This is a genomic window from Xanthomonas arboricola pv. juglandis, from assembly GCF_001013475.1.
Lineage (GTDB): Bacteria > Pseudomonadota > Gammaproteobacteria > Xanthomonadales > Xanthomonadaceae > Xanthomonas > Xanthomonas arboricola.
The window spans coordinates 229,718-340,376 of record NZ_JZEF01000003.1; the positions used below are offsets into that span (position 1 = coordinate 229,718).

A 110,659-nucleotide genomic window follows, 5' to 3' on the forward strand; every position below is an offset into this window, starting at 1 on the left:
GATGTGGTGGACGTGCCGGCCATGCCGGCCACCCCGCAGCGCCCCAACCCGACCCCGCTGCGCGGCATCGCCGCCAAGGGCCAGGGCCCGCGCATCACCCCGGCGCTGGACCAGACCCCGGCGATCATTGCCGCGCTGGAGGACTATTACGCCTTCGGTTATCCGTTCGACAAACTCGATCTGGTCGCCGCCCCGGACTTCAGCGCCGGTGCGATGGAAAACCCCGGGTTTGTCACCTTCCGCGACTGGCTGCTGTTGCTGGACAAGGACTCGCCGGCCGAGAACGTGCAGCGCTCCTTCAACACCAATGCGCATGAGCTGGCCCACCAGTGGACCGGCGATGCCGTCACCATGGAGTGGTGGGACGACCTGTGGTTGAACGAGGCGTTCGCCACCTGGATGCAGCAGAAGATCACCATGCAGCTGCACCCGGAATACCGCGCCAATCTGGACCGCATCGGCGGCGCGCAGCATGCGATGGACAACGACAGCCTGGTCAGCGCGCGCAAGATCCGCCAGCCGATCACCGGCAACGGCGATATCGAGACCGCCTTCGACGGCATCACCTACCAGAAGGGTGCGGCGGTGCTGGCGATGTTCGAGGCTTTCGTCGGCGAAGACGTGTTCCGCCAGGGCATGCGCGCCTACATCGCCAAGCACAAGTTCGGCAGCGCCACCGCCGACGATCTGGTCGATGCGATCGCTGATGCCGCCGGCAAGGGTGAGGAGTTCAAGGCCGCCTTCCGCAGCTTCCTCAATCAGCCGGGCGTGCCGTATCTGCAGACCCAGCTTGCCCGCGAAGGCGGCAAGACCGTGGTCAAGCTGCAGCAGCAACGCTATCTGCCGCTGGGTTCCACCGGCTCCACCGCGCAGCAATGGGGCGTGCCGGTGTGCGTCAAGTACGGCAAGGGCAAGAACCAGGTCGGCACTGCCTGCCAGATGCTCGCAGACGGCAGCGGCAGCGTCGTGCTGGACGGTGCCGGCAAGAACACCTGGGTGTTCCCTAACGCGCGTGGCGCCGGCTACTACCGTTTCAGCCTGCCCAAGAAGCAGCTGGCTGAACTGGGCAAGCAGGTCGGCCAGCTCGACGACAACGAACAGCTGGCCTATGCCGATGCGATCGATGCGGCCTACCGCCACGGCGATACCGACGGCGAGGCCGTGCTGGCAGCGCTCAAGCAGTTGGCGCCGTCCGAATCGGCCGATGTGTCCACGGCGCTGCTGAACCGCTTCGTGTGGATCTGGCGCTACCAGGCCACCAGCCAGGCCCAGCGCGACGTACTGCGTAAGGCCGCCGAACAGGCGTATCTGCCGCGTCTACGTCAGCTGGGTTACACGCGGCGTAGCGGCGAGTCGATCGACGACACCAGCCTGCGCTCGGCGCTGGCCGGGCTGTTCGCGCTGCGCCTGCAGAATGCGGAGGTGCGCAAGGCACTGCTGGCGCAGGGCGATGCGGTCCTGGCCGGCGGCAATGGTGCGCTGGACTTCTCCAAAGCCAATCCGGATCTGCTCGGCACCGCACTGGCGGTGACCGCGCAGGAGCGCGGCGCACCGGCGGTGCAGAGCCTGATCGATGCATTGCGCACGCATGCCGACCCGGCGCAGCGCAACGCCATGATCGCCGCCCTGGGCACGCTGCAGGACCCGGCGCTGCTCAAGCAGGTACGTGATTTCGCGCTGACCGATGCGATCAAGGTGGGCGAGATGAAGAGCCTGCTGATGCGCGGTCATAGTTACGAGGCCTCGCATGCGTCGATGTGGCCGTGGTTCACCGCCAACTTCGACCGTATCGTGCAGCGCAGTGGTTCGTTCGACGGCGGTGGATTGCCGGCGCTGGGTGCGTCCGGCGGTTGCAGCGTGGAAGAAGCCGACCGCCTGGATGCGTTCTTCAAGCCGCGCCTGGCCACGCTCAGCGGCGCCGACCGCGGCATGGCGCAGACCGGCGAGACCATCCGTCTGTGCGCCGCGCTCAAGCAGGCGCAAACCGCCAAGCGCTGAGCCGCGGCCTGCGGCCCGGGTGTGCGGTATCGGCAGTGGCGATACCGCGCATATCGGAGCAGCTGACAAGACGACAGCGTGCACCGCCAGGCGCGCGCCCACTGTCCCGAATCGGCATGTGCCACGCGCGCACTGCGGTTCTGGGCGCGCCGTCCGCAACCATTTGGCGCCTGCTCGCCAGGTGTCATCAGCCATTAGAGGGCCGAAGCGATGGACGAATCACTGACACTCAACGGAGACGGTTTCGTGCTGCGTCGCTGGCGCCAGGACGACCTGGACGCCTTGCTGCGGCATGCCAACGACCCGCTGGTGCCGCGTGGATTGAGCGAGCGCTTCCCGCATCCGTATACGCGCGCCGATGGCGAGGCCTTCCTGGCCGGACGCGTGGTCGACCTGCAGCATCCGGTGCTGGCCATCGAGATCGACGGCCAGGCCTGCGGCACGATCGCGGTGCGTCCGGGGCAGGGCGAGCGACGCTTTTCGGGCGAGCTGGGCTACTGGATCGGCAGTGCGTACTGGGGCCGTGGCTGGATGACGCGCATCGTGGGCGCGTACGTGCCCTGGGCAATGCAGACCTTGCCGCTCTATCGCGTCCAGGCCACCGTGCTCGACACTAACCCGGCATCGGCCAGAGTGCTGCTGCGCAATGGCTTCGTCGAAGAGGGCTGCAGCCGCTGCGCGATCATGCGGCCGGATGGGCTGCACGATTTGCGCGTGTTCGCGCGGGTGGAGTTGCCGGCCGATCTGGACTGATCCCGGCCACGTGCGCTGGCGAACGCGTTGGCCAAGCGCATTTGCACGCGGCGGGTTGGCGCAGATCCGTCACCGGCATCGGCACCGGTCCCGCGTGTCCTGCATAGCGTCAACGTCAACCCGATTCACCCGAGCTGCAGGGCCTCGAAGGCCGCGCGTCGGCTACCTCGTATACGGCTCGTTGCGCCAGTGGCTTACCATCGTCGCCAATGCGTTTGCACCGCCGGCTGTGCCGGCCTGCAGGATGACGAACACCGCTGGTGGCGGAAGGGGCGATTCGGTCCCCGCAGCGCCGGCAAGTAACACGAACCCTGGATACGACGATGACACAGCATGATGGACGGGGCGGACGACCGCCGCGCGATGGCGGCAGCTCCGGCGCCTCGCACAATCCTTGGGGCCGCGCCGCGCCGCGCACACCGGCAGCGCGCTCGCCGGCACAGCAGACGCCAACGGCTTACACGCCTGCTGCTGCGCAGTCCGCGGCTTCGTCGTCCGGCGGCAACGCGCGCGAGCTGCGGCTGTACGGCATCAACGCAGTGCAGGCCGTGTTCAAGGCGCGCCCGGAGGCGGTACGCAAGCTGTATCTGAGCGAGACGCGCATTCCGCAGTTCAAGGCCTTGCTGGCTTGGTGCGTGGCCCAGCGCATCGGTTACCGCGTGGTCGAGGAAGCCGATCTCAGCAAGCTCGCCGCCAGCACCCATCACGAGGGCGTGGTGGCCGATGTGCTGCGCGTCGCCCCGCAGCCGTTGCAGGACTGGCTGGCCGCGTTGCCGCAGGGACCGGTGCTGGCGCTGTGGCTGGATGGCGTGGGCAACCCGCACAACTTCGGCGCGATCCTGCGCTCGTCCGCGCACTTCGGGGTGGCCGGCCTGCTGCTGCCTGCCGGCTCCACGCTGGGTCTGTCCGGTGCAGCCGCGCGCGTGGCCGAAGGTGGCGCCGAAGCGGTGCCGCTGGTGCAACTGCCCGACACCGCGACGGCGATGGCGCAGCTGCGTCAGGCCGGTTTCGCAGTGGCGGCCACGCTGGTGGAGGGCGGGCAGGACGTGTTCGCCGCCGCGCTGCCGCAGCGGCTGGTGTATGTGATGGGCGCGGAGAGCGAGGGCATGGACCGCCAGTTCGCGCGCGATTGCGACCTGCAGTTGTCGATCCGCGGCAGCGGCAAGGTGGAAAGCCTCAACGTGGCCTCGGCCACCGCCGTGTTCCAGGCCGCCTGGCGTGCCCGCGCGTTGGGTGGAGAGTCGTGATGCGCCTGTGTGCCGGTCTGCTTGCCGCCGCTTGTGCGTTGAGCGTCAGCGCGCATGCTGCAGCGGCCTCCACGCCTGCCGCACCGCCTCAGGTGCGCACTGATCACGGCCTGGTGCGCGGGCAGTGGCAGGACGACGGCAGTGCGGTGTTTCGCGCGATTCCGTTTGCCGCGCCACCGCTGGGTGCGTTGCGTTGGCAGCCGCCGCAACCGGCCGCTGCCTGGTCGGACGTGCGCGATGCCACCCGGGCCGCCACCCCGTGCGTGCAACCGGCGCTGGGCTGGAACGACGCCATGGCCCGCCGCGGTACGGAAGATTGTCTTTACGTCGAAGTGCAGACGCCAGCGCTGCAGCCGGCCAAGCCGCTGCCGGTGTTCGTCTGGATCCACGGCGGCGCCAATGTGGCCGGCGGCGCCGATGGCCATCTGCCGACTAACCTGGTCGCACAGGACATGCTGGTGGTGACGCTGCAGTACCGGCTCGGTGCGCTCGGCTTCCTGTCGCTGCCGGAATTGCGCGATGGCGACCATCAAGCCGCCGGCAACTATGCCTTGCTCGATCAGATCGCCGCGTTGCAGTGGGTGCGCGACAATATCGCGCAGTTCGGTGGCGACCCTGCGCGGGTCACCATCGCCGGACAGTCGGCCGGTGGCCAGGATGTCGGCTTGCTGATGCTCAGCCCGCTGGCACGCGGCCTGTTTTCGGCGGCGATCGAGCAGAGCGGCACTGCCGGGTTCGGATTGCCGGCGCGTTCGCTGGAAGACAATCGCGCGCTGGGTGTGGAGATCGCCAAGCGTGCAGGTATCGACGACCCCGCCACGCGTCTGGCGCAGCTGCGCGCGCTGCCGGTGGAGCAGCTGATCAAGGCCGGGCAGGATGTCGACGTGCCGGCACTGGATGACGATGGCTACATCTGGCTGCAGGCGGTCGTTGATGGGCGCGTGCTGCCGCGTGCGCCGGCCGCGTTGCTGGCCGACGGCGCGCAGGCCAAGGTGCCGCTGTTGATCGGCTATGTGGTGCAGGAGCTGGAATACGGCGGCAAACAGGGTGCGCAGGCGCGGCTGCGTCGCGACTATCCGGCGCAGGCCGATGCCGTGCTGCAGGCGCAACGCACGCATGCGGCGCAGCGTGCCGCACGGCAGGGCGATGCAGCGATGCAGCTGTCCACCGATCTGACCTTCCGTTGCCCGGCAGTGACTGTGGCCCAGCATCAGGCCGCGCTCGGCGTGCCGGTGTGGCATTACGTGTTCGATACCGCCGCACCGGGCGGGCAGGTCACGCATAGCGCCGAGCTGCCGTTCCTGTTCAAGGGTCTGCCGATCGGCCAGCCGCCGGTGAGTCTGCAGCGCTATTGGGCCGCGTTCGTGCAGCGTGGCAATCCCAACACCAAGGGCTTGCCGGCCTGGCCTGCATTTGCGCCCAAGCATGCGGCACTGCAGTTCGACGCCAGTGGCGTGCGCCCGCTCAAGGATGCACGCCCGGCGGTGTGCGCAGGCGTGGACCTGCCGTAATCGATCGCGCGTACCGCCACGGTACGCGCGATTGACTCAATGCAACTCAATTAACTCAGCGTGCGCAGCCCGGCCCGCCAAAGTAGAAGCCGCCGTTCTGCATTTCCGGCGACAGCGTGGTGCGGGTGACCCCTGCGCCCAACGCATACGGATAGGTGTAACCGGCCATCGCCAGCGTGTAGCAGGACGGCTGCTCCACATTCAGGCTCGACAGGCGCTGCGCGGGATGGGTGGCCATCGCCGCATCGCGATAGAAGTGGTTGGCCTGGAAGGCGGCCTGGCGATAGCCTGCGTTGGCAAATCGGCCACTGCCCATCGGTGCGCTGGGGCGACCATCCCAGGTCGAAATTTCGCCGCCCGCAGAGATGAAGATGTTCGCGCTGCCCTCGGCAATATCGCCCGCGTAAAGCTCGGATTTGTAGTAGCCGATCCATTCGCCATTCAAACCGAACCACCAGTAGCCGTCGGCATTGCGCTGGAACTCCACATGCAGCATTGCCTGCTTGCCGCCTGCGGTGCTGAAGCCACCGGCCGGTGCTGCACCAAGCACGTTGGCAGTGCTGGTCTGCACGAAGTCGGTGCAATCCAGGTTGTGGCAACCGGTGGTGATGTAGCCATCCTGGGTGGAGTAGATAAACAGGATCGGCCGCGTGCCCCAACCGGCCCCGGGCTGTGTCTGCCAACCGGCTTCCAGCGTCTGGATCACGCCCTGGCGGGTGTAACCACCCAGCCAGATCTGGCTGATCGATTGCCCATCGTTGGCGGTGACGGTCGGCACCCAGGTGTTGAGATCGGCGCCGGCACCGGTCACCGGCGAGCCGGCGGTGTCCAGGTAGATGGTGGAGTAGTAATGCACCACCGATGCCGCCTCCTGCGCCGCCGGCGCGGCATCCGCCTGCCTGGGCGCAATCACGCTAGGGGTGGTGCCACGCAGAAAGCTGCGCAGATCCGCATGCTTGCTGATCTCGGCCAGGCCGATGCGTTCTAGCGGCACGCTGCCTGTGTCGCACCGTTGCACCGTATCGATCGGCATGACGGTGCCGATGTTGCCCGAGGTGGCGGGCGGCGCCGCCGGCGCGCTGCCATCGCGCAGTGCCGGCTGCTGCTCACGCGGAATGCAGTCGAACACCTTGCCGTCCTGGTGCACGCTGCGCAGCACCGTCAGGCCGTTGTAACGGTTGAACACATAGCGCTGCATTTCGGCGAACGCGCTGGGGCTGCTGACCTTGGCCGTGGCACCACGCGTGGCGTAACCGAGCTGCGCCTGCGCATCCAGAAACTTCTTGAAGTCACGCGTGACCTGCGGAAATGCACGCGATGCCTGCAGCGACGTACGCAGCGTATCGCGCCGCACGGCTGCGATGCTTGCGGTGGCAGGTGTTCGCAGCAGCGGTGGCATCAGTGTGTCGATGCTGCGGTCGCTGCTGGCCGAGATCGATGGCGGTAGCAGCGTGGCGGCGCCAACGGCGGGAGCCAGTGCACAAACGCAGAGCGCAGCAATGGCGCGGCCGATCGACATCGGCCGATGAGAACGGAAGATCATGTGTTTTCCCCTGGCGCCGGAACGGAACTGCCTGCACGCGGCGCATCATGCAGGACAGCGCCTTCAGTCTGCAGTGGCATCCGGGCTTGGCTAGCCGGCGCATGCCTGCTTTGAAGGCGTGCGCATCCTAACTGCCTAAAAAACAAATGGATCGGCAGACACGCATTGCGTGATATCAGGCACACCGCAAGCGCAATGCGCTAAGCGGATGCCGTGCCGATGGTCATGCACACCCTTGCGTACGGCGCGTTGCCGGTGCGCAAAGGTGTGCACGGTCACCCCACCATAAGCATGGCTGTTCTTACTTTTTTTGCAGTCGCACGGCCGCGCCACCGTTTGCAGCCAATGGCAGCTGTAAGCTGTCCTTGGAGGTAAGTTTGCGCGTGTCGATACGTACCTCCGTCGGGGCCTCGCCATCGGCGTAGATGGTGGCGGTCCAGCTGCCCTTGCCCAGGAATGCCAGCGGCAAGGTCAGCGTGCGTGCCTGCTCGTTGGTCATTGCGCCCACGTACCAGTCCTTGCCGCTACGCCGCGCCAGCGCGATGTGCTCGCCGATCGCGCCATCGAGTGCGCGTGTCTCATCCCAGCTCGCCGGCACATCGCGCAGGAACTGCGCTGCCGGCACGTGTTCGTATTGTTCCGGACTGTCGGCGACCACCGCGAACGGGCTTTCGTAGACCACATACATCGCCAGTTGCTGCGCACGTGTGGTCATCACCTGCGGTGCGATGTGCTGCATCTTGAACTCGGCCGGGCGCACATTGCGGAAGCCGCCCGGTGTGTAATCCATCGGCCCGAGCAACATGCGCGTAAACGGCAGCGTGAGGTTGTGGGTGGCGGTGATGCGCGTGGTCCACTTGTTGTACTCGGCGCCGAGTACGCCTTCCTGCGTGAGGTAATTGGGATAGGTGCGGGTCAGGCCGGTCGGGTGATAGGCGCCATGCAGATCCACCAGCAGTTTGTGCTCGGCGGCCTTGGCTAACAGGCGGTGGTAGAAATCCACCATCTGCTGGTCGTCGCGGTCCATGAAGTCGACCTTGATGCCCTTGATGCCGAGCTGCTGATACCAGGCGAGTGCTTCGTCCATGTGCGCATCCAGCGCGCGCCAATGCGCCCATAGCCACAGCCCGACATCGCGCTGCCGTGCGTAGGCCACCAGACCCGGCAGGTCGAGCTGCTCCACCGGGCGGCGGATATCGGCATCGACGTTGTACTGGCCATCGCCGGTGCTGCCGAAATACCAGCCATCGTCGATCAGCATGTATTGCAGTTTCAATTGCTGCGCGTGATCGATGTAGCGCTGAATCGTGGCGGTATTCATGCCCGGCTGGGCCACGCCACTGGCCAGTGAGCCGGACCACCAATCCCATGCCGATTTGCCCGCGTGCACCCAGCTCGCATCGAAGGCCGGCGGCGGGTTGAGTGCGGAAATCAGATTGGATTCGATCAGGCTGGCCGGGCTGTCACCCAGCATGATCACCCGCCACGGCGTGGCGAAATTGCGGCCCTTGGCATCAAAGCTGACGGCCAGCTTGGGGTCGTCCAGGCGTGGCGATAATTTCGCCGACACGCCCAGGCTGCCATCCTCGCGGCCGGTGAGATACAAGCCGGCATAATCGCGCAGGTTCGCCTCGGCAATTGCCAGCGTGGTGCCGCTGGCATCGGTCTGGCACACCAGCGGCAACTCGAGCAGATTGTGCGGGCGCAATCTGGACGCGGCGATCGCATCGTATTCGCCCTCGTGGCTGGTGCCGAAGCGGCCCAGGTTCAAGGTCCAGCATGGGTAATCGCTGGGGAATGCAAAGCCGGTGAGCTCATTGCGAATCCGCACCTCGCCGGCATTTGGCAGCACATAACGCAGCGCAACGCCGTCGTCGTAGGCGCGCAATTCCACCGTCAGGCGTCGCTGTTTGGGGTCCGACAACTGCACGCGCAATTGACGATAGTGATCGCGTGCCTGACGCGTCTTGCCCACGGGCAGGGCGAAGCGGCTGTCATGTGTTTCGGTGGTGCTGCCCTGCAGCGTCATCGCCTTGCCGAGCGTGTCGGCGCGGCCCAGATCCAGTCCGAGCGGGGCGTCGTCGAGCACGACTTTGTTGCGATACAGCACGCGATAGGTCGGCACGCCGCCCGCTCGCAGCGTGAATTCCACCTGCGTACGTGCGTCGGGCGACTGCACCTGCAAACGCTGTGCAGCTGCAGGCAGCGCGATCGAAAACAGCAAGGCGCATGCGGCCGGTAATGCGGACTGGATCAGGTTTCGCATGGGTCCCTCCTCCTGGGAGCGCCTACCCTAACGCAGAAGTGTTGTCGTCGATATCCACCTGGGGTAACGTTACCTCGCACCATGGCCGCTGAAACAGGGGCGGCAGCCACGGGCGGCATCACGGCAGATGCACTGACAAGGCGGCTACGCGTCGCTTTGACGGTTGCGCCGACGCGATGTGCACCGTTGCTTGGCAGTAGAGCTTGGGAGAGGCCTCTAATGCTGATGGTTCGCAAGGCGTTCCGCCGTGGAGCGCTGTGGGTGTTGTGTGGTTGCATCGCGTGGACTGCAGTGGAGGCTGCACCCGCCGATGCCGATCCGCCCGGTCCCTACGACGTGCGCGTGCTCGCGGGCGGTGTCGGGCTGAGCAAGAAGCTCGCCGCCGGAACACCGCTGCTGGCCGCCGATGCGGATTGGAGCGTGTCCGGCTGGGTGCGGCCGTCCAGCGGGACGACCGGCCCGGCGTTGATTGCCGGTCTTGGCGATCCGCAGGCGGCTGGCCGATTCTTCGTCATCGACAACGGCATGCTGGGCTTTGCCCAAGGCGCAGATCATCTGCTGCGCAGCAAGCAGCAGATGCGTGCCGGTGTCTGGACGCAGGTCGCCGCGATTGCACAGGGCACGCGCCTGCGCTTGTACGCCAATGGCCGTCAGGTGGCCAGCGGCAGCGTGCAGCAAACCGCTGTCGCGGCCACGCTGGTGTTCGGTCCGCGCCAGCAACCGGTGGCGTATACGCAGCACTTCGGCGGCGAGATCGCAGGCTTTACCGCACAGGCCGGTGCGCTGGATGCGGCGGCCATCGCACGGCTTGCCGGACAGACGCCGGATCCGGCGTTGCAGCGCTTCGAAGACGCATCGCCCGGCTGGCGCGTGCAGGTCAAACAGATGGCGGGGCAACTCGCACCGCAAGCGGCGGCGACCCTGCCGCGCAGTGCGGCGCCCTTCCCGGCGCCGGTCGCCAGGCCGGTGTCGGATGCGCCTGCGTTGCAGGCGCTGGATGCCGCCTCATGGCGGGTCGGCGCGTGGCAACTCGCTGCTGCGCCAGAGCTCGGTCAAGCCAGCGGTGCGACGCTGTCGCGCAGCGATTACGCCGCCGGCAACACCCGCTGGCGCGCCGCGACCGTACCGGGCACGGTGCTCACCACGCTGGTCGATCGTGGCGTGTATCCGGACCCGGACATCGGCCTCAACAACATGGCGATTCCCGAATCGCTGAGCCGGCAGGACTGGTGGTACCGCAGCAGTTTCGATCTGCCGGCGTCACTGCAAGGCAAGCGACTGGAACTGCTGTTCAACGGCATCAACTACGCCGGCGAGATCTGGGTCAACGGCGCCCAGGTCGGGCGCACCCGGGGTGCCTTCGCACGCGGTCGCTTCGATGTCGGCAAGCAGCTCAAGCCGGGCAGGAATGTCATCGCGGTGCGCGTGTCGCCACCGCCGCATCCCGGCATCGCGCACGAACAATCGATGACGGCGGGCGTCGGCGAAAATGGCGGCATGCAGGCGCTGGACGGACCGACCTTCATCGCCAGCGAAGGCTGGGACTGGATTCCGGCGGTACGCGATCGCAATGCCGGTCTCTGGCAGGACGTGCAACTGCATGCCACAGGTCCCGTGGCGCTGGGCGATACGCAGGTCGTCACCGCACGGTTGGCACCGGATCACCGCCGTGCGGAACTCGAGATCAACGTGCCGCTGCGCAACGACACCGCCGCAGCAGTGCAGGGCACGCTGCAGGTGGCCTTCGGCGATGTGCGCATCCGGCGCGAGGTCAACGTACCGGCCGGTGGCAGCACGCTCAAGCTCACCGCCGCCGATACGCCGCAGCTGGTCGTCGCCAATCCACGCCTGTGGTGGCCAAACGGCTATGGCGAGCCTGCGCTGTATACCTTGCAGGCAAGTGTCGAGGTGGCCGGTGCGCCATCGGATGCGCGGCAGCTGCGCTTCGGCATTCGTCAGGTGACCTACGAGCTGTCGTTGTTCGACGACGATGGCGCGTTGCGTCGCGTCCTGGTCGATCTCAATCAAGCCCGGCAACGCGGCGAGCGCATCGTCGACGTGCGGCATGCAGCGATCCGGCCGGTACCGGGTGGCAATGCGCAATCCCTGTATCCCGGCGCCCTGTCTTCGCCGGCCGTGCAAGTGCTCGACGACACCCGCCTGGCCCCGCATCTGGCGCTGCGCATCAACGGCGTGCGCATTGCGGTGAAGGGCGGCAACTGGGGCATGGACGATTGGCGCAAGCGGGTCTCGCGCGAGCGGCTGGAGCCGTATTTCCGCCTGCAGCGCGATGCGCACTTCAATGTGGTGCGCAACTGGGTGGGGCAGAACACCGAAGCCAGTTTCTTCGAGCTGGCCGACGAATACGGCATGCTGGTGTTCAACGACTTCTGGCAGTCCACCCAGGACTACAACATGGAGCCGGCCGACGCGGCGCTGTTCCTGGACAATGCCGCCGAGGTGATCAAGCGCTTCCGCAATCATCCTTCGATCGTGCTGTGGTTCGGGCGCAACGAAGGCGTGCCGGCACCGATCCTCAATGAAGGCCTGGACAAGTTGGTTGCCGAACTCGATGGCACGCGCTGGTACACCGGCAGTTCCAACGAGATCAATCTGCAGGTCAGTGGCCCGTACAACTACCGCGAGCCGCTGGCGTACTTCAACAAACTGGCGCAGGGCTTTTCGGTGGAAGTGGGCACGCCGTTGTTCTCCACCCTGGAGTCGTTCAAGGCCTCCGTCCCGGCGGCGCAGGACCAGTGGCCGATCAGCGATGCCTGGGCCTATCACGACTGGCACCAGTCCGGTAACGGCGACACCGCCAGCTTCATGCGTTCGCTCACCGACAAGCTTGGTGCGCCCACCAGCCTGGAAGATTTTGAGCGCAAGGCGCAGTTGCTCAACTACGACACCCATCGCGCCATCTTCGAAGGCTTCAACGCGCAGCTGTGGAGCAAGAACAGCGGGCGCCTGCTGTGGATGAGCCATCCGGCCTGGCCCAGCAACATGTGGCAGATCTACAGCCACGACTACGACACCCATGCGGCCTACTACGGTGTGCGCAATGCGGCAGAGATGCTGCATGTGCAGATGAACCTGCCCGGCCACGACGTGGTGGTGGTCAACAATGCGGCCGAGCCTGTGAGCGGCCTGCGCGTACGCGCGGAAGTCTATGCCGCCGACGGAAAGTTGCTGCAGCAGCGCGAGCAAGCGCTGGAAGCCGCAGCGGTTTCGGTGTCGGCACCGGTGCTGCAACTTGCGCCATTACTCAAGGACACCAATGGCCTGGGCTTTGTACGGCTGCAATTGCTCGATCGCGATGCGGTCGTGCGTTCACGCAATTTCTACTGGGTGGCGCGCGATGCGGCGGCCATGCGCGGCCTGGATGCGCTGGTGGCAGTGCCGGTGCAGCTCAGCACGCAGCTGCAGGAGGGTGCCGAGCCGGTGCTGCGCGCCAGCGTGCGCAATGCCTCGCAGCAGGTTGCGCTCAACACCAAGCTGACCCTGGTGGATGCGCAAGGCCAACGCATCCTGCCGGCGTACTACAGCGACAACTACCTCAGCCTGGTGCCGGGCGAGCAGCGCGAGATCGAGATCCGCGGCCCGTCCGCGGCGAGCTTGCGCAATGCCACGCTGCAGGTGCGCGGCTGGAATGTCCAACCATCAACAGGCGTTGCCAACGGGCCTCCGTAGCGGCGCCAGCGCGTTGCCGCGCCGTGCCCCCGCACGGCGGTCGCACTGACGCGCCGATTGCGCGTCAGCCAATACCGCATTGCCGTTGCTGCAATGCCATTCGAAACGGTCGTGGATTGTCGTCATCCCTGGGAGGGGACCATGAACAAGCTGCATGCGAACACCTGCCACACCCCACTGGCCGCCGCACTCGCGGCCGCACTCACGCTGCTTGCAGGCAGCGCAGGCGCACAGGACGCCGGCAACGCCGCCGGGGTCACCGACCTGGACAAGGTCATGGTCAAGGGCGTGCGCGGCGCGCAGGCCGAGGCCATCGAAAACAAGCGCACCGCTGCGCAGATCATCGACTCGATCTCTGCAGAGGACATCGGCAAGTTGCCCGATGTCACCATCACCGATTCGCTGCAACGCGTGCCCGGCGTGCAGATCCGGCGTTCGGCCGGCGAGGGCTCGCAGCTCAATATCCGCGGCATGCCGCAGGTGCAGACCACCATGAACGGCGAGTTGTACCTGAGCGCCGGTGGCGGCGACCAGTACGGCCAGCCGAACATCGGCCGCGCGCAGCCGGATTTCGTCGACATCCCGCCGACGCTGTTCAGTGGCGTTGACGTGATCAAATCGCCGACCGCCGCCGATCTGGATGGCGGGATCAGCGGTACCGTCTCGCTGAAGACGCGGCGCCCGTTCGACCTGCCGGAAGGCTGGACCTTCAGCGGCCAGGCCGAAGGCTCCTACGGCGACCGCGTGCAGGAACTCAACGAGCTGTACTCGGGGTTGGCCAGCTTCCGCACCGAGCGCTGGGGTGCGTTGCTGGCCGTGTCTTATTCGGATGCCACGCTGGAGAACAAGCACCCCAGCGTGTATTCCAATGGCGCGCAGAAATCCACCGAGCAGAATGTGGGCTTCGATTTCAACGGCGACGGGCGCATTGGCAGCAACACCGACCCCAGCAATCTGCCGCGCGATTATTTCTACAACTGGGTCGCCACCGAACTGGACAACCGCAGCACCTATCGCCAGCGCACCGGCATCAACGGCTCGTTCCAGTTCAACATCAACGATTCGTGGACGGTGTTGGCCGACGCGGCCTACACCAAGCTCGAAGACCAGGACACCTCGGTGGCCGCGCAACTGCACACCGGCTGGGCCACCAACCAGTTGCAGCCCGGCTCGGTGGTCGATTCCAACGGCGTGCTGGAATACGGCCAGTTCCGCTACAACCGCTTCCAGGCCCACTCGATGGCCGGCGTTGCCGACTCGGATGCGCTCAACACCAATCTGGAGCTGCGCTTCGATGATGGTGGCCCTCTGCGTGCGTCGTTCCGCTGGGTGCATGGCGATGCGCAGCGCACCTACGACGAAGCGCGTGCCGATGCGGTGGTGACGCGTGGCGACCAGATCACGCGCGCCGGCGGCGTCACGCAGTGGGCGAACGCCAACGGCTTGCCGACAGTGGATGCCTCGGTGGATTTCCGTGGCACCTATCCGGCGGTCAACCTCGGCACCGACGTGTCCAACCCGGACAACTGGCAGCTGATGTCGACCTGGGCGCAGGGCAACAAGATCGAAGCGACGATGGACGCGTTCCGCGCCGATGGCACCTTCGAGTTCGACGAGGGCGTGGTGCGCGGCTTCCAGTTCGGTATCCGTTACGGCGAGCGCGAGGTCAAGCTGGATACCTATCGCTATCTGTCCCCAGTATCGACCAGCTGCGCCGACCCGAACCGTTCGCTGTATTACTTCAAGGATCCGCTGATCGTGGACACCTGCAGCGGCGTCTCCGAAGCGCGCCTGCTGCCGTTCAATTCGATTCCCGGTTACTGGGCGTATTTCAACGACTTCGATCCGCTCAAGGTCACCGGCCTGGGCAGCCAGGGCCTGCCGGCGATCAACCCGCAGGTCATGAAGGACCCGGTGGGCTATCTCAACAGCCTGTACCCGGGCAACGTGGCCTACCAGCAGGCCGCCGACTCCTACAAGGTCACCGAAAAGAGTACCGCAGCGTATTTTCTGGCCAATCTGGAAGGCGGTACCGGCAGCGCAGTCCCGTGGACGGCCAACATCGGCGCGCGCATCGTGCAGACCAAGCTGGCGATCGACCAGTACCTGAGCAGCGGCAATGTGTTCATCGGCAATGTCGAATGGAACGGCGTCAGCCCGGCGATCGGTACCAATCGATTGAACCGCCAATACACCGACGTGCTGCCCACCGCCAACCTGTCGCTGGACATCACCGATGCGCAGAAGCTGCGCTTTGCCTACAACAAGGCGGTGGCGCGCCAGGACCTGCCCGATCTCGGGCGCGGGCTGGTGAGCTTCTATGCGGTCAACGGCACGCCACCGCGCAACCCTGCGTTGCCCTCGGATGCGGTGCTGTTCCTCAATGGCCGCTCCGGCAATCCGGATCTCGATCCGTATCGCGCCACCAACTACAACGCCTCATGGGAATGGTATTTCTCCGATGCGTCGTTGGTCAGCGTGGGTGCGTTCCTGATCGATGTGAAGTCGTTCCCCACCACGGTGACCAATATCGAACTGTTGCCCGACGCCGATGGCGTGGCGCGGCTGGGTGGCCCGGTGGAGCGCATCGTCAATGGCGGTGGTGGCAAGATCAAGGGCTTTGAAGTGGGGTACCAGCAAGCCTTCGACTTCCTGCCCGGCTGGTTGAGCGGCTTTGGTACCAATATCAACTACACCTTCTCCGACGCCGACACCGACAACACCGATATCGACGGCAACACCTTGCCGATCGGCGATAACTCCAAGCACCAGGCCAACGCGGTGCTGTGGTACCAGAAGGACAAGCTGCAGGCGCGTGTGGCCTACAACTGGCGCAGCAAGCGCTTCAGTCAGGTCAACAGCGGTGCCTGGGGCGACGAGCTGGCGATCTGGAACGACGACGTGGGCTATCTCGATGCGTCCTTCAGCTACGACGTCAACGATCATCTGACCCTGTACGCCCAGGCGACCAATCTGACCGGCGAAAGCGAGCGGCGCTACGCGCAGTGGACCAACCACTACTACGACCAGAACATCTTCGAGCGTCGTTACTACGCGGGCTTGCGTCTGCGCTTCTGATCCGGCTGCACCGTTGTGCGACACAGCGCACCCCTGCGCTGTGTCGCGCATGTTTCGCTGTTGTCGCTCTCCAAGCGGTCATTGCGCTTTCTTCCCGTCGCCGCTGATTGCGGCGCTGCAGTACGCCTGACGGCAACGTCAGGCACCCTCCCATTCGGCCGCATCGTCGGGAAGCGATGTGGCCGTTTTTTTGAACGTGATGCCGCAGGCGTTACCCGATGCCGATCGATGCAGCGCTTAGCGCGCCGGCGGCCCCGCCGTCGAGCCGCGCTTGACCACGGTGTACTTCATCACCTGATGCACGCCCTGCGCGGGATCGCCCTTGCGTCGCTGGCGGATCGCATCGGCCAGCAGCGACACCGCCGCGCGGCCCATCGCGGTGACCGGTTGATGCACGGTGGTGAGCTCGGGCCAGATGGTGGTGGCAACCGGGGTGTCGTCGAAGCCGGCGACCGATACATCTTCGGGTACCCGCAAGCCCAGTCCGTGTGCGACCGCAACGGCGGCTGCCGCCATATCGTCGTTGCTGCAGAACAGGGCGGTGGGCGGTTGCGCCTGCGAGAGCAGGCTGCGCGCGGCGAGCAGGCCGGAGTGATAGGTGAACAGACCGTCTGCCATCAATTCTTCGGCCACAGGCAGGCCGGCAGCCTGCAGGCTGTCGAGATAGCCGTTGGCACGTAATGCACTGGGCGTGTGCTTGGGGTCGCCCTTGATCAAGGCGATGCGGCGATGGCCCAGTTCGATCAGGTGATCGACGATGGCGCGCGCAGCCTGGTAATCGTCGATGCGCACCGAGCTGATTTGCGCCATCGGTGCGCCGCTCGCCACCGCCACGACCGGGATGCCGCGTGCATCGAGTTCGGCGATGGTCTGGCGCGAGTCGCATAGCGGTGGCGGCAGGATCACGCCATCCACGCCGGCCGCCAGCAAGCGCTCGGTGGCGGCACGCTGGCTGCGGATGGCGCCGCATTTTTCCACCAGCACCTGGCTGCCATTGAGGCTGCTCTGTTCGAGAAGGCCGAGCATGAATTGATTGAGGTAGGCCGCGCTGGGATTGCTGTACAGCACGCCGATGCGCAACAGGCCGCTGGTGCGCAACGAACGGCCGGCCAGGTTGGGGCGATACCCCAATGCCTGGACCGAGGCCTCCACGCGCACGCGCATCTCCTCGCCGACATGTGGGTGGCGGTTGATGACGCGCGAAGCCGTCATCGGCGAGACCCCGGCGTGCTTGGCGACATCCAGCAGGGTTGCCGCGTTGTTCGCACTGCGTTGGCGCTTGGCCGCCATTGTGTGTGCTCGTCCTGGAGTGGAAGCGAAAGGCAGGTGGCGTGCATGAAGCCTGCAGCGACCAGGACGTGCCTGGGCGCTGGCAATCGGCACTGCGATATCGGTATCGGCACAGAGCACGCGCAGCGTGCGCGTGCTCTGTGCCGCGCGCACTCAACCGAGGAGTGCACGCGACGTCTGCAAATGCAGTTATTCGCTCGGCGGCTGCACGCTTTTTGCGCGGCTGCCGAAATCGCCATCGGCTTCGGCCGCCAGATACGCAAACACCGTGTAGGCCGCGACATTTTGCGCAAGCGCCTTGGGGTCGATCTTGTCCAGCGTGTCGTCGGCGGTGTGGTGCAGATCGAAGTAGTCGGTGCCGTCCTGCGCCAGCCATGCCCAGGCGCCACCCTTGGCGGAAATCGGCCCGACGTCGGGGCCGGGGCCGCCCTTGCTCGGCTCATACGCGATGCCCAACGGCGCAAGCGCTTCGGCAATCTGTTTGGTCGCTGCGCGCGACTCGTCCGGTGCCGCCGAGCCGGTGTTGAACGCATAGATGCGCCCGGCACCAAAATCGCTCTCCGCGCCGATCTGATGCAGCGCCATGTCCTTGGCATCCTTGCCGTGCGCGGCTGCATATGCCTTGCCGCCGTACAGGCCTTGCTCCTCGTTGGCGAAGGCCACCACGCGGATGCTGCGCTTGGGCGCCTGCTTGAGTTGGCCGATCAGGTGGCCCGCGGCCATGGTGATCGCCACGCCGGCGCCATCGTCGATCGCGCCGGTGCCCAGATCCCACGAATCCAGATGCCCGCCGATCACCACCACTTCCTTCGGCTTGCTGCGTCCGGTGATTTCGCCGATCACGTTGTAGGAGGTCGCGGTGCCGTCCCAGCCGCAATCCAGCACCAAGCGCACACGCGTGCTGCCCAGCGCGGTCAGGCGCGCGAGCTGGTTGGCATCAGGCACCGACAACGCCGCTGCCGGTACCGGCGCCACGCCTTCATCGAAACGGGTGATGCCGGTATGCGGCACGCGGTGCGAGTCGGTGCCGGCCGAGCGCATCACGAAGCCGATCGCGCCCTTGCGGATCGCTTCCGACGGGCCCTTGCTGCGCACCGCGCCGCCATTGCCGTAATCCTTGCCGTCGCGCGCCTTGGTCATCTGGTAATCGACGAACGCGATCTTGCCGGCCAGCGAGCCGGCCGGTGCGGCCTGCAGTGCGGCCAGGTTTTCGAAGCGCACCACCTCGCCTTCGACGGTGCCGCCCGGGCTGCCGCCCAGTGCAGTGATGTGCAGGGGCTGCGCATGCGCACCGATCACCGCCGCCTGTTCGCTGCGCCGCTGCCACTTCGGAAAGCTCACCGGCTCGGTCCACACCTTGTCGAAGCCCAGCGACTGAAACTTGGCCTTGGCCCAGGCCACCGCGCGCGGGTCGGCCTCGCCACCGGCAATGCGTGGACCCACTTCGGTGGTCAACGATTCCACCACCGCAAAGCCGGTGGTGTCAGCCAGGGCCTGCTCGCGCAGCTGCGCGGCGGTGCGTAGCGCGCCATCGGCGATGCTGGTCTGTGCGGCAAGCGCGGGTGTGCAGGCGAGTAGGGCAGAGATGGCAACAGCGAGGCGACGCATGCAGGGCGGCTCCAACGACAAGGGGACCCCGAGCTTATCAGCGCGAGGTCCCCCGTCTGCGTGCGAAAGGTCATCCTCCTGCGCGAAGTTGCGCAGCGGATGTGTCCGCTTACGGCACGCCCGGTGTCTTCAGTGTGTCGTTCTTCAACGAATCGCGGATCTCGCGCAGCAACAGCACTTCTTCGCTCGGGCCCTTGGGGGCATCCGGCTTGCGGTGGGTCAAGCGGTTGATCAGCTTGACCACCATGAAGATCGCAAAGGCGATGATCACGAACTGCACGACGGTGTTGATGAAATCGCCGTAGCCGATCGCCACTGCCGGAATTTCCTTGCCGGTGGCATCGACGCCGGCTGGCTTGAGCACCCAGGCCAGGCGCGAGAAATCCACATTGCCGATGGCCCAGCCGATCGGCGGCATGATGATCTTTTCCACCAGTGCAGTGACGATCTTGCCGAACGCTGCACCGATGACGACACCGACCGCCAGGTCGATGACATTGCCACGCATCGCGAATTGCTTGAATTCGCTGACCATTCCCATAGCGCACTCCAGATGCGGTCGCGGACCAACTGCCGCAGGGTGATCGTAGCGGGCCGCGTGTCAGCCCGCGATGATGCCGTGGCGCTCGGCAACGTTTTCCAGGCGTGCGCTGAACTGATCGCCGGGCAGTAGCGGGCCGACACCGGCCGGAGTGCCCATGAAGATCAGGTCGCCCGCGCGCAATGCGTAGAGCTTGGAGAGCTCATGCAAAATCTCCGGCACGTTCCAGATCATCTGATCCAGCAACGACTGCTGACGCACCTGGCCGTTGACTTCCAGCGACAGATTCAAGGCCTCCAGCGCACCCACTTCGCCGGCATGCACCAGTTCGCTGATCGGCGCGGAGTGGTCGAAGCCCTTGGCGATGTCCCACGGCAGGCCCTTGGCCTTGGCAGCTGCCTGCAGGTCGCGTCGGGTCAGGTCCAGGCCCACGCCGTAGCCGTAGATCAGCGCCTCTGCCTGCTCCACCGGCAACTCGCCGGCCGGCGCATCGCTGCCCAGTGCCACCACCAGTTCCACTTCGTGGTGCAGTTCCCGGGTGCCGGGCGGATACGGAATATGGTCGCCGTGGCCGACCACGATCGCATCGGCAGGCTTCATGAAAAAGGTCGGCTGGCCACGTTCGGCCTTGGAAGCAGGCGCAGTGGCGCCCATCTCGCGTGCGTGATCGGCAAAGTTGCGGCCGACGCAGTAGATGCGGTGCACCGGAAAGTTGCCGCCACCAACCACTGGAATGCGCGGAACATCGGCGGCGGGAATCACATCGTGGGTCATGCACGCATCCTTGGGGCGACGGAGCACGTGAGTCTAGCCGTTTGACTGTGCATGACGGAACCGCCGTGCTGCGCGTTGAGTGCATCGCTCCGCCTGGCTGGCAGTTCGTGCGACCACGGTCTGCGTCGGCGCAGGCGAAAGCGCGCATGCCGGTCAGGTCATGCGCGCAGTGACATCAGGATTCAATGCCCACCGCGCCAGATGGCGGTGGAATGGCGCTTCAGTGCGACAACGGCAGCGCGGGCTTGCGCACCACGCGGTATTCGGCCTCGACCACGCGCGTGTGCTGCGGCGTGCGGCGGTCCGACTTGCTCAACAGCTTCCAGGCAATGCCGCCCAGGATCATCGCCGCGCCCACGAACACGCTGAAGAAGATCAGCACCGCAAGGATGACCAGGCCAGCCAGCCCGGCGGCCACACGCACCAGCGGGTGACGCGGCTTGCGCGGGGCAAACAGGTGGTGGAGGTTGCCGAATTGGAAGAGGCGTGCAGGCATGGCGGTGGGCTGCCGGGAAGGAAACAGGCCCGCAGTATCGTTGCGGTTTCATGTCATTGAGTGAAAACTTCGTTAAACAGTGGTTCGTTTTGCCAAATCCATCACATCCGATGAGGTGCGACATCGTCGTCGTACCGGTCAGAAGTATTGCCCGCAGTGGTGACAAGCGCGCGCGAGTGGCCGCTATCGCATGGCGTCTGAGCGATGCAGGCGCATGCCACAATCGCAGTCCGTTCTAGAACAGCAGACCGCATGTCTTCGTCATCGTCCACCACGCTCGCCGAACTGGCGCAGATTCCCGATGCCGGATTTCTGGAAGTCGAAGCGGTGTGGGACGGCGGCCCGGAGTCGCTGGTGCTGTATCGCGATGGTGCGCAGGTGCGCGCCTGGTTGAACGTCTGCCCGCACGCTGGCCGTCGGCTGGACTGGGCGCCCGGCCAGTTCCTCAAGACCAAGGAAGGCCATCTGGTGTGCGCAGCGCATGGCGCAGCGTTCGAGCTGGGTGGCGGCGAATGCATCAGCGGCCCGTGCCGCGGTCAATCGCTGCTGGCGGTGCCGGTGCGTGTCGAAGGTGATCAGGTGGTCCTTGGCTAGGTTGCTGGTCCGGGGCGTGGTCGCCATCGTCCGCGCACATTCGCAGCGATCGCTATCGCCGACCAACACGCCGGCTCACCGCGCTGCCCACCAGAACATCAGGTTGATCATCGACACCATCACCACGATATAGATCAGCGACAGCGGTGCGCCCACGCGCCACAGCTCGCGCGGCTGATAGTTGGCCGGGCCGGCCACCATCGAAATCACGGGGTTGGAGGCAGTCATCAGATTGTTGGACGCCGACAACGCCACGATCAGCGCGAACGCGGTGGGGTTGCCGTTGGCTGCCAGCGCCAGGTTGACCGCGATCGGCACCATCACGATGGTGGCGCCGACATGGCTGATCACCAGCGAAAACGCGGTGGTCAGCAGCGCCAGGCTGATTTCCAGCGCCCAGACCGGGATGCCTTCGGGCAGGCGGTCGATGGTGTGGCCGGCTACCCAGGCCGCGGTGCCGCTGCTGTCCATCGCCCAGCCCAGCGGAATCAGGCCGGCCATCATGAAGATGGTCTTCCAGTTGATCGAGGCATAGGCCTCGTCCATGCGCAGCACGCCGCTGACCAGCATGCAGGCCACGCCGGTCATCAAGGTCAGCGCCACCGGCAGGCGCGAGGTCAGTGCGATCAGGATGGTGAAGGCGAAGATCGCCATGGCGATCTTGAACTTGTGCGGGCGCTGCTCGCCCTTGGGAAAGTCGGTCACCGGCACGAAATCGCGGCTTTCCGCCGCCTGCGCCAGGTCCTGCCAGATGCTGTGGAACACCAGCATGTCGCCGCCGCGCAGCGGCACGTTACGCACGTCCTCGCGGATCACCTGCTTGTCGCGGTTGATCGCCAGCAGGCTGATGCCGCTCTGCTTGCGCAGGCGCAATTCGGCGGCGGTCTTGCCGATCAGCCGCGAGTTGGGCGGAATCAATGCTTCGGAAATGCCGGCCAGGCTGGGATTGAACAGGTCGCCCAGGTTGCGCAGGCGCGAGGACATGCGCAGGAACTGGTTCTGCGCAAAGTCGGTCACTTCCTGGCGCGGCCCCATCGCGCCGAGCACGCTGCCGACCCAGATGCGCATGTCGGCCGGCGGCGCCAGGCGGGTGTCGTTGCCGGTCTTCAGGGCCAGCAACAACGGCGCGTCGTGCAGCGCTTCGGCCTCGCCCAGGGTCATGCCCACCAACGGGCTTTCGGCGCTGACGGTGAGCTCGAACACGTCGCCGTCGATGCCGTAGGTCTTGGCGAAGTAGCTTTCGGTGCGCGAGGGCGTGACGCCTTCGTTGATCAGGCGTTCTTCTTCGATCAGCTTGCGGTCGCCGTAGAAACGGAAGTACAGCAGTGCGGCGATCAGCAAGGCCACGCCGATCGGCAGCGGTGCGAACATCGTCAACGGCTCGATGCTGGCCATGCCCGAGGGCAGGTTGTTGTTGGCCGATACCAATAGGTCGTTGAGCAGGATCAGCGGCGAATTGCCCACCATGGTCAGCGCGCCGCCCATCACGATGGCTGCGGCGATCGGCAGCAGCATGCGTTGCAGGGTCAGCCCGGTGCGCGCGGCCAGCCGCGAGGCGACCGGCAGGTACAAGGCCATCACCGACGGGTTCTGCATGAAGGACGAGTTCAGGCCGGAGATGGCCAGCGTCATCATCATCAGGCGTTGTTCGCTGCCGTGCGAGCGCCGCAGCAACCAGGTCGCCAGGCGATTCAACGCACCGGTGCGCTCCAGCCCCGCACCGAGAATGGTAGTGGCGATGATGCTCATCACCGCGTTACCGGAAAAACCACCGAACAGTTCTTCCGGCGCCACCAGCCCGGTGACGCCCAGCACCACCAGCACGATCAAGGCCACCACGTCGGCGCGGATGCGCTCGAACAAAAACATCGCCATCGTGAAACCGACCAGCCCGAGGACGAGCTTCATATCGTTGGTCAGTGTCAGCGCGGTGTCCATCGGGTGCCGGGGCCGGGAATGGGGAGTCGGGAATGGAGAATGGTGAAAGCGGGATAGGCCGATGCAAGGCGACGCTATCCGGATGCCGCAGGCAGTTGCCCTTGCGATTCCCGATTCCCGATTCCCGATTCCCGGTCGTACAGCAGATCCCACACGCCGTGGCCGAGCTTCTGGCCGCGGGTTTCGAAGTGGGTCTGCGGGCGCCAGGCGGGGCGTTCGACGTGGCCGCGCGGGCCTGCGCGATTGACCAGGCCCGGGGTGGCGTCGAGCACGTCCCACATCTGTTCGGCGTAATCGGCCCAGTCGGTGGCCGCATGCAGGCGGCCACCATCGCGCAGCTTGCGCACCACCAGCTGCGCGAACGCCGGCTGGATCAGGCGGCGCTTGTTGTGGCGCTTCTTATGCCACGGATCGGGGAAGTAGATGCGCACCTCGTCAAGCGCGCCATCGGCGATCTCGTGTTCGAGCACTTCCACCGCATCGTGGTGATACAGGCGCACATGCGTGCTGCCATCATCGTCCAGCGCATTGAGCAGGCGACCGACGCCGGGCGCATGCACCTCGATGCCGATGTAGTCGCGGCTGGGGTCCTGCTGCGCGGCAAAGCGCAATGCCGCGCCATTGCCAAACCCGATCTCCAGCACCTTGGGTGCGGGGCGGCCGAAGGCCGCATCGAGATCGCGCGGCGCACCGCTGTAGTCCAGGCCGAAGCGCGGCCACAGCTCGTCGAACGCGCGCTGCTGCGCCGGGGTAAAGCGGCCCTGGCGCAGCACGAAGCTGCGCACCTGCCGGCGGCCCTCTTCGATGGTGAAGGGCTTGGGCGGCATCTTGGCGCCGTCGCTGGTGAAAGGATCAGTCATGAGGAAGTCACATCAAAAAACAAAAGCCCCTCTGCCTTGGGGAGAGGGGTTGGGGTGAGGGTACGGCGTGAGGGAGCACGTGCAGCAACGCGCGATCCAGCAACGGCTACATCCGGCGCGTCACACGGCCAAGTAGTGCGCATCGAGTGCAATGTCAACGCAGCCCACCCACTCATCCAATCACGCCATCCACCGGACTCGACGCCGAGGCATACCGCTTGCGCGGAATCCGCCCGGCCAGGAAGGCTTCGCGTCCGGCCTCGATCGCCTTGCGCATCGCGCTCGCCATCAGGATCGGATCGCGTGCACCGGCGATCGCGGTATTCATCAGCACGCCGTCGCAGCCCAGCTCCATCGCGATCGCCGCGTCCGATGCCGTGCCCACGCCGGCATCGACAATGATCGGCACCTTGGCGTTTTCGATGATTTCCAGCAGGTTGTACTTGTTCTGGATGCCCAGCCCGGAGCCGATCGGCGCGGCCAGCGGCATCACCGCCACGCAGCCGATCTCTTCCAGGCGCTTGGCCAGGATCGGATCGTCGGAGGTGTAGACCATGACGTCGAAGCCATCGGCGACCAACTGCTCGGCAGCCTTGAGCGTCTGCACCACGTCCGGATACAGCGTGCGCTCGTCGCCGAGCACCTCCAGCTTGGTCAGGTTGTGGCCGTCCAGCAGCTCGCGCGCCAGCCGGCAGGTGCGCACCGCGTCTTCGGCGGTGTAGCAGCCGGCGGTGTTGGGCAGCAGCGTGTAGCGATCCGGCGGCAGCACATCGAGCAGGCTGGGCGCGTTGGGGTCCTGGCCGATGTTCACCCGGCGGATCGCCACGGTGACGATCTGCGCGGCGGCCGCTTCGGTGGCCAGGCGGGTTTCATCCAGGTCCTTGAACTTGCCGGTGCCGGTCAGCAGGCGCGAACGGTAGGGCTTGCCGGCGATGATCAGCGCATCAGAGGGGGCGGTATTGGTCATCGGGCAATTATCACCGATCGCGCGCAGCTGCGCCGGCCTGCGCGCCGCATCAACCGCCGCCCAGCGCGTGCACGATCTCCACCACATCGCCGGCACGCAACCGGTGCGTGGCATGCCGCCCGCGCGACACGATTTCGCCATTGATCTCCACCGCCACGCGCCGCTGTGCAAGACCTTCCTGCTCCAGCAGGGTGGCCAGCAGCAGATCGTCGGGAATGTCGCGCGGGGTGCCGTTGAGTTGAATGTTCATGTCATCATTGTGGCATCGCGTGCCGTCAGGGCGCGCGTTTTTGCGTTATGCGGCAATGCAGCGTGAGCGCGGGCGGCGAGGGTGAAACCATGTGCCATTCGCCGGCGTACGTCAGCAGGTCCGGTCCAGTTCCACACTACCTTGAACAGGCACTCCCATGGCTTCAACTCTTCGCCCGATCCGTTCCCTGATGGCCGTGGCCATCGCCATTGCGGCCACCCCGGCCATGGCCGCGTCTGCCTTCGACCAGACCGTGTTCTTCGGTGACAGCCTCACCGACAGCGGCTACTACAACCCGTTGCTGCCGGCCGCCTCGCGCGCCGTCACCGGCAAGTTCACCACCAACCCGGGTTGGGTCTGGGCCGAATACGTCGCCGACCATTACGGCACCAATGCCGCGCCCAACGGCAACGGCCAGACCGGCGACAACTACGCTGCCGGCGGCGCACGCATCCAGGCCAGTTCGACCAGCGTGCTCGGCGCCGCGCCCTCGGTGACCAGCCAGATCAACACCTACCTGAGCGCCAACGGCGGCCAGGCCAATCCGAACGCGCTCTACACCGTGTGGGGCGGCGCCAACGACCTGCTCGCCGCTGCAGCCGCGCCGGTCCAGGCGCAGGCCATCATCGGCAACGCGGTCACCGCGCAGGTCGGTGCGGTCGGCGCCTTGCAGGCCGCCGGCGCGCGCTATGTGATGGTGCCGACCATTCCGGACGTGGGCATCACCCCGCGCTTCCGCGCCGGCGGTGCCGCCGCGATGGCGCAGGGCACTGCTGCGGCAACCGCCTACAACACCGCACTGTTCAATGGCCTGCGTTCGGCCGGCCTGCGCGTGATCCCGGTCGACACCTTCCACATCCTGCAGGAAGTGGTTGCCGATCCGGGCACCTACGGTTTCAGCAACGTCACCAGCACCGCCTGCAACCCGGCCGTGCCGCTGCCGGCCTGCAACCCGACCAGCCTGGTCGCTGCCAACGCGCCCAACACCTATGTGTTCGCCGACGGCATCCACCCGAGCACCGCCACCCACCAGATCCTGGGCCAGTACGCCATCTCGCTGCTGGAAGCGCCGCGTCTGCAGCAGGTGCTGACGCATTCGGCGCAGGCCATCGGCCGCGCGCGCGCCGACCAGGTGGCCTGGCATCTGGACGGCAAGCCGGACGCCGACGGCCTGCGTTGGTGGGGCAGTGTGCGTGGCGACATGCAGCGCTACGATCACGCCGATCTGTACGACGGCATGGCCCCGGCCGGCCTGTTCGGTGTGGACTGGACTGCGGGCGACCTGGTGTTCGGCGGCTTTGCCGGCTTCGGCAGCATGGACGCCGACTTCGGCAACCGTAACGGCAGCTTCAAGCAGGACGACACCACGCTGGGCGGCTTCTTCGGCTGGTACACCGGCCCGGTCTGGGTCAACGCGCAGGTCAGCTACAGCTGGCTGAGCTACGACGTCGACCGCGAAGTGCAGCTGGGGCCGGCCACCCGCGTGCACAGCGGCTCGCCGGATGGCAGCAACCTCACCGCCGCGGTCAACGCCGGCTATTCGCTGGGCGAAGGCAACGTCAAGTACGGCCCGGTGGTCGGCCTGACCTGGCAGAAGCTCAAGCTCGACGGCTACACCGAGAGCAACGAAAGCTCCACCGCATTGGGCTATGCCGATCAGGACATCGACTCGATGGTCGGCCGCATCGGCTTCCAGGTGCGCCTGGACGGTGCAATGGTCAAGCCGTACCTGCAGGCAACCTACGACCACGAGTTCAAGGACGGCACCGAAGCCAGCGCCTGGCTGCAGTCGATGCCGGAAGTGGGTATGTACACCGTCCCGGGCCAGAACTTCGATCGCAACTACGCCACCGTCGTTCTGGGCGCCCGCACCGGCCTGTGGGGTCTGCAGAGCAACATCGGCCTGAGCACCACCACCGCCCAGCGCAGCGCCCGCGACGCGACACTGTTCGTGAATTTCAGCGGCAACTTCTGATCCAAGCACCACACGCGTTGCAAACGAGGGCCGGGCAACCGGCCCTCGTCACATCTGTGCATTGCGCCCGGCCCCCGCACCCGCCTAAACTCTCGCAACGCCGCGCGGGCGTAGCTCAATGGTAGAGCTGTAGCTTCCCAAGCTACTGACGTGGGTTCGATTCCCATCGCCCGCTCCAGAGCTTCTACTCAGTCCGTAACTACTTGATTTAGTTGGATATTCAGACCGATTGATGATTCCGAGCGATGCCCCTTGAGGTATCAATCGAGGTATCAATCTTGCCCAAGCCTCTGATGATGTCGCGCTCAGCCGGCCTACATGCGCGCTTCTTTGTTCCCACTGATCTTCGAGCCCTGGTTGGCTCGCGTTACCTTGTCCGATCGCTGGAAAACCGTCGTGGGGACCACGCCAGGCTGGCGGCGGCCACGATGGGGATGGCACTATCGATGGCATTCGATGCCATGCGGAAAGGGATGACCGTGGATCTGGAAGAACTGCTGGAAAAGGTTCGCAGTGGGGACATCAAAGAGCTGACCCTGAAAGATGTGACGCTGCCCGACGGCACGCGCATCGCTCAGGCGCAGCTGGACAACCCCGCCGATGCCGGGATCTTCGGAGACCTCATGGTGCGGTCGCGGCAGACGGAGCCCACTGAGGTCATGGCAGCGAGGGTGGCCAAGCGTCGGCAACAGTTGCGCGAGGGCAGTCAACGCATATCCGGCGGCGGCGATGCACCCAAGGCGCTGATGCTGTCCAAGGCGATGGCCGATCATTTGAGGGACCTGGCCGGGGCCCGTCTGCATCAGAAGACCGTGTTGGAAAGCCGTCACACCCTGCGCCTGTTTGCCGGGATCCTTGGCAAGGACGTGCCCGTGGCCTCGCTGACCCAGGATCACGTGCGGGCCTTCTTTGAGGGCGTGCGCTACTGGCCGTCGAATGCGACCAAGCGGCCGGCCTACCGAGACCTGTCGGTGCCCGAGGTCATCAAGCTGGCGAAGAAGAACGAGGAACCAGAGCCGGCGGCGTGGACCATGGCGAAGCACCGGCAACGGTTGAGCGTCTTCCTGGTGTCGCTGGTTGAGGGAAAGCATCTCGCAGTGAACCCGCTGGCAGGCATCCGGGCGATCTCTACGCCGGATTCGGAAGACACGGGCTCGCCGTTTACCGATGCCGAGTTGAAGGCCATCTTTGACCCGGTGGAGTTTCCGAAGTGGGCGTCGAAATACCCGCATCGGTGGTTCGGACCGATCTTGGGACTTTACTCGGGAGCTCGCGTCAACGAGATCGCGCAGCTCCGGCTGGAGGACATCGACACCATCGACGGCGTGCCCGGCTTCTTCGTCCGGAAGATCGGGAAGAAGCAGAGCATCAAGAACAAGCACAGCCGGCGGTTCATCCCGCTGGCTCAGCCGGTCATTGAGGCCGGGTTCCTTACCTACGTGGAAGAGGCGAGGCAAGCTGGGGTCGAGCGGTTGTTCCCGGACCTGCCCAACTCGACAGGGCTGGGCTACGGACGGCAGCTGAGCCGTCAGTTCTCCGTTTACATCAAGCGGCAAGGGGTGGCGGAGAAGGGGCAGGGGTTCCACGGGTTCCGCCACACGATTGCTTCAAAGCTGGATGAGGCGGGTGTGTCGGCGTCTGCTATCGGAGCGCTTACCGGGCATGGCACAGGGCAGACCGTGCTGGAGAAGTTCTACATTGATCGGCGGAGCCTGCCGGACCGGGTGGCAACGCTGGCGAAGTTGAGCGAGCTTGCGGTGTTGCCTGTCTACGAGCCAAGTCAGTTCGGAAAGAATCTGAACCAGAAAATGGGATGACGAAAGCGGGAATCTGATCTACCTAACCTAACCCTTTGCTTCTATGACGGATCGCGAATCGGCTGTGTCCTTTGTTTAATGTTTTTTCGTTCTAGCGTCGGACGCGCGTTTGAGGTTAATCTAAAGTTGCCGAGTGCATGCTAGTCAGATTTCCGACGGTGGCGAACTAGGCAGAGACAGGGAGGGGTATTCGCATTACTTTTGATAAAGACTAGGCTGGAGGCCAAAATGACGGAGACTCAACGGGAAAAAGCTGTCCTCCTCGCAATGAAAGCTTCGGGATTGGAAGGCACGGTAGTTGTTAGTGTTTCAGAAGGGGAGCGGCTTCAACTGCATGAAGGAGCCGAGGCGGACCCTGAGGCTTTACGCTCTAAATACGACCTCATCACCGATGATGCACGAGTGAAGTATCTGGTTAAAAAAAAAGACAAATGATCTACTAAAGGTGGCAAAGACTGCTTTTTTTTCGCCGAACACTAGCGTTCAGGTCGTGGAGATTGCAACCTTTGAGGGGGATTTTGTGATTCCTATCGCCGTAACATTCTCAGTGGAGTATCAAGGAGGCGGTTTGGTCTTCTTGACCACTCCAAGCAGGACCATTGCGGTAGCGAACGCAGTTGCAGAAGAAAGACAGGAACTCATCGAGAAACAGGAGGTCTCTCGATCCGCTTCAAAGAAGCAGAAGTTGAAAAGGTGACGACATTCCCAGTCCTTGGGAAGCTAAACCTTCCAAGGACCTCCGGGACCATGCCGATTTCCTGGTCTTGCCACCGCATCGATCTATCAGGCGACTTCTCTGCGGATTTTTCTTGCCACTGCCCAATGCATAGCTGGGTTGCCTTGTCTGCCTCTTCTTTCGCTTGTTCGGGCGGAAGGCGACTCAGTAGAGATATAAATGCTTGGTTCCAGAATGACTCTATATTCATGGCTAGTGGTCTTGGCTTATCATTACTTCTTATAGCTTGATATTCAGGAGTGTCAAGTCCTTGAATTCAAGCGTCTCAAGATAAATGATCATAAAAAAGAGGCTGCGATCACGTCAGCCTCTTCTCATATCTTCTTGTTAGTTCTATCGGATCAGTTGCGCGCATACCATGAGTAAGAGCATTGGAATCCCACTCAGCATGGCGAAGGCTGCGGATGCGCCCATCAGAGTCTGCAGCGTCATGACCCAACACTGCCATCAAGCGAACTCCCTTGTGTCCCGAGCCTAGCGACACGAGCATCGGCCGGGTAAAGGCGTTCCACCTTCCGTGTTCTCCGTCGGGCCATCGGCGGCCCGACGATGAAGCCTAACGGCCTGGGAGGAGCAGGATGCTTAGAAAAACTCACCGGGTCAGCTGCACCCAAAGCACCACCAGCACCATGGGGAGTCCGCTAAGCGCTGACGCGACCCAGAAAGCTCCCATCACTGTCAGTGGCGTCATGACCCACAACTGGGCAGCGGTAAACCCGCGGTCGCGCCGCATAGGCCTCCTGCGGGTGGAGCCGCTCGGCTTTGCGAAGACCCCATCTAGCCATCAGCGGCCCGACGATGAAGCCATAAGGACCCCCAGAAGAGATGCTCAGCGAGAACGCAAGAGAAGAACCGTTTCGAAGGTCGTGGGCACTTTATGTTGCCGCTCAGAATAGCTATGAGCTAAAAGTGCTTCCGAAAGAGTGAGATTGATGGCTGTCAGCGATAGCTCCGTGGCGATTGTTTAAGCTTCATCTACTCAGCCGGCTGGGGAGGCAATTGAAAAAGGCTACCCTGACGTGGCATGGCCTCATCCTGGGTTCCAAGCGCGATTCGCGGACCGGCTTTCATGCTTCCGAGTCAGCTCGGCAAGGTGCGCTTGAATCCGACTATTCGTGTTCGTGAAAGAGTTGCACCGGACGAACTCTATGTCTTCCCAAAAGCCTACTACTGCCGAAATCATTTGGTCTAGAACGCTTCTTGGCAGCGTGATGTTCTCGAACAGATGGTGGGGCAAGGCGTCTTTGCGGACGCAAAGTTGACCTCCAGCGACCTTCAAGACAGTTCCTGGAGGCAGCCAGTGAGGCCAGAGCGAAGGGCATAGCTCGTGAAGCTCCTCGGCCGATGGGCCGTCCCCATGTCTCAAGACGTTGCCAAACAGCCGCAGCACACGCAGATCCGTTTGATCGCCGAACGATTGAATTGGGTTGTCAAACAGGCCTTGAAACAACGCGGGCACTCCCCTGCTGCCCTTAGACCAGTCGGCTACTTTGATTTTGTTCTGGTCATCAGCAGTCCACTTCTTGCGTCTTGCCATAGCGATCATAAGGCCGCGAAGGCTTCGCTCATGCATGGACTGCGTAGTAAGCAAGAAACCCTCTACCGTGTTGTGAAGTAGATCTGCGTAGACATCCGCTCCGAATGTGCTTTCCGCAATGTCGCCGCTTTCCTCCATCTGCTCGATCCGTCTCTCTAAGGTATTGAGTGAAGGAACCACCACCTCGTCCCGAAACATGGCGAAGGCGTGAAGATCCAAGCCTGCGTAGACAGCGACACTATGGTCAGGCCAATGGATTTGGGCCAACGATGGGGTGGCAGAATTCATCGGTTTGCGTCCGTTCGAAGTGTCCCCATTTTCGCTCTACCGCTGAGGTATTCAAAGGTGCGGCGGGCTCCTTACTCTACCTTGCCCAGGCGACCCTGAGGCCACGTGGCACCTGTTGCTGATGTGTAAGGGCGGCATCTTCGGTTGCAGCAAAGGTCGTTCAAGTCGAGGGTTGAACCGCCTACCTCCTATCCAACAACTCTGCGATTAGCTGATCTCGAACCTTGGGTTGAAGATTCGTCAGTGTCGCTAGGACCTTCGCCAGTTGGTCCTGCTGTCGATCGCTTTGCTCTCCCAACGCCAAGATCGCGTCGGCCATGCCAGGGGTGCTAGCCAGCAAGAAAGCAGGTGGCACTTCCAGCGCTTTTGCCATCTCGAACAAAGCCTCGAGGCTGATAGACATGGCTCCGGATTCATATCTGGATATCCGCGCTGACGCTGTGTCTTTGTCCAGGCCCATTCGCATCCCTACCTCGCGCTGACTCAGGCCCCGTCGTTCGCGGGCTTGACGCAGGCGCGCGGCCACGATCTCCCGAGGGGCGGGAGTGGCGGGCTTCACAGGCTGAATCGATGCAGTGCAGGCATGGAAAGAGCATGACGGAAGCCTTACGCCACGGGTAGACTCTACGTGACACGTAAGTTCGTCGCAACCCGACGCAAGGAGCAGGGCATGAAAAAGCAGTGGGCAGCGGCCATAGGCGCGTTCGCGATGGCCGCAAGCATGGCGGTGCAAGCGCAGGACAGGGGAAATCTTCTTCAGCAGATTGGGCGGGCCATCACCGGGGCTCCGCAGGTATCAAGGGACAGGGCCAAGAGCCCGTATCTCGATCCGCAAGGAACCTACTGGGACCTCGACCAGGACGAACTGGCAGGCGCGCAACACATCCGCGCTGGGTTGGCGTCCACGGCCTCGGCGGGCTACCACACCTGCGATGCGAGGCTGATTGCGTCGACGCGGTCTAGCTACCGATTGAGCAAGACAGAGCGCGAGCAGTGTTTGTATGGCGAGTGGCTGATCGATACGAAGCGGAACGGGCCTAATGGCATCACCGCTCAGGAGCCGGAAGCCATTGAGCGCAAGTATGGCGCGACCTTCGATGCAAGGGCGCAGCGCTTCCGTAGCATCCAGCGTTTTGCCGTTCGCCCCAACATCGTGGACCAACCGTCCTATGACCGGCGACGCGGCATCTTGGACATCTACGTGCCGATTCCTTGGATCACCGGATTCCAGGTAGAGGGCATCGCGGGCGAGGGGTTTGCCCCGACCAGTGCTCGCAGTGAGCGATCTGTTTGGACACCCCAGCATGCCGGGCATTTTCATCTTCCAATCCGTATGAGCGAAAGCGAGGCAGCCGGATTGTTCAAGCAGGGCAGGGACGCCAGGGACGATCTGGTGGTCTTCACCGTCAAGCGGGTCTGGTTGGAGAACGGAGGCCCGCGCGCCGAGGTGGACGTTGAACGCGTCCAGGTGGGTTACCGAAACGAAGTCATCGGCGTGGACCTGACCAAACAGAAGAACGGAGAGTCGTGATGCGGACCATTCAACGTGTTTTGATTCCGGCGTGCTTCTTGGTGTTGGGCTTGTCGGCCTGTGGTGCAAAGCATGCGCCGAGCACGGAGGACGCTGTCAAAGCAGTAGAGCGATTCTTTACTGAGAAGGGGAGGCAGGCAACGCTTCAGCGGACTTGGCGGTTCGAAGTCAAGGAAGCGAGCGGGCTGGAGATCGCCTGCACAAAACTGCCCAACGGTGATCAGGAGTGTCGGATCTCCGGGAGCGTCGATGGACTGGGCTTCATTGGCGATCAGCCTACGACGCCGAAGGCCAAGGAAATGCGCTTAAAGATGACGATGAAGTTCCGGCCGGCCGGCGAAGGTTGGGAACTGGTCGACGTGACCGATGACGGAACATCTGCGGGCTAACCCTCGACCAACCATTTGCCATGCGGTTGCCGTGACGCCGTTTGGTCTTGCTCCTAACAGAGGAAAAGAAATGAACCACCAAGCGAACTACCAGCGGCTTTATGCACCAACCGGGCCGGCTGCCATGATCCTGCCCTGCGTCATCCTCGGGCCCTTGGGTATGCTGTTGTTTGGAGCAGGTCTCGACGCTGTCTTCAAGACCCAGCAGCTGATGGGCTTGGTCTACTGTGTAGGTGGGCTGCTGATCGCCGGCTTCCTGGCGTTCTGCCTGATGTTGCACATCCGCGCCCAGCAGGTCTGGGCTTGGCATGTCAGGACCGGTCGCATTCCCTACTTTCGCAAAGGCGAATTCCTGAAGGGGGCGCTCGTGGGCGGCGGGTTGGGGCTTGCAGCGGTCTTCGGTTGCGCGGTGCTTGGCTGGAAGTTCGCGGAACACCCTGTCTATGGTGAGCTCGCTACTGCTGCCTTTTACCTCGCGTTCTTGTGGGGCAGCGCGGTCGTGGTAGCTCCAGCGCTCATCGTTGGCTGGGCGAGGCGGGCATGGGATCGAACGGCAGTCCCGTCAAAGTAGCCTTGTTCAGGATCCAAGGCTGTGCGGTGCGCCCGTCCAGGTGAGCAGCTCACAGCGCAGATCCTCGTCATCCATTCCATGTCGTGTTAAGCATCGATACGCTACACCTTCAGGCGCTTCCTCGCATCTACCCGATACCACGGCTCTATCTCTCGAGCATCCATGGAAATAGCTACGACTTTCAGCGGACTCGAGCGCGTGACCTGCCAAACCGTCCGCCGTAAGCCGCTGTGAATGTGCCAGTAGTCCGTGCCAGACGCCGATGGCTCAAGGATGAAAAACATGCTTTGCGGCCGTGTTTGTGTCGATTTGAAAAGATCGGCACAGCAGAGGAGCACATAAGGTAGGTAGCCAGGAACGAAGTTCTTGAAACTCCAAATATCGTATTTGTTCGCGAGATCCAGTAACGGCAAGAACTCTTTCAAAGTCAACCCTGGGCACAGATGTCGGCTCCGCTCGTAAATACTTTCAAGATTATCCAGCGCATAGAGCTTCAAGCGCTTCGCATCCTCTGCGCTGCCACGGGGGGTTCGGTTAAAAATATCGAACGGCTTGGCATTCTTGGCAGTGGAAGGGCAGTTGGCCCATCTCTCGTGTGCGAAATGAGTTTCCACCTCGGTAGAAAGCTCGCCCTTCGGCTTGACGATGCCTCCGCAGACTGGGCAAACAGCGGTATCGTCGGAATGGTTTAGTAGCCATTCGCCAATGTCGATGAGAGGCCCATTTAAAGCTCCACTCTCAAGTGCGCTCTTCATTCTTTCTTCCGTGGACGATAGGCTGAGGCTAATCGTATCAAGAAGCATGAAGTGTCGCGAGCGCTTAAGTGCTACTTGATTGGCAGCACTCCGCAGTCAAGAAGTTGTTTATACCAATCAGTAAGCCCATCAGTATCGAAGAACTCCGGATCTGAAGACGAGCCAAGTGATTCGGGTGGGAAGACAATCCAGCATCCCTGTCTGGAAGGGCGCTCGTCCGGCTCTATGGAGAAGCCAGCCTCCTGTAGCTTGATGATTGTGTTGTTCATCACATGCTTTTACTACTGATCCGCGGTTTGATACGCCCAGGGTTTCCTAGACATCTCATGGCCATGGAAAATGGTCGATTCGGAGGTGTCTATGAGCAGCAAGCGGTATACGGATGAGTTCAAGATCGAGGCGGTCCGGCAAGTGACTGATCGTGGGTTCAAGGTGGCAGAAGTCGCCGAGCGGCTGGGTGTCACCACGCACAGCCTGTACGCCTGGCTGCGCACGTTCGGCAAGCCTGGCGTAGTGCAGCGCGCCGAGGTGGACCAGAGCGCCGAGGTTCGGCGGCTAAAGGCAGAGTTGCGTCGAGTGACCGAGGAGCGCGACATCCTAAAAAAGGCCGCCGCGTACTTTGCCAAGGGGTAAAGGCAAAGTACGCCTTCATGCAAGCCCACTGCGGGGAATTCAGGGTGTGTGTGATGTGCCGGGTGTTGCGGGTCAACCGGGCGGGTTATTACGCCTGGTTACGCTCGCCCGACAGTGAGCGCGCCAAGGAAGATGATCGCTTGCTTGGACTAATCAAGCACCACTGGCTGGCCAGCGGCAGTGTTTATGGGCATCGCAAGATCACCACGGATCTGCGCGATCTAGGTGAGCGTTGTAGTCGCCATCGGGTGCATCGGCTGATGCGCACCGAGGGACTGCGTGCCCAGGTGGGCTATGGTCGCAAACCGCGCTTCCATGGAGGGATGCAGTGCAAGGCGGCTGCCAACCTGCTTGACCGACAGTTCGACGTGACGGAGCCGGACACGGCCTGGGCGAGTGATTTCACCTTCATCCGCACGCATGAAGGCTGGATGTATTTGGCTGTTGTGATCGATCTGTTTTCCAGGCAGGTCGTCGGCTGGGCGATGCGCGATCGGGCCGACACCGAGTTGGTCGTGCAGGCCTTGTTGTCTGCGGTGTGGCGGCGCAAACCCAACGCTGGTTGCTTGGTTCATTCGGACCAAGGGTCTGTCTACACCAGCGATGACTGGCGCAGTTTCCTGGCGTCCCATGGCTTGGTGTGCAGCATGAGTCGGCGTGGCAACTGCCACGACAACGCACCCGTGGAGAGCTTCTTCGGCCTGCTCAAACGCGAGCGGATCAGGCGGCGGACCTATCCCACCAAGGACGCCGCTCGCGCCGAGGTATTCGACTACATCGAGATGTTCTACAACCCCAACCGCCGCCACGGTTCAACTGGCGACTTGTCCCCTGTAGAGTTTGAACGGCGCTACGCGCAACGAGGGTCTGACCCACCCCCTGAAAACTGAGCCACGGTAAAGTAGAGACTTCGGCAGCATGGGCCCCCGTAGCAACGAGGATTCAAGCGATGAAGAAGTCACGATTTACCGAAGAGCAGGTGGCCTACGCGCTCAAGCAGGCCGAGCTGGGGATGGCGGTCGGGGAGATCTGCCGGAAGATGGGCATAGCCGAGGCCACGTTCTACGTGTGGCGCAAGAAATACGGTGGGCTGGGCCCGTCCGAGCTCAAGCGCCTGCGGCTGCTGGAAGAGGAGAATCGCAAGCTCAAGCAACTGGTGGCCGACCTTAGCTTGGACAAGGCGATGCTGCAGGAGGTGGTCACAAAAAAGCTCTGAGGCCTGCCCAGCGACGTTCCTGGGTAGGCAAGCTGCATGAGCGTTTTGGGGTCAGCCTGCGCCGCGCGTTGCAGATGATGTCGATGTCCCAGTCCAGCTACTCCTACAAGGCCAAGGCGCGGGACTGCAGCGCGGTGCGCATGCGAATGCGGGAGATCGCCTTGAGCCGTGTTCATTACGGGTGCGAGCGGGTTTTCGTAATGCTGCGCCGGGAAGGCTGGCGGGACAACCACAAGCGCATCCATCGCATTTACAAGGAGGAAGGCCTGTCTTTAAGGCATTGTCGGCCTCGTCGCAGTCGCAGTGCACGCCGACGGCAACCGATCAAAGTGGCCACTGCGCCCAATACCCTGTGGGGCATGGACTTCGTCAGTGATGCGCTGTTCGATGGCCGTCGCTTCCGGTTGTTGCCGGTACTGGATCACTTCACGCATGAGTGCCTGGCCATCGTCGTAGACCAGTCCTTGCGGGCCGACGATGTGGCCGAGGCAGTGACCCGGTTGGCCGCTCAACGCGGCAAGCCGGAGGCGATCAAGGTGGATAACGGCAGCGAGTTTGCCGGCAAGGTAATGGACCGCTGGGCGTATGAAAACGGCGTGGAGCTGGACTTCTCCCGCAGAGGGACACCGACCGACAACGCGCTGGTGGAAAGCTTCAACGGGCGCCTGCGGCAGGAGTGCCTGAATGAGCACTGGTTCTTGTCACTGGCCGACGCGCGGAGCAAAATCGAAGCGTGGCGGCGCTTCTATAACGAGGAGCGACCCCACAGTGCACTGGCATGGAAAACCCCTGAGGAATTCGCCCGAAATTGCGGGTCCCAAGCGAATTCCCAGGCGCCGTAGAAGGTCGAATTCTCTACTTTCGAATGGCACGGTAATCGGGGGTGGGTCACTTAACCCGGGACTCTAAACCAAGCCGCTACTCAGGGCGGGGGGATGTCGGGTCTTGAGTGTCTACGGAACCCTGGGCGTATCAGTCTTCCAGATTCTTGCCGGCCCACTCCAAGAGCTTTGTGTAGCCGTCCTTGCCGCCTGCCGGGGCGAAGATTCCAGCCTCGTAGGTGGACTGGCGAGCCTTGAGGCCATCCAGATACACGCCAACCAGCTCTTTTGGGAAACCAGCCTTTTCCAGTGACTTGAAGCTCTCTTCGGAGATGGTGCCGGTCTCGGCAAACTCCTGAGTGAACACAGTCTGGTCGAGGCCAGCGGCCTTCAGTGCGTCTGCTGCAGCGGCTTCGTTGGCATCGCCGCCGTTTCCTTCGCCTTCCACTGTCGCGGCTTCTTTGGCCGCCTTCAGCCCAGCATTGCCGGCCGGGTCAGCCGGAGTTGCGGCAGCCGCGTAGGCTGCCTCCAGTTCTTCGACCGTTTTGTATTTGCCGCCATACAGGCGTTCGGTCTGCTGACCTTCGGTTCCGTCAGCGACGACCTGAGCCGGTTGGGTCTCGGTGGTCTGCTCGGTCACTTGGTCGTGCCCAGCGCGTTGTAGTGGGTAGTGCCGTCGCCGAATTCAGTGATCGTCACATCGCCCTTCTTGGTCACGCGCGGATAGGTCTTATCTGCCACGGCGTCAGCCCGTGGTGCTGGTGTGCCTGCCTCGTCGGCGGGGGTTGCGGCTTTTGCCATGGTCATTCCTGGATTGGTGAGCCACCTGTCATCGCTGCGTTCACCAAGTTCGGTGCGGCGCGGACAGCGGCCTCGTTCATTGCGGAGGTCTGGTCGTTTTGCTGGACGGCTTCTGGGTCGAGCACAAGACCCTTTGTGGTGATGTCGGATGCGGCGCCCAGTCGGGACAGCCACTCGCCCCAGTCGATGCGGCGGCCAGCTTCTTGCTCACCCATGACGCCCTTGGCGGTCTCGCCAAAGCGCACGAGCTTCTCGAAGTCGTGGCCGCGGCCTAGGGCTGCGACGCCTACGGTGATGCGTGGTTTGATGAGGCCTTCCGGCAGCTCCGGGATTGCCCCGTTCTGCTGCAGTCGGAAGAGGATGCGACGGATGAGTGGAACCATCAGCTCGGGGCCGAGCACCGAGTAGAGGCCGGCGCGGTTATCCTCAAGCACACGGGCGAGATACTGGATTTCCTCTCGGGTCACCCGGTCGCCGCTGCGCTGGATGGCAGTTCCGACGCCGAAGACCAGCTCCAGGTTGCGGGCGGTGGTGTCGGCTTCGCTCTTGACGAAGGAGAGATCCTGGAACTTGTCCAGGGTCAAGGAGGAAATGTCGTTCTTGTCGCCGCGGATGACGGCGCCCGACTCAGCCTTGGTCAGCTGGTCCGGCTTCATCGCCGAGGTCGGCTTGAGCAACCAAAGGATTTTCGCGGCAGCTGCAGCCCCCTTCCGAAGCGCCTTTCGGAGCGCCTCAAGAGTCTCGAACTCACCTCGGTAGTCTTCGATCAGGCCGCGACCATAGTCTTCACTAGTGGGCCGAGGGATCGATACTGGAATCCAAGGGGGAGCATCGATTGGGTAGCTGCCTTCGGTCCCGGCGATGATGACGCCTTCGACCTCCTGATAGCACAGCCAGTTCTCGTTGTTCTCGTCGCGGTATACGCGGGTGTAAAGCTCAGCGTCTTCGGCCAGCTTCTTCAACCGCTCGGTCTCGGAGACCTTGGCGAGTATCGATTCACGAGCCTCGGCTGGGAGCATCTGAATGGCGATCATGTCGAGGGTGACAATCTCCAGTACGTTGCCCAGGCCGTCGCGGTCAGCGATGTAGGAGGTCAACGGGTAGAGCTTGCCCGGCCCTTGGTCTGGCACGTACAGCAGCCAGTTGCCAGTTGCGGCGGAGTGCTTGAAGCCTTCGGCTAGGACCGAACGCAGCTGCGCACCCGCTTCGATTTCATCCATGACGGCACGTTCGATTTCCGAAAGCGCCGTCTCAAGTTCTCCCTTCTGGATGCCTGCTTCCTGCATGAGCTTGTCCGATTCGGACAAGTCGGGCTTCAGGGTGAAGGGGGTGATGTTGGGAGGCAAAACTGCAAGTAAAAGTGCATTGGCGATTGCGTTGGCGCAGCGCGCGCCCGTGCCTTGTACGGGAGTGATGAAAGTCTGTGACTTTTGCTTCGGGTCAACGAACAGTGATGGGATGGTGACCTTGGTACACGCTTTGGCGCGGGTCTCGGCACTGTTTCGGTTGGGCTTCAGCTCGTCGTAGCGTTCCTTGGCGGATACGAGGGTCTTGCCGGCGTCAGCCACGCGGAATGGTCAATCCTTGGTAGAGCGGAGAGTTCATGTCGCTGCGTAGACCGGATTTCCTGCGGGCCTGCGCCGATTGGGACTGGCCGGAGCCGTCACGTGCGGTGACAAGAATGTCTGGTGTTTCCGTCTTCGGAGTCTTGGGTTTGGAGCTGCACATCAGCGGCGTCCTCCTCGGGACTCTTCGCGTTCCTGCTCGCGCGCGGCCAGGAGTCGAAGTACCAGGCGGCGCTCCCCGGACTTGAGGAGGAATTCCTCTCGGTCCTGCTCGGGGTCGTAGATAACCTCGGGGTAGATGCGGGCCAGCTCGTCGATCAGCTCGTCGGCGGTCAGGGGAATATTCATGATTCTTTAGGTGAACTTAGAGTGGATCTAGAAAGGGGAAAACCGTGGGTTTTCCCTCTAGAGGCCCGACTAATTCGCCAATCCCTGCGCAGCCGCTCGAAGCTGCGCCAACGTCCCGCAATTGACCACGGTGTGGTCCACCAGCCAGGACGGCAGGGGGCGTTCACTTGCATGGTCTGCGACTGAGGCGACGCCCGGTCGATCCACTACGACAACGATGCCGCCCAGCTCTCGCACCAGCATGGCTTCGTTCTCGAAACGCACGTCAGGAATGACGACACCAGCAGCGCCGCCAGCGCGGGCCTCCTCAACGCGACGTGCGGCGACTTTCAGCCAAAGGCTCTCGTCGATCATCTCTCGACCCCATTCGGTGCCGATGGTCTGCATGAGGCGGCGCGGGGAAGTGCCGCCCAGCCAGTCCAGCGGTGCTTCCTTCAGAGGGCCTGCGGTCAGTTCCTCCATACTCAGACCGGTGATATCCGACACAAAGCGGCGCAGCGGTTCGGCTAAGGCGATGCGGATGAAGCCTTGCTCGACGAGAAAGCCAGCGAGGGTGTCCTTGCCAGAGCCAGCTTTGCCTGAGATGCCGACGATCTTCATCGGACCACCTGCAGGGAACAGAGGTATCTGGCTCAAGAGACCCAACCCGCAATCAGCCAACACCAGCACATGGCGGGTGCGAGGATGTTGAACAGCTTTACTTTCACTTGCCGCCCGAGGCCAAGAGCGACGAAGGCCCAAAATACAGTCCAGCCCAGCGTGAAGTAGGCCACGCCGAACCACGCGACGATGGTTAGAAACAGCATTACGGTTCCCAAAGATTCACCTTGTTTGTTTTGTAGTTGAGGTCACCGTGGCGGAGGATTCGCGCCAGGCGTGCTTGGACGAGGGCGTCATCTGCCGTCAGTCCCTTCTTTTTGTAGATAGCCACCACGGCCGCCCACAGGGCCGCCAGGTGCTCGTCTGGGGAGCCGTCGCGGTACGCCTCGTGCACGGGCATCAGGGCCTCGTCAGCGCGCTTGGCGCCGATGCCAGGGCACCCGGTGTAGTTGTCGGTGGTGTCGCCCATCAGGGCTTGCTTCATCCAGAACAGGTCGGCGTCGTAGCGGTCGATAGTCCGCACGCCGAGGTCTGGCTTGTTCGGGTTGTAGAGTCGACAAGGGATCGTCTGGAGATCCTTGTCGATAGACACAACGATGCGCGGCCCGGGGCACCGCTTGGGACTGGGATGCGTCGCCAGGGTTCCGAGGATGTCGTCGCCTTCCAGCGAGTGCCGCTTGATAATCTTGTCGGCGTACTCCTCGTGAATGAACTCGTCGAGGGCGTGCCACAGGACCGGCTTGGGCTTCTCGTGGCGGGCCTGCTTGTAGGTCGGCTCCACGTCCTTGCGGAAGTTATGCTCGGGGCACGACAGCGGCAGCACGAAGTCGGCGGCGTCGAACTTCTCAACCAGCTCCGCGATGTACTCGGCCACTTCGACCTTCGCCTTTTCCGGCTGGTACACCTCCATGGTGTCGCCGTCGCCATCCCAGTCGATGGACTTGGTGTTCTTGAAGGCCATGTAGTACCGCAGCACGTCCGCGTCGATCAGCAGGACGGGTCTCTGGCGCTTCTTCAAGGTGCCTTCTCGGGGTGCCGCTTGTGCCACTCGTCGAGGCGCTTGAGGTAGTCCACATAGGCGGCCTGAAAAGCGGGACCATCGCCGAGCGGGTACTCCCGCTCGTCACAGACGACTCTGGTGGTCGGATACGCATACGGGACCTGAGTGCAGCTGGTCCCTGTGCACACCGATTGCCACATGATGATCACGTCATTCTCGACGTGCGACCGCTTGCAAGCACCGTAGTCGGCGTCCGGCGAGCGCGGCTTCCAGTCGTATTGCAGGAGCGTGACGACGACTAGTGCTGCAAGAAGGATGCCTCCTGTGAAGAGGGACCGCCTCATGCGAACACCGCCCGGCGGCCAATCTCGCGCGACAGCTTTTCCAAAACACATTCCACTGCCATGCCGACGTAGTCGGGAGGGCATAGCTCGACGCAATGGAATCCTTGGCACGTCGCCTTGACTTCTATGTAGCCAGGGCCACGGCCATGCGAATAGCCGGCTTCACGGATGAAAATCTGAGTGTCTCTTGACCAGCGAGGGATCGGCTTGTCGCTCATCGCTTGCCCTCCTGAAGGCGTTTGATGGATTCCTTGTCGGCGTTGCAGCGCGCAAGGGCGTCTTCGGCGTTGCCGCCGAAGTGATAGAGGTCATAGGTCTCGGAGGCGGGGTCGGCCATCACCGCGTCAAGGGAGCTGTGCTTGCCCTCGACCAGGCACGGCTGGAGGTACAGCTCGATCACCGAAGTGCGCGGCACGCAGCCCGTCAGGAATGCGCTGGTGCAGATAGTCAGAAACAGCAGGGTCTTCATTTGCAGCGGTCTCCACGGAACGGTTGCGCTCAGCGCGCAAATCCCGAATTGCTTTGTCGAAAGAGGCACGGCGAACGGCCTCCTGCTGGAGGGTCGCCAGTGATTTTTTGAGGTCGTCGTAATCACGCGAAGTCGCTTCGAGCGACTCAACACGCTTCGCCATGTGGCCGTAGGACCACAGACCGAATACTCCTGCGCCGAGGGCGGCCAGGATCAGCAGACCGGCGAGAGTCTGGAGGATCTGCTTGGGGGTCATCCAACGTCTTGGGAGATTTCCAAGGCATAGTCATAGCCGTCCCAGTTATCCACGCCGGCTGCACGAAGGGCGCTCAGAAACTCTTCGTCCTCTAGCAGTTCGACATATCGGGCACGGGTGATGGTCACCGTCTCGGTGTTCGTGTCGTTCATGTGTTCTCCTGAACCCAGCAAGCCACCTGCAGAAGCTCTGCGGTAGAAGCGTCGGATTTGATTTGGTTGGCCCTGCTGGAGATAACGCGGACGTTGCCGCGCACGTAACCCAGCTCAGGGGTGATGCGATCCAGCGTCGGGGAGTTAGGTCCCTGCGCCTTCAGTCCGACAGAGCGGAACAGCGGAATTCCCAGGGCGGGACAGAAGCTTGGAATCTTGATGTCGTACCTTTCTAAGTTGAAAGGGAGACCGCGCTTCTGTGCCCGCCTACGGGCACTGCGAAGGAGCACACCTACCGGATCGGAGGTGCGTGGTTTGGTCAGTGGGTTTCTGCCCAGTTGTTGCCGATTTTGTATTCGCCATCGAGCTGACAGCGGAAGCCGAAGTAGTCACCTGCGGCGCGGATGGATGCCACCGCTGTCTGGCCGACGAATTCGGCACGCTGCTCGTCAACCTCAATCTGCCATTCGTCGTGGATGTTGCCGACGAACTCGTAGTTCACTCCCGGAACTAGGCCAGCTTTCTGGAGTGTCTGGTCGAGGATGTGTAGGCCCTTTTTCATAACCAAGGCACCGGCCGACTGCAGCAGCGTGTTGAGTGCAGCGTGGTCACTCCGGATATGCAGCTTTCGGCCGTCCAGGCCGATTAGGTAGCCCTTATCCTTGGCGCGTTTCTTGACGCCCTTGACGAGCTTTGCGAGCGCCGGAAGACCCTGTAGGAATTTTTCCTTAAGTACCTTGCCGTGCTTGCGCCCCTTGCCGATGATCGATCCGATCTTCTCGTCGCCTGCCCCATAGAGGAAGGCGTAGATGAAGGTCTTTGCGTTGTCGCGGGAAGGGAGGCCAGCTGCATTTTGGTTGACTGCGTGGATGTCGCCTTCCAGCAAGACCCGGGCGTAGTCGCCACCATCGAATGCGGCCATGAAGTGCGCCAGACAGCGCAGCTCCAGGCCCGATGCGTCAGCGCCCACCAGCTTCTTGCCCTTCGGCACGGTGAACAGCTCGCGGCACTCATAGCCCCAGCCGCCCGCTTCGCCGAAGAGAATCCCCTCCTTGCCCTTTTGGACCTTGGGGACCTGGGCCATGTTCGGCCCCGAGTGCGTCATGCGTCCGGTGACCGCAGCGTTCTGATTCACCCGGCCGTGGATGCGTCCATCCTTCTTAACCTGGGTGATCCAGGCTTCGGACTTCTTCTTCGACTTGCTCGGGGTACCGTCCTTCTTGAGCTTTGGCAGAGGCTCGGAGAGTTGCCCTGCGCGCTTCGCCACCGTTAGGTAGCGCAGCAACATGGGAATCTCGGGGTACTTGAGGTGCGCAAGGGTCTCTTCGTCGATCTTCGGGCGACCCTCAGGCGTAAATACCGTGGGCTTCCATCCGTGGAGTGCCTTTAGGCGCTTCGCGATGTGATCGCGAGAGCCTGCATTGAAAACATACGACTTGAACTTTTCGTGCGGCACGCCTTTGACGTAGCCGAGTTTTGCGTTGTTGACCTTCGGGACGAACATGCCGAGGCTCTCACGCCACGGCTGGAACACGCGGGTCAGCTCGTCAGTGAGTCTGGCCTTGGTGACCATGAACTCGCGTTGCAGCTTGTCGGCCTTCTTTTGGTCGAACAGGAAGCCATAGGAAGTCTGGCGCTGGAGTATCGGTGCGATGCCATGCTCCAGGTCAATCGCTTCTTGTGACAGCCCCTTGGTCATCTGCAGGGCGAAGAGCTTCTGCGTGACGCGCACGTCCTGGTCGCAGTAGTCGTCCATCTCCTGGTTCCATGCTGCCCAGGGATCGAGTCCCCTGGACTTCATGACTTCGGAGTAGTCGCCTTTCCATTCGCCAAGGCGGTAGCCCCAGGCTTCCAGCGCGTGCCTTCCCACAAACTGGCCCGGCAGCTTTCCAGGCGACTTCTTGATGGCAGCGAAGTCGCGGTCGCGCAGGTCCGGCCATAGCAGAGTGGACAACAGCATCGTGTCCAGTGCCCGCTTAACCTTGAAGTCCGGGTACAGCTTGCGGATGGCGGGCACGTCGAAGTTGACGATGTTGTGGCCAACTACGGCATCCGCGCCCCGAAGCATCTCCAGTGCCTGCTCGATGGTCAGCTCTCCGTTTACGCGGTTGGCTGACAGCACTGCGCCCACGGGCACTCCCTCCGGATTTACTTCCTGGAGGGAGATGCAGTGGATGGTGGTGAGTTCGTCGAGTAGGCCGTTGGTCTCAATGTCAAAGACGAGCCAGGCCATCGGAGCCTACACCTCGTGCAGCCTTGGGGTAGCTTTTGAGGAGCTGCTTGACGCGCTCGAAACTCGGCAGGGGAACATCATTCGGCTGCTTGGTGAGGTCCTCATCGAGACCTAAGTCGAGGCGGTAGCCGTAGTCCTTGTAGCGATGCATCCGAGCATAAGTACGCTCGTCGCCGTTGTTGTTCATCACAACGAGACGCTTCGCCTCGGCGTCGGCAGCAGCTTCAGGGTGCGCTGAAGCTGTCGGGAGGTCGTATTCCAGCCACGCCGCGAACATGCAGCAGCGGAAGTCGAATGCATCTCGGTGCCCTTGAGGTGTGTCGAAATGAAAGCCGACCAAGTTGAAGAGGCGGCCGGTGTTTAGGTCGTGGAACTGTGAGGTGCCGTTGGGTGCCGCCAGCTCCATGTACCGATTGCCCTGCTCCGAGAACGCAGCGAAGGCAACGAGGTAGTCCTGATAAGAACGGAAGAACAGGTCGTAGTCTTTGGCGGGAGTGCCGTCAAAGAACGACCGTAGGGCGCCGCCACCGAGGATGGAGACGATGCGCGCTGCGGCCGGCATGTCCAGAAAGATTGCCTTGATGTAGGCGCCGTAGGTCATTCGATGATGGCCTTGATGCGGCTGGCGACGCGACCGGCACGTAGAGCGCGCGAGCGGTGGCCCACGGCTTCCTGTACCAACTTGGCGGCCTTCGCTTCTGCGATTGCAGCGCGGTCGCGCAGCTTCCCTTCGGCTGCATCCAGTTTGCCCAGGGTGCGGTCCAGGTCGGCGACGATGGCTTCAACGCTTGGGGCTGGGGTCAGGAAAGCGTGGATCGCCAGCAGTGCGGTCTTGAGGGTCATGTTGTTTATCCTTGAGTGAGGTGAGGTGCAGCTCAGTAGCCGCTTGGCGTGTCGTCGAAGCTCTCGTCATCGCCGTCCGCGTATGGGTCGGCGCACGGCACGAGGCGGCCGGTCTGTTCGTCGTAGCGGAGGTAGATGCACTTGCCCGCGGCCTGGCCGGTGTAGCGGTCCTTGAGCACGCGGAGAGTCGTTGTGGTTCGGACGGAGATGTCTGCCGCCTGTTGATCGCGCTCCAGACCGAACATGAAGTGCGACCAGAAGCCAATGGCGCGACTGCCCTTGAACTGACGGATAGTCACGCGCCCACCTTCCTCGTGCGGCGAACCCTTCTCGGGGGTCGTGAGGTGGGAGATGAAATAGATGCAGACGTTCAGCTCCATCGCCAACTTGGCGAGTGCAGCCATCACCTGTTCCAGCACTTTCTTCTCGTCGTCGGCGTCGGCTGCGAGTGCAGTGAGGTGGTCCAGGAAGATGTGCTTAACGCCGTCCGCGACGGCCATATGGCGCATCTTGGAAGCGATTACTTCCCAGTCGGTGGTGCCAAAGTGGTCGTAAAGAACGACGTTGCCCGTGCTGTCCAGGATGTCGAACGCGTCTTCTAATTCCTGTTGCGTCCAGCCTGCATCAGGCACATGGAAGCGGCGCGAGGCGTATTTTCCGGCCAGGCGCTTCGCCGTCTCCGCGGGCGGCTGTTCCAGCTTGAGGACGCCGCACTTCTCGTTGCAGGTGGTCGCCGTAAATACGATGATTTCGTCGAACACATCGGACTTGCCCATGCCCGTACCGGCGCCCAGGCCGTAGATTTCGCCGTAGCGCCGGCCAAGGGTGTAGTCGGTCAATTCGGGCCAAGGCCAGGGCATCCCGATGACAACGGGAGCTAGCGCCTTCTCGCGCACGGAGCCGAAGGTCACGATGCCGTCTGGACGAACCGTCTGGGCTTCGTAGATGCACGAGACGATGGCCTCGCCATTGCCGGCCTGGAGCATCGCGTTGGGGTCTTTCAGCGGCAGCTGTGCGATTCGCGCCTTTCCCGGCGAAAGGATTCCAGCGACCTCCTGAGCGGCGGCCTGGCCTGGCTCATCCATGTCGAACATGATGACCACTTCGTCAAACTTCTCGACCCACTCAAGCTCACGCTTGATGGCCTTCGCCGCGCCCTGTGCACCGTTTGGAACCGACACTACGGGCCACTTCAGGCCGAGCACTTGAGCGACGCTTAGGCAGTCCACTTCACCTTCGGTGATGACCAGGCGCCGCGTGGGCTGCCAAAGGTGCTGGCCGAACAGGCCTGCTTCCTTTGTGTCGCCAATGAAGGCGAATTTCTTATCTTTGAACCGTAGCTTCTGTGCGACGGTGCGCCCGTCGCGGCGATAGTTGGCGATCTGGCAGGTTTTGCCGTCCTTGTTCTTGCCTACCCAGTAGGAGAATTTTCGACAGGTTTCTTCCTGCAGACCGCGAGCGGCCAGAGCTGAGGCTTCGCCCTGGGCAAAGTCGTCGGACATGCGGTGCCTTGATTGCGTGCGTGTGGCGTCGCCATCTGCCGGCTCGTAGTGGGAGCACCCAAAGCAGAAGCCGTGCCCGTCGTCGTAGCGCGCGAGGTTGTCGCGACTGCCACACTTAGGGCACGGCTCTTTAGCAACGAACTGAGACTCAGCGTCGGCTGACACGCTCGACCGACCACATGGTCTTGCGGCGGGTCACGCCCAGTTGGCGGTTGGACGCCGAGCGGACCATCGCGTAAGTGCGGTCGCGCTCTTCCTTCGGTACTTCTTGGGTCGCCTTTGCGAAGGCCAGGCGCATTGCGGATTGGACCTGTTGCATCACTTGGCCTCCTGAAGGAAGCGGCGGAAGTCTTCGGTCTCGGTATCCAGGTCATCACCGCCCAGGCCCAGTTCCTTCGCGCAGTAGGTGCGGTAAAGGTCGATCAGGCGGTCCAGTAGGAAGCGCGGCTGCTCGGGAGTCGGCGGGTGCAGTGGTGTGCTGCGGCGCTTTTGCGAACTATGATGCCAAGGATCGGGGGTTTTTAGAGCTGCCCTTCAGTCGCACAGGAGCACCTGCAGCGACGTGTGCGGCTCTTCGCCGGGTTCGGCAAACCGCTTGATGGCGTAGAGGGATTCGATCCACTTGTCGTCCGGCCAAATGCCGGCGTGGGTGATGGCGTCAAGTGGCGCCTTGGCGTAGTTGTCGATGTCGCCTTTGGGCGTCACGAGCTTCGTGGACTTCGGCTTACGACAGACGAACTCCAGTGCTACATGCAGCTTCCCTTCCGGGATCGTTACGCCAGTGGTCTTGAGGTACGCGCCGGCTGCTTCCAGCCAGGTCTTGTAGGTCTTCAGGTGGTACGTGCCCCAGCGCGTTACGCGGGGGCGAGAAGCCGGAACGGGGTCTATTGGGAAAATGAAAGAGGCGGCCAACGCCGCCCCTTTCGTGACCTTGGACGAGGGCTTAGTAGTCGCCGTCGTCGCCATCATCTCCGTCGCTGTCTTCGTCCGAATCGTCGGAGTCGTCGTCATCGCTCGGGCGGTCTGCGCCGTCAGCGATTTCGTCACCATCCTCCTCATCGAAGTCGTCGGCTGCACGGCTGGCGCCGCCGAACTCGACCAACTTGATGATCTGGACGCCGACCATGCGCAGCGAAATGCCAAACTTCTTGTCCGCCGCCGCGAAGTAGGGCACGGCCTCGAAGCTCACCTTGAGAATGCTGCCGCCCCCGATGTTCGGCGGATTCTTCAGCACTTCCTTCTTGGCGTTCACGATGGTCGGGACCATGGTGTAGACCTTGCCGGTCTTCTTCGCCTTGATCTTGTGCTTCATCTTGAAGTTGAAGGTCACCCGGCCGGTCTCGTCGCCCTCATCGTCCGTTTCCGAAGCGAAGAAGTCGGCCAGTGCAGCCTTCTTGTGTTTCGGATTCTCAGATTTGAACTGCTCGAAGGCTTCGTCGCGGATGCCGGTCAGCTTCTTGATGAACGCCTGGGTGTCGGCGTCTGACTCGTCCATCGCTAGCTTGGCGGAGAACTCGCCGTCCGCGTTGTACTTGGTGTCGGGGGCATTCAGTCGCGGCCAGATGGCCGTACCGGCCGGGGACACGTATCGCTTATTCGCTTTCTTCTGGGTCATAGGATTCTGGTTCTTCGGGGAGGTAGCCGGCTTCGATCAGACGGGCTTCGGTGGAGGCGAAAGCCGCTCCGTACAGCTCGTTTTCCAGTGCTGCCTGTTCAAGCAGCCGTTCGATTTCGCGTGTCATGGGAGCTTCTTCGCCAGTTCTTCCTGGGCGTACTTGCGGACGGCCGACAGGGTGTTGAGTTCACGGAAGCGGCAGTCCGCTTCCATGCGTTCGGTGAGTTCGAGAAGGGAGAGCGGGTCGTACCCGCATTCCTCGGCGGTGAATCGGAAAGCGCAGGCCAGCCCGATGAGCTGGTCTGCGGGGTGCTCGACCATCTGCACGCCACTCAGGGCTGCGAAGGCGCCGCGGGAGGCCGCGTGTGCGCTTCGGGAGTGCAGTACGTGTGAGCGGAGACGCGGCTCGATCACTCGGACCGGCCCATCTCGTTGCGAAACTCCTCGACCGTTCCGTGGGTGGACGGGCTGTAGATCGCCAGGACTTGGCCGTAGGCGTCCAGTGCGACGTAGGTGCCGAGAGTTGCGTTGAAGTTGATGCTCATTGGGCTCCTGTGTTGGGATGAATCCCAAATATGGGATGTATCAGGCAAAGAAATAGCTGCTCTCAAGCACTGCGGAGAGGTCCAGGTCACCGAACGGGGGAATCTCTGGAAGATCAGCGGCGACCTCCACGGGTAGCTGTTCTGCCAGTTCGGTTCTGAAGTTGCCCAGTACGTCGCCCTCGTATTGCTCAATAAAGGCGTGACGCAGCGCGGCGGCGAGGGTGCCGGTGTTGCCGGCATGGGTTCCGTAGGAGTCGTGGATCATCGCGAAGCTGGTGATCCCGTTGTCCGACGCGAGACAGGTGGTCAGCATCAGGTGGCTCGCATCGCAGGAGTGAACGAAGTTGGGGGAGATCCCTAGACCCTGGCGACGGCGGTCAAGTTTGCTCCCGTCCATAGCCACGATTAATTCGACGCGCTTGCCGCCGATGTGGGTTGTGACGCGCTTGCCGAGGTCCTCCCTGTACTCCTGCAGGACCGGGAAGCCTGCCGGCGTGGTCCAGGCGATAGGGAGGTCGGAGGCCGATGCGACCTTCGATGCTTCCTTCAGCCAGTCCATCGCTTGGCGCGCGGCCACCACGACTTCGCCAATGCAGTCCCAAAGAATGTCGCCGAGGTAAGCGGCCTGCTCGTTGGAGGGCGAGAGTCCCTCCTTTTTGGCGTTGGCCTGCACCTGGCCGCGCATGCCGGACTTGGTGACGCCGTAAGGAAGCGTCATGACTGGCTGTTTGACGATGCCACGTGTCAACAGGCCATCCCAGAACAAGGCGCAAGCGTTCCCTGCCTCGGCTTCTGCCCTGACACGCGCCGCAGCCACGTCCATCACTGCCGTGTAGATGTCGGCCGGCTTGTCCTGCGGTAGAAGGTTCGTCGCAGAGCCGCCGATGGAGTCTCGGAGCATCGCCGAGAAGTTCTGCAAGCCGTTGCACGAGCCGTCGAGGGCGACCGGCAGGTGCGACACGTGCTCGTTGCCGTTAATGGAGTAGCCGAGCCACTCAAAGCAGGCGGCGAGGGCGCAGAACGGCGAGTCGGCTTTGGACCAAGCGCGCTGGCCGTCCAGCGGGCTGAGGGCCGAGTCTAGAATCATCTCCTCGTTCGCCTTGACCCACGCCAGGCGTTCCGAGAAGGCGACCTTATCGACGCCGAAGCAGTTTGCGACGTGGATAGCCAGCCAGAACGCGCCGTCCTCGCCAAGCGGTACGCCTTCGGCCAGTGTCAACAGTGCTTTTGCCTGGTCGTCGCCTTGCGGAGTTAGGATCGATGGGATCGGGTAGACCCGTCCGCGGAAGTCCAAGTTGTGCGGAAAGTAGATCGCCTCCTCGTCTTTGAACTTCACCGCCAGAGCGATTTTCTGCGCTGCCGACAATCGGCGGGAGGTGCCGCGGGCGTTCTCTTCGTAGACCTCTGCGCGGGCGCGCTTCCACGCCTTGAACTCCTCCGCATGGTGCTCCTTGTAGAACTCGGGGTCGCTAACCAGCAGTGCCGGCTGCTCCGGCAATTCCACTAAGTCGCGGTCAGGCAGGTCAGCGAAGCCGCCGCCCATTGCCCAAGCGTCCTGCATGACTTCCAGGACTGGTTTGTTGATCTTCCACGGAGTGGACTGGATGAGGTTGACCGCCCGGTAGACATTGGGCATGTCTGCCTGCTCCAGCTCGCGCTTGTAGGCACGGTTGCGCGTGCGCACGAGGTCCGCTCTTCCGCCGATGTCGGTGAGATAGCCACCGTCGCGAGGCGTCGTCCAGTCCTTGGGCGGGACGAGCATGGGCAACCACACTGGCAGGAACATTGAGGCGCTCTCGTGGGCCTTGGCGAGCCACTCGCGGATCGCGGCGGTGCCCTGCAAGATCGCGACGGTTTGGTTCTTGCGGGGTCTGGTCAGGATGATTTCGGCCAGGCCAGATGCCTCAATGAAGAGGTCGATCAGCTTCATGCCGACCAGAGCCTCTTCGTCCGGCGTGAACACGAACATTTCGGTCTCGGTCTTGGCGAGGGCGTGGTTCATCACTCCGGTCGAGTGATGCGCAGAGGTGGATTTCTTCAGCTGTTGTTGGATTACCCGGTAGAGGCCCGCGTGGTTGTCCCGCAGCTTTTTGTAGTTCACGTCCTGGGCGAGGGCAGCGCCTACAGAGCGTGCTACTGCTGTCAGCTTGGCCTGCTCGCCAGCCAGGGCATTCACGCACACCACCGCGGTCAGGTAAGCGCAACCCTCGGGGTCGAGATGCTCCAGCCACTTCACCGCCGTGTGTCTACGGCCGCCACCTCCTTGCTTAGCCTTCTCGACAAACTCACGGATGGCTTGGCCGGTGGCCGCGACCGCTTGCATGACCAGCTTCTTGCCGGGGCCGGTGTCAGCCTCGTCGGAATTGGCGCGGGCCTTCTCGTAACGGGCAATGCCGAGCGAAGTCGATTCGGATTCCAGCTGGAGCTGGCGTTCGTGGAGCGTTTGGGCGGTAGATTGCATATTAGGAATGCGTCCCGAATTTGAGATGGAATGGGCAAACGAAAAACGCCCCCGCCCGAAGGCGGAGGTGTTGGCGGAGCTGCTGAAACCGGCACGGCCGGAGGGTGGTACTTGAAGAGCCCCTTCAGTGGAACTGAAAGAGAGCTTTAAGTGACACCCTTGTGGTTCGAACTATCTTATCCCATATCTGGGATCGTATCTGCCGCACTTAGAGCTGGAGGTCTTTTGCCTCCCTCTGAAAGTTCGTTTGGTCTATAGCCCCGACTAATTGGTCGCGTCACCTGTGACGCCACGGATGTCACCTTTACGTCACCCGCGGCGTCACAAACGAACGAAAACGTTGTATGCTTAGGGGCTGGGGCAGGATTGTGATTCCAGATGTCGGGGGTTCGAGTCCCCTCAGCCACCCCACTGATTGCAGGAAAAGTTGGACCCGATGCATCGCGGGGTGTTGCAACGACGCAAAAACGCGCATACAATGTGCGACCAGTTTCAGGGCCGTTAGCTCAGTTGGTAGAGCAGTTGACTCTTAATCAATAGGTCCAAGGTTCGAATCCTTGACGGCCCACCAAACAAAAGCACTTAGGCATCCGCCTAGGTGCTTTTCTTTTTGTGCTGAGGAAAAGATGACGCAAGGAATCGGCTGCAGCTTCGCTGTCGTCTCGGTCGGCGGCCGCGGCAACGCAGTGCCGATCTCGGCCCGGCGCGATGCCTGGCCTGTGTCAGGTGCGCAATCGCCACCGGTCGTCGCCGCCCGGTCGAGCGAGCGCACATGAGGCCTGCTGTGTCCGGAGCATTGCGGCATTCGATCCTGGGCCAGGTTGGCATCTTCGCGATCGCCGGTCCTCCGCTCGGCGGGATGCTGGGCCTGGTGCTGTTGACCCGTTTCGATCTGCAGACCGTGTTGTTGATCGTTGCCTGGTCGTACGGCCTGGTGTTACCGGTGATTGCCTGCGCCGCGGCGGGATGGCTGTGTGCGCGCATCTGTGCCTGGCGGTACCGTGGGCGCCGGCCCAACCTGCTGGTCCACGTTGGCATCGGTGCGTTGAGCGGCCTGCTCTCGACCGGGGTGATCGTGCTGCTGCTGGCGATCATCGGCGGCTGGTCGATGATGTCTGATCGCGCAGTGATGCTGACGCTGCTGCAATGTGGGCTGGCGGCAGGTGGCGCCTGCGCCGTGCTTGTCTGGCTGATGTGGTCGCGCCTGACAGTGTCGCCCCGCGCCAGGTAACGGGGCGCCAGGCAGTGTCCATCGGCATGCGCAGCAAGAGGTTCTTTGCTGCACTGGATGGCGCTTAAGGCCTTGATGCGGTGGGCTACGCCTGATCGGCTGCGGGCAACTGCAGCCGTGGTCGCTTACGGCGATGCGGCGGGCGCGGGCGCCGCGCTCTGCTGCATGCGTGGGAACGCCAGCGTAAAGCACGCGCCCTGGCCGGGCGCCGATGTCACTTCCACAAAGCCACCTGCCTGACGGACTGCGCTGTACACCTGCGCCAGCCCCAGGCCCGCGCCTTTGTCGGCATCCTTGGTGGTGAAATACGCTTCGAACAGGTGCGCCTGCACGTGCGCATCCATGCCATGCCCGTTGTCGGCCACGGCGATGGTGACGTAGTGCCCGGCCGGCCTGGCCAGGTTGGCCTGTTCTTCAGCGACCACGGCGTCGCCGGTCTCCACGCGAATGACGCCGCCACCCTGGCAGGCATCGCGGGAGTTGATCACCAGGTTCAAGATGGCGCGTTCCACCGTGTGGCGGTCGACCATCGCGCAGCATCCACCTTCGGCGGTGCCAAGCTGCAATTGCAGATCCGCGCCGATCACCTGTTCGAGCAAGGGGCCGAGCTGTTCGGTCAAGGCAGCCAGGTCCACCGATTCCGGGCTGTACGGATACTGCCGCGAAAACCCGACCAGGCGCTGTGCCATGACCGAGCCATGTTGAAGCGCCGCATCGGCCACGCTCAACAGCTTGGTGTCGTGCGCATCGATCCTGGCGCGCTGTACCACCAGCTCGATGGCCGAGGTTGCCGCCTGCAGCACGTTGTTCAAATCGTGCACCACGCCGGCCAGCAGTTGTCCCACCGCCTCGCCCTTTTGCGCCTGCTCGGAAATCTTTTCGGCGGCGCTCTGCGCGGCGCGCGCAATGTCCAGATCGCCTTCGATGCGCTCTTGCAGGTCGCGCAGGCTGTGCAGTTCGCTCGACAGCGAATGTTCGCGCGCTTGCGCCAGTCGCAGCACACCACTGGAAAATGCGCGCTCTGCGGTCAGGGTTGAATCCAGTGTGCGAAAGGCGGTCTCCAGCGCCCGGCGGTCGGAGATGTTCCTGCTTACCGCCAGGATCGCTTCGACCTTGCCAAGCGCATCGAACAGCGGGCTGGTGACGACCTGCCAGATCTGGCGCACGCCGGCGAAGTTCACGCTGGCGGCCTCGAATTCCTGGATCGAACCGGCGCGGGAGCCGGCGATTGCCGCATCCACCAGCTCGGCCGCCTCCGGCGGCCACAGGTCGCGCCAGGGCCGCGCGATCAGCTGATCCTGGTGGCTGGCGCGCAGTTCGGTCAGGCCATTGATGTTGATGGCCGTAATCCGCCCGTCGAGGTCGATCTCCTTGATGCAGTCGCGGGACAGGGCCACGATCTGCCGATAGCGATCTCTCATCGCGATGACTGCCTCTCACTGGTGTTAACGGAATTTTAGCGAATGCCAGATTTACCCAGCGCTAGCGGGCGGAAGCAAGGTACGCCAGTGCGTGCCGAGTTGCATGATGAATATGTTTATCGTCGGCGCGTCGGATTCAGGGTCAGCCGCGCTCGCGCTGTCCGTCCAGGCGCGCAGGATGCAAGCCGTGGGCGATATTCAGCGGCGTCGTCGCTCCCGCGATGCTTTTTCTTTCCCGGCATCCCTGCAACAATGGCCGGGCAGGAGCAGCATCGCGAAAGTGGCGGAATTGGTAGACGCACCAGATTTAGGTTCTGACGCCGCAAGGCGTGGGGGTTCGAGTCCCCCCTTTCGCACCAATGCAGTGCGGCCGTGCGTGTTCCGGCCGCTTCCCGCCGCAGGCCTGGGGTCTTTCCATTGCGCGGCGCGGTGGCGCGTATTCCGCTGGCAGCGGCCGCCGTTATCGGCGAAACTACAAGGCTCGGCGGCTTTCTCGCCATCCGTCAACCCGCATCTTCCATCTCGTGCCGACGCTTGTGCAGTCGGTGGCAGGAGTCAACATGCAAGCATCGATCGAATCCACCGGCAATCTGGAACGCCGCCTGACCTTCACCCTGCCGCAGGAGCGCCTGGAGACGCATGTCGGTGGCCGCCTGCGCGAACTTGCGCGGACCACACGCATCAAGGGTTTCCGCCCGGGCAAGGTGCCCACCAAGGTCATCGAGCAGCGCTTCGGTCAGCAGGTGCGTGCCGAGGCGATGGAAGGCCTGCTGCGTGAGACCTTCGATTCGGCAGTGCGCGAGCATTCGCTGCGTCTGGCCGGCAACCCGCGTATCGATCAGGGCGAGAGCGATTTCGACTTCGTCGCCACCTTCGAAGTGGTGCCGGATTTCGGCGATATCGACGTGGCCAAGCTGTCGGTGGTGCGTCACACCGCCGAAGTGACCGATGCCGACATCGATCAGATGATCGAGAACCTGCGTCTGCAGCGCCGCACCTGGAACCCGGTCGAGCGCGGCGCGCAGGTCGGTGACCTGGTGGTACTGGAGACCTGGTCGCAGGCCGGCGACGAGCGTCTGCCCGCCGAGGGCGTGGAGACCGGCAGCAGCGTGCTGGGCTCGGGCGTGATGTTCGACCAGATCGAAAAGGGCCTGGAAGGCCTGGCCAAGGGCGAGGACAAGACCCTGACCATCGACTTCCCGGCCGAGTGGCGCGTGCCGCAGCTGGCCGGCAAGACCGTGCAGGTGCACGTCAAGGCGGTCGAGGTCTCCGAGCCGGTGCTGCCGGTGGTGGACAAGGAGTTCATCAAGAGCTTCGGCGTGAAGAGTGGCGATGCCGAGCAGTTCCGCGCCGACATCCGCACCAACCTGGAGCGCGAGCTCAAGGGCGCGCTGATGAACCGCCTGCGTCGCGAAGTGGGCGAGCAGCTGATCGCCGCCTATGCGCACGTGGAAATGCCGCCGCGCCTGGTCGAGAACGAAGCCCGTTCGATGCTGGCGCAGCAGGTCGAGCAGGTCCGCCGCAGCGGCCGCAACCCGGGCGAGATCCCGGCCGATGCCCACCAGGGTTTCATGGACGCGGCTGCCAAGCGCGTGCTGGTCGGTCTGCTGGTGGGCGAGGTGGCCCGTCGCAACGAGCTGCGCCTGGAATCCAAGCGCGTCAGCGAAACGCTGCGTCTGATCGCCTCGACCTACGAAGAGCCGGAGCAGGTCATTGAGATGTACCGCAACGACCCCCAACTGATGAGTGGACTGCAGAGCCGTGTCATGGAAGAGCAGGTGATCGACTGGATCGCCGAGCGCGCCCAGCACACCGAGCAGTCGCTGTCGTTCCAGGACGCCATTCGGGTCTAAGGTAAGCGACCGCGTGACACCAACCCGCATCCCGATGGCTGGATGCGGATGTCAAACCCGGGCATCGGCGCAAGCCGGTGCCACTACAGGAAGACTGATGAGCATTGTGACCAAAGCCCTGAACCTGGTGCCGATGGTGGTCGAACAGACCAGCCGCGGCGAGCGTGCGTATGACATCTACTCGCGTCTGCTGAAGGAGCGTCTGATCTTCCTGGTCGGTCCGATCGACGACCACATGGCCAACGTGATCGTGGCCCAGCTGCTGTTCCTGGAAGCGGACAACCCGGAAAAGGACATCAGCATCTACATCAATTCGCCGGGCGGCGTGGTCACCGCCGGCATGGCGATCTACGACACCATGCAGTACATCAAGCCGGACGTGAGTACCATCTGCGTCGGCCAGGCCGCCTCGATGGGCGCGCTGTTGCTGGCATCGGGCGCGGCCGGCAAGCGCTATGCGCTGCCGAACTCGCGCGTGATGATCCACCAGCCGCTGGGCGGCTTCCAGGGCCAGGCCACCGATATCGACATCCATGCGCGCGAAATCCTGACCCTGCGTTCGCGTTTGAACGAGATCCTGGCCAAGCACACCGGCCAATCCCTGGAGACGATTGCGCGCGATACCGAGCGCGACAACTTCAAGAGTGCGGTCGATGCGCAGGCCTATGGCCTGGTCGACCAGGTGCTGGAACGCCGTCCGGAAGAGTCGATCCAGCCGTCTTGATCGCCAGATTGCTGAAATTGCAGGAAAAACCGGCAGGGTCGGGCTGGGCGGATGTCCTCCCGACCCTGTGCTATTCTCGAAATCGAACCCCCGTGCATCGGGTGGGGTAACTGGGTAACAGAAGCATGAGCGAAGACCGCCAAGGTCGTTCCGGCGACAGCAACAAGATTCTCTACTGCTCGTTCTGCGGTAAGAGTCAGCATGAAGTCCGCAAGCTGATTGCCGGTCCCAGCGTATTCATCTGCGATGAGTGCGTTGAGCTGTGCAACGACATCATCCGCGAGGAACTCGAAGAGAAGGCGCAGTCGGCACGCTCCAGTCTGCCCAAGCCGCGCGAGATTCTCGAGGTGCTGGATCAATACGTGATCGGGCAGTTGCGCGCCAAGCGCACGCTCGCCGTGGCGGTTTACAACCACTACAAGCGTATCGAGAGCCGCAGCAAGAACGATGACGTCGAGCTGGCGAAATCCAACATCCTGCTGGTCGGTCCGACCGGCTCGGGCAAGACGCTGCTGGCCGAAACGCTGGCGCGCCTGCTCAATGTGCCGTTCACGATCGCCGATGCCACCACGCTGACCGAAGCCGGCTATGTCGGCGAGGACGTGGAGAACATCATCCAGAAGCTGCTGCAGAAGTGCGACTACGACGTCGAGAAGGCCCAGCAGGGCATCGTCTACATCGACGAAATCGACAAGATCTCGCGCAAGAGCGAGAACCCGTCGATCACCCGCGATGTGTCCGGCGAAGGCGTGCAGCAGGCGCTGCTGAAGCTGATCGAAGGCACGGTGGCCTCGGTGCCGCCGCAGGGCGGTCGCAAGCATCCGCAGCAGGAATTCCTGCAGGTCGACACCAAGAACATCCTGTTCATCTGCGGCGGCGCGTTCGCCGGCCTGGACAAGGTGATCCAGCAGCGTTCCAACGATGCCGGTGGCATCGGCTTCGGTGCCAAGGTCAAGAGCAGCGAGCGCAAGCAGGAAGTCGGCAAGATCCTGGCCGAGGTCGAGCCGGAGGATCTGATCAAGTTTGGCCTGATCCCCGAGTTCGTCGGCCGCCTGCCGGTGGTCGCCACGCTCGAGGAACTGGACGAGCCGGCGCTGATCAAGATCCTGACCGAGCCCAAGAACGCCATCACCAAGCAGTTCAAGAAGCTGTTCGACATGGAAGGCGTGGAGCTGGAGTTCCGCCCCGATGCCCTGTCGGCGATCGCCAAGAAGGCGCTCAAGCGCAAGACCGGCGCGCGTGGTCTGCGCACCATCGTCGAATCGGTGCTGCTGGACACGATGTACGAGCTGCCCTCGCAGGAAAATGTCAGCAAGGTGGTGGTGGACGAGTCGGTGATCGAGCACAAATCCGAGCCGTATCTGATCTACCAGGCGCAACCGGCGCCGGCCAAGGCCGCGTCCGGCGACTGAGGCCCGGATGCCGCTGCGCCCGGCCCCGGCCTCGCTCGCGGATAAAGGGTTTCCGAACGCTACTTGCAACACCTCGCCGATGGCCCCATAACGGGGCCATCGGCTTTTTTTACGCCCCAAAACCCCCATTCCTGCGGAGCGCCCCATGGCCCAGTCCCAACCAGAAGTTCTCGATCTGCCGGTGTTGCCGCTGCGCGACGTGGTGGTGTTTCCGCACATGGTGATTCCGCTGTTCGTCGGCCGTGACAAGTCGATGCGCGCGCTGGAAAAAGCCATGGAGGCGGACAAGCGCATCCTGCTGGTTGCGCAGAAGTCGGCCGAAACCGACGACCCGACCGCCAGCGACCTCTATACCGTCGGCACGCTCGCGCAGGTGCTGCAGCTGCTCAAGTTGCCCGACGGCACCATCAAGGTGCTGGTCGAAGGTCTGTCGCGGGTCACCGTCGACAAGGTCGTCGAGCTGGATGGCGCGCTGCAGGGCCAGGGCATCGAGATCGAAGCCAGCGACGCGCGTGAGCCGCGCGAAGTGGAGGCCATCGCGCGTTCGCTGATGTCGCTGTTCGAGCAGTACGTCAAGACCAACCGCAAGCTGCCGCCGGAGTTGCTGCAGACCCTGGCCGGCATCGACGAGCCGGGCCGTCTGGCCGACACCATCGCCGCGCACATCGGCGTGCGCCTGGCCGACAAGCAGCGCCTGCTGGAAATCACCGAGATCGGCGAGCGGCTGGAGCTGCTGGTCGGACTGGTGGACGGCGAGATCGATGTGCAGCAGCTGGAAAAGCGCATCCGCGGCCGGGTCAAGTCGCAGATGGAGAAGAGCCAGCGCGAGTACTACCTCAACGAGCAGATGAAGGCGATCCAGAAGGAGCTGGGCGATCTGGACGATGCGCCGGGCGAGCTGGAGGAACTGGCGCGCAAGATCGCCGAGGCGGGCATGCCCAAGCCGGTCGAGACCAAGGCCAAGGCCGAGCTCAACAAGCTCAAGCAGATGTCGCCGATGTCCGCCGAGGCTGCCGTGGTGCGCAACTATCTGGACTGGCTGCTGGGCGTGCCGTGGAAGAAGCGCACCAAGGTCCGCAAGGACCTGAAGGTCGCAGAGGACACCCTGGACGCCGATCACTATGGCCTGGACAAGGTCAAGGAGCGCATCCTCGAGTACCTGGCCGTGCAGTCGCGCGTGAAGCAGATGAAGGGGCCGATCCTGTGCCTGGTCGGGCCGCCGGGCGTGGGCAAGACCTCGCTCGGCCAGTCGATCGCCAAAGCGACCAACCGCAAGTTCGTGCGTATGAGCCTGGGCGGTATCCGCGACGAGGCCGAGATCCGTGGCCATCGCCGGACCTACGTCGGTTCGATGCCCGGCCGCCTGGTGCAGAACCTCAACAAGGTCGGCAGCAAGAACCCGCTGTTCCTGCTGGACGAGATCGACAAGATGTCGATGGACTTCCGCGGCGACCCGTCGTCGGCGTTGCTGGAGGTGCTCGATCCGGAGCAGAACAACTCCTTCAACGACCACTATCTGGAAGTGGATCTGGACCTGTCGGAGGTGATGTTCGTCGCCACCTCCAACTCGCTCAACATTCCCGGTCCGTTGCTGGACCGTATGGAAGTCATCCGCATCCCCGGCTACACCGAGGATGAGAAGCTCAACATCGCCATGCGCTACCTGGTGCCCAAGCAGATCAAGGCCAACGGCCTGAAGCCGGAAGAGATCGAGATCGGCAGCGATGCGATCCAGGACATCGTGCGTTACTACACGCGCGAATCCGGCGTGCGTAACCTCGAGCGCGAAGTGGCCAAGATCTGCCGCAAGGTGGTCAAGGAAATCGCGCTTGCCGGCCCGCAGCCGGATGCCAAGAAGCTGGCAGCCAAAAAGGGCAAGCCCAAGGCCCTGGTCGCGGTCAACGCGAAGAACCTCGACAAGTATCTGGGCGTGCGTCGCTTCGATTTCGGCCGTGCCGAAGAGGAGAACGAAATCGGCCTGGTGACCGGGCTGGCCTGGACCGAAGTCGGCGGCGAGCTGCTGCAGGTCGAGTCCACGCTGGTGCCGGGCAAGGGCAATCTGATCCTGACCGGTCAGCTCGGCAACGTCATGAAGGAATCGGCATCGGCTGCGTTGTCGGTGGTGCGTTCGCGCGCCGAGCGACTCGGCATCGATGTGGATTTCCTGCAGAAGCAGGACGTGCACGTGCACGTGCCCGACGGCGCGACGCCGAAGGATGGCCCGAGCGCCGGTATCGCGATGGTGACCTCGCTGGTGTCGGTGTTGACCAAGGTGCCGATCCGCGCCGATGTGGCGATGACCGGCGAGATCACCTTGCGTGGTCGTGTATCAGCGATCGGTGGCCTGAAGGAGAAGTTGCTGGCAGCGTTGCGCGGTGGCATCCGCACCGTGCTGATCCCCGACGAGAACCGCAAGGATCTGGCCGACATCCCGGCCAACGTCACGCGCGATCTGAAGATCGTGCCGGTCAAGTGGATCGACGAAGTGCTGGATCTCGCATTGGAGCGTCCGCTGGCACCGAAGAAGGCGGGTAAGGAAAAGGCCCGCAAGACGGCTTCGCGGGTTGCCGTTCGCGGCAAGTCACGCACTACTCCGGGTACCCGCGTCAAGCATTAAAACCGCCTGTCTAAACCCAGGCAAAACAAGCCAAAACCCGCGTCGTTATTGGGTTTTGGCTTGCGTGCGGTTGGGGGCGCTGGTATAAATGCACGACTCGTGGGCGCGGCAAATTGTGATGCGTCACGCGATACCACTTGTGTCGGGTTCTTCGCTAACGGCAAGAGCGCCGATTGTCGATTCCGCGGCATCTGCCGCAAAGGGAGTTTCAAGAATGAATAAAACCGAATTGATCGATGGCGTTGCCGCTGCCGCTGACATCTCCAAGGCTGAGGCCGGCCGTGCTGTTGACGCGGTTGTGAGCGAAATCACCAAGGCGCTGAAGAAGGGCGATGCCGTCACCCTCGTTGGCTTTGGCACCTTCCAGGTCCGCGCGCGCGCTGAGCGTACCGGCCGCAATCCGAAGACCGGCGACAGCATCAAGATCGCTGCTTCGATGAATCCTGCATTCAAGGCTGGCAAAGCCCTGAAGGATGCAGTAAACTAATCGACTCGCTAGGGTGCTTAGCTCAGCGGTAGAGCGTCTCCCTTACACGGAGAGGGTCGGGGGTTCGAAACCCTCAGCACCCACCATTAAGCACCAGGCAAATGTTTCAAGCGCGGAGCGGTAGTTCAGCTGGTTAGAATGCTGGCCTGTCACGCCGGAGGTCGCGGGTTCGAGTCCCGTCCGCTCCGCCAGTTATACCGAAGCCCCTGAGCGATTGGGGGCTTCGTTTTCTCCACCGCATTCGCATTGCGGAAATGGTGGGGAAGCAGCAGTCCAAGTTTAAAGCGGAGCGGTAGTTCAGCTGGTTAGAATGCTGGCCTGTCACGCCGGAGGTCGCGGGTTCGAGTCCCGTCCGCTCCGCCAGTTATACAAAGCCCTCGGCTTCGTGCCGGGGGCTTTTTTTTTGCGCCAGCGCGGCAATTGCGCGCCGAAAGCCATGCCGGATCCGGTGCGGTGCGGGATTGGGCTGGGTGCCCGGCGTCAGGCGCGTTACACTGCGCGGCTCGCCCACAGGCCGTGATTTGCCAATGCTGCAGAAACTTCGCGACAAGACGTCAGGCTGGATCGCTACCGCCATCCTGGGGTTGCTGATGATTCCGTTCCTGTTCGTCATCGACAACAGCTACCTCGGCGGCATTGGCGCCAATAACGTGGCCAAGGTGCAGGCGCCACCGATGTGGTGGAAATCGGCACCGTCGTGGTGGCCGGTCTCGCTGCTGTGGCAGCACCATGAAATCAGTACCCAGGATTTCCGCGCCCGCTTCGAGCAGGCGCGCATGCAGGAGCGGCAGCGCCAGGGCGAGAATTTCGATCCGCGCACGTTCGAATCGCGCGAAAACAAATTGCAGGTGCTCGACCAGTTGGTCGACGAGCAAGTCGTGCGTCTGGGTGCCGAAGATGCCGGCATCGTGATCGGCGATGCGACGGTGCGCGATTACATCGCCGGCATTCAGGCGTTCCAGGTCGACGGCAAATTCAGCCCCGACCAGTACCGCGCTGCACTTGCGCAGGGCACGCCGCCGCGCACGCCGGCGCAGTTCGATGCGTTGGTGCGCGACAGCTTGCAGCAGTCGGTGATTCCGCAGGCGATCGCCGAGTCGGGCTTTGCGACCAAGGCAGATTTCGAGCGCTTGCTCAAGCTGATGGGCGAAACGCGCGACGTGCAGCTGGCCATGCTGCCGCCACCGGCCGCCGATACCGCGCCGGTCAGCGATGCACAGATCAAGCAGTGGTACGACGGGCATACCCAGGATTTCCGTCAGCCGGAGACGGTGACGATCGAGTATGTCGAACTCGATGCCGCCAAGTTGCCGCCGGCAACCGCCGCTGACGAGGCGACGCTGCGCAAGCGCTACGACGAAGAGAAAGCGCGTTTTGTCGAGCCGGATCAGCGTCTGGCATCGCACATCCTGATCGCCGCCGGTAGCGATCCTGCCGCGCAGAAAGCCGCCGAGGAAAAAGCGGCCAAGCTGGCTGCGGAAGCCAAGCAGCCGGGCGCCGATTTCGCCGCGTTGGCCAAGGCCAATTCGCAGGACCCCGGTTCCAAGGGCGCTGGTGGCGATCTCGGGTGGGTCGAGAAGGGCACGATGGTCAAGCCGTTCGAAGATGCCTTGTTCTCGATGAAGGCTGGCGAGGTGGTCGGCCCGATCAAGAGCGAGTTCGGTTACCACGTGATCCAGCTGCGCGAGGTCAAGGGCGGCCAGGGCAAGTCGTTCGAGCAGGTGCGCGATCAGCTCGCCGCCGAGCAGCTCAAGGCCGATGCCGACAAGGCGTTTACGGATGTGAGCGGCAAGCTGGTGGATCAGGTCTACAAGAATCCCACCGCGCTGGAGCCGGCAGCCAAGCAGGTCGGTCTGCCGGTGCAGACGCTGGGCCCGTTCTCGCGCGCCGATGCCAGCGGTATCGCGGCCAATCCGGCGGTGCTGCGTTCGGCATTCTCCGAAACGCTGGTGCAGGACGGCACGGTGAGCGATCCGATCACCATCGGGCCGAACCACAGCGTGGTGTTGCGTGTGACCAACCACACCGCCGAGGCGGCCCTGCCGTTGGACAAGGTGCGCGAGAAGGTAATCGCCGCCGTCCGCGCGGACCGCAGCGAGAAGGCCGCCGCGGCCGCTGCCGACGCATTGCTGGCACGTGTACGGAAAGGCGAGACCCTGCAGGCGCTGGCCGCCAGCGAGAAGTTGCAGGTGCAGCCGATCCCGGGCTTGCCGCGCACCGCGCCGATTCCGACGCCGGCGGCAAACCGCGCCATCTTCAGCGCGCTGCGTCCGACCGAAGGCAAGCCGTCGGTGGGCAAGGTGGAGCTGGATGGCGGACGCTTTGCGGTGTTCGTCATCAGCAAGGCGACTCCGGGCGATCTGAAGCAGATGCCGGCCGAGCAGCAGACCATGCTGCGCGAGCAGCTGAGCCAGATCGACGGCAACAACGCGGCACAGGCGTACGTCAAGGAAATGCGCAAGCGCTACAAGATCCAGATCGAAGAGGCGCAGCTGTAACCGCTGCTGTTCGACTGGTGGAGAAAGAGCCCGGGAAACCGGGCTTTTTCTTTGGCCGATGCCGTGGGCAGGTGCCAGTGTTCGTGTGGAGTATCCCGCCGCTGGCGCTGCGGCGAGTCTGTGGTTGCGTGGGCCAGGCACTGGATTCCCGCAGCAACTGGCTAAGTCACTGCGATGGCCCGCCGCAACTGATCTGACGTCGTGCGCATTGCCATCCGTTGGAGACAGGTCTGCGGGGTTGCGGATTTCGCGCGTCATGGTTGCAGGCGTGCGGTCGCAAAGACGTGCGTCATTTAGCGCGCTGATCTGCCAGGCCAATCTGCCAGGCCAGAAAAGCCAGTGTCGGGTTGCGCGTTTGGTGCGCCTACGGGTGGCTACATGGCGGTTGGCGGCAGGCGCTGCAGGCGCGCTCGATCAACTGCGATGTCGGTCGGCTTGCAGTGATAGCGGGTTAATCGGCTGCGAGTACGTCCGTTCCCGACTCCACATAGGTTTCCGATTCCGTATGGCATCGCTGCAGCGGCGCAGGCAAAGGGGAAATGTCAGGCGCTCTCTTCGCATCCGACCGTCGCTTGCGCAGCGCGGTGCTCAACTTCCCCATGCGCAACATCGGCGAAAAGCATGCCGCTGCAGTGTCAGCGGCGCCGGAACGGCGCCGGAGGCAGGCGGCTTAGGTCAGGGTGTGTCTTCGAACGACAACACCATGCCGGGCTTCAGCACGGCGCGCTTGTCCAGGCCATTGCTGGTCAGCAGTGTCGTGACGGTCACGCCATAGCGGCGTGCGATGGCCCAGGCGGATTCGCCGTTGCGCACCGTATGCGTGGTGCGCGCTTGTGGCCTGGATGCCCTCGTCGCCGCGGCGGCAACGACCGTGGGAGCGGCAGCGTTGTTGTCGGCGTTACTGTCTGTTTCGGCGGCCGCGACCAAGGCGCCTGTTGCACCTGGTTGCGCAGGTGCGATCGGGGCGAGCACATGCACGCCACGCGGTGCGGCGCGAGCGCTGGCCAGCGCCGGATTCAGCCGGGCCAGCAGTTGCGGCTCGATGTCGCGTTGTCCGGCAAAGGCGTTGAGGCTGGTGCCGGCCGGCAATGCATGTTCGGTGAGTACCGGTACCGGGCGGTCGAGCGAGGTCAACAGATTGCCTTGCTGCTGCGCATGGTCCAGCACACAGGCCAGCGCGTGCAGCTTTTCCACGTACTCATAGGTGACCTTGGACATGCCGGGCAATTCGGACGGGCGAGCATTCTGCGCGTTCATGCCGGCCGAGCGCATGGCCTGCAGCACGCGATACTCGCCCGCGTTATAGGCCATCAGCGCCAGGCGCCAATCGCCGCCGAACATGCCATACAACGTCTTGAGATAACGCACCGCCGCCGTAGTGGAATCCACTGCCGAGAGGCGGCCGTCATATTGCGCGCCAACCGGCACATGGTGGTTGCGCGCAGTGGTGGCGATGAACTGCCAGAGGCCGGCGGGACCGCTGCCGTTGCGGGCGCCCGGGCGATAACCGCTTTCGACGAACGGAATCAGCGCAAATTCGGTCGGCATGTCGGCTTCGCGCAATTCATCGACCACGTAGCCGAACAGCGGCAAGACATCCTGTGCGTCGTCCGCCAGGCGGGCCGGCGCGCGCGAAAAATGTTGTTCCCAGCGCGTATCGCTATGCTCGCTGTCGCAGCCGGGATCGGCGCGACCGTCCAGGAACGACGAAAAGATCTCCCGACCATTGCGCACCTCGGGTGTGGCGGTCTGGGCGATCGAGCTCTCTGCGGGTTTGGGGCGGCTTGCGTCGTTGGACGATGCGGCTGCGGGTGCGATGACCGCCGATGCGGTCAGCACTGCCAGAAGCAGGCGCCTCATGCGCGAAATTCGTCTTTCCAGCGCCGAAGTTCGGCGAAAACGTCAACTTCAGAGGAAGGTGCGCCGGCTGCGCGCGATGCTACGGCGGCGCGGATTTCAGGACTGCTGGTACGTAGGAACGGATTGGTGGCCAGTTCACTCTTGAGCGAAATCGGCAGGGTAGGACGGGCTGCATGACGCATGGCCTGGGCTTCCTGTTGACGGCGCTGCAAGGCAGCGTTGGTGGGATCGACGTGCAACGCAAAGGCCGCGTTGGCCAAGGTGTATTCGTGGCCGCAACACACGAGCGTTTCGCCAGGCAGGGAGGCCAGGCACTGCAAGGAGTCGAACATCTGAGGAGCGGTACCTTCGAACATCCGCCCACAGCCTAGGCTGAACAGGGTATCTCCGCTGAATAGATGGCGGTCGGTGACGAAGGCGAGGTGGCTGCGGGTATGGCCCGGCACTTCCAGCACATCGAAATGGATGCCAAGCAGGCTCAAGCGCTCGCCCTGGCCCACGCGGCGGGCATCTGTGGGGATGCGTTCGTCGGCAGGTCCGTATAGCGCAAGGTCCGGCCAACGCTGCTGCAGCGCCGCCACGCCGCCGATGTGGTCGGCATGGTGGTGGGTCAGCAGGACGGCGCTGGGACTGAAGCCTTCGCGCTCTGCGGCGGCGAACACCGGCTCGGCCTGGCCGGGATCGACGATGACTGCGCGGCCATCGGTGGCGACCAGCGCCCAGATGTAGTTGTCGTCGAATGCGGGCAGTGCAGTCAGTCGCATAGAATTGGGACCATGCCTGCCACGCCATTCTCCCGTCAAGCTGGCGTCTCATCCTGGTTTGAAACAGGTGCAGGGCGCAGCCTGCTCCAGTTGGAGCGCCGATTGGCGCTTGCGGCGCTGCAGACGCGTCCGTCGCAGCCCTGGCTGTGGCTGACGCCCACTCCCGAGCTGCCGCCACGCGAGCTCCTGCAGGGGCGAGGGCTGCGGCTGCATCGCAGCGCTGGCCGCTTTGCGGGCGACGCGCGCTGCGCCATGCCGTTTCCGTTGCCGACCGAAAGCCTGCAGGCCATCGTGGTGCAGCATGCGGTGGTGGGCGGCGCGGCGGAATTCCTGGCCGAATGCGAGCGGCTGCTGATGCCGGGCGGCCGGCTATGGCTGTTCACGCTCAATCCGCTGAGCCCGTACCGCTTCCGCTGGGCGCGGCGTGGTCCGGTGGCGTTGCGGCCGGATCGCTGGCGGCTGCTGGCGCAGCGTGCGGGGCTGCAATGCGTTCAGACCGAGCGCTACCTGGGGCCGATCTGGCGCACCGGGCGTGGCGCCACCGGCGCCGATCGCGCACCCTGGCGTGCGGTCTATCTGCTCGAAGTGGAAAAGCGCGCTGCCGCTTCGATCGGGCCGACCCCGATCGCGATGCCCTCGCGCTGGCCGCAGCCTGTAGCCACGATCTGACGATTGACCACTTTCCAAACACCAGAAGCCGATGAAATCCATTGAAGTGCATACCGACGGCTCCTGCCTCGGCAATCCCGGGCCGGGCGGTTGGGCGGCCCTGTTGCGTTACAACGGCCGCGAGAAGGAATTGTCCGGCGGCGAAGCGACATCCACCAACAACCGCATGGAGTTGATGGCGGCGATCATGGCGCTGGAAACGCTCACCGAGCCGTGCCAGATCGTGCTGCATACCGACTCGCAATACGTGCGCCAGGGCATTACCGAGTGGATGTCCGGCTGGGTGCGCCGCGGTTGGAAAACCGCTGGCGGCGACCCGGTCAAGAACCGTGAACTGTGGGAGCGCCTGCATGCGGCCACGCAACGCCACAGCATCGATTGGCGTTGGGTGAAAGGCCACAATGGTGACCCGGACAACGAGCGCGTCGACGTGCTCGCCCGCAATCAGGCCATCGCCCAGCGCGGTGGCAGCGCAACCGCGTAAGCAATCAGCAAGAGGATTCATGCGTCAGATCATTCTCGATACCGAAACCACCGGCCTGGAATGGCGCAAGGGCAACCGCGTCGTCGAAATCGGTGCGGTGGAGCTGCTGGAGCGGCGCCCGAGCGGCAACAACTTCCATCGCTACCTGAAGCCCGATTGCGATTTCGAGCCGGGTGCGCAGGAAGTGACGGGGTTGACCCTGGAGTTCCTGGCCGACAAGCCGCTGTTTGCCGATGTGGTCGAGGAGTTCCTGGCCTACATCGACGGCGCGGAGCTGATCATCCACAACGCCGCGTTCGATCTGGGCTTCCTGGACAACGAGCTGTCGCTGCTGGGCGACAACTACGGCCGTATCGTCGAGCGCGCCACCGTGGTGGATACCCTGATGATGGCGCGCGAGCGCTATCCGGGGCAGCGCAACTCGCTGGATGCCTTGTGCAAGCGCCTGGGCGTGGACAACTCGCATCGCCAGTTGCATGGCGCCTTGCTCGATGCGCAGATCCTGGCCGATGTGTACATCGCGCTGACCTCGGGCCAGGAAGAAATTGGCTTTGCCAGCGCCGATACCGGCCAGCGCAGCGAGCATGGCGAGGGCATGATCACCTTCGATCCGGCGCTGCTGTTGCCGCGCGCACGGGTGGTGGTGACCGCGTCGGAGTCGCAGGCGCACGAGGCGCGCCTGGCGCACCTGCGCAAGAAGGCCGGGCGCGCGTTGTGGGATGCGCCGGTCGAAGAGGTGGCTGCTGCCGGGTAGTGCGGCTTTTGGCAACTGGTGTCCTGCTGTCGTGCGGCGTGGCGATGTGGTGGGAGTGCAGTGCGTAGTTGGTGCCCGGCGAGGCCGCGAATTGCGCGCCCGGAGTAGCTACCGCGCGGGTTCGATGCCCGAGCTTGGCTCTGCCAACAAAACGATGTCTCTCTGGTCTAGTGCGGAGCGGGATGATGTTGCTCTTCGCTGCAGGCTGGTGATCTGCGGCCTGGCTGCAGGGCCCTTGCCCGCCCACCATCGCGGGACACGCCGCAAGTACGTCCCTGTAGGCTCTTACGCGGCATCCATGCCGCGTAAGGTCCCGCGACGGTGGGCGGGCAAGGACCTGTCGAGATGGTCGGAGTGCATGGTGTTCAACCAGGTAGCCGACTCACGCTCTGGTGCACTGCTCTCGACGGTTCCGGGATCCTTGGCGGCCTGGATGCTGCCAGCGAGTCCTTAGGGCTAGATTTACGGCGTGACCCGCAGGCAGTGAGGACATCGCGCCCTCGACCGACCAGGCGCTTGTCTGCCTTCAACCAGATGCGGGCCAACAACACCCTTGCGCTCACCGCCAGCCGGGCACTCGCTAGGTCTTGTTGGCCGCTTTCAGTAGCTGCGCACCAGGATCGCGGTGATGTTGTCCGATCCACCGCCATCGAGTGCGGCGGCGACCAGGCATTCGACACATTCCTGTGCGCTGCAATCGGCTTGCGACAGGGTCGCGGCGATCGCGGCATCGTCGACTTCTTCGGTGAGGCCGTCGCTGCACAGCAGCAGCTGCATGCCGGATTTGAGCTCGCCCTGCATGGTGGCGACATTGAGGTGGACCGGATCGGTGACGCCCAGCGCCTGGGTCACCACATTGCGATGCGGATGCGCGCGCGCCTGTTCGCTGGTCAGCGTGCCCTGGGCGATCAGTTCCTGCACATAGCTATGGTCCTGGCTCAGCTGCGCCAGCCGGCCGTCGCGCCACAGGTAGGCGCGACTGTCGCCGACCCAGGCCACTTCGAAGCGCTGGCCCAGTACGCGCGCGGCGACGACGGTAGTGCCCATCGGCAAGGTGTCGTTGCAGCGGCGCGAGGTCTTGATGATCTCTTCGTCGGCGATGCGTACCGCCTGGGCCAGCGGGGTGCCGGCGCGCACCTCGCGCACGATGGTTTCGCGCGCCAGGGCGCTGGCCACTTCGCCGCAGGCATGCCCGCCCATGCCATCGGCCACCAGCCACAGCCCCAGCTCGCTGTCGCCGTAGTACGTGTCCTCGTTGAGGTCACGGCGCAGGCCGACATGGGTAAGGTGTCCGAATTCGAGCATGGGGGCGGGTCGCCAAGGAAGGAGGTGCGTGACCATCATCGCGGCGCGGCCGGCCCGCAGCAACACGCCGATCGCCGATGCCGCAGGGCGGGTTCACGCCCGGACCTTCGATCGTGCCGGCGATGCCGGCCCGGGCCGCTTGTGGCTGGGCGCCGGTGCCCGTATGATGCACGGCCCCAGGACACTGGGGACCATCTGGAGAGGTGGCAGAGCGGTTGAATGTACCTGACTCGAAATCAGGCAGGCGTTTATAGCGCCTCGGGGGTTCGAATCCCCCCCTCTCCGCCAGATTCGCATCAGCCCCCGCAAGGGGGCTTTTGTTTATGTGTCGCCGCCGCGCGCTGCTGCGCTGGCTACAATCCGCCCGATATCCGTTGGAGGCCTGTCATGTCCGAGATCCTGGTGCCCGTGTCCTTTGGTGAGCTGCTCGACAAGATCGCGATCCTGCAGATCAAGTCCGAGCGCATGAGCGACCCCGTCAAGCTGGCCAACGTGCGCAGCGAGCTGTCCGCGCTGGAGACCAGCTGGATGGCGCATCCGGCCGCCGGCCACGACATCGTGCGTCTGCGTGCGGCGCTCAAGGCCGTCAACGAGCGGCTGTGGGTGATCGAGGACGACATCCGGCTCAAGGAGCAGGCGCAGACCTTCGACGACAGCTTCGTGCAGCTGGCGCGCAGCGTCTATATCGAAAACGACGAACGCGCGCGCATCAAGAAAGAGATCAACCTGGCGCTGGGTTCGTCGTACGTGGAAGAGAAGTCGTATCAGGACTATCGCGCTAACGGTGTCTGAAAGCCGCTGACTGCAGGTCTGCGTAACCGATACACGTGGTGGTCGGTGGGTGCGCGGCGCTTTCTGGTGCGCCGCCACACTTCGAGTCGGCCGGCACCGCGGTGGTTGGCTGCCGCGCGCGTGAGCTGGCGGTGTTTCGCTCTTGTTTCCTGGCTGTCCTGGGCATCTGCGCCACGGCGCAGCGATTGAACGCCTGTTCGAGTGCCGATCCGATGCCCATCCTCAGCGCGGATGATCGCTGCGATAACGCTCGAATGCGGCGATTGCATCGTCCACGGTGATCAGCGCCATCACCTCGTCGAATTCGATCTTGGTGCCCCATTTCAGTTGGTCGGCCGGCTTGCCCAGGTATTTGCGGGCCGCCGCGTCGTAACGGTCCACGCAGTAGCGCACGTCCGAGTACGGGCCGCTGCGCAGCGGGTTGCTGGCCGCATGCAGGCCCAGCACCTTGGTGCCCATCGCGTTGGCGATGTGCATCGGCCCGGAATCGGGGGTGACCACCAGATCGGCGCGGGCGAGCAGGGCGGGGAGTTGTTTGAGCGTGTCCTTGCCGACCAGGTCCAGCACCGGCGTGCGCGCGGCCGCGACGATGGCATCGGCGGTGCTGCGTTCCAGCTCGCTGCGGCCACCGCACAGCACGACCCGCCAGCCTTGCGCTGCGGCATGGTCGGCCAGCGCGGCGTGGCGGTCGGGATACCAGTTGCGGCGTGCGTGGCTGGAGCACGGCGAAATCATCAGCACCGGGCGGCCATCGTCGTCCCATTGTGCGCGTGCCCAGCGATGCGCGTCGTCGGGAACCGGCAAGTCCCAGCGCACCTGGGTCTGGGTCAGGCCGAGCGGCTGCGCGAAGCTGCCGATGGCGTCGAGCACGTGGATGCCGGGGCGGTCGGCGATGCGCTCGTTGACGAACAGGCCGTGCAGGTCCTTGGAACGGCTGCGGTCATAGCCGATCCGCCGCCGCGCCGGCACGAAGGCCGACAGCACGTTGGCGCGCAAGGCCACCTGCATCTGCAGCAGCGCATCGAAGCGACCCAATGGCGCCAGCGAGCGGCGGAGCGCGCGCATGCCGGCCACGCCGGTGCGCTTGTCGTAGGCATGGAACTGCACGCCGGGCAGGCCGTCGAGCAATTTCAGCCCAGCCTTGTCGATGATCCAATGCAGCTGGCTTGCCGGAAATCCCGCCTGCAAGGTGCGCACCAGCGGCACCACATGGGTGACGTCACCCAGGGCGGACAGGCGCAGCAGGCATAACGAGGCGGGCGTAGAAGCCATGGTGTTGTTAGACTCGATAGATGGTTTCTTTCGACGCCACTGAAGCGCTGGCGCCGTACCGCGAAGGCCGCGGCTATGGCGCCATTCTGTTCGACCGCGAACGGCTGCGGCAAGCCGATGCCGGGCTGTTTTCGCCGCAACGCTGGGGCGACAGGGCACGGCCGGTCGATGAAGGCGGGCGCGGTGGGGCGTGGTTCGTGGATGCGCCGTTCGGTCACAGCGTGTTGCGGCAGTACCTGCGCGGCGGCATGGCCGCGCGCGTGAGCCGCGATCACTATCTGTGGAAGGGCGCCGGGCGCACGCGCAGCTTTGCCGAGTTCCGGCTGATGCGCGAACTGCTCAGGCGCAAGTTGCCGGTGCCGCGCCCGTTGGCGGCCTGTTATCTGCGCGAGGGGCTGAGCTATCGCGCTGCATTGTTGATGGAGCGCCTGGAGAACGTGCGCTCGCTCGCCGATCATGCGCAGGTCGCCGGGCGCGGTGCGCCGTGGGAAGAAACCGGGCGGCTGCTCGCCCGCTTTCATCGCGCCGGCCTGGATCATGCCGATCTCAACGCGCACAACATCCTGTTCGATGCCGGCGGGCATGGCTGGTTGATCGATTTCGACCGCGGCGTGTTGCGCATTCCGGCCACGCGCTGGCGCGAAGGCAATCTCAAGCGCCTGCATCGCTCGCTGCTGAAGTTGCGCGGCAACCGCAGCCGCGAAGAGGTCGACAAGGATTACGAACGCCTGCATCGCGCGTACGAACTGGCCTGGGGCCGGGGTTACTGATGAATTGGGCGTTGCGGGTGCAAGGGGTCGGCAATGCGTCGGCGGTGGCGCTCGGTTCGCCGATGGCCACCATCGAGCGCGCCGGCGCGCCGTGGCTGACCATCGATTGCGGCAGCGAAGGGCTGACTGCCTACCAGGCCCAGTATGGTCATCTGCCGCAGGCGGTCTTCATCACCCATGTGCACCTGGACCACGTCGGCGGGCTGGAACGGCTGTTCGTGGACAGCTATTTCTCCCAACGCCGCGGCCGCACGCGCCTGTACGTACCGGCGCCGGTGGTGCCGTTGCTGCAGCGGCGGATCGCCGACTACCCCAACGTGCTGGCCGAGGGCGGCGCGAACTTCTGGGATGCCTTCCAGCTGGTGCCGGTCGGCGACGCGTTCTGGCACGACGGGGTGCGGCTGGAAGTGTTCCCGGCGCGCCACCACTGGCCGGAGACCGCCTACGGGCTGCGGCTGAAGGGGGCGCTGGTCTGGAGTGGCGACACCCGGCCGATCCCGGAAATGCTGGCCCGTTATGCCGATGACAGCGAGCTCATCGCGCATGACTGCGGCGTTCACGGCAACCCGTCGCATACTGGGGTGGACGATTTGGAGCGGGAATACCCGCAGGACCTGTTGAGCCGCATGCTGCTGTACCACTACGCCAGCGACGCCGACGGCGACGTGCTCCGCGCACGCGGCCATCGCGTAGCCGTGCCTGGTCAACATCTGCCGCTGGCGGAGCCGACTGCCGCCATGGTGCCCTGATGGGCGCCCTGCTGTTGCCGAACCTGACCGCTGCGCCGATGCAGGACCGCTATGGCCGGCCGCTGCGCGACCTGCGCCTGTCGGTCATCGAGGCCTGCAATTTCCGCTGCGGTTACTGCATGCCGGCCGATCGCGTGCCCGACGATTACGGATTCGATGCGCAGCAGCGCCTGAGCTTCGATCAGCTGGAAACGCTGGTGCGTGCCTTCGTCTCGGTCGGCGTCACCAAGGTACGCCTGACCGGTGGCGAGCCGCTGTTGCGTCGCGATCTGCCCAGCCTGATTGCGCGCCTGACCACGATCGAGGGCATCGAGGATCTGGCGCTGACCACCAACGGCACCTTGCTCGCGCGTCAGGCGGTGGCGCTGCGCCAGGCCGGGCTGCGCCGGATCACGGTGAGCATGGACGCCCTGGATCCGGAGCTGTTCAGACGCATGAGCGGCAACCGCGGCGAGATCGCGCAGGTACTGGCCGGTATCGCCGCTGCCGAGCAGGCCGGCTTCCAGCGCCTGAAGATCAACTGCGTGGTGCAGCGTGGCGTCAACGAAGATCAGGTGCTGCCCCTGGTGGAGCACTTCCGTGGCAGCGGCCACGTGCTGCGCTTCATCGAGTTCATGGATGTGGGCAGCTGCAACGGCTGGACCGCCGATGCGGTGGTGACCTCGGCGCAACTGCACGCGCGCATCCACGCGCGCTGGCCATTGCTGCCGCTGGATGCCAACTACACCGGCGAAGTGGCGCAGCGGCATGCATTTGCCGATGGCGCCGGCGAGGTGGGTTTTGTCAGTTCGGTCAGCGTGCCGTTCTGCGGCGATTGCCAGCGCGCACGCGTGTCGGCCGACGGGCAGTTGTACACCTGCCTGTTTGCCAGCCAGGGCCATGACCTCAAGCCGGCCCTGGCCGAGGGCGAGCATGGGTTGTCCGAGCATCTGCGTGCGCGCTGGAGCGTACGTGGCGACCGCTACAGCGAGGTCCGTGCATCGACACCGCGCCGTGGCAAGCCGGTGGAGATGTTCCTGATCGGCGGGTAAGGCGCTGCTGTTCCATCCAGGCGCCCCGTTCACCGAGAATGTCGCATCCTGAGTGCCTGTCATCGTGTCGTTTCCCATGCCTGCAAAATCCCGTTCCGCACGCCTGACCCACCTGGACGATTCCGGACTGCCCACGATGGTGGATGTCTCGGACAAGGCGGTCACCGCGCGCAGCGCCACCGCGCAAAGCCGGGTGCGTTTTCCGGCTGCCGTCGCCGCACAGTTGCGCGCCAATGGCTTGCGCAGCGCCAAGGGCGGCATCGTGGAGACCGCGGTGATCGCCGGCACCATGGCGGTCAAACGCACGCACGAGTTGATTCCGTTCTGCCACCCGTTGCCGATCGATGCGTGCCGGTTCGAGATTGACTGGGCGGGCGGGCAGCTGCTGGACATCCGTTGCACGGTGCGCTGCGTGCATCGCACCGGTGTGGAAATGGAAGCGCTCACCGGCGCCAGCGTGGCGGCCCTGACGGTCTACGACATGTGCAAGGCGTTGTCGCACAGCATGAGCATCGGCCCGACCAGGTTGGTGTCCAAGCGTGGTGGCAAGCGCGATATCGGAGCAAACCAATGAGCACGACAGTGACGGTGCTGTATTTCGCCAGCCTGCGTGAGGCAGCGGGCATTGCCAGCGAGCAGGTGCACTCGCAGGCGCAGGACCTGCGCGCGCTCTATGCCGAACTCGATACGCGCCATGGCCTGCGCTGGACGCCGGCGCAGCTGCGCGTGGCGGTGGATGGCGCGTTCGCGCGCTGGGAGGACGGCGTGCGCGATGGCAGTGAAATCGTGTTTATTCCGCCGGTGTCGGGAGGTTGAGCATGAGCGAGCAGACTTCCGCCCTCTTTGCGCTTTCCGACGTGCCATTGCCGGTCGACAGCTTGCGCGCTGCGCTGGAACACCCGCATGCCGGCGCGTTTGCCAGTTTCGAAGGCTGGGTACGCAATCACAATGAGGGCCGCAGCGTGGCCGGGCTGCGCTACGAGGCCTACGCCGCGCTGGCGCAGGCCGAAGGCCAGCGCGTGCTCGACGAGGCAATGAGTCGGTTTGCCGTCGTCAACGCCTACTGCGTGCACCGCGTGGGCGAGCTGCGCATCGGCGACATGGCAGTGTGGGTCGGCGTCAGTGCGGCACATCGCGGCGCCGCATTCGATGCCTGCCGCTTCATCATCGACGAGGTCAAGGCACGCGTGCCGATCTGGAAGCACGAGCATTACCTGGAAGGCGATGCCGGCTGGCTGCATCCGGAATCGCAGACGCAGTAGTGCGCTCGCAGGTCACGCGCTGCGGGAACATCAAAAGATCAGGTTGGTGTTCCGCCGGTTGAGCGCGCCGGAAAGCGCCTGACGCTGCGCATATTTCCGAGCCATCGCCGCGGCCGGTGCAAATCACTGGCCAGCTTTGGGCATGGCTGCAAAGTGCCGAGTCGCAGTGGCGGCTGCACACCGTCTGCATTGCGCGCCGAGTGCGTGCGGCATCTGTCGATGCGCTATCAGTCTGGGGTTGGGGTGGTGTCCCCGCCGGTTGACCTCGGCGCCCGCATCAATCGATACCGTTGCTGCCTTCCGGCCCTGGCGGGATTTTCGATCTAGCGTCGCGAGGGACCGACGGGGCCACCATAAGACGTGGGTCACTGGCGTGACCCTGGATCCATGCAAACGCATTGCAGGATCATGAAACTGGCGGAGAGAGGGGGATTCGAACCCCCGAAGCGCGGTTTAGACGCTTACACACTTTCCAGGCGTGCTCCTTCAACCACTCGGACACCTCTCCGTACCTGCCGTGCGACCGGGTCGTCGGCAGGAGCGGGATTCTAGCCGCCGCGGGCGCCATTAACAAGGTAAAGGATCTGCCAGTCCGGCATGACGGCGCCAGCGCAGGTGTCTAGCCGGCCACCGACGCTGTTTGTCAGTCCTCCGGTGGGTGGCAACGCCGGGGGCACCACGGCCGCTGAACGAACCCCTTGACGCGCCATGGCACAATATCGGTTCAGAGGAAGCTGGTTGCCCGATGTCTTATCTTGTTCTCGCCCGCAAGTGGCGCCCGAAGCGTTTTGCCGAACTCGTAGGCCAGGAACACGTGGTCCGCGCGCTCAGTAACGCGCTCGACAGTGGGCGTGTGCACCACGCATTCCTGTTCACCGGCACCCGCGGCGTGGGCAAGACCACGATTGCGCGCATTTTCGCCAAATCGCTGAACTGCGAGACCGGCACCAGTGCCGATCCGTGCGGCCAGTGCCCGGCCTGCCTGGATATCGACGCCGGCCGCTATATCGACCTGCTGGAAATCGACGCCGCGTCCAATACCGGCGTGGACGATGTGCGCGAGGTGATCGAGAACGCCCAGTACATGCCCTCGCGCGGCAAGTTCAAGGTCTATCTGATCGACGAAGTGCACATGCTCTCCAAGGCCGCGTTCAATGCGCTGCTGAAGACGCTGGAAGAGCCGCCCGAGCATGTGAAGTTCCTGCTGGCCACCACCGACCCGCAGAAGCTGCCGGTGACCGTGCTGTCGCGCTGCCTGCAGTTCAACCTCAAGCGGCTGGACGAGGACCAGATCCAGGGCCAGATGACCCGGATCCTGGCCGCCGAGCAGATCGAATCGGATCCATCGGCGATCGTGCAGCTGTCCAAGGCCGCAGACGGTTCGCTGCGCGACGGCCTGTCGCTGCTCGACCAAGCCATTGCCTATGCCGGCGGCGCGCTGCGCGAGGACGTGGTGCGCACCATGCTCGGCACGGTCGATCGCACCCAGGTCGGCGCGATGCTGCAGTCGCTGGCCGACGGCGATGGCGCGCGCCTGATGCAGGTGGTCGCCGCGCTGGCCGAATTCTCGCCCGACTGGAGTGGCGTGCTGGAGGCGCTGGCCGAGGCCTTGCACCGCATCCAGGTGCAGCAGTTGGTGCCGTCGGTGGCATTCGTCGGCGATGGCATCGACCCGACTGCCTATGCCGCGCAGCTGCGGCCGGAAGTGGTGCAGCTGTGGTACCAGATGGCGCTCAACGGCCGTCGCGATCTGTATCTGGCGCCGAGTCCGCGCGCCGGTTTCGAGATGGCGGTGCTGCGCATGCTCGCCTTCCGCCCAGCGGCGGCAGTGCCGGCTGGCGGCAGCGACGATGGACGTGGTGCCAGCGCGGGCGGTCATGCGCGTTCTGCGGCAATTGGCGTGCAGGCCGCCACACCGGTGGCAGCCGCACCAGCACCCGCAGCGGTGACGAAACCGGCCGACCTGGAGGCCGCTCCTGCTGCCGTGGCTGCGGTCGCCGCACCGGCGCCAGTCGCTGCTGCGCCCGCGCCTGTCGTGGTGCTGCCCGCTGCGCAAGCGTCGACCGATAGCCGCCCATCGACAGCTCCCACGCGCAGCGACGACACGCCGCCCTGGGCAATGGACGATGCGCCGGTGCGCGCCAACGCTGCCCCCGTCGCTGCGGCGACGCCCGTGCTGGCGCCGGAAGCGGCAATGGCGCCACCCACAGCAGCCGCTGCGACGTTGCCGGCTGCGGTCGCGCCCGAAGCTGCGGTGGCAGTTGCCGCAGCGGCTGGGGTACCTGCATCTGCAGCGGCGGTGGTATCGATGCCATCGGTTGCCGCACCCTCCGTATCGGCACCGGAACCGACAACCGATCCATCGCCCCTGCTCGACAACGGCCACATCGCCGACGCCGAGCAGTGGCTGGATCTGGTCACCCGCAGCGGCTTGAACGGTCCCTCGCGACAGCTCGCCGCCAATGCCGCCTTCATCGGCCATCGCGACGGCGTGCTGCGCCTGGCGCTGGCGCCGGGCTTCGAATATCTCAATTCCGAGCGTTCCATCGCCAACCTTGCGCAGGCACTCGCGCCCGAGTTGGGAAATACGCCGCGCATCGTCATCGAGACCGGCAACGCCGATGTCGAGACCCTGCACGAGCGGGCCAGCCGCCAGAAAGGCGAGCGCCAGAGCGCGGCCGAAACAGCGTTCATGAACGACCCGAACGTGCAGCAGCTGATTCAGCAGCAAGGCGCGCGGGTCGTCCCCGATTCCATCCGCCCTTACGACGAGTAACGACACATGCGTGGGAACATTGCCCAATTGATGCAGCAGGCGCAGAAGATGCAGGAAAACCTGCAGCGCGCCCAGGAAGAGCTGGCCAAGCTGGAAGTCACCGGCACCGCCGGCGGCGGCATGGTCAGCGTGACGCTGACCGGCGCCAAGGAGTGCCGCAAGGTCCGCATCGACCCGAGCATCCTCTCCGACCAGGAAATGGCCGAGGACCTGATCGCCGCCGCCTTCAACGACGCCTCCAACAAGATCGACGCCGAATCCAAGGACCGGATGGGCTCGGCCACTGCCGGCATGCAGCTGCCGCCGGGCATGAAGTTGCCGTTCTGAGCGAGGGGATTCGGGAGTCGGGATTGGGGATTGGCTGGAAGCGAGATCCGCTTCTGCATTTGCGAATCCCAAATCTCCAATTCCCAATCCCGGCCACCCAATGTCCTCTCTTCTCGAACAACTGATCGAGGCCTTCCGGGTATTGCCGGGTGTGGGCCAGAAATCGGCCCAGCGCATGGCCTACCACGTGCTCGAACGCGAGCGCGAGGGTGGCCGCCGCCTGGCTGCGGCGCTGGCCAATGCGGTGGAAAAGGTCGGCCATTGCGTGCAATGCCGCGACTTCACCGAGGCGGAGATCTGCGCGATCTGTGCCAGCAGCAGCCGCGACCGGCAGCAGCTGTGCGTGGTGGAATCGCCGGCCGATCGCCTGGCGATCGAACATGCCACCGGCTACCGTGGGCTGTACTTCATCCTGCAGGGCCGGCTGTCGCCGCTGGACGGCATCGGCCCGCGCGAGCTGGGCCTGGACCGGCTCGGCGAGCGTCTGGCCACCGGTGAGGTCACCGAAATGATCATCGCCACCAATGCCACCGTGGAAGGCGAGGCAACCGCGCATTACCTGGCGCAGCTTGCCCGCCAGCATGCGGTGCGCCCGAGCCGGCTCGCGCAGGGCATGCCGTTGGGCGGCGAGCTGGAATACGTCGATCGCGGCACCTTGTCGCATGCCTTCGGCACCCGGGGTGAGGTGCTTTGAGGGCGGGGAATCGGGATTGGGGAATCGAGAATTGGAGAAGCGAAAAGCAGTGGCGCGCGCGGTAAGCTCTTGCGATTCCCCACTCCCGACTCCCGATTCCCCACCCATGACCGACACCATCTTCGGCAAGATCATTCGTCGCGAAATTCCGGCCAACATCGTCTATGAAGACGACGAGGTGCTGGGCTTTCAGGACATCGCACCGCAGGCGCCGGTGCATGTGCTGTTCATTCCCAAGCAGCATGCCATTCCCACGCTGGACGACGTGCCGCCGGAGCAGGCGTTGTTGGTGGGCAGGCTCGCACTCGCTGCAGCGTCGTATGCACGGGAGCAGGGGCTGGCACAGGACGGCTATCGCATCGTGATGAACTGCCGCGAGCATGCCGGCCAGACAGTGTTCCATATCCATCTGCATCTGCTGGCCGGTGCGCCGCTGGGACGGTTCGGCACGCCCTGACCTGGTTGCTTGATCGAGCGCGTCAGCGCCTGTTTGAGCCGCCGTATCGCATAAACAAAAACGCCGCTCCCTGCGAGCGGCGTTTTTGCGTGTCACTGACTCAGCGGTCGATTACCACCAGCCGCGGCCCCAGCCCCAGCCACCGCCCCAGCGCGGACCCCACGGGTCGCCCCACGGGCCGTACGGATAGGCCGGCACCACATCCACCTCGCGCACGACCGGCCATAGGTAGACCACGTCGGCATTCACCTTGGGCAACTTGTAGTCGTACTCGCCGATCTTGGTGGTTTCGTAGCCTTCGATCTTGCCGATGAAGGTCACTTCGCGGCCGGGCTCGAACACGGCCGGGTCGTAGAAGCCCGAGCGGCAAGTCAGGAAGCGGCCATCGCTGGCGTCCACGGCGTTGCGGTCCGGACGGCCACTGGCATTGAGCGGACGCGAGATCAGCTCGAAACAGGTCTGGCCCTGCCCGGGCTTGGTCTGGATGATCTTGCCGCCCCAGCGCACCGACGTGCCGACCTGGGCGCTGGCGGTGGAATCGCTCGGACTGACCGTAGGGAACTGACCCTGCAGCGGCTTGGGCGCGGTGGCGCAGGCGGCGAGCCCGAGCGCGGCGACAATGGGAAGAAGAAAGCGGGTACTCATGAGGAAGCTCCGGTTCGCGGGCGATGCTGCTGCAGATCTTTGAGGAGTGAGGCGCTGTCCGAATCAGCGCCAGCGTAGCGCGCGGCAGCGAAACGTTGGCTGAGTGCCAACAATGCCGGATTCGGGTGTGAACGGGCGACACGTTGCGCCCAGGCGATGGCCGGTTCGTGCGGTTCGCGGGCCAGGCCGAGCTTGTCGTAGCGGCGGCCCAGGCGATGCCAGGCGCGCAGCAGCGGGTCGCGTTCACGCTCGCCGCGCGCCAGCAGCCAACCCATCCACGCCAGCGCGCTGACCGCAAACACGCCGAAGATGGCGGCCAGCTGTGAGCTGTCCAGGCGATCGATGCCGAAGGGTTGCAGCAGCCGCTGCTGGCGGTCGGCATCGAAGGACAGCACCAGATCGTTCCAGCCGCGGCGCAGCAGGTCGCTGACCTGGCCCAGGCTGGCCCACATGCCGAGCTGGGCAAAATTGTTGCCCGCGCCGACCTGCACGCGGTCTTCCAGCGTGTCGTAGATGCGCTCCGGCGCCACCGCCGCGGTGGGGTCCACCCGCACCCAGCCGCGCCCGGCCAGCCAGACTTCGGTCCAGGCATGCGCATCCATGCGCCGCACCACCCAGTAATTGCCGAAGCCGTTGTAGGTGCCGCCGGCATACCCGGTGACCACGCGCGCGGGGATGCCGGCCGCTCGCATCAGCACCACGAACGAAGAGCTGAAGTGCTCGCAGAACCCGGCCTTCTGCTGAAACAGGAATTCGTCGACGCTGTTGCGGCCGAGCAGGGGGGTATCCAGGGTGTAGGCGAAGTCGCGGGTGATCCACTGCAGCGCGCGCTGCACCACGGCATCGTCGTTGCTGCCGGCTTCCGCGCGCCATTGCCGTGCCAGCGCGAGCGTACGTGGATTGAAGCCCGGCGGCAGGGCGAGGGCGCGCTTGCGCAACTGGTCGGGTAGGTCGGTGTCGAAGCGTGCCGGTGGCGCCGATTGCAGCTCCCAGCGGGTCAACGCACTCAATGGCCGCTGCGCGAACAGTTCGTAGTCGGGTGACAGCTCGGCATTGGCCACCGCCTGCGTGGGCAGGTCCAGCGACACCAGCTGGCGACGATCGGTGGGCTCGTAGTCCAGGCGATAGCGATAGCGCTGCGGCCCGGCGGTGACCGAGGCGGGTTGGCCGCGGCCGGTCCAGCGCGCGCGCTGCCAGGTCCGGCCATCGAAGTCCCACATCACCGGCCCGCGCCAGTAGCGTTGCTGCGGCGGTGGCGCGTTGCCGGTGAACTGCACGCGCAGCGCCGGGCTGTCGTCGGCCATCAGGTCGATCCATTCGCCCGGCGACATGTTGTCCGACAGGCCCGGCCGCGACAGCGCGCGCTCGGGCACGCCCCACAGCGGCGAGCTCAGACGCGGCAGCAGCCAGAACGTGGCCAGGGCCAGCGGCACGCCGATGGCGACCAGCTTGCCGATGCCGCGCAACTGCATCCGCAGCGCAGGCGTGGCGGTACGGTGTTCCTCGTCGGCCAGCCGCTGCATGCTCAGCAGCGCGCTCACTACCGCCAGCAGCGCCAGCCCCATCGTCGCCGGCCCCTGGTCGAGCAGAAACGCCGCAAACGGGGCGAACAACGCAAAGCCGAGCAGGCTGCGCGCATCGCGCAAGGTGCGCAGCTCGGAGGCCTTGATCGCCAGCATCGCGGCCAGCACCGCGCAGCCGGTGTCGCGGCCGAAGCGCATGCCGATCTGCCAGTACACCGCGCCCAGCATCGCCACCACCAGCAACAGCCGCACCGGTGCCATCACGGTGCCGCGCCAGCTCAGCACGCCGACCAGCACGGCGGCCACGGCAACGGTGCCGGCGAGCAGGCCGGGCAGCTGCAACAGCAACGGCGCCAGTGCCAGCCAGCTGGTGACCAGCACCCAGGCGCGGCTGGCCTGGGTGATCGGGACGGACGGCTCAGTCATGGGGAAGCAGGGCCAGGGCGCGCAGACACAGGTGATGGTGGGCCGGACCTTGCGCAGGCCCAAGCGGCGGTTGGCCTGGCAACAACAAGCGGTAGCGCCGCCCGTCGCGCTCGGCCAGGTTGACCCAGCGGGCAAGCCGCGCGATGCGGCGCTCGTACGGCAGCGCATTGAGCGTGCGCCAGTCCAGCGTGACTTCGATGCCCAGCGGCTGCTCGTACTCGCGCACCAGCAGGCTGTCGCGGCGTGCCGAGTGCTTCCAGGAAATCGTGCGTGGCGCATCGCCGGCGCGATACGGGCGCAGTTGGTGCAGCTCCTCGCCTTGCGGGTGCAGGCGGGTCTGGTTGGGCGAACCGGCGCCCTCGGGCAATGCCGGCCCTTGTTCCTCGGGCCTGGGATAGGCCAGCAGCGGTGTCTCCGGCCAGACCCACGACCAGGCGCGCACCAGCCCCAGCGGCTGGGTGCTGGACAGGCGGATGCGTTCGATGTCCTGCCAGCCGCGCCGTTCGGTGGGCACCGCCAGGTCGACCTCGGCCATGTCGTGCTCGAGCAACGCACAGAAGCCGCTGCTGTCCAGGTGATCCAGGCGCAGCCCACGCCGTGCGCGGCTGTCGCGACGTGCCAGCGACACCCGCATGCGCAACGGTTCGCCGGCGACCACCGGTTCGGCCGACACCGCCTCGACGCGCAGTGCCGACAACTGCAGGTGCGCCATGATGCTGCTGGCAATCCCGGCAGTGGCCAGCAACAGCGCCAGCAGCAGGGCCGGGTTGTTGTTGTAGTTCAATGCGCCCAGCAGCATCGCCAGCAGCAAGGCGGTGACGAACAGCCCGAAGCGCGTCGGCAGCACGTAGATGCGCCGCCGATCCAGCACGATCGGCAAGGCCTCCGCGCCCCGCGGGCGTGCCAGCAGGCTGAGTCGGCGGCCAATGCCGCGCACGTGCGCACGCACCTGGGTCAGTCCACCGGCACGCTGTGCAGCAGCGCCTTGGCCAATGCCGGCCCGGACGAGGATTCGGCCTCCGGCACCAGCCGGTGCCCGGCCACCGCCACGAACAACGCCTGCACGTCTTCCGGCAGCACGTGCTCGCGGCCGAGCAGCAGCGCGTAGGCCTTGGCCGCGCGCAGCAGCGCGATGCCGGCACGCGGCGACAGCCCCACGCGCACTCCTGCGTGCTGGCGGCTGCGCAGCAGCAAGGCCTGCACATAGCCGATCAGCGCATCGCTGGTATGGATCTGGCCCACCACCGTGCGCAGTGCCACCACGTCGGCGTCGCTGAGCTGGGGTGCGGCCTGGGCGATCAGCTCGCGCCGATCCACGCCCGACAGCAACGCGCGCTCGGCGTCGGCGCTGGGGTAGCCCAGGCTGAGCCGCAGCAGGAAGCGATCCAGTTGCGAATCCGGTAGCGGAAAGGTGCCGGACAGATCGACCGGGTTCTGCGTGGCGATCACGAAGAACGGCTCCGGCAACGCATGGGTGACGCCGTCGAGCGTGACCTGCTGTTCGGCCATGGCCTCCAGCAGCGAGCTTTGCGTACGCGGCGGGGCGCGATTGATTTCGTCGGCCAGCAGCACGTTGGTGAACACCGGGCCGGGATGGAACTGGAACTGGCGCGAGGCGGCGTCGTAGACCGACACGCCCAGCACGTCTGCCGGCAGTAGGTCGGAGGTGAACTGCACGCGCTGGAAGCCCAGCCCCAGGCTGGAGGCCATTGCGTGGGCGAGGGTGGTCTTGCCCAGGCCGGGCAGGTCTTCGATCAGCAGATGTCCGCCGGACAGCAGTGCCACGAACGCCAGGCGCACTTCCTGCGCCTTGCCCAGCAGCAGTGAATTGACCTGGTCTTGTGCGCGCCGCAGCGATTGGCGCAGCGCATCGGTTAGCATTTCCGTGGAACGCAGCGGTGTCGACATCACAATTCCGTAGGTGGAAGAAGAGTGCACAGGGCAATGCAAGGGGACCAACGCGCACATCGCACCTTCGTGATCCTGTGGACACTGGCGACGGCCGTCAAGCTGTTGATCGCCGCGCGGCTGCCGCTGTTCGTCGACGAGGCGTTCTACTGGCAGGAAGGCCAGCATCTGGCCGCCGCGTATTCGGATCTGCCGGGCATGACCGCCTGGCTGGCGCGGCTGGGCGTGGAACTGGGCGGGCATCATCTGCTGGCGCTGCGCCTGCCGTTTCTGGCCATTGCCGCGCTGATTCCCTGGTTGATCGCGCATATCGCCACGCGCTGGTTCGGCTCCACGCTGGGCTGGCAGGCCGGCAGCCTGACCCTGCTGATGCCGTTGTCGGCCACGCTCGGCATCCTGGCGGTGCCGGATGTGCCGATGGCGCTGGCGGCGGTGCTGTGCATGGATGCCGGCGCGCGGCTGCTGCGCGAGGTCGATGCCACCAGTGCGCTCGAGCTCGCCATCGGCCTGGTGATCGGCGCGCTCAGTCATTACCGCTTTGCCGGGGTGATCGGGGTGGGCTGCATCGCGCTGCTGTGCATTCCGCAGGGGCGCGCGGTCATGCGCGACCCGCGCATCTGGATGGCGCTGACGGTGGGCGCGGTGAGCTGGCTGCCGCTGTTGTTCTGGAATACCGAGCATGACGAGGCCGGGCTGCGCTTCCAGCTGGTCGACCGGCATCCCTGGCGCTTTCAGATCACCGGGCTGTGGTTCTTGCTGATACAGGCGGTGCTGGTGACCCCGCTGCTGGCCTGGGCGATGCTCAAGGTCGGCCTGGCCGGCACGCGCGCCGGTGGCGGTTCGCGTGCGCAGTGGCGGTATTTCGGCCTGCTGGGCGGGATTTCGACCGTGGCGATCTTCGTGCTCGGCTTCTTCAGCGATGCCGAGCGGATCAGCTTCCACTGGCCGCTGCCGGGCTACCTGGCCTTGCTGGTGGCGGTGCCGGTGATCCTGATGCGTTGGCCGCATACGCTGCGTCGCGCGGCCTGGGCGATTGCGCTGCTCGGCACCCTGGGTGCGTACGGCTATTACCTGGCCGTGTCGGTGCCCTCGATTCGCGCGTATGCGGCCGGCGAAAAATACTATCCGCGCAACTTTGCCGGGTGGAAGGACCTGGCGCGCGCGGTCGAGCTCCGGCTCGCGCAGATGCCGCCTGGCACGCGCGTGCTGGCGGAAAACTTCAAGGTCGGTGCCGAGCTGGGCTTTCAACTGCACGATGCCAACGTGGAAGTGCTGCGCGCGGAGTTGAACGACAAGCACGGGCGCAGTGCCCAGCTGCAGCAGTGGGGGCTGCTCAGCGATGGCACGCGCGCCGGGCCGCGGCTGCTGGTGCTCTCGCCCAGCGATCAGCGCTACCGCGACCTGTTGAAGCGCTACCACGACATCTGCGAGATGGTCGGGCCGCTGCCGCCGCCTACCGTGGTGTCCACCGATCACGGTTACCAGCGCTTCCTGCTGTTCGCGCTGCCGGCGCAACGCCAGCCCGGGCCGTGCATCGCTCCGGCGATGGCCTGGATCGACACGCCGCTGCCGGACGTGCGCGTGGCCGGGCAGGTGCAGGTGGGCGGCTGGGCATTCAAGGACGGCGTCGGGCTGTCGCAGGTGGAGCTGCTGCTGGACGGGCGCCCGGTCGCGCAGGCCGAGTACGGCACGCCACTGGATGTGCGCCCGTACTGGAAGATCTCCACCGACCCGCAGCACCCCAACGTCGGTTTCAACGCCACCTTCGACACGCATGCGCTGCCGCCGGGCACGTATTGGCTGGGACTACGCCTGCATGGCCACGACGGCAGCGTCGAGGACTGGTGGGAACAGCCCATCACCGTTTCCGCACCTTAGATCACGCAATGACCGACGCCATGACTGTTGTCCCTCCCGTGCCTGTGCCCGGGATCCGAATCGCCGTGCTGGTGCCCTGCCATAACGAGGCGGCGACGGTCGCCTCGGTGGTCGCTGCGTTTGCTGCTGCCTTGCCGGGCGCGGCAATCCATGTGCTGGACAACAATTCCAGCGATGCCACCGCGACGATCGCCGCGGCGGCCGGCGCGCAGGTGTGCCGCGTGGCGCTGCAGGGCAAGGGCAATGTGGTGCGGCGTGGATTTGCCGATGTGGAAGCGGACATCTATGTGCTGGTCGATGGCGATGCCACGTACGACGCGGCCGCCGCACCGGCGCTGGTGCGCAAGCTGATCGACGAAGGCCTGGACATGGTGGTCGGCGCGCGCCGCGATCAGCAGCAGGCCGCGTATCGACCCGGTCATCGCGTCGGCAACGTGTTGCTGACGCGGTGCGCGGGGCTGCTGTTCGGCCGCAGTTTCGACGACATGCTGTCCGGCTATCGGGTGTTCTCGCGGCGCTACGTCAAATCCTTCGCTGCGCATGCGCAGGGATTCGAAACCGAAACCGAACTGGCCGTGCACGCATTGCAGCTGCGCATGCCGGTGGCCGAGGTCGAAACCGCCTACGGTGTGCGCCCGGAGGGCTCGCAAAGCAAGTTGAATACCTGGCGCGATGGCTGGCGCATCCTCACCACCATCGCCAAGTTATTCAAGGCCGAGCGGCCGTTGTTGTTCTTCTCCATCGGCTTTGTGCTTAGCGCCACATTGTCGATCGTGCTGGCGATTCCGTTGTTCGAAACCTATTTCCAGACCGGGCTGGTGCCGCGGTTTCCCACGGCGATCCTGTGCGTGGCGCTGATGCTGCTGGGTTTCCTGTTGCTGGCGTGCGGGCTGATCCTGGATACGGTCACGCGCGGACGCGTCGAGGCCAAGCATCTGGCGTATCTGGCCGAGCCGGGCGTCGCTACTGTTGTCGCTGCACGTGCACCTGGAGCCGCCCGCTGATGGCAGCCATCGCGACATCGACGCCGGTTGCCCGGCGGCAGCGGCTGTTGGGTTGGGCCGATCGCCATTTCGGCTTTCATTCGCCACGCCAGATCGCCGCGGCGGTGACGGCGGTCGTGCTGCTGGGTGCGCTGCTGTCACTTGGGCTGGGCCAGGACGCCAACTGGGACCTGCGCAACTACCACCTCTATATCGGCGATGCCTGGGCGCACGACCGGCTGGGCGTGGATCTGGCGCCGGCGCAGATGCAGAGTTACTTCAGCCCATTGCTCGATGTCCTGCATGCCTGGCTGATGCTGCAGCTTCCCGGGCCGGTGGCCGGGCTGCTGCTGGGCGGCTTGCATGCGCTGGTGTTCGTTCCGGTGGCGGCAGTGGCATGGCGCGTATTGGCGGGGCAAGCGCGGCGCGCGCAATGGGCGCCGCTGCTTGCAGTGGCCGGCATGTGCAGCGCGGTGTTTCTGTCCGGGCTTGGCGGCACCATGGGCGATACGGCTAGCGCGATCCCGGTGCTGGCCGCGCTGGCGCTGGTGTTGTCGGCGCAGGCGCGGGCGCGGCAGGGCACGCATGCCGTGCATCGATGGGCCATTGCCGGCGCACTGATCGGCCTGGCCGTCTCGCTCAAGCTCACCAATGCGCTCTACGCGTTGGCGCTGGTGCCGGCGGTCCTGTGCGATGGTGGGCGGCTGCGCTCCCGCGTGCTGGGTCTTGGCGTGCTTTCCGGCGTTGCGGCGCTGGTGTTGGTGCTGATGGCCGGGCCCTGGTATTGGCAGGTCTGGCAACACCTGGGCAATCCGCTGTTTCCGCAGTTCAACGGAGTCTTCAAATCGCCGCTGGCGCAGCCGGTGTCGATCGCCGATGTGCGGTGGTTGCCGCGCAATCTCGGCGAGCAACTGATCTGGCCGCTGCTGTTTACCTTCAAGCCGCAGCGCATCGGCGATCTTGGTCTGGTGCAGGCCGGTTGGGCGGTGCTGTATGCGGTGACCCTGGTCGCTGTAGGACGCAGCGTGCTGCGCCGGCCCGTACGACAGGTCGGGCTGGATCGCTCGGCCGTGGTCCTGCTGGTGTTCTTCGGCGTTGCGTACGCGCTGTGGCAGGCCATTTTCAGCATCCATCGCTATCTGGTGGTGCTGGAGCTGCTTGCGCCGTTGTTGCTCTGGATCGTGTGCCGGCATGCATTTGCCACACACGCCGATCGCAAGGCGGCCTGGTTGATCGGGCTATGCGCCCTGGTCGCGGTGGTCGGGTGGAAGGATTGGGGGCATGAAGCCTGGGCCCACGACAGCTTCCAGGTGCAGCAACCGGCGATGGGCGAACCTGCCGCCTCCACGGTGTTGCTGGTCGGCGACGAGCCGCAGTCCTGGCGGGCGCCGCTGCTTCCGCGGCAGGCGCGTTACATCGGTGTGGCGACGAATATTGCCGAGACCGACCAGTACCGGCAGCGCGTGCGCACGTTGATTGCCGAGCGGCCGCAGCTCTACGCCATGTTGGGCGCGGCGCGCGACAAGCAGCAGTTGCGGATCGACCGGATGAATCGCTGGGCGCAGCAGCTGGGGTGGAGCGTGCAACCGCAATGCACACGCCTGCGCTGGTTGATCGCACATGGTCTGCGTGCCGAACTGGATGCATCGCAGCCGGGCCGCTGCGTACTCCACGTTGCCAAGGGCAGGGCGCTGGACATCGCCGCCGCCGACCATGCCGTGCGCGAGGCCGCGCAGCAGCGCCTGGCCGCGTACGGGCTGACGCTGGACCCTGCGCGCTGCCGCACGCTGTCCTCGCGCGTGGGGCAGGCCGATTATCCGTATCAGTTCTGTGAGTTGACTCGGCCCGATTAGGGCTGCGTGCCTGGGTGCAGGGATTGGGGATTGGGGAGTTTTGCTCGTGCCCGATCTTTTCCGTGCGTGCGCGGCCTTCACTCCTGGCCGCACGGCAATTCTTACGGAATCTCGAACCCCGCCTGCCGCAGCAGCCGTGCCAGCGCGATCAGCGGCAGACCGACCAGGGCAGTGGGGTCCTGCGAGCGAATGGCGTCGAACAGGCTGATCCCGAAGCCCTCGCACTTGAAGCTGCCAGCGCAATCCAGCGCTGGCTCGGCGGCCAGGTAGCGGTCGATCCCGGCGGGCGTCAGCGGGCGCAGCTGCACCTCGGTCAGGTCCAGCGCGTGCGCGGTGCGGCCAGGGCCGACCAGGCTCACTGCCGTATGGAAGCGCACCACGCGGCCGGACATCGCGGTCAGCTGCGCATGCGCCCGTTCCAGCGTGCCCGGTTTGCCCAGGGCCAGGCCATCCAGGTCGGCGACCTGGTCCGAACCGATCACCCAGGCGTCGGGCGCCTGCGCAGCCACCGCTGCCGCCTTTTCGGCAGCCAGCCGGCTGGCCAGCGCGTCCGGGCGCTCCCCAGGCTGCGCCTGCTCGTCGACCTCCGGCCGGGCGGTGCTGAAGTCCAGGCGCAGCCGGCCGAGCAACTCGCGCCGATAGACAGAGGTGGAGGCAAGAATCAGGCGTGGCATCATGGGGTGCTGCACAGGACGGGCAGGGGAGTCTGCCAGCCTTGGCGCCTTGCGAGGCGCGTGAATAGGGGTATTTGACAGGGCGTCGGCGGATCTTTAACATTCTGCGGCTTATGTCCGCGAACGTACCCGAAATGCTGGATGCTTGGCGGATGGTCGCAGCGCGCAGGCGCTTCGATGGCCGCATCCCGCTCTCTGCGATGACCCGCCTGCAAGGGAGCTTGGTCGATACCGAGGGCGAGTGTGTCTATTCGCTCCAGTTCGATCATGACGACCTGCTGAAGGTCGCCTATGTCGAACTCAGTGTCGATGTCGAGCTTCCGCTGGCATGCCAGCGTAGCCTGCAGCGTTTTCTGTATCCGGTGCAAATCAGACAGCGTCTTGGTTTGATCCGTGACGAAGCCGACGAAGCTGCGTTGCCGGCCGAGTACGAGGCCTTGCTGGTGCCGGAAGATGGCATGCTGCGGGCCGCGGATCTGGTCGAGGACGAACTGGTCCTGTCGATACCAGTGGTGCCGATGGCGCCGGGCAGCGAGGCCGTCGAGGCCGAGTGGGTTCCGACCCAGGAAGAGCAAGACAAGGCCAGTCCGTTCGCGGCGCTGGCAGCGTTCAAAAAACAGTAACCGCCGCTGTGAAGGGCGGAAAGACAGGTCGGCGCGGGCGTGAAGCGTCCTGTTCGACTCGACAGACAAGTTATCGAACTTAAGTTGGAGCAATCCCATGGCTGTGCAGAAATCCCGAGTTACCCCGTCGCGTCGCGGCCAGCGTCGTTCGCACGATGCCCTGACCGCCAAGCAGCTGTCGACCGATCCGACCAGCGGCGAGATCCATCTGCGCCACCACATCACCGCTGACGGTTACTACCGCGGCAAGAAGGTGATTGCGACCAAGTCGTCGGCCGTCCAAGAAGATTGATTCGTGGCACCCGGCGCGTTCGACGCTGCCGGGTGACCCTCGCTTCTTCCGGAGCCGCCGATCACCGCGGCTCTTGCAACAGGGAACAGTATGAGCAAGCGGATCTATTCCAGAATCGCGGGCACGGGTAGCTATTTGCCCGAAAAGGTGTTGACCAACGACGACATGTCCAAGATCGTCGACACCAGCGATGAATGGATCTTCTCGCGCACTGGTATCCGTGAGCGTCACATCGTCGCCGACGACCAGACCACCAGCGACCTGGCGTATTTCGCCTCGCTGAAGGCGATGGAAGCGGCCGGCGTCACCGCCGACCAGCTCGACCTGATCGTTGTCGGTACCACCACCCCGGACCTGATCTTCCCGTCCACTGCCTGCCTGTTGCAGGCGCGGCTGGGCAACGTCGGGTGCGGCGCGATGGACGTCAACGCCGCCTGCTCGGGCTTTGTCTACGCGCTCAGCGTGGCCGACAAGTTCGTGCGCAGCGGCGATGCCAAGACCGTGCTGGTGGTGGGCGCCGAAACCCTGACCCGCATCGTCGACTGGACCGACCGCACCACCTGCGTGCTGTTCGGCGATGGCGCTGGCGCGGTCGTGCTCAAGGCCGACGAAGACACCGGCATCCTCAGCACCCATCTGCACGCCGATGGCAGCAAGAAAGAGCTGCTGTGGGATCCGGTCGGCGTGTCGGTGGGCTTCGGTGAAGGCAAGAACGGCGGTGGCGCGTTGCTGATGAAGGGCAACGACGTGTTCAAGTACGCGGTCAAGGCGCTGGATTCGGTGGTCGACGAGACCCTGGCCGCCAATGGCTACGACAAGCACGACCTGGACTGGCTGATCCCGCACCAGGCCAACCTGCGCATCATCGAAGCCACCGCCAAGCGGCTGGATCTGCCGATGGAGCAGGTCGTCGTCACCGTGGATCGCCACGGCAATACCTCCTCGGCCTCGGTGCCGCTGGCACTGGACGAAGCGGTACGCTCCGGCCGCGTGCAGCGGGGTCAATTGCTGCTGCTGGAAGCGTTCGGTGGTGGATTTACCTGGGGCTCGGCGCTGCTGCGCTACTGAGTTCCGCAGGCAGCGCCGCGTCCGCCGGCGATGCCTGACAGCGTCAGGGACGGACCCGTTATGGCAGAACCCATCGTCATCGCCGGACAGCGCGTCTGGCTGAAGCAGTACCGCCGCGACAGCCGGGCGGTCTCGCTCGGAGCACTCAACTTCGTCGCCCGCCGCTGGGGCCTGGACGCCTTGCGTCCACCGCCGCACCGTGGCGGCGATGCCGCGCGCGATCTGGAAGCGCGCCGGCTCGGCGAACTGCAGGCGCAAGCGGTGAATGTGCCGCGCGTGGTCGGTTGCGGGCAGGCAGCCCTGGTGCTCAGCGACAACGGCCGCTCCTTTGCCAGCTGCCTGCGCGAGGCCGACGCGCCCGAGCGCGACCGCCTGATCGCGCTGGCAGTGGCCGCCATTGCTGCTGCCCATCGCGATGGCGCGTACTTCGGCCAGCCGCTTCCGCGCAACATGACCTTCGACGGGCAGGCGGTCGGCTTCATCGATTTCGAAGAAGATCCGCTGGAAGTGATGGACCTGGCGCAGGCCCAGGCGCGCGACTGGCTGGTGTTCGGCTACGGCGTGGCCAAGTACTACCGTGGCCGCCGCGAGGTGCTGCAGCGGTTGATGACGGGCGCCTTCGATGCGGCCGGCCCGGCGGTGGCGGCGCATGCGCATGTGGTGACTGGGCGCCTGCAGCGGTTTGCGCAGCTCACCGGTCGCCTGGGGCGCTCGGCCGGGGCGCTGGCGCGCGCCATTTTAGCCATTCACGCGGCGACCTCCCTGGCCGTGGTGCTGGTGCTGGTGATGTGCGTGGACTGGCTCGCCGATGGCGAAATGGACCTGCTCAACGCCTTGCTGTAAGTGTGCCGGCGGTCGCGCCGGACGGGCCTTGCATACGCGGCAGTACAGACGCCGGGGCGATTTCGCACGTATCATCCCGGCTCGATTTTTGTAGGCAGCAACGCGTGACCGAATCCACTCTCGCCTTCGTGTTCCCCGGCCAGGGCTCGCAGTCCCTGGGCATGCTGGCCGAACTGTCCGAGCTGCACCCGCAGATCCGCGAAACATTTGCCGAAGCCTCCGATGGCGCCGGCGTCGACCTGTGGGCCCTGTCCCAGGGCGGCCCGGAAGAGATGCTCAACCGCACCGAATATACCCAGCCGGCCCTGCTGGCCGCGGGTGTGGCGGTCTGGCGGCTGTGGAATGCGCAGCGCGGGCAGCGCCCGGCGGTCCTGGCCGGGCACAGCCTGGGCGAATACACCGCGCTGGTCGCTGCCGGCGCGCTGTCGCTGCACGACGGTGCGCACCTGGTGCGGCTGCGCGGCCAGTTCATGCAGGCCGCCGCGCCGGCCGGTGTCGGTGCGATGGCGGCGGTGCTGGGTGCCGAGGATGCGCTGGTGCTGGAGGTCTGTGCCGAGGCGGCCGGCAGCCAGGTAGTGGTGCCGGCCAATTTCAACTCGCCCGGTCAGATCGTGATCGGCGGCGATGCGGCGGCGGTGGATCGCGCGCTGGCCCTGCTGGCCGAGCGCGGCGTGCGCAAGGCGGTCAAGCTGGCGGTGAGCGTGCCCTCGCATACCCCGTTGATGCGCGATGCCGCCAACCAGCTCGCCGAAGCAATGGCCGGACTGAGCTGGCACGCCCCGCAGATTCCGGTGGTGCAAAACGTCGATGCACGCGTGCACACCGGCAGCGATGCGATCCGCCAGGCGCTGGCCGAGCAGCTGTACCTGCCGGTGCAGTGGACCGGCTGCGTGCAGGCGCTGGCCGCCCAGGGCATCACCCGGGTCGCCGAATGCGGCCCCGGCAAGGTGCTGAGCGGGCTGATCAAGCGCATCGACAAGAGCCTGGACGCCCGTCCGCTGGCCACGCCTGCCGATTACGCCGGCGCGCTCGAGGCGTGGACGCACTGATTCGACGTACCTGCCGGCGCTGCCGGCAGCCCTCATCGTTCGCGGCTGCGGTCGCGGGCTCCCCACTCGAGGAACAGCATTCATGAGCAAGCCTCTGCAGGGCGAGATCGCCCTCGTCACCGGTGCCAGTCGCGGCATCGGCGCGGCCATCGCCGACACGCTGGCCGCCCAGGGCGCCACCGTGATCGGCACCGCGACCTCGGCCTCCGGCGCTGCGGCGATCGGCGCGCGCCTGGCTGCCCAGGGCGGCCACGGCCGTGAGCTCAACGTCACTGACGCTGCTGCGGTCGATGGCCTGATCGATGCGATCGGCAAGGAGTTCGGCGCGATCTCGATCCTGGTCAACAATGCCGGCATCACCCGCGACAACCTGTTGATGCGGATGAAGGACGACGACTGGCAGGCGATCATCGACACCAACCTGACCAGCGTGTTCCGCACCTCCAAGGCGGTGATGCGCGGCATGATGAAGGCGCGCAAGGGCCGCATCGTCAACATCGCCTCGGTGGTGGGCGTGACCGGCAACCCCGGCCAGACCAACTACGCCGCGGCCAAGGCCGGCATCATCGCGTTCTCCAAGTCGCTGGCCAAGGAAATCGGCTCGCGCGGGGTCACCGTGAATGTGGTGGCGCCCGGCTTCATCGATACCGACATGACCAAGGCGCTGCCGGAGGAGGCCAAGGCCGCCCTGCTGCAGCAGATCGCGCTCGGGCATCTGGGCGCGCCGGAAGACATCGCCAACGCGGTGGCATTCCTGGCCGGCCCGAGCGCCGGTTACATCACCGGTGAGACCCTGCACGTCAACGGCGGCATGTACATGCCGTGAGCGTGCGGCGCCGGGAGGCGCTAAGTGGCTGATCGGCCGGGACTTGTGATGCAATGCAAGGCTCGGTCGCTTCCACTACACTATCCAACGCGGCCATCGCAGCCCGATGGCGTTTTTTTCGTACCACCACTACTCCATCTGGAGCGATATCCCCAATGAGCACCATCGAAGAACGCGTCAAGAAAATCGTCGTCGAACAACTCGGCGTCAAGGAAGAGGAAGTCACCACCAGCGCATCGTTCGTCGATGACCTGGGTGCCGACTCGCTGGACACCGTCGAGCTGGTGATGGCGCTGGAAGAAGAGTTCGAGTGCGAGATCCCGGACGAAGAGGCTGAGAAGATCACCTCGGTCCAGCAGGCGATCGACTACGTCAAGGCTCACGTCAAGAGCTGATGCGTTGTTCCTGACCGCGGTGGCGTGCGTCAAGCCGCTGCTGCGTCAGACATTCCATGGGGCCGCTGATGCGGCCCTGTGTTTTTCAAGCGTCATCCGCAAACCGCAAGCACCGTCCGTTCCGTGGTGAGGAGATCTGCAATGAGTCGTCGTGTTGTCGTTACCGGCATGGGCATGGTGTCGCCGCTAGGCAATGATCTGGCCACCAGCTGGGATGGAATCATCCACGGGCGCTCAGGCATCGGCCCGATCACGCAGATCGATGCCTCGCAGTTCACCACCAAGATCGCCGGCGAGATCAAGAATTTCGACCCCACGCTTTTTGTGTCCGCCAAGGACGTCAAGAAGATGGATTCGTTCATCCATTACGGTGTCGGCGCCTCGTTCATGGCGCTGGACGATTCCGGCCTGGAAATCGACGAAAGCAATGCCGAACGCGTTGGCGCCATTCTCGGCTCCGGCATCGGCGGGCTGCTCGGTATCGAAGAGCAGACCATCAAATTCCATGAGGGCGGCGCGCGCAAGATTTCGCCGTTCTATGTGCCCAGCACCATCATCAACATGCTGCCGGGCCAGGTCAGCCTGATCAAGGGCCTGAAAGGCCCGACCTTCTCGGCCGTGTCGGCCTGCGCCACCTCCAACCATTCGATCGGCACCGCGATGCGCATGATCCAGCACGGCGACGCCGATGTGATGCTGGCCGGCGGCGCCGAGCGCGGCTCCTCGCCGAGTTCGGTGGGCGGCTTCTGCGCGATGAAGGCCATGTCCACCCGCAACGACGACCCGACCGGCGCCTCGCGTCCGTGGGACAAGCAGCGCGACGGCTTCGTGCTGGGCGACGGTGCCGGCGTGCTGGTGCTGGAAGAGTACGAACACGCCAAGGCGCGTGGCGCGCGCATCTATGCAGAACTGGTCGGCTTCGGCGCCAGCTCCGACGCCTTCCACATGACTGCACCCAGCGAAGACGGCGAGGGCGCGGCGCGCAGCATGGCCGCGGCGATGCGCGATGCCAAGCTCAATCCCGAGCAGATCGGCTACCTCAACGCGCACGGCACCTCCACGCCGCTGGGCGATCTGGCCGAAACCCTGGCGATGAAGCGCGCGCTGGGCGACCACGCCTACAAGACCATGGTCAGCTCGACCAAGTCGATGACCGGCCACCTGCTCGGCGCGGCCGGCGGCGTGGAGGCGATCTTCTCGGTGATGGCGCTGCATACCGGCATCATTCCGCCAACCATCAATCTGGAAGAGCCCAGCGAAGGCTGCGACCTGGATTACGTGCCGAACGTGGCGCGCGAGGTGCAGGTGGATGCGGTGATGTCCAATGGCTTCGGCTTTGGCGGCACCAACGGCACGCTGGTGTTCAAGCGCGTCTGACGTCCCGGCGTTGGTGTACCGCGAACAATGCTTCGCGGTACACGCCGCACCCAGGTTACGGCGATCGGGCAGGGCGCGTGTACGCGGCCGAACGTCGCTCCGCGAGCTGATCCTTCTCTTCATGTGTGCCCTGCCTCTCTCGCAGGGCGGCGCCTCTTAGCACCCCACGCCCAACCGGCCGATGACGCTCACCAGACCCCTGCACGCCGACATCGACCTGCTGGCGCTGCATCGGCTGGCGCCGCAGCGGTATCCGGCACTGCTCGAATCCACCGCCTCCGGCAACGCGCACGGTCGCTGGGATGTGCTGCTGCTTGCAGACGGCGCACGCCTGCGGCTGGATGCCGATGGGCGCACGCGCGACGGCGATGGACGCGTGCTGGACGGCGGCTTTCTGCAGGCACTGGATGCGGCCTGGCAGGCCGAGCGCGTGCCGCACGATGCGACCAGCCCCTGGCCGTTTCGCGGCGGCTGGGCGGTATTGCTGGATTACGAACTGGCCGCGCAGGTCGAACCGATTCTGCAGCTGCCCACGCGCAGCGATGGCCTGCCGAGTGCACTGGCCTTGCGCGCGCCTGCCGCGGTGCTGCGCGACCGGGTGCAAGGCCGCTGCATCGCGCTGGCCGAGCCGGGCCGCGAGGATCTGCTGACCCGCATCGTCGAGGACATCGCCGCCTGCGCCGCGCTGCCGCCGTTGCCCGGCTGGGTCGGGCCGCTGGCTGTCGATGAGGACGCGCCGGAGCGCTTCACCGAAGCAGTGGAGCGCGTGCTCGATTATCTGCGCGCAGGCGATGTGTTCCAGGCCAATATCTCGCGCGCCTGGCATGCGAGGTTCGCCGCGGCGGTCGATCCGGCGGCGTTGCATGCGCGCCTGCGCGCGGCCAATCCCGCCCCGTTTGCCGGCCTGTTCGTCGCGGCAGGACGCGCGGTGGTGAGTTCCTCGCCGGAGCGGCTGGTGTCGGTGCAGGGCGATGTGGTGCAGACGCGCCCGATCGCCGGTACCCGCGCGCGCTTTGCCGGCGACGACGATGCCGCACGCATCCGCGAGCTGGTCGGCCATCCGAAGGAGCGCGCCGAGCACGTCATGCTGATCGACCTGGAACGCAACGACCTGGGACGCATCTGCGCGCCCGGCACGGTGGAGGTGGACGAGCTGATGGGCGTGGAAAGCTACGCGCACGTGCACCACATCGTCAGCAATGTACGCGGCCGTCTGCGCGCCGACGTCACTCCGGGCGAGGCGATCGCCGCGGTGTTTCCCGGCGGCACCATCACCGGTTGCCCGAAGGTGCGCTGCATGCAGATCATCGCCGAGCTCGAACGCACCGCGCGGGGCGCCTATACCGGCGCATTCGGCTGGCTCAATCGCGACGGCGACATGGATCTGAATATCCTGATCCGCACCGCCGAGGTGGCCGGGGAGCAGGTGCATTTCCGCACCGGCGCCGGGATCGTGGTGGATTCGGACCCGCAGCGCGAACTGGACGAGACCCGCGCCAAGGCGCGCGGCGTGCTGCGCGCCTTCGACCAGGCATGAGCGCTTCAACGGGACATCACCGGCGCGCGGTATCCTGCGCGGCGCTGGGGCAATGACGAGGTGCGTGTGGCGGTGACTGGCAAACGTGGATGTCTGGCCGTGCTGGGCACGGCCCTGTTGCTCGTGGCGCTGCTGGCGATTGCGGGGCTGGTGGCGTGGCGGCATTACCTGCACTTTGCCGACACACCGGTGAGCGCGAGCGCGCCCAGCGTGGTGATCGCGCCCGGCGATTCGCTCAAGGCCACGTTGCGCAAGTTGCGCGCCGCCGGCGTGGCGCAGGGCACCGATCTGGAATGGCAGTTGCTCGCGCGCCAGGTCGATGCGGCCGGCAAACTCAAGGTGGGCGAATACGCGCTGGCGCCGGCGCTGTCACCGCGCGAGCTGCTCGAACGCATGCGCCAGGGCCGGGTGATCCAGTACCGCTTTACCATCGTGGAAGGCTGGAATTTCCGCCAGCTGCGCGCCGCGATCGCCACCGCCACGCCGCTGCAGCAATCCATCGCTGCGCTGGACGATGCGGCGTTGATGGCGCGGCTGGGGTTCGCCAACCAGCACCCGGAAGGACGCTTCCTGCCGGAAACCTATCTCTACCAGCGCGGCGACAGCGATCTGGACGTGCTCAAGCGTGCCCACCTGGCCATGGACAAGGCCTTGGCGCAGGCCTGGGAGCAGCGCGCGCCCGATCTGCCGCTCGGCTCGCCGGAACAGGCGTTGATCCTGGCCTCGATCATCGAAAAGGAAACCGCGCTGGGCTCTGAGCGTCCGCTGATTGCCGGCGTGTTCCTGCGCCGCCTGCAGCTGGGCATGAAGCTGCAGACCGACCCCACCGTGATCTACGGCATCGGCAGCAGCTACGACGGCAATATCCGTCGCCGCGACCTGACCACCGATACGCCGTACAACACCTACACACGTACCGGCCTGACCCCGACGCCGATCGCCATGCCCGGCCGTGAGGCCTTGCTGGCGGCGGTGCGTCCGGCGCCGGGGAATGCCCTGTACTTCGTGGCGGTCGGCGATGGCACCGGCGCGCATGCGTTCTCGGCCACCCTGGCCGAACACAATGCCGCGGTGGCGCGTTACCTGCAGCGCCGTCGCCTGCCGCAACCGGAGCCCACTCCATGACCACTGCGTTTTCACCCTGGCAGCAGCGCGCCTACGACCAGACGCTGGCGGCACTGGACGCCGGCCGGCTCGGGCACGGCCTGCTGATCTGCGGGCCGGATGGCCTGGGCAAGCGTGCGGTGGCCCTGGCGCTGGCCGAGCACGTGCTGGCCAGCTCGCCGGACCCGGCGCTGGCGCAGCGCAGCCGGCAGCTGATCGCCGCCGGAACTCACCCGGACCTGCAGCTGATCTCGTTCATTCCCAACCGCACCGGCGACAAACTGCGCACCGAGATCGTGATCGAGCAGGTGCGCGAGATTTCGCAAAAGCTCTCGTTGACCCCGCAGTACGGCATCGCCCAGATCGTGATCGTCGACCCGGCCGATGCGATCAATCGCGCTGCCTGTAACGCGCTGCTCAAGACGCTGGAAGAACCCTCGCCGGGGCGCTACCTGTGGCTGATCAGCGCGCAGCCGGCACGCTTGCCGGCGACCATCCGCAGCCGCTGCCAGCGGCTGGAATTCAAGCTGCCGCCCGCGCACGAGGCGCTGGCCTGGCTGCTGTCGCAGGGCGTCGACGAGCGGGCTGCGCAGGAAGCGCTGGACGCCGCGCGCGGTCATCCGGGGCTTGCGGCGCAGTGGCTGCGCGAGGATGGCCTGGCGGTGCGGCGCGCGGTGGCGCAGGACCTGGAACAGATCGCCGCCGGGCGCGCCGGCGCAGTGGAGGTTGCGCAGCGCTGGACCAACGACGGCCAGGCCGACCAACGGCTGCGCCACGCGGCGGACCTTGCGCTGGCACAGGCATCGGCCGGCTTGACCGATCCATCGCGGTTGCACAAGCTGGCGACCTGGTTCGACGCCGCCAATCGCACCCGCGACCTGCTGCGCACCACCGTCCGCGCCGATCTGGCGGTGACGGAATTGTTGCTGGCCTGGCGCGAGGGAGAGCGTCCGGCACGTTCTAGGGGAACTCGATGAGTGCAATGAATGCACGCCAGGGCATTTTGTCGCTGGCGTTGAAGGACAAGCCGGCGCTCTACAGTGCCTACATGCCGTTCGTGAAAGGTGGCGGCATCTTCGTGCCCACGCCCAAGCGCTACATGCTCGGCGACGAAGTCTTCCTGCTGCTGACCCTGCCGGACTCCAGCGAACGCCTGCCGGTTGCCGGCAAGGTCATCTGGACCACCCCGGCCGGTGCGCAGGGCAACCGCGCCGCCGGCATCGGCGTGCAGTTCCCGGACGGCCAGGAAGGCGAGAGCGTGCGCAACAAGATCGAGACGCTGCTGGCGGGATTGACGACCTCCGACAAGCCGACGCACACGATGTGATGCGGCGCGCTGCGGTCGCGCGCGTGATCGCCGTTGTCTGGCGCGGGGCATCGACGGGCGTATCGGGCATCTGACGGCGCCGAATCGACTGCCACAGCGTCGCGCCAGGGAGTCATGGCGCCACGCCCAGCCACCGGAATGGGGCGTTTTCGAGCGCATTGCCGCCGTCGCCGATGAACCTGTTGACGATCGCCGCAGCTGCCCTATAATGTGCGGCTCGCGTCACCGGGCGGTTAGCTCAGCGGTAGAGCATTGCCTTCACACGGCAAGGGTCACAAGTTCGAACCTTGTACCGCCCACCATCGAAATCCAGCAACAACAAGGGTTTCAACGCGAGAAGAAGAGCCGGCCATGCGCCGGCTTTTTTGTTTTCCTGAAGGCGCTCCTGCAACCGCCTTGGGCGTCTGGCTCGCTTGAAGTGATGTGGACCAGCCGATGCCGTCAAATCGCAGGTGTCGCCGCTATCCGTGCGAGTGGGATGCAGAGCCCGTTGATCCCAACGACTTGTTCAAGTCGCTGACAGGCCTGTTCATCCGGTTGTGCCTGCTTGTTGCAGGCGCGGGAACGAATCGCCATCCTGCAGTCCCCCGCGTTGAAGAAGGAGTGGCGATGAAGGCGCTGCTTGGAAGTGCTCTGGTTGCGATGGCGTTGCTGGCCGGCTGTGCACGCGATGTGGGCGAGCAGTACGTGGGCAGGTGGGTCAACACGACGTCGGATAAGAACGTGCTCAGCATCGAGCACAACGGCGAGAGCTTCATCATTCGCGATACCACGCCGGAGCGGCTCGGCGGCGGCGTCAGGACGAAGAATCATCCGGCGATCTTGAACAAGGGCGTGCTGCAGGTGTCCGGCGCCGATGGCACCGTCAACTATGCGATCGACCAGGCGACCGGGCACCTGAGTACGGGCGATACCGAGTACATGCGGGTCAAGTGATCGCTGCGCACTCGTTCAATGGGCGGGTGCTGGATAGCGGCGCTGCGTGTGATCACATCACCAATGGGGCAGCACCCCCGGCGTGTGGAACGCGGCGCATGACCTGTCGCCGCGAGCGCGCGGCTGGCGTTGTGAAGATTCGCGAAACAGGTCTGCGCGTGCAGCCCGGCCAGGCGAGGCCTGTATCTCAATCCCGCGATGCCGCTGCGTGTGCCTGCATCCAGCGCCACAACGTCGTGCGCGAGACGCCCAGTGCCTGTGCGGCGAGGGCGCGATTGCCGTTTGCGCGATCGAGCGCTGCGCGGACCGCCGCTGCGGTGAGTTGCAGGCGCGAGCTCGCAAGATCGGTGTGCCCGGGTGCTGCTGCGCCATCGCCATCGCCAATGCGCATCTCGAACAGCTCAGGTGCCCAGCGTTCCAGTTGATCCAGGTCAAGGCTGTGGCGCGGTTGTGCCTTCCAATGAATGCACAGGCGCTCGACCAGATTGCGTAATTCGCGCACGTTGCCCGGCCATGCGTGCTGTTGCAGCCGCTGCAGTGCTATCGATGACAGCGGGGAAGGCATGTTGCCGAGGTGCTGGAAGTAATGCGCCAGCAACAAGGCGATCTCGTCGGGGCGGTTGCGCAGTGGCGGCAGGGCGATGCGTAGCGCTGCCAGGCGATAGAAGAGGTCGCGGCGGAAGCATCCTTGCTCGACCAGTGCCTGCAGCGGCTGCAGGCTGGCGGCGACCACGCGCACGTCCACGGCGACCGGCAGGGTGGCGCCAACCCGCAGCACTTCGCGCTCTTCCAGCACGCGTAGCAGGCGTGTCTGCAGCGGCATCGGCAGTTCGCCGATTTCGTCGAGAAACAGCGTGCCGTCCTGCGCGGCTTCGATCAGGCCGACATGGCCGCCGCGGCGTGCGCCGGTAAAGGCGCCGTCGCTGTAGCCGAACAATTCCGCCTCCAGCAACGACTCGCTGATGGCACCGCAGTTGATGGCGACGAAGCGGCCACGCCGGCGGCTGCCGGCATGCAACTGGCGTGCGACCAGTTCCTTGCCGGTGCCGGTCTCGCCGCTGATCAGCACGGTGCCCGGATGTGGGGCGTACAGCTGCACCAGCTCGCGCACCTGCGTGATTGCAGCATCGTCGCCCAGCAATGCGTCGGTGCGCCGTACCCGTCGGGTGCCGGTGCGGCTGGCGGAGTGATCGTTGCCGGGTGCGCTCCCCAGCGCGATGGCGTGCTCGAGTGCCAGGCGGACCGAATCTGCCGAATACAGCAGTACCCCGGGCAAGCCGGCCTGCTCGGCGAAATCGATCGCCATGCCGGTGCCGACGATGACCTGGATGCCGCTGGCACGCAGGTCGGCGATGCAGTCGCGCGCGTCCTCGGCGGTGACGAAGCGACGATGTTCGATGTCCAGGTCGAAGCTGTCCTGAAACGCGCGGAATGAGGGCACGTCGGTGGCATGGGTGACCACGCCGATGCGCGGTGCGATGCGGCGTGCGCGCGCCAGCGCTTCCATCAGATCGAATCCGGTGGCCTGGATCGGCGCCAGTGGCAATGCGAGCCGGCTGCGCAGATAGGCGGCGTTGGAGCCGCCGGCGACCAGCACGTCGCAGCGCTCGCGGCGCAGGCGCTGGCCGATGACCTCCACCGCCTCGGCAAAGCCGAGGTTGACCTGCTCGATGCGCGCGCGCTGGTCGAACTCGGGGATGACGTCGGCCAGCAGGCCGGTCAGGCGAGAGACGCTGACGGTCCAGATGACGGGGCCAGAGGTCTCCGTCGGCTCGATAAATCGGGGGCTGCGCATCGGTGGCGTCGCGTTGCAGGGATGTTGCATCGTGCTTGGCGCGTTGCAGTATTGCAACATTCGGCGCTAGCTGGTCCAGTCGAATCAATGGCTTGGCGTTGGCATGCCATTTGCGCTCTATCCCGCATCCCAACTCTGGAATCGCCATGACGTCCTCATCCACCGCTTCCGCCGGCACGCGCTTCCGCGCGGCGTTGGCTGCCGAATCGCCGCTGCAGGTGATCGGCGCGATCAATGCCAACCATGCGCTGCTGGCGCAGCGTGCCGGCTACCAGGCCATCTACCTGTCTGGCGGCGGTGTGGCGGCCGGTTCGCTGGGGTTGCCGGACCTGGGCATCAATACGCTGGAAGACGTGCTGATCGACGTGCGCCGCATCACCGATGTCTGCGAGCTGCCGCTGCTGGTGGACGTAGACACCGGCTTTGGGCCGAGCGCGTTCAATATCGAGCGCACCATCAAGTCGCTGATCAAGGCGGGTGCAGCCGGCTGCCATATCGAGGACCAGGTCGGCGCCAAGCGTTGCGGACATCGGCCGGGCAAGGAGATCGTCAGCCAGGCCGAGATGGTCGACCGGGTCAAGGCGGCAGCCGATGCCAAGACCGATGCGGCGTTCTTCCTGATTGCGCGCACCGATGCGATCCAGATGGAAGGCGTGGATGCGGCGATCGAACGTGCGATCGCCTGCGTGGAAGCCGGTGCCGACGGCATCTTTGCCGAAGCCGCGTACGACCTGGACACCTACACGCGTTTTGTCGATGCAGTGGGCGTGCCGGTGCTGGCCAACATCACCGAATTTGGCAAGACACCGCTGTTCACGCGCGACCAGCTTGCGCAGGCCGGTGTGGCGATCCAGCTGTTTCCGCTGTCGGCATTCCGCGCAGCCAACAAGGCGGCCGAGGCGGTCTACACCGCGATCCGGCGCGATGGCCATCAGCAGGCCGTGCTGGACACCATGCAGACGCGCGAGGAGCTGTACGAGCGCATCGGCTACCACGGCTACGAGCAGCGCCTGGACGCGTTGTTTGCACGCAAAGGCGCATGATCGCGCCTTGCCGCGTGCAGGTTCCGCAATTTCATCCGTGACACCTCAACACGACACCGTTTGGGAGCGCATCGCATGAACGACACCGTCAATCCCGGCTTCAAGCCGAAGAAATCCGTCGCACTGTCCGGCACTGCTGCAGGCAACACCGCGCTGTGCACGGTGGGCCGCAGCGGCAACGATCTGCATTACCGCGGCTACGACATCCTGGATCTGGCCACCACCAGCGAGTTTGAGGAAATTGCCTATCTGCTGGTGCACGGCAAGCTGCCCAACAACGGCGAACTGCGCGGCTACAAGGCCAAGCTGCGTTCGCTGCGCGGCGTGCCGGCGGCAGTGAAAACCGCACTGGAGCAGCTGCCGCCGTCGGCGCATCCGATGGATGTGATGCGCACTGGCGTGTCGGTGCTGGGTTGCCTGCAGCCGGAGAAGGACGATCACAATCATCCCGGCGCGCGCGATATCGCCGACAAGCTGATGGCCTCGCTGGGATCAATGCTGCTGTACTGGTACCACTACAGCCACAACGGCAAGCGCATCGAGGTGGAAACCGACGACGACTCGATCGGCGGGCACTTCCTGCATCTGCTGCACGGGTTTGCGCCGAAGGACTCGTGGGTGCGTGCGATGCACACCAGCCTGATCCTGTACGCCGAACACGAGTTCAATGCCTCCACGTTTGCAAGCCGGGTGATCGCCGGCACCGGCAGCGACATGTACAGCGCCATCGCCGGCGGCATCGGCGCATTGCGCGGTCCCAAGCATGGCGGCGCCAACGAGGTGGCCTTCGAGGTGCAGAAGCGCTACGACACCCCGGACGAGGCCGAGGCCGACATCAAGGCGCGTGTTGAACGCAAGGAAGTGGTGATCGGCTTCGGGCACCCGGTCTACACCGTGTCCGATCCGCGCAACAAGGTGATCAAGGACGTGGCGCGCGAACTCTCTGACGAGCAGGGCAGCCGCAAGATGTACGACATCGCCGAGCGCCTGGAGACGGTGATGTGGGACATCAAGAAGATGTTCCCGAACCTGGATTGGTTCAGTGCGGTGAGCTACCACATGATGGGCGTGCCGACGGCGATGTTTACGCCGCTGTTCGTGCTGGCGCGCACTGCCGGGTGGAGCGCGCACATCATCGAGCAGCGCATGGACGGCAAGATCATTCGTCCCTCGGCCAATTACACCGGCCCGGAAGATCAGGTCTTCGTACCGCTGGATCAGCGTTCCTGAGGACGCGCCAGCGGTTGGATTAATCCGCTGATCGCCTTCGTTCAATGAAGGCGATCGAGCTCACGAAAGCGCAATGAGAGATGGCAAAAATCATCGGTGCCTGAAACCCTGATCCGATTCCCGATTCCCGATTCCCGATTCCCGATTCCCGAAATACCCCCGCCCGCTTCGATATCGCCAGCCATGAACAGCCAGTACCGCAAGCCCTTGCCGGGCACCTCGTTGGAGTATTTCGATGCACGCGCCGCCGTGGATGCGCTGCAGCCCGGCGCCTATGCAACGCTGCCGTACACCGCACGTGTGCATGCGGAGAATCTGGTGCGGCGCGCCGAACCGCAGATGCTGGAGGCCTACCTGCGCCAGTTGATCGAGCGCAAGCGCGACCTGGATTTTCCATGGTTTCCGGCGCGTGTGGTCTGTCACGACATCCTGGGGCAGACCGCGCTGGTCGATCTGGCCGGGCTACGCGACGCGATCGCCGAGCAGGGTGGCGACCCGGCGCAGGTCAACCCTGTGGTGCCGGTGCAGTTGATCGTCGATCACTCGCTTGCGGTGGAATACGCCGGTTTCGACAAGCAGGCCTTCGCCAAGAATCGCAGCGTGGAAGATCGCCGCAACGCCGACCGCTTCCACTTCATCGAATGGACCAAGCGCGCATTCGAAAACATGGAGGTGATTCCGCCGGGCAACGGGATCATGCATCAGATCAATCTGGAGAAGATGTCGCCGGTGATCTACACGCTCGATGGCGTGGCGTTCCCGGATACCTGCGTAGGCACCGACAGTCACACCCCGCATGTGGATGCGCTGGGTGTGATCGCAGTCGGGGTGGGGGGGCTGGAAGCGGAAAACGTGATGCTGGGGCGCGCGTCGTGGATGCGCCTGCCCGACATCATCGGTGTGGAACTGCTGGGCCGGCCGGCGCCCGGCATCACCGCCACCGACATCGTGCTGGCCTTGACCGAGTTCCTGCGCCAGCAACGTGTGGTCGGTGCCTATCTGGAGTTCTACGGGGCCGGCGCCAGCGCACTGACCATCGGCGACCGCGCGACCATCTCCAACATGACGCCGGAATTCGGTGCCACCGCGGCGATGTTCTATATCGACCAGCAGACGCTGGATTACCTGCGTCTGACCGGGCGCGAGGACGCACAGATCGCACTGGTGGACATCTACGCGCGCCACACCGGCCTGTGGGCGGACGACCTGGTGACTGCGCAGTACGAGCGTGTGCTGCAGTTCGACCTGTCGAGCGTGGTACGCAACATGGCCGGGCCGTCCAATCCGCACAAGCGCGTGGCCACCAGCGAGCTGTCAAACCGTGGCATCGCCGCTGCGTGGGACGACGTGCCGGGGCAGATGCCCGATGGCGCGGTGATCATCGCCGCGATCACCTCGTGCACCAATACCTCCAACCCGCGCAATGTCATTGCCGCCGGCTTGCTGGCGCGTAACGCGAACGCGCGTGGACTGACGCGCAAACCCTGGGTGAAAAGTTCGCTGGCGCCGGGCTCCAAGGCGGTGCAATTGTATCTGGAAGAAGCCGGCCTGTTGGGCGAGCTGGAACAACTCGGCTTCGGCATCGTCGCGTTTGCCTGCACCACCTGCAACGGCATGAGTGGCGCACTGGATCCGGCGATCCAGCAGGAAATCATCGACCGCGATCTGTATGCCACCGCGGTGTTGTCGGGCAACCGCAATTTCGACGGGCGCATCCATCCGTATGCGAAGCAGGCGTTCCTGGCATCGCCGCCGTTGGTGATTGCCTATGCCATCGCCGGGACGGTGCGCTTCGATATCGAAAAGGATGTGCTGGGCATCGACGCCGATGGCGTGGCGGTGACGCTCAAGGATCTGTGGCCAAGCGATGCGGAGATCGATGCGGTGGTGGCGCGCAGCGTCAAGCCGGAACACTTCCGCAGCGTCTATGACCCGATGTTCAAGCGCAGCGTGGGGCAGGGCATCCGCGTCAGTCCGTTGTACGACTGGCGGCCGACCAGTACCTACATCCGGCGCCCGCCGTATTGGGAAGGCGCGCTCGCCGGTGCACGCAGTTTGCAGGGCCTGCGCCCGTTGGCGGTGCTGGGCGACAACATCACCACCGACCATCTGTCGCCGTCGAACGCGATCCTGGCCGGCAGCGCGGCCGGCGAATATCTGGCGCAGATGGGCGTGCCGGAGGAAGACTTCAATTCCTACGCCACCCATCGCGGCGACCACCTCACCGCGCAGCGCGCTACTTTCGCCAATCCCAAGCTGGTCAACGAAATGGCGGTGGTCGATGGGCAGGTCAAGGCAGGCTCGCTGGCGCGCCTGGAACCGGAAGGGCAGGTGCTGCGCATGTGGGAGGCGATCGAAACCTACATGACGCGCAAGCAGCCGCTGATCATCATTGCCGGTGCCGATTACGGCCAGGGCTCCTCGCGTGACTGGGCCGCCAAGGGCGTGCGTCTGGCCGGGGTGGAGGTGATCGTGGCCGAAGGCTTCGAGCGGATTCACCGCACCAACCTGATCGGCATGGGTGTGTTGCCGCTGGAGTTCAAGCCGGGCACCGATCGCAAGACGCTGGGCATCGACGGTGGTGAAACCTTCGATGTGGTCGGCGAGCGCACGCCAGGCGCCACGCTGACACTGTCGATCCATCGCCGTAATGGCGAGCAGTTGCAGGTGCCGGTGACCTGTCGCTTGGATACCGCCGAAGAAGTGTCGATCTACGCGGCGGGCGGTGTGCTGCAGCGCTTTGCGCAGGATTTTCTGGAAGCCTCAGTGGCCTGACACCTCCGATGCTCAAGGACACCAGGTCGCCTGCTTGCACCCACCCAACCAGACGCGCACACTTTGGCAATCTTTGCCATCAGGAGGTCGCATGGCCACGATGAACATCTCTTTGCCCGACGAGCTCAAGCAGTTCGTCGATCAGCAAGTCCAGGAGCATGCCTACGGTTCCAGCAGCGAGTACCTGCGCGAACTGATCCGCAAGCAACGCGATGTGGAACAGCTGCGTGGGTTGCTGCTGGATGGGGTCAACTCCGGGCCGGCCGTGGCAACGGAGCCTGATTTCTTCGACAAGATGCGTGAGCGCGCGCAGGCACGCGCTGCCAGCAAGTGAAGCCGGCGCGCTGGCGCCCGTTGGCGCTGCGCGACGTCGACGAAGCCGCTGCGTGGTATGGCGAACAAGCCGGGCTCGCGCTGGAACTGGCGTTTGCCGACGCGCTGGAGTCGGCGGTCAAGATGCTGATGCAGCACCCGGGTGTCGGTTCCAGCCGACATGCGGTGCTGTTGAAGCTGCAGGACCTGCGGGTGTGGCCACTCAAGGGATTTCCCTATTTGATTTTCTACATCGAACGCGACACGGACATCGTCATCTGGCGTGTGCTGCAGATGCAGCGCGACATTCCTGCGTGGATGAGCGGCGACGCCTGAGCGGTTCGACGCGAGTTTTGCCTTAACTCTCCGGCAGCGCCGCAGTCAGTGCGTCTTCGCTGCGATCACGATCACCGAGATAGACCGAGCCCATGACCCATCTCCCCCAACTCCGCATCCCGGCCACCTACATGCGTGGCGGCACCAGCAAGGGCGTGTTCTTTCGCCTGCAGGATCTGCCCGCTGCCGCGCAGCAGCCCGGGCCTGCGCGCGATGCGTTGTTGCTGCGGGTGATCGGCAGCCCCGATCCCTACGGCAAGCAGATCGATGGCATGGGCGGGGCGACTTCCAGCACCAGCAAAAGCGTGATCGTGTCGGCCAGTACGCGCGCCGGGCATGATGTGGACTATCTGTTCGGGCAGGTGTCCATCGACAGCGCGTTCGTGGACTGGAGCGGCAACTGCGGCAACCTGTCGGCGGCGGTGGGGCCGTTTGCGATCGCCAATGGCCTGGTCGATGCCGCGCGGGTGCCGCGCGATGGCGTGGCGACGGTGCGGATCTGGCAGGCCAATATCGGCAAGACCATCGTGGCGCATGTACCGATGACCGATGGCCAGGTGCAGGAAACCGGCGACTTCGAACTGGATGGGGTGACCTTTCCTGCCGCCGAAGTGCAGCTGGAATTTCTTGATCCAGCCGACGATGCCGAAGGCGAGGGCGGTGCGATGTTCCCCACCGGCCAGCTGATCGATCAGCTGGAGATTCCCGGCCTGGGCACGATCGCCGCGACGCTGATCAATGCCGGCATCCCGACCATCTTCGTCAACGCGCGCGATCTGGGCTATACCGGCACCGAGCTGCAGGAAGCGATCAATGGCGACCCGCGTGCATTGACGATGTTCGAGACCCTGCGTGCGCACGGCGCGGTGCGGATGGGGTTGATTGCGAAGGTGGAAGATGCCGCCACGCGGCAACACACGCCGAAGGTGGCGTTCGTGGCGCCGCCGGCCGATTACACCGCCTCCAGCGGCAAACCGGTGCACGCTGCCGAGCTCGATCTGCTGGTGCGCGCGATGTCGATGGGCAAGTTGCATCACGCCATGATGGGCACCGCCGCGGTGGCAATCGGCACCGCGGCCGCGGTGCCCGGCACCCTGGTCAATCTGGCGGCGGGCGGCGCGGCGCGTTCTGCGGTGCACTTCGGGCATCCCTCCGGAACCCTGCGCGTCGGCGCCGAGGCGCAGCTGGTGGACGGCCAGTGGCAGGTGACCAAGGCACTGATGAGCCGCAGTGCGCGGGTGCTGATGGAAGGCTGGGTGCGGGTGCCGGTCGATGCCGCCGGTGG

At 64.6% G+C, this 110,659-nt stretch carries 105 protein-coding genes, 9 tRNA genes, 2 other RNA genes and 1 pseudogene (2 of these 117 cut by a window edge); 67 read left to right on the forward strand and 50 right to left on the reverse strand.

Annotated features, from left to right (window positions below):
* The 5 genes from XARJCFBP2528_RS11790 to XARJCFBP2528_RS11805 form a co-directional block, all read left to right on the forward strand.
* Nucleotides 1-1,998, forward strand: partial view of a M1 family metallopeptidase gene (locus tag XARJCFBP2528_RS11790; protein WP_016904163.1) — the 3' portion only. 678 nt of this gene lie to the left of the window's left edge; 1,998 of the gene's 2,676 nt are visible here — the last part of the coding sequence; its start codon lies off the left edge, out of view; it ends in the stop codon at nt 1,996-1,998.
* A 116-nt stretch (nt 1,999-2,114) separates the two neighbouring features.
* A non-coding RNA gene (locus XARJCFBP2528_RS22480) (sX9 sRNA) lies at nt 2,115-2,191 on the forward strand.
* A 17-nt stretch (nt 2,192-2,208) separates the two neighbouring features.
* Nucleotides 2,209-2,751, forward strand: a complete 543-nt coding sequence (locus XARJCFBP2528_RS11795; RefSeq protein ID WP_016904162.1) for a GNAT family N-acetyltransferase — start codon at nt 2,209-2,211, stop codon at nt 2,749-2,751.
* A 323-nt stretch (nt 2,752-3,074) separates the two neighbouring features.
* Complete coding sequence (locus XARJCFBP2528_RS11800) at nt 3,075-3,998, forward strand: TrmH family RNA methyltransferase (RefSeq protein WP_016904161.1); 924 nt, start codon at nt 3,075-3,077, stop codon at nt 3,996-3,998.
* Nucleotides 3,995-5,509, forward strand: a complete 1,515-nt coding sequence (locus XARJCFBP2528_RS11805; protein ID WP_026064738.1) for a carboxylesterase/lipase family protein — start codon at nt 3,995-3,997, stop codon at nt 5,507-5,509. The genes XARJCFBP2528_RS11800 and XARJCFBP2528_RS11805 overlap by 4 nt, the downstream gene beginning before the upstream one ends.
* Before the next feature lie 55 nt (nt 5,510-5,564).
* On the opposite strand, the gene XARJCFBP2528_RS11810 is transcribed toward XARJCFBP2528_RS11805, so the two are convergent.
* The gene (locus XARJCFBP2528_RS11810) at nt 5,565-7,052 is read right to left on the reverse strand and encodes a neprosin family prolyl endopeptidase (RefSeq protein ID WP_157789093.1); all 1,488 of its coding nucleotides are present in this window, start codon (nt 7,050-7,052) and stop codon (nt 5,565-5,567) included.
* Between the two features lie 301 nt (nt 7,053-7,353).
* Nucleotides 7,354-9,318, reverse strand: a complete 1,965-nt coding sequence (locus XARJCFBP2528_RS11815) for a glycoside hydrolase family 97 protein (RefSeq protein WP_016904158.1) — start codon at nt 9,316-9,318, stop codon at nt 7,354-7,356.
* 219 nt (nt 9,319-9,537) lie between these two features.
* Here XARJCFBP2528_RS11815 and XARJCFBP2528_RS11820 point away from each other — a divergent pair, with 219 nt between their 5' ends.
* Nucleotides 9,538-13,008: a glycoside hydrolase family 2 gene (locus XARJCFBP2528_RS11820; RefSeq protein ID WP_047124733.1), complete on the forward strand. Its 3,471-nt coding sequence runs from the start codon at nt 9,538-9,540 to the stop codon at nt 13,006-13,008.
* Nucleotides 13,009-13,149: 141 nt separating this feature from the next.
* Complete coding sequence (locus XARJCFBP2528_RS11825; protein ID WP_047124734.1) at nt 13,150-16,086, forward strand: TonB-dependent receptor; 2,937 nt, start codon at nt 13,150-13,152, stop codon at nt 16,084-16,086.
* Between the two features lie 237 nt (nt 16,087-16,323).
* Here XARJCFBP2528_RS11825 and XARJCFBP2528_RS11830 read toward each other — a convergent pair whose 3' ends face one another.
* The 5 genes from XARJCFBP2528_RS11830 to XARJCFBP2528_RS11850 all read right to left on the reverse strand — a co-directional run bounded on the left by XARJCFBP2528_RS11830 (nt 16,324) and on the right by XARJCFBP2528_RS11850 (nt 20,795).
* On the reverse strand, nt 16,324-17,376 hold the full coding sequence (locus tag XARJCFBP2528_RS11830) for a LacI family DNA-binding transcriptional regulator (RefSeq protein WP_016903335.1): 1,053 nt from the start codon (nt 17,374-17,376) through the stop codon (nt 16,324-16,326).
* A 189-nt stretch (nt 17,377-17,565) separates the two neighbouring features.
* On the reverse strand, nt 17,566-18,984 hold the full coding sequence (locus XARJCFBP2528_RS11835) for a M20/M25/M40 family metallo-hydrolase (RefSeq protein ID WP_016903334.1): 1,419 nt from the start codon (nt 18,982-18,984) through the stop codon (nt 17,566-17,568).
* Nucleotides 18,985-19,093: 109 nt separating this feature from the next.
* A complete protein-coding gene (mscL, locus tag XARJCFBP2528_RS11840) occupies nt 19,094-19,525 on the reverse strand; it encodes a large-conductance mechanosensitive channel protein MscL (protein WP_024940317.1) in 432 nt (143 codons plus the stop codon).
* A gap of 60 nt (nt 19,526-19,585) precedes the next feature.
* The gene (locus XARJCFBP2528_RS11845; protein WP_016903332.1) at nt 19,586-20,299 is read right to left on the reverse strand and encodes a fumarylacetoacetate hydrolase family protein; all 714 of its coding nucleotides are present in this window, start codon (nt 20,297-20,299) and stop codon (nt 19,586-19,588) included.
* A 220-nt stretch (nt 20,300-20,519) separates the two neighbouring features.
* Complete coding sequence (locus tag XARJCFBP2528_RS11850) at nt 20,520-20,795, reverse strand: hypothetical protein (protein ID WP_016903331.1); 276 nt, start codon at nt 20,793-20,795, stop codon at nt 20,520-20,522.
* A gap of 252 nt (nt 20,796-21,047) precedes the next feature.
* On the opposite strand from XARJCFBP2528_RS11850, the gene XARJCFBP2528_RS11855 reads away from it, so the two are divergent.
* On the forward strand, nt 21,048-21,389 hold the full coding sequence (locus tag XARJCFBP2528_RS11855) for a Rieske (2Fe-2S) protein (protein ID WP_016903330.1): 342 nt from the start codon (nt 21,048-21,050) through the stop codon (nt 21,387-21,389).
* A gap of 75 nt (nt 21,390-21,464) precedes the next feature.
* Here XARJCFBP2528_RS11855 and XARJCFBP2528_RS11860 read toward each other — a convergent pair whose 3' ends face one another.
* From XARJCFBP2528_RS11860 to thiS, 4 genes are all read right to left on the reverse strand, one after another.
* Complete coding sequence (locus XARJCFBP2528_RS11860; RefSeq protein ID WP_016903329.1) at nt 21,465-23,327, reverse strand: SLC13 family permease; 1,863 nt, start codon at nt 23,325-23,327, stop codon at nt 21,465-21,467.
* Between the two features lie 74 nt (nt 23,328-23,401).
* A complete protein-coding gene (gene trmB / locus XARJCFBP2528_RS11865; protein ID WP_016903328.1) occupies nt 23,402-24,187 on the reverse strand; it encodes a tRNA (guanosine(46)-N7)-methyltransferase TrmB in 786 nt (261 codons plus the stop codon).
* 172 nt (nt 24,188-24,359) lie between these two features.
* Nucleotides 24,360-25,154, reverse strand: a complete 795-nt coding sequence (locus XARJCFBP2528_RS11870) for a thiazole synthase (RefSeq protein WP_016903327.1) — start codon at nt 25,152-25,154, stop codon at nt 24,360-24,362.
* A 49-nt stretch (nt 25,155-25,203) separates the two neighbouring features.
* Nucleotides 25,204-25,404, reverse strand: a complete 201-nt coding sequence (gene thiS / locus XARJCFBP2528_RS11875; RefSeq protein WP_016903326.1) for a sulfur carrier protein ThiS — start codon at nt 25,402-25,404, stop codon at nt 25,204-25,206.
* 190 nt (nt 25,405-25,594) lie between these two features.
* On the opposite strand from thiS, the gene XARJCFBP2528_RS11880 reads away from it, so the two are divergent.
* The 4 genes from XARJCFBP2528_RS11880 (at nt 25,595) to XARJCFBP2528_RS23415 (ending at nt 29,631) form a co-directional block, all read left to right on the forward strand.
* Entirely contained in the window at nt 25,595-27,379 is a 1,785-nt protein-coding gene (locus XARJCFBP2528_RS11880; protein WP_016903325.1) for an autotransporter domain-containing esterase, read from the forward strand.
* A 104-nt stretch (nt 27,380-27,483) separates the two neighbouring features.
* A tRNA-Gly gene (locus XARJCFBP2528_RS11885) sits at nt 27,484-27,557 on the forward strand.
* 67 nt (nt 27,558-27,624) lie between these two features.
* Entirely contained in the window at nt 27,625-29,196 is a 1,572-nt protein-coding gene (locus XARJCFBP2528_RS11890) for a site-specific integrase (protein WP_016903324.1), read from the forward strand.
* Nucleotides 29,197-29,424: 228 nt separating this feature from the next.
* Nucleotides 29,425-29,631, forward strand: a complete 207-nt coding sequence (locus XARJCFBP2528_RS23415) for a hypothetical protein (RefSeq protein ID WP_146011225.1) — start codon at nt 29,425-29,427, stop codon at nt 29,629-29,631.
* 893 nt (nt 29,632-30,524) lie between these two features.
* On the opposite strand, the pseudogene XARJCFBP2528_RS24160 reads toward XARJCFBP2528_RS23415, so the two are convergent.
* The 3 genes and pseudogenes from XARJCFBP2528_RS24160 to XARJCFBP2528_RS11910 form a co-directional block, all read right to left on the reverse strand.
* Nucleotides 30,525-30,765: pseudogene (locus tag XARJCFBP2528_RS24160) on the reverse strand (hypothetical protein).
* A 197-nt stretch (nt 30,766-30,962) separates the two neighbouring features.
* Nucleotides 30,963-31,757 carry a hypothetical protein gene (locus tag XARJCFBP2528_RS11905; protein WP_016903321.1) on the reverse strand — a complete coding sequence of 265 codons (795 nt, stop codon included), beginning with the start codon at nt 31,755-31,757 and terminating at the stop codon, nt 30,963-30,965.
* Nucleotides 31,758-31,938: 181 nt separating this feature from the next.
* A complete protein-coding gene (locus XARJCFBP2528_RS11910; RefSeq protein ID WP_026064520.1) occupies nt 31,939-32,316 on the reverse strand; it encodes a helix-turn-helix domain-containing protein in 378 nt (125 codons plus the stop codon).
* A 111-nt stretch (nt 32,317-32,427) separates the two neighbouring features.
* Here XARJCFBP2528_RS11910 and XARJCFBP2528_RS11915 point away from each other — a divergent pair, with 111 nt between their 5' ends.
* The 3 genes from XARJCFBP2528_RS11915 to XARJCFBP2528_RS11925 all read left to right on the forward strand — a co-directional run bounded on the left by XARJCFBP2528_RS11915 (nt 32,428) and on the right by XARJCFBP2528_RS11925 (nt 34,248).
* Nucleotides 32,428-33,288 carry a hypothetical protein gene (locus XARJCFBP2528_RS11915; protein WP_026064519.1) on the forward strand — a complete coding sequence of 287 codons (861 nt, stop codon included), beginning with the start codon at nt 32,428-32,430 and terminating at the stop codon, nt 33,286-33,288.
* Nucleotides 33,288-33,677, forward strand: coding sequence for a hypothetical protein (locus tag XARJCFBP2528_RS11920; RefSeq protein WP_026064518.1), 390 nt, complete (start codon nt 33,288-33,290; stop codon nt 33,675-33,677). Before XARJCFBP2528_RS11915 ends, XARJCFBP2528_RS11920 begins: the two co-directional genes overlap by 1 nt.
* A 70-nt stretch (nt 33,678-33,747) precedes the next feature.
* The gene (locus tag XARJCFBP2528_RS11925) at nt 33,748-34,248 is read left to right on the forward strand and encodes a hypothetical protein (protein ID WP_230673879.1); all 501 of its coding nucleotides are present in this window, start codon (nt 33,748-33,750) and stop codon (nt 34,246-34,248) included.
* A 101-nt stretch (nt 34,249-34,349) separates the two neighbouring features.
* Here the strand turns inward: XARJCFBP2528_RS11925 and XARJCFBP2528_RS11930 are convergent, their stop codons facing one another.
* A complete protein-coding gene (locus XARJCFBP2528_RS11930) occupies nt 34,350-35,003 on the reverse strand; it encodes a hypothetical protein (protein ID WP_155410720.1) in 654 nt (217 codons plus the stop codon).
* A gap of 360 nt (nt 35,004-35,363) precedes the next feature.
* Between XARJCFBP2528_RS11930 and XARJCFBP2528_RS11940 the strand changes: the two genes are divergently transcribed.
* Both XARJCFBP2528_RS11940 and XARJCFBP2528_RS11950 read left to right on the forward strand, forming a co-directional pair.
* Nucleotides 35,364-36,526, forward strand: a protein-coding gene (locus XARJCFBP2528_RS11940; RefSeq protein WP_155410721.1) for an IS3 family transposase whose coding sequence is annotated in 2 segments (ribosomal slippage) — nt 35,364-35,601 and nt 35,601-36,526 — 1,164 coding nt in all. Because the reading frame shifts where the segments join, the coding sequence is not laid out codon by codon here.
* Nucleotides 36,527-36,585: 59 nt separating this feature from the next.
* A protein-coding gene (locus XARJCFBP2528_RS11950) for an IS3 family transposase (protein ID WP_102596805.1) occupies nt 36,586-37,694 on the forward strand; the annotation gives its coding sequence in 2 pieces (ribosomal slippage) (nt 36,586-36,838 and nt 36,838-37,694; 1,110 coding nt in all).
* A 130-nt stretch (nt 37,695-37,824) separates the two neighbouring features.
* On the opposite strand, the gene XARJCFBP2528_RS21660 is transcribed toward XARJCFBP2528_RS11950, so the two are convergent.
* The 22 genes from XARJCFBP2528_RS21660 to XARJCFBP2528_RS12030 all read right to left on the reverse strand — a co-directional run bounded on the left by XARJCFBP2528_RS21660 (nt 37,825) and on the right by XARJCFBP2528_RS12030 (nt 52,407).
* Nucleotides 37,825-38,313, reverse strand: a complete 489-nt coding sequence (locus XARJCFBP2528_RS21660) for a hypothetical protein (protein ID WP_016904314.1) — start codon at nt 38,311-38,313, stop codon at nt 37,825-37,827.
* Nucleotides 38,310-38,474: a hypothetical protein gene (locus XARJCFBP2528_RS23420; protein ID WP_155410722.1), complete on the reverse strand. Its 165-nt coding sequence runs from the start codon at nt 38,472-38,474 to the stop codon at nt 38,310-38,312. Before XARJCFBP2528_RS23420 ends, XARJCFBP2528_RS21660 begins: the two co-directional genes overlap by 4 nt.
* Nucleotides 38,475-38,476: 2 nt before the next feature.
* Nucleotides 38,477-40,042 carry a portal protein gene (locus XARJCFBP2528_RS11960; protein WP_016904316.1) on the reverse strand — a complete coding sequence of 522 codons (1,566 nt, stop codon included), beginning with the start codon at nt 40,040-40,042 and terminating at the stop codon, nt 38,477-38,479.
* 159 nt (nt 40,043-40,201) lie between these two features.
* A complete protein-coding gene (locus tag XARJCFBP2528_RS11965) occupies nt 40,202-40,387 on the reverse strand; it encodes a hypothetical protein (RefSeq protein ID WP_016904317.1) in 186 nt (61 codons plus the stop codon).
* 69 nt (nt 40,388-40,456) lie between these two features.
* Entirely contained in the window at nt 40,457-40,987 is a 531-nt protein-coding gene (locus XARJCFBP2528_RS11970; RefSeq protein WP_016904318.1) for a deoxynucleotide monophosphate kinase family protein, read from the reverse strand.
* A gap of 32 nt (nt 40,988-41,019) precedes the next feature.
* A complete protein-coding gene (locus XARJCFBP2528_RS23425) occupies nt 41,020-41,193 on the reverse strand; it encodes a hypothetical protein (RefSeq protein WP_016904319.1) in 174 nt (57 codons plus the stop codon).
* Nucleotides 41,193-42,005 (reverse strand): T7 exonuclease, encoded by an 813-nt coding sequence (locus tag XARJCFBP2528_RS11975; protein ID WP_016904320.1) that lies wholly within the window; start codon nt 42,003-42,005, stop codon nt 41,193-41,195. Before XARJCFBP2528_RS11975 ends, XARJCFBP2528_RS23425 begins: the two co-directional genes overlap by 1 nt.
* Nucleotides 42,002-42,331 carry a hypothetical protein gene (locus XARJCFBP2528_RS11980; protein WP_016904321.1) on the reverse strand — a complete coding sequence of 110 codons (330 nt, stop codon included), beginning with the start codon at nt 42,329-42,331 and terminating at the stop codon, nt 42,002-42,004. The genes XARJCFBP2528_RS11975 and XARJCFBP2528_RS11980 overlap by 4 nt, the downstream gene beginning before the upstream one ends.
* Entirely contained in the window at nt 42,328-42,549 is a 222-nt protein-coding gene (locus XARJCFBP2528_RS23430) for a hypothetical protein (protein ID WP_146011227.1), read from the reverse strand. Before XARJCFBP2528_RS23430 ends, XARJCFBP2528_RS11980 begins: the two co-directional genes overlap by 4 nt.
* The gene (locus XARJCFBP2528_RS11985; RefSeq protein WP_016904322.1) at nt 42,546-42,800 is read right to left on the reverse strand and encodes a hypothetical protein; all 255 of its coding nucleotides are present in this window, start codon (nt 42,798-42,800) and stop codon (nt 42,546-42,548) included. Before XARJCFBP2528_RS11985 ends, XARJCFBP2528_RS23430 begins: the two co-directional genes overlap by 4 nt.
* Nucleotides 42,801-43,052: 252 nt before the next feature.
* A complete protein-coding gene (locus XARJCFBP2528_RS23435) occupies nt 43,053-43,208 on the reverse strand; it encodes a hypothetical protein (RefSeq protein ID WP_016904323.1) in 156 nt (51 codons plus the stop codon).
* Nucleotides 43,209-43,527: 319 nt separating this feature from the next.
* Nucleotides 43,528-45,441: a DNA polymerase gene (locus tag XARJCFBP2528_RS11995; RefSeq protein WP_016904324.1), complete on the reverse strand. Its 1,914-nt coding sequence runs from the start codon at nt 45,439-45,441 to the stop codon at nt 43,528-43,530.
* Entirely contained in the window at nt 45,422-46,042 is a 621-nt protein-coding gene (locus XARJCFBP2528_RS12000) for a Gabija anti-defense Gad2 family protein (protein ID WP_016904325.1), read from the reverse strand. Before XARJCFBP2528_RS12000 ends, XARJCFBP2528_RS11995 begins: the two co-directional genes overlap by 20 nt.
* The gene (locus tag XARJCFBP2528_RS12005; protein WP_016904326.1) at nt 46,039-46,284 is read right to left on the reverse strand and encodes a hypothetical protein; all 246 of its coding nucleotides are present in this window, start codon (nt 46,282-46,284) and stop codon (nt 46,039-46,041) included. Before XARJCFBP2528_RS12005 ends, XARJCFBP2528_RS12000 begins: the two co-directional genes overlap by 4 nt.
* 32 nt (nt 46,285-46,316) lie before the next feature.
* Nucleotides 46,317-47,786 carry a DnaB-like helicase C-terminal domain-containing protein gene (locus XARJCFBP2528_RS12010; protein ID WP_016904327.1) on the reverse strand — a complete coding sequence of 490 codons (1,470 nt, stop codon included), beginning with the start codon at nt 47,784-47,786 and terminating at the stop codon, nt 46,317-46,319.
* 148 nt (nt 47,787-47,934) lie between these two features.
* Nucleotides 47,935-48,105, reverse strand: a complete 171-nt coding sequence (locus tag XARJCFBP2528_RS23440; protein WP_016904328.1) for a hypothetical protein — start codon at nt 48,103-48,105, stop codon at nt 47,935-47,937.
* A gap of 215 nt (nt 48,106-48,320) precedes the next feature.
* The gene (locus XARJCFBP2528_RS12015) at nt 48,321-48,698 is read right to left on the reverse strand and encodes a RusA family crossover junction endodeoxyribonuclease (protein WP_157789108.1); all 378 of its coding nucleotides are present in this window, start codon (nt 48,696-48,698) and stop codon (nt 48,321-48,323) included.
* A gap of 31 nt (nt 48,699-48,729) precedes the next feature.
* Nucleotides 48,730-49,401 carry an ssDNA-binding protein gene (locus XARJCFBP2528_RS21665; protein WP_080591420.1) on the reverse strand — a complete coding sequence of 224 codons (672 nt, stop codon included), beginning with the start codon at nt 49,399-49,401 and terminating at the stop codon, nt 48,730-48,732.
* On the reverse strand, nt 49,379-49,528 hold the full coding sequence (locus tag XARJCFBP2528_RS23445; protein WP_016904685.1) for a hypothetical protein: 150 nt from the start codon (nt 49,526-49,528) through the stop codon (nt 49,379-49,381). Before XARJCFBP2528_RS23445 ends, XARJCFBP2528_RS21665 begins: the two co-directional genes overlap by 23 nt.
* Complete coding sequence (locus XARJCFBP2528_RS12025; RefSeq protein ID WP_230673882.1) at nt 49,525-49,722, reverse strand: hypothetical protein; 198 nt, start codon at nt 49,720-49,722, stop codon at nt 49,525-49,527. Before XARJCFBP2528_RS12025 ends, XARJCFBP2528_RS23445 begins: the two co-directional genes overlap by 4 nt.
* Nucleotides 49,723-49,811: 89 nt before the next feature.
* Nucleotides 49,812-49,946 carry a hypothetical protein gene (locus XARJCFBP2528_RS24275; protein ID WP_016904683.1) on the reverse strand — a complete coding sequence of 45 codons (135 nt, stop codon included), beginning with the start codon at nt 49,944-49,946 and terminating at the stop codon, nt 49,812-49,814.
* A 40-nt stretch (nt 49,947-49,986) separates the two neighbouring features.
* Nucleotides 49,987-52,407, reverse strand: a complete 2,421-nt coding sequence (locus XARJCFBP2528_RS12030; protein WP_016904682.1) for a DNA-directed RNA polymerase — start codon at nt 52,405-52,407, stop codon at nt 49,987-49,989.
* A gap of 495 nt (nt 52,408-52,902) precedes the next feature.
* Between XARJCFBP2528_RS12030 and XARJCFBP2528_RS12035 the strand changes: the two genes are divergently transcribed.
* Both XARJCFBP2528_RS12035 and XARJCFBP2528_RS12040 read left to right on the forward strand, forming a co-directional pair.
* Nucleotides 52,903-52,978: transfer RNA gene (locus tag XARJCFBP2528_RS12035), tRNA-Lys, on the forward strand.
* 201 nt (nt 52,979-53,179) lie between these two features.
* Nucleotides 53,180-53,638 (forward strand): hypothetical protein, encoded by a 459-nt coding sequence (locus tag XARJCFBP2528_RS12040; protein ID WP_039810480.1) that lies wholly within the window; start codon nt 53,180-53,182, stop codon nt 53,636-53,638.
* A gap of 125 nt (nt 53,639-53,763) precedes the next feature.
* On the opposite strand, the gene XARJCFBP2528_RS12045 is transcribed toward XARJCFBP2528_RS12040, so the two are convergent.
* Entirely contained in the window at nt 53,764-55,059 is a 1,296-nt protein-coding gene (locus XARJCFBP2528_RS12045; RefSeq protein ID WP_016904680.1) for a PAS domain-containing sensor histidine kinase, read from the reverse strand.
* Nucleotides 55,060-55,333: 274 nt separating this feature from the next.
* On the opposite strand from XARJCFBP2528_RS12045, the gene XARJCFBP2528_RS12050 reads away from it, so the two are divergent.
* The 10 genes from XARJCFBP2528_RS12050 (at nt 55,334) to XARJCFBP2528_RS12095 (ending at nt 64,650) form a co-directional block, all read left to right on the forward strand.
* Nucleotides 55,334-55,418: transfer RNA gene (locus XARJCFBP2528_RS12050), tRNA-Leu, on the forward strand.
* A 201-nt stretch (nt 55,419-55,619) separates the two neighbouring features.
* On the forward strand, nt 55,620-56,912 hold the full coding sequence (tig, locus tag XARJCFBP2528_RS12055) for a trigger factor (RefSeq protein WP_039810498.1): 1,293 nt from the start codon (nt 55,620-55,622) through the stop codon (nt 56,910-56,912).
* 97 nt (nt 56,913-57,009) lie between these two features.
* Nucleotides 57,010-57,636 (forward strand): ATP-dependent Clp endopeptidase proteolytic subunit ClpP, encoded by a 627-nt coding sequence (gene clpP, locus XARJCFBP2528_RS12060; protein WP_002806026.1) that lies wholly within the window; start codon nt 57,010-57,012, stop codon nt 57,634-57,636.
* 125 nt (nt 57,637-57,761) lie between these two features.
* Nucleotides 57,762-59,048, forward strand: coding sequence for an ATP-dependent Clp protease ATP-binding subunit ClpX (gene clpX, locus XARJCFBP2528_RS12065; RefSeq protein WP_003483788.1), 1,287 nt, complete (start codon nt 57,762-57,764; stop codon nt 59,046-59,048).
* A 145-nt stretch (nt 59,049-59,193) separates the two neighbouring features.
* Nucleotides 59,194-61,665: an endopeptidase La gene (gene lon / locus XARJCFBP2528_RS12070; RefSeq protein ID WP_047124738.1), complete on the forward strand. Its 2,472-nt coding sequence runs from the start codon at nt 59,194-59,196 to the stop codon at nt 61,663-61,665.
* Between the two features lie 214 nt (nt 61,666-61,879).
* Nucleotides 61,880-62,152 carry an HU family DNA-binding protein gene (locus XARJCFBP2528_RS12075; RefSeq protein WP_016904732.1) on the forward strand — a complete coding sequence of 91 codons (273 nt, stop codon included), beginning with the start codon at nt 61,880-61,882 and terminating at the stop codon, nt 62,150-62,152.
* A gap of 11 nt (nt 62,153-62,163) precedes the next feature.
* Nucleotides 62,164-62,238: transfer RNA gene (locus tag XARJCFBP2528_RS12080), tRNA-Val, on the forward strand.
* 28 nt (nt 62,239-62,266) lie between these two features.
* Nucleotides 62,267-62,343: transfer RNA gene (locus XARJCFBP2528_RS12085), tRNA-Asp, on the forward strand.
* A gap of 95 nt (nt 62,344-62,438) precedes the next feature.
* Nucleotides 62,439-62,515 (forward strand) — tRNA-Asp (locus XARJCFBP2528_RS12090).
* A gap of 164 nt (nt 62,516-62,679) precedes the next feature.
* The gene (locus tag XARJCFBP2528_RS12095) at nt 62,680-64,650 is read left to right on the forward strand and encodes a peptidyl-prolyl cis-trans isomerase (protein ID WP_016902545.1); all 1,971 of its coding nucleotides are present in this window, start codon (nt 62,680-62,682) and stop codon (nt 64,648-64,650) included.
* A 675-nt stretch (nt 64,651-65,325) separates the two neighbouring features.
* Here XARJCFBP2528_RS12095 and XARJCFBP2528_RS12100 read toward each other — a convergent pair.
* On the reverse strand, nt 65,326-66,510 hold the full coding sequence (locus XARJCFBP2528_RS12100; protein ID WP_016902544.1) for a lytic transglycosylase domain-containing protein: 1,185 nt from the start codon (nt 66,508-66,510) through the stop codon (nt 65,326-65,328).
* Nucleotides 66,507-67,274 carry a hydroxyacylglutathione hydrolase gene (gloB, locus tag XARJCFBP2528_RS12105; RefSeq protein WP_016902543.1) on the reverse strand — a complete coding sequence of 256 codons (768 nt, stop codon included), beginning with the start codon at nt 67,272-67,274 and terminating at the stop codon, nt 66,507-66,509. Before gloB ends, XARJCFBP2528_RS12100 begins: the two co-directional genes overlap by 4 nt.
* Nucleotides 67,275-67,286: 12 nt before the next feature.
* Here gloB and XARJCFBP2528_RS12110 point away from each other — a divergent pair, with 12 nt between their 5' ends.
* From XARJCFBP2528_RS12110 to dnaQ, 3 genes are read left to right on the forward strand one after another with little or no spacing between them, the layout of a single operon-like run.
* Nucleotides 67,287-67,943 carry a hypothetical protein gene (locus XARJCFBP2528_RS12110; protein WP_026064332.1) on the forward strand — a complete coding sequence of 219 codons (657 nt, stop codon included), beginning with the start codon at nt 67,287-67,289 and terminating at the stop codon, nt 67,941-67,943.
* A gap of 31 nt (nt 67,944-67,974) precedes the next feature.
* Nucleotides 67,975-68,427: a ribonuclease HI gene (gene rnhA, locus XARJCFBP2528_RS12115; protein WP_024938428.1), complete on the forward strand. Its 453-nt coding sequence runs from the start codon at nt 67,975-67,977 to the stop codon at nt 68,425-68,427.
* A gap of 19 nt (nt 68,428-68,446) precedes the next feature.
* On the forward strand, nt 68,447-69,181 hold the full coding sequence (gene dnaQ / locus XARJCFBP2528_RS12120; RefSeq protein ID WP_039523879.1) for a DNA polymerase III subunit epsilon: 735 nt from the start codon (nt 68,447-68,449) through the stop codon (nt 69,179-69,181).
* Between the two features lie 600 nt (nt 69,182-69,781).
* Here the strand turns inward: dnaQ and XARJCFBP2528_RS12125 are convergent.
* Nucleotides 69,782-70,486: a PP2C family protein-serine/threonine phosphatase gene (locus XARJCFBP2528_RS12125; RefSeq protein ID WP_024938430.1), complete on the reverse strand. Its 705-nt coding sequence runs from the start codon at nt 70,484-70,486 to the stop codon at nt 69,782-69,784.
* Nucleotides 70,487-70,683: 197 nt separating this feature from the next.
* Between XARJCFBP2528_RS12125 and XARJCFBP2528_RS12130 the strand changes: the two genes are divergently transcribed.
* Nucleotides 70,684-70,774 (forward strand) — tRNA-Ser (locus XARJCFBP2528_RS12130).
* A 99-nt stretch (nt 70,775-70,873) separates the two neighbouring features.
* Nucleotides 70,874-71,278, forward strand: coding sequence for a DUF6165 family protein (locus XARJCFBP2528_RS12135; RefSeq protein ID WP_047124739.1), 405 nt, complete (start codon nt 70,874-70,876; stop codon nt 71,276-71,278).
* A gap of 222 nt (nt 71,279-71,500) precedes the next feature.
* On the opposite strand, the gene XARJCFBP2528_RS12140 is transcribed toward XARJCFBP2528_RS12135, so the two are convergent.
* On the reverse strand, nt 71,501-72,550 hold the full coding sequence (locus tag XARJCFBP2528_RS12140) for a glycosyltransferase family 9 protein (protein WP_047124740.1): 1,050 nt from the start codon (nt 72,548-72,550) through the stop codon (nt 71,501-71,503).
* Nucleotides 72,551-72,570: 20 nt separating this feature from the next.
* Between XARJCFBP2528_RS12140 and XARJCFBP2528_RS12145 the strand changes: the two genes are divergently transcribed.
* The 6 genes from XARJCFBP2528_RS12145 to XARJCFBP2528_RS12170 all read left to right on the forward strand — a co-directional run bounded on the left by XARJCFBP2528_RS12145 (nt 72,571) and on the right by XARJCFBP2528_RS12170 (nt 76,362).
* The gene (locus tag XARJCFBP2528_RS12145; RefSeq protein WP_016902536.1) at nt 72,571-73,320 is read left to right on the forward strand and encodes a 3-deoxy-D-manno-octulosonic acid kinase; all 750 of its coding nucleotides are present in this window, start codon (nt 72,571-72,573) and stop codon (nt 73,318-73,320) included.
* The gene (locus XARJCFBP2528_RS12150) at nt 73,320-74,069 is read left to right on the forward strand and encodes an MBL fold metallo-hydrolase (RefSeq protein ID WP_016902535.1); all 750 of its coding nucleotides are present in this window, start codon (nt 73,320-73,322) and stop codon (nt 74,067-74,069) included. The genes XARJCFBP2528_RS12145 and XARJCFBP2528_RS12150 overlap by 1 nt, the downstream gene beginning before the upstream one ends.
* Nucleotides 74,069-75,100 (forward strand): GTP 3',8-cyclase MoaA, encoded by a 1,032-nt coding sequence (gene moaA / locus XARJCFBP2528_RS12155; protein WP_016902534.1) that lies wholly within the window; start codon nt 74,069-74,071, stop codon nt 75,098-75,100. The genes XARJCFBP2528_RS12150 and moaA overlap by 1 nt, the downstream gene beginning before the upstream one ends.
* A gap of 76 nt (nt 75,101-75,176) precedes the next feature.
* Nucleotides 75,177-75,674, forward strand: coding sequence for a cyclic pyranopterin monophosphate synthase MoaC (moaC, locus tag XARJCFBP2528_RS12160; RefSeq protein WP_026064330.1), 498 nt, complete (start codon nt 75,177-75,179; stop codon nt 75,672-75,674).
* The gene (locus XARJCFBP2528_RS12165) at nt 75,671-75,916 is read left to right on the forward strand and encodes a MoaD/ThiS family protein (protein ID WP_016902532.1); all 246 of its coding nucleotides are present in this window, start codon (nt 75,671-75,673) and stop codon (nt 75,914-75,916) included. Before moaC ends, XARJCFBP2528_RS12165 begins: the two co-directional genes overlap by 4 nt.
* Complete coding sequence (locus XARJCFBP2528_RS12170) at nt 75,913-76,362, forward strand: molybdenum cofactor biosynthesis protein MoaE (protein ID WP_026064329.1); 450 nt, start codon at nt 75,913-75,915, stop codon at nt 76,360-76,362. The genes XARJCFBP2528_RS12165 and XARJCFBP2528_RS12170 overlap by 4 nt, the downstream gene beginning before the upstream one ends.
* Nucleotides 76,363-76,611: 249 nt before the next feature.
* On the opposite strand, the gene ffs is transcribed toward XARJCFBP2528_RS12170, so the two are convergent.
* Nucleotides 76,612-76,708, reverse strand: an RNA gene (ffs, locus tag XARJCFBP2528_RS22500) — signal recognition particle sRNA small type.
* A gap of 69 nt (nt 76,709-76,777) precedes the next feature.
* Nucleotides 76,778-76,870: transfer RNA gene (locus XARJCFBP2528_RS12175), tRNA-Ser, on the reverse strand.
* 237 nt (nt 76,871-77,107) lie between these two features.
* Here XARJCFBP2528_RS12175 and dnaX point away from each other — a divergent pair.
* The 4 genes from dnaX to XARJCFBP2528_RS12195 all read left to right on the forward strand — a co-directional run bounded on the left by dnaX (nt 77,108) and on the right by XARJCFBP2528_RS12195 (nt 80,616).
* Nucleotides 77,108-79,138, forward strand: coding sequence for a DNA polymerase III subunit gamma/tau (gene dnaX / locus XARJCFBP2528_RS12180; protein ID WP_016902530.1), 2,031 nt, complete (start codon nt 77,108-77,110; stop codon nt 79,136-79,138).
* 6 nt (nt 79,139-79,144) lie between these two features.
* Nucleotides 79,145-79,465, forward strand: a complete 321-nt coding sequence (locus XARJCFBP2528_RS12185) for a YbaB/EbfC family nucleoid-associated protein (protein WP_005913896.1) — start codon at nt 79,145-79,147, stop codon at nt 79,463-79,465.
* 100 nt (nt 79,466-79,565) lie between these two features.
* Nucleotides 79,566-80,159 carry a recombination mediator RecR gene (gene recR, locus XARJCFBP2528_RS12190; RefSeq protein WP_016902529.1) on the forward strand — a complete coding sequence of 198 codons (594 nt, stop codon included), beginning with the start codon at nt 79,566-79,568 and terminating at the stop codon, nt 80,157-80,159.
* A gap of 106 nt (nt 80,160-80,265) precedes the next feature.
* On the forward strand, nt 80,266-80,616 hold the full coding sequence (locus XARJCFBP2528_RS12195) for a histidine triad nucleotide-binding protein (RefSeq protein WP_016902528.1): 351 nt from the start codon (nt 80,266-80,268) through the stop codon (nt 80,614-80,616).
* Nucleotides 80,617-80,727: 111 nt separating this feature from the next.
* Here the strand turns inward: XARJCFBP2528_RS12195 and XARJCFBP2528_RS12200 are convergent, their stop codons facing one another.
* The 4 genes from XARJCFBP2528_RS12200 to XARJCFBP2528_RS12215 are packed head-to-tail and all read right to left on the reverse strand — an operon-like array spanning nt 80,728 to nt 85,118.
* Nucleotides 80,728-81,261, reverse strand: coding sequence for a Slp family lipoprotein (locus tag XARJCFBP2528_RS12200; RefSeq protein ID WP_047124741.1), 534 nt, complete (start codon nt 81,259-81,261; stop codon nt 80,728-80,730).
* Nucleotides 81,258-83,210, reverse strand: coding sequence for a transglutaminase TgpA family protein (locus tag XARJCFBP2528_RS12205; protein WP_016902526.1), 1,953 nt, complete (start codon nt 83,208-83,210; stop codon nt 81,258-81,260). The genes XARJCFBP2528_RS12200 and XARJCFBP2528_RS12205 overlap by 4 nt, the downstream gene beginning before the upstream one ends.
* Nucleotides 83,203-84,159, reverse strand: a complete 957-nt coding sequence (locus XARJCFBP2528_RS12210) for a DUF58 domain-containing protein (RefSeq protein ID WP_016902525.1) — start codon at nt 84,157-84,159, stop codon at nt 83,203-83,205. Before XARJCFBP2528_RS12210 ends, XARJCFBP2528_RS12205 begins: the two co-directional genes overlap by 8 nt.
* Before the next feature lie 5 nt (nt 84,160-84,164).
* Nucleotides 84,165-85,118: an AAA family ATPase gene (locus XARJCFBP2528_RS12215; RefSeq protein WP_016902524.1), complete on the reverse strand. Its 954-nt coding sequence runs from the start codon at nt 85,116-85,118 to the stop codon at nt 84,165-84,167.
* Between the two features lie 36 nt (nt 85,119-85,154).
* Here XARJCFBP2528_RS12215 and XARJCFBP2528_RS12220 point away from each other — a divergent pair, with 36 nt between their 5' ends.
* Genes XARJCFBP2528_RS12220 through XARJCFBP2528_RS12230 form a run of 3 tightly spaced genes read left to right on the forward strand, consistent with a single transcriptional unit; the run spans nt 85,155 to nt 89,832 of the window.
* Entirely contained in the window at nt 85,155-86,996 is a 1,842-nt protein-coding gene (locus XARJCFBP2528_RS12220; RefSeq protein ID WP_016902523.1) for a glycosyltransferase family 39 protein, read from the forward strand.
* Nucleotides 86,997-87,004: 8 nt separating this feature from the next.
* Nucleotides 87,005-88,000 (forward strand): glycosyltransferase, encoded by a 996-nt coding sequence (locus XARJCFBP2528_RS12225; protein ID WP_087962302.1) that lies wholly within the window; start codon nt 87,005-87,007, stop codon nt 87,998-88,000.
* Nucleotides 88,000-89,832, forward strand: a complete 1,833-nt coding sequence (locus XARJCFBP2528_RS12230) for a membrane protein (protein WP_016902521.1) — start codon at nt 88,000-88,002, stop codon at nt 89,830-89,832. The genes XARJCFBP2528_RS12225 and XARJCFBP2528_RS12230 overlap by 1 nt, the downstream gene beginning before the upstream one ends.
* Before the next feature lie 101 nt (nt 89,833-89,933).
* Here the strand turns inward: XARJCFBP2528_RS12230 and XARJCFBP2528_RS12235 are convergent, their stop codons facing one another.
* Complete coding sequence (locus XARJCFBP2528_RS12235; RefSeq protein ID WP_016902520.1) at nt 89,934-90,509, reverse strand: Maf family protein; 576 nt, start codon at nt 90,507-90,509, stop codon at nt 89,934-89,936.
* 110 nt (nt 90,510-90,619) lie between these two features.
* Here XARJCFBP2528_RS12235 and XARJCFBP2528_RS12240 point away from each other — a divergent pair, with 110 nt between their 5' ends.
* The 14 genes from XARJCFBP2528_RS12240 (at nt 90,620) to XARJCFBP2528_RS12305 (ending at nt 101,883) form a co-directional block, all read left to right on the forward strand.
* Nucleotides 90,620-91,129, forward strand: a complete 510-nt coding sequence (locus XARJCFBP2528_RS12240) for a YceD family protein (RefSeq protein ID WP_024938451.1) — start codon at nt 90,620-90,622, stop codon at nt 91,127-91,129.
* Nucleotides 91,130-91,226: 97 nt separating this feature from the next.
* Nucleotides 91,227-91,421 carry a 50S ribosomal protein L32 gene (rpmF, locus tag XARJCFBP2528_RS12245; protein ID WP_003483870.1) on the forward strand — a complete coding sequence of 65 codons (195 nt, stop codon included), beginning with the start codon at nt 91,227-91,229 and terminating at the stop codon, nt 91,419-91,421.
* Nucleotides 91,422-91,511: 90 nt separating this feature from the next.
* Nucleotides 91,512-92,489, forward strand: a complete 978-nt coding sequence (locus XARJCFBP2528_RS12250; protein ID WP_026064327.1) for a beta-ketoacyl-ACP synthase III — start codon at nt 91,512-91,514, stop codon at nt 92,487-92,489.
* 60 nt (nt 92,490-92,549) lie between these two features.
* Complete coding sequence (locus XARJCFBP2528_RS12255; RefSeq protein ID WP_016902517.1) at nt 92,550-93,332, forward strand: BUD32 family EKC/KEOPS complex subunit; 783 nt, start codon at nt 92,550-92,552, stop codon at nt 93,330-93,332.
* A gap of 104 nt (nt 93,333-93,436) precedes the next feature.
* On the forward strand, nt 93,437-94,381 hold the full coding sequence (fabD, locus tag XARJCFBP2528_RS12260; RefSeq protein WP_016902516.1) for an ACP S-malonyltransferase: 945 nt from the start codon (nt 93,437-93,439) through the stop codon (nt 94,379-94,381).
* Nucleotides 94,382-94,463: 82 nt separating this feature from the next.
* Entirely contained in the window at nt 94,464-95,207 is a 744-nt protein-coding gene (fabG, locus tag XARJCFBP2528_RS12265) for a 3-oxoacyl-ACP reductase FabG (RefSeq protein ID WP_016902515.1), read from the forward strand.
* A 155-nt stretch (nt 95,208-95,362) separates the two neighbouring features.
* Nucleotides 95,363-95,602 (forward strand): acyl carrier protein, encoded by a 240-nt coding sequence (gene acpP, locus XARJCFBP2528_RS12270; RefSeq protein ID WP_002814322.1) that lies wholly within the window; start codon nt 95,363-95,365, stop codon nt 95,600-95,602.
* 141 nt (nt 95,603-95,743) lie between these two features.
* Nucleotides 95,744-96,979, forward strand: a complete 1,236-nt coding sequence (fabF, locus tag XARJCFBP2528_RS12275) for a beta-ketoacyl-ACP synthase II (RefSeq protein WP_024938455.1) — start codon at nt 95,744-95,746, stop codon at nt 96,977-96,979.
* Between the two features lie 181 nt (nt 96,980-97,160).
* The gene (locus tag XARJCFBP2528_RS12280) at nt 97,161-98,516 is read left to right on the forward strand and encodes an aminodeoxychorismate synthase component I (protein ID WP_016902513.1); all 1,356 of its coding nucleotides are present in this window, start codon (nt 97,161-97,163) and stop codon (nt 98,514-98,516) included.
* A gap of 60 nt (nt 98,517-98,576) precedes the next feature.
* Complete coding sequence (mltG, locus tag XARJCFBP2528_RS12285; protein WP_047124742.1) at nt 98,577-99,641, forward strand: endolytic transglycosylase MltG; 1,065 nt, start codon at nt 98,577-98,579, stop codon at nt 99,639-99,641.
* Nucleotides 99,638-100,597 (forward strand): DNA polymerase III subunit delta', encoded by a 960-nt coding sequence (locus XARJCFBP2528_RS12290; RefSeq protein WP_016903128.1) that lies wholly within the window; start codon nt 99,638-99,640, stop codon nt 100,595-100,597. Before mltG ends, XARJCFBP2528_RS12290 begins: the two co-directional genes overlap by 4 nt.
* Nucleotides 100,594-100,947 carry a PilZ domain-containing protein gene (locus tag XARJCFBP2528_RS12295; RefSeq protein ID WP_026064467.1) on the forward strand — a complete coding sequence of 118 codons (354 nt, stop codon included), beginning with the start codon at nt 100,594-100,596 and terminating at the stop codon, nt 100,945-100,947. Before XARJCFBP2528_RS12290 ends, XARJCFBP2528_RS12295 begins: the two co-directional genes overlap by 4 nt.
* 227 nt (nt 100,948-101,174) lie before the next feature.
* Nucleotides 101,175-101,249 (forward strand) — tRNA-Val (locus XARJCFBP2528_RS12300).
* Between the two features lie 307 nt (nt 101,250-101,556).
* A complete protein-coding gene (locus XARJCFBP2528_RS12305; protein ID WP_016903130.1) occupies nt 101,557-101,883 on the forward strand; it encodes a hypothetical protein in 327 nt (108 codons plus the stop codon).
* A 187-nt stretch (nt 101,884-102,070) separates the two neighbouring features.
* On the opposite strand, the gene prpR is transcribed toward XARJCFBP2528_RS12305, so the two are convergent.
* Entirely contained in the window at nt 102,071-103,678 is a 1,608-nt protein-coding gene (prpR, locus tag XARJCFBP2528_RS12310; RefSeq protein ID WP_016903131.1) for a propionate catabolism operon regulatory protein PrpR, read from the reverse strand.
* Between the two features lie 146 nt (nt 103,679-103,824).
* On the opposite strand from prpR, the gene prpB reads away from it, so the two are divergent.
* The 6 genes from prpB to prpF form a co-directional block, all read left to right on the forward strand.
* Nucleotides 103,825-104,721, forward strand: coding sequence for a methylisocitrate lyase (gene prpB, locus XARJCFBP2528_RS12315; RefSeq protein ID WP_039530799.1), 897 nt, complete (start codon nt 103,825-103,827; stop codon nt 104,719-104,721).
* A 75-nt stretch (nt 104,722-104,796) separates the two neighbouring features.
* Nucleotides 104,797-105,951, forward strand: a complete 1,155-nt coding sequence (gene prpC / locus XARJCFBP2528_RS12320) for a bifunctional 2-methylcitrate synthase/citrate synthase (protein ID WP_016903133.1) — start codon at nt 104,797-104,799, stop codon at nt 105,949-105,951.
* 183 nt (nt 105,952-106,134) lie between these two features.
* The gene (acnD, locus tag XARJCFBP2528_RS12325) at nt 106,135-108,726 is read left to right on the forward strand and encodes a Fe/S-dependent 2-methylisocitrate dehydratase AcnD (RefSeq protein WP_047124743.1); all 2,592 of its coding nucleotides are present in this window, start codon (nt 106,135-106,137) and stop codon (nt 108,724-108,726) included.
* Nucleotides 108,727-108,817: 91 nt separating this feature from the next.
* A complete protein-coding gene (locus XARJCFBP2528_RS12330) occupies nt 108,818-109,060 on the forward strand; it encodes a type II toxin-antitoxin system ParD family antitoxin (RefSeq protein WP_016903135.1) in 243 nt (80 codons plus the stop codon).
* 20 nt (nt 109,061-109,080) lie between these two features.
* Nucleotides 109,081-109,374, forward strand: a complete 294-nt coding sequence (locus XARJCFBP2528_RS12335; RefSeq protein WP_202397434.1) for a type II toxin-antitoxin system RelE/ParE family toxin — start codon at nt 109,081-109,083, stop codon at nt 109,372-109,374.
* A 92-nt stretch (nt 109,375-109,466) separates the two neighbouring features.
* Nucleotides 109,467-110,659, forward strand: the 5' portion of a protein-coding gene (gene prpF, locus XARJCFBP2528_RS12340; RefSeq protein WP_026064468.1) for a 2-methylaconitate cis-trans isomerase PrpF. It continues 7 nt past the right edge of the window; 1,193 of the gene's 1,200 nt are visible here — the first part of the coding sequence; the start codon lies at nt 109,467-109,469; its stop codon lies off the right edge, out of view.

Coding starts and splice junctions, on each gene's coding strand:
- XARJCFBP2528_RS11795 (WP_016904162.1), top strand. CDS start 2,209: ATGGACGAATCACTGACACTCAACGGAGACGGTTTCGTGCTGCGTCGC.
- XARJCFBP2528_RS11800 (WP_016904161.1), top strand. CDS start 3,075: ATGACACAGCATGATGGACGGGGCGGACGACCGCCGCGCGATGGCGGC.
- XARJCFBP2528_RS11810 (WP_157789093.1), bottom strand. CDS start 7,052: ATGATCTTCCGTTCTCATCGGCCGATGTCGATCGGCCGCGCCATTGCT.
- XARJCFBP2528_RS11815 (WP_016904158.1), bottom strand. CDS start 9,318: ATGCGAAACCTGATCCAGTCCGCATTACCGGCCGCATGCGCCTTGCTG.
- XARJCFBP2528_RS11820 (WP_047124733.1), top strand. CDS start 9,538: ATGCTGATGGTTCGCAAGGCGTTCCGCCGTGGAGCGCTGTGGGTGTTG.
- XARJCFBP2528_RS11825 (WP_047124734.1), top strand. CDS start 13,150: ATGAACAAGCTGCATGCGAACACCTGCCACACCCCACTGGCCGCCGCA.
- XARJCFBP2528_RS11830 (WP_016903335.1), bottom strand. CDS start 17,376: ATGGCGGCCAAGCGCCAACGCAGTGCGAACAACGCGGCAACCCTGCTG.
- XARJCFBP2528_RS11835 (WP_016903334.1), bottom strand. CDS start 18,984: ATGCGTCGCCTCGCTGTTGCCATCTCTGCCCTACTCGCCTGCACACCC.
- mscL (WP_024940317.1), bottom strand. CDS start 19,525: ATGGGAATGGTCAGCGAATTCAAGCAATTCGCGATGCGTGGCAATGTC.
- XARJCFBP2528_RS11845 (WP_016903332.1), bottom strand. CDS start 20,299: ATGACCCACGATGTGATTCCCGCCGCCGATGTTCCGCGCATTCCAGTG.
- XARJCFBP2528_RS11850 (WP_016903331.1), bottom strand. CDS start 20,795: ATGCCTGCACGCCTCTTCCAATTCGGCAACCTCCACCACCTGTTTGCC.
- XARJCFBP2528_RS11855 (WP_016903330.1), top strand. CDS start 21,048: ATGTCTTCGTCATCGTCCACCACGCTCGCCGAACTGGCGCAGATTCCC.
- XARJCFBP2528_RS11860 (WP_016903329.1), bottom strand. CDS start 23,327: ATGGACACCGCGCTGACACTGACCAACGATATGAAGCTCGTCCTCGGG.
- trmB (WP_016903328.1), bottom strand. CDS start 24,187: ATGACTGATCCTTTCACCAGCGACGGCGCCAAGATGCCGCCCAAGCCC.
- XARJCFBP2528_RS11870 (WP_016903327.1), bottom strand. CDS start 25,154: ATGACCAATACCGCCCCCTCTGATGCGCTGATCATCGCCGGCAAGCCC.
- thiS (WP_016903326.1), bottom strand. CDS start 25,404: ATGAACATTCAACTCAACGGCACCCCGCGCGACATTCCCGACGATCTG.
- XARJCFBP2528_RS11880 (WP_016903325.1), top strand. CDS start 25,595: ATGGCCGTGGCCATCGCCATTGCGGCCACCCCGGCCATGGCCGCGTCT.
- XARJCFBP2528_RS11890 (WP_016903324.1), top strand. CDS start 27,625: ATGCCCCTTGAGGTATCAATCGAGGTATCAATCTTGCCCAAGCCTCTG.
- XARJCFBP2528_RS23415 (WP_146011225.1), top strand. CDS start 29,425: ATGACGGAGACTCAACGGGAAAAAGCTGTCCTCCTCGCAATGAAAGCT.
- XARJCFBP2528_RS11905 (WP_016903321.1), bottom strand. CDS start 31,757: ATGAATTCTGCCACCCCATCGTTGGCCCAAATCCATTGGCCTGACCAT.
- XARJCFBP2528_RS11915 (WP_026064519.1), top strand. CDS start 32,428: ATGAAAAAGCAGTGGGCAGCGGCCATAGGCGCGTTCGCGATGGCCGCA.
- XARJCFBP2528_RS11920 (WP_026064518.1), top strand. CDS start 33,288: ATGCGGACCATTCAACGTGTTTTGATTCCGGCGTGCTTCTTGGTGTTG.
- XARJCFBP2528_RS11925 (WP_230673879.1), top strand. CDS start 33,748: ATGAACCACCAAGCGAACTACCAGCGGCTTTATGCACCAACCGGGCCG.
- XARJCFBP2528_RS11930 (WP_155410720.1), bottom strand. CDS start 35,003: ATGAAGAGCGCACTTGAGAGTGGAGCTTTAAATGGGCCTCTCATCGAC.
- XARJCFBP2528_RS23420 (WP_155410722.1), bottom strand. CDS start 38,474: ATGGCAAAAGCCGCAACCCCCGCCGACGAGGCAGGCACACCAGCACCA.
- XARJCFBP2528_RS11965 (WP_016904317.1), bottom strand. CDS start 40,387: ATGAATATTCCCCTGACCGCCGACGAGCTGATCGACGAGCTGGCCCGC.
- XARJCFBP2528_RS11970 (WP_016904318.1), bottom strand. CDS start 40,987: ATGAAGATCGTCGGCATCTCAGGCAAAGCTGGCTCTGGCAAGGACACC.
- XARJCFBP2528_RS23425 (WP_016904319.1), bottom strand. CDS start 41,193: ATGCTGTTTCTAACCATCGTCGCGTGGTTCGGCGTGGCCTACTTCACG.
- XARJCFBP2528_RS11980 (WP_016904321.1), bottom strand. CDS start 42,331: ATGAGGCGGTCCCTCTTCACAGGAGGCATCCTTCTTGCAGCACTAGTC.
- XARJCFBP2528_RS23430 (WP_146011227.1), bottom strand. CDS start 42,549: ATGAGCGACAAGCCGATCCCTCGCTGGTCAAGAGACACTCAGATTTTC.
- XARJCFBP2528_RS11985 (WP_016904322.1), bottom strand. CDS start 42,800: ATGAAGACCCTGCTGTTTCTGACTATCTGCACCAGCGCATTCCTGACG.
- XARJCFBP2528_RS23435 (WP_016904323.1), bottom strand. CDS start 43,208: ATGAACGACACGAACACCGAGACGGTGACCATCACCCGTGCCCGATAT.
- XARJCFBP2528_RS11995 (WP_016904324.1), bottom strand. CDS start 45,441: ATGGCCTGGCTCGTCTTTGACATTGAGACCAACGGCCTACTCGACGAA.
- XARJCFBP2528_RS12000 (WP_016904325.1), bottom strand. CDS start 46,042: ATGACCTACGGCGCCTACATCAAGGCAATCTTTCTGGACATGCCGGCC.
- XARJCFBP2528_RS12005 (WP_016904326.1), bottom strand. CDS start 46,284: ATGACCCTCAAGACCGCACTGCTGGCGATCCACGCTTTCCTGACCCCA.
- XARJCFBP2528_RS12010 (WP_016904327.1), bottom strand. CDS start 47,786: ATGTCCGACGACTTTGCCCAGGGCGAAGCCTCAGCTCTGGCCGCTCGC.
- XARJCFBP2528_RS23440 (WP_016904328.1), bottom strand. CDS start 48,105: ATGCAACAGGTCCAATCCGCAATGCGCCTGGCCTTCGCAAAGGCGACC.
- XARJCFBP2528_RS21665 (WP_080591420.1), bottom strand. CDS start 49,401: ATGACCCAGAAGAAAGCGAATAAGCGATACGTGTCCCCGGCCGGTACG.
- XARJCFBP2528_RS23445 (WP_016904685.1), bottom strand. CDS start 49,528: ATGACACGCGAAATCGAACGGCTGCTTGAACAGGCAGCACTGGAAAAC.
- XARJCFBP2528_RS12025 (WP_230673882.1), bottom strand. CDS start 49,722: ATGGTCGAGCACCCCGCAGACCAGCTCATCGGGCTGGCCTGCGCTTTC.
- XARJCFBP2528_RS24275 (WP_016904683.1), bottom strand. CDS start 49,946: ATGAGCATCAACTTCAACGCAACTCTCGGCACCTACGTCGCACTGGAC.
- XARJCFBP2528_RS12030 (WP_016904682.1), bottom strand. CDS start 52,407: ATGCAATCTACCGCCCAAACGCTCCACGAACGCCAGCTCCAGCTGGAA.
- XARJCFBP2528_RS12040 (WP_039810480.1), top strand. CDS start 53,180: ATGAGGCCTGCTGTGTCCGGAGCATTGCGGCATTCGATCCTGGGCCAG.
- XARJCFBP2528_RS12045 (WP_016904680.1), bottom strand. CDS start 55,059: ATGAGAGATCGCTATCGGCAGATCGTGGCCCTGTCCCGCGACTGCATC.
- tig (WP_039810498.1), top strand. CDS start 55,620: ATGCAAGCATCGATCGAATCCACCGGCAATCTGGAACGCCGCCTGACC.
- clpP (WP_002806026.1), top strand. CDS start 57,010: ATGAGCATTGTGACCAAAGCCCTGAACCTGGTGCCGATGGTGGTCGAA.
- clpX (WP_003483788.1), top strand. CDS start 57,762: ATGAGCGAAGACCGCCAAGGTCGTTCCGGCGACAGCAACAAGATTCTC.
- lon (WP_047124738.1), top strand. CDS start 59,194: ATGGCCCAGTCCCAACCAGAAGTTCTCGATCTGCCGGTGTTGCCGCTG.
- XARJCFBP2528_RS12075 (WP_016904732.1), top strand. CDS start 61,880: ATGAATAAAACCGAATTGATCGATGGCGTTGCCGCTGCCGCTGACATC.
- XARJCFBP2528_RS12095 (WP_016902545.1), top strand. CDS start 62,680: ATGCTGCAGAAACTTCGCGACAAGACGTCAGGCTGGATCGCTACCGCC.
- XARJCFBP2528_RS12100 (WP_016902544.1), bottom strand. CDS start 66,510: ATGAGGCGCCTGCTTCTGGCAGTGCTGACCGCATCGGCGGTCATCGCA.
- gloB (WP_016902543.1), bottom strand. CDS start 67,274: ATGCGACTGACTGCACTGCCCGCATTCGACGACAACTACATCTGGGCG.
- XARJCFBP2528_RS12110 (WP_026064332.1), top strand. CDS start 67,287: ATGCCTGCCACGCCATTCTCCCGTCAAGCTGGCGTCTCATCCTGGTTT.
- rnhA (WP_024938428.1), top strand. CDS start 67,975: ATGAAATCCATTGAAGTGCATACCGACGGCTCCTGCCTCGGCAATCCC.
- dnaQ (WP_039523879.1), top strand. CDS start 68,447: ATGCGTCAGATCATTCTCGATACCGAAACCACCGGCCTGGAATGGCGC.
- XARJCFBP2528_RS12125 (WP_024938430.1), bottom strand. CDS start 70,486: ATGCTCGAATTCGGACACCTTACCCATGTCGGCCTGCGCCGTGACCTC.
- XARJCFBP2528_RS12135 (WP_047124739.1), top strand. CDS start 70,874: ATGTCCGAGATCCTGGTGCCCGTGTCCTTTGGTGAGCTGCTCGACAAG.
- XARJCFBP2528_RS12140 (WP_047124740.1), bottom strand. CDS start 72,550: ATGGCTTCTACGCCCGCCTCGTTATGCCTGCTGCGCCTGTCCGCCCTG.
- XARJCFBP2528_RS12145 (WP_016902536.1), top strand. CDS start 72,571: ATGGTTTCTTTCGACGCCACTGAAGCGCTGGCGCCGTACCGCGAAGGC.
- XARJCFBP2528_RS12150 (WP_016902535.1), top strand. CDS start 73,320: ATGAATTGGGCGTTGCGGGTGCAAGGGGTCGGCAATGCGTCGGCGGTG.
- moaA (WP_016902534.1), top strand. CDS start 74,069: ATGGGCGCCCTGCTGTTGCCGAACCTGACCGCTGCGCCGATGCAGGAC.
- moaC (WP_026064330.1), top strand. CDS start 75,177: ATGCCTGCAAAATCCCGTTCCGCACGCCTGACCCACCTGGACGATTCC.
- XARJCFBP2528_RS12165 (WP_016902532.1), top strand. CDS start 75,671: ATGAGCACGACAGTGACGGTGCTGTATTTCGCCAGCCTGCGTGAGGCA.
- dnaX (WP_016902530.1), top strand. CDS start 77,108: ATGTCTTATCTTGTTCTCGCCCGCAAGTGGCGCCCGAAGCGTTTTGCC.
- XARJCFBP2528_RS12185 (WP_005913896.1), top strand. CDS start 79,145: ATGCGTGGGAACATTGCCCAATTGATGCAGCAGGCGCAGAAGATGCAG.
- recR (WP_016902529.1), top strand. CDS start 79,566: ATGTCCTCTCTTCTCGAACAACTGATCGAGGCCTTCCGGGTATTGCCG.
- XARJCFBP2528_RS12195 (WP_016902528.1), top strand. CDS start 80,266: ATGACCGACACCATCTTCGGCAAGATCATTCGTCGCGAAATTCCGGCC.
- XARJCFBP2528_RS12200 (WP_047124741.1), bottom strand. CDS start 81,261: ATGAGTACCCGCTTTCTTCTTCCCATTGTCGCCGCGCTCGGGCTCGCC.
- XARJCFBP2528_RS12205 (WP_016902526.1), bottom strand. CDS start 83,210: ATGACTGAGCCGTCCGTCCCGATCACCCAGGCCAGCCGCGCCTGGGTG.
- XARJCFBP2528_RS12215 (WP_016902524.1), bottom strand. CDS start 85,118: ATGTCGACACCGCTGCGTTCCACGGAAATGCTAACCGATGCGCTGCGC.
- XARJCFBP2528_RS12220 (WP_016902523.1), top strand. CDS start 85,155: ATGCAAGGGGACCAACGCGCACATCGCACCTTCGTGATCCTGTGGACA.
- XARJCFBP2528_RS12225 (WP_087962302.1), top strand. CDS start 87,005: ATGACCGACGCCATGACTGTTGTCCCTCCCGTGCCTGTGCCCGGGATC.
- XARJCFBP2528_RS12230 (WP_016902521.1), top strand. CDS start 88,000: ATGGCAGCCATCGCGACATCGACGCCGGTTGCCCGGCGGCAGCGGCTG.
- XARJCFBP2528_RS12235 (WP_016902520.1), bottom strand. CDS start 90,509: ATGATGCCACGCCTGATTCTTGCCTCCACCTCTGTCTATCGGCGCGAG.
- XARJCFBP2528_RS12240 (WP_024938451.1), top strand. CDS start 90,620: ATGTCCGCGAACGTACCCGAAATGCTGGATGCTTGGCGGATGGTCGCA.
- rpmF (WP_003483870.1), top strand. CDS start 91,227: ATGGCTGTGCAGAAATCCCGAGTTACCCCGTCGCGTCGCGGCCAGCGT.
- XARJCFBP2528_RS12250 (WP_026064327.1), top strand. CDS start 91,512: ATGAGCAAGCGGATCTATTCCAGAATCGCGGGCACGGGTAGCTATTTG.
- XARJCFBP2528_RS12255 (WP_016902517.1), top strand. CDS start 92,550: ATGGCAGAACCCATCGTCATCGCCGGACAGCGCGTCTGGCTGAAGCAG.
- fabG (WP_016902515.1), top strand. CDS start 94,464: ATGAGCAAGCCTCTGCAGGGCGAGATCGCCCTCGTCACCGGTGCCAGT.
- acpP (WP_002814322.1), top strand. CDS start 95,363: ATGAGCACCATCGAAGAACGCGTCAAGAAAATCGTCGTCGAACAACTC.
- fabF (WP_024938455.1), top strand. CDS start 95,744: ATGAGTCGTCGTGTTGTCGTTACCGGCATGGGCATGGTGTCGCCGCTA.
- XARJCFBP2528_RS12280 (WP_016902513.1), top strand. CDS start 97,161: ATGACGCTCACCAGACCCCTGCACGCCGACATCGACCTGCTGGCGCTG.
- XARJCFBP2528_RS12290 (WP_016903128.1), top strand. CDS start 99,638: ATGACCACTGCGTTTTCACCCTGGCAGCAGCGCGCCTACGACCAGACG.
- XARJCFBP2528_RS12295 (WP_026064467.1), top strand. CDS start 100,594: ATGAGTGCAATGAATGCACGCCAGGGCATTTTGTCGCTGGCGTTGAAG.
- XARJCFBP2528_RS12305 (WP_016903130.1), top strand. CDS start 101,557: ATGAAGGCGCTGCTTGGAAGTGCTCTGGTTGCGATGGCGTTGCTGGCC.
- prpR (WP_016903131.1), bottom strand. CDS start 103,678: ATGCGCAGCCCCCGATTTATCGAGCCGACGGAGACCTCTGGCCCCGTC.
- prpB (WP_039530799.1), top strand. CDS start 103,825: ATGACGTCCTCATCCACCGCTTCCGCCGGCACGCGCTTCCGCGCGGCG.
- prpC (WP_016903133.1), top strand. CDS start 104,797: ATGAACGACACCGTCAATCCCGGCTTCAAGCCGAAGAAATCCGTCGCA.
- acnD (WP_047124743.1), top strand. CDS start 106,135: ATGAACAGCCAGTACCGCAAGCCCTTGCCGGGCACCTCGTTGGAGTAT.
- XARJCFBP2528_RS12330 (WP_016903135.1), top strand. CDS start 108,818: ATGGCCACGATGAACATCTCTTTGCCCGACGAGCTCAAGCAGTTCGTC.